103 protein-coding genes, 7 tRNA genes and 3 rRNA genes (2 of these 113 running past the window's edge) are annotated in these 112136 nt (G+C 60.6%); 69 read left to right on the forward strand and 44 right to left on the reverse strand.

All coding sequences use genetic code 11. The features are described from left to right. From CWR53_RS05675 to CWR53_RS05695, 5 genes are all read right to left on the reverse strand, one after another. Positions 1-392 carry the 5' portion of an ABC transporter ATP-binding protein gene (locus tag CWR53_RS05675; RefSeq protein ID WP_023535231.1) on the reverse strand. The gene continues 310 nt to the left of window position 1, outside the view, so only the first 392 of its 702 coding nucleotides appear in the window; it begins with the start codon at positions 390-392; its stop codon lies off the left edge, out of view. Continuing rightward, the gene (gene livG, locus CWR53_RS05680; RefSeq protein WP_023535212.1) at positions 393-1160 is read right to left on the reverse strand and encodes a high-affinity branched-chain amino acid ABC transporter ATP-binding protein LivG; all 768 of its coding nucleotides are present in this window, start codon (positions 1158-1160) and stop codon (positions 393-395) included. Beyond that, the gene (locus CWR53_RS05685) at positions 1157-2413 is read right to left on the reverse strand and encodes a high-affinity branched-chain amino acid ABC transporter permease LivM (RefSeq protein ID WP_058606033.1); all 1257 of its coding nucleotides are present in this window, start codon (positions 2411-2413) and stop codon (positions 1157-1159) included. Before CWR53_RS05685 ends, livG begins: the two co-directional genes overlap by 4 nt. Next, complete coding sequence (livH, locus tag CWR53_RS05690) at positions 2410-3333, reverse strand: high-affinity branched-chain amino acid ABC transporter permease LivH (protein WP_023535272.1); 924 nt, start codon at positions 3331-3333, stop codon at positions 2410-2412. The genes CWR53_RS05685 and livH overlap by 4 nt, the downstream gene beginning before the upstream one ends. A 185-nt stretch (positions 3334-3518) precedes the next feature. After that, positions 3519-4634 carry a branched-chain amino acid ABC transporter substrate-binding protein gene (locus tag CWR53_RS05695; RefSeq protein WP_058606031.1) on the reverse strand — a complete coding sequence of 372 codons (1116 nt, stop codon included), beginning with the start codon at positions 4632-4634 and terminating at the stop codon, positions 3519-3521. A gap of 354 nt (positions 4635-4988) precedes the next feature. On the opposite strand from CWR53_RS05695, the gene CWR53_RS05705 reads away from it, so the two are divergent. Further along, positions 4989-5288, forward strand: coding sequence for a DUF2288 domain-containing protein (locus tag CWR53_RS05705; RefSeq protein ID WP_058606030.1), 300 nt, complete (start codon positions 4989-4991; stop codon positions 5286-5288). Between the two features lie 195 nt (positions 5289-5483). Then, positions 5484-6377, forward strand: coding sequence for an NAD(P)-dependent oxidoreductase (locus CWR53_RS05710; protein ID WP_100851009.1), 894 nt, complete (start codon positions 5484-5486; stop codon positions 6375-6377). Between the two features lie 94 nt (positions 6378-6471). Here CWR53_RS05710 and rapA read toward each other — a convergent pair whose 3' ends face one another. Continuing rightward, positions 6472-9318 carry an RNA polymerase-associated protein RapA gene (gene rapA, locus CWR53_RS05715; protein WP_058606028.1) on the reverse strand — a complete coding sequence of 949 codons (2847 nt, stop codon included), beginning with the start codon at positions 9316-9318 and terminating at the stop codon, positions 6472-6474. A 159-nt stretch (positions 9319-9477) separates the two neighbouring features. Here rapA and CWR53_RS05720 point away from each other — a divergent pair, with 159 nt between their 5' ends. The 5 genes from CWR53_RS05720 (at position 9478) to CWR53_RS05730 (ending at position 11561) form a co-directional block, all read left to right on the forward strand. After that, complete coding sequence (locus CWR53_RS05720; RefSeq protein ID WP_058606027.1) at positions 9478-10170, forward strand: M949_RS01915 family surface polysaccharide biosynthesis protein; 693 nt, start codon at positions 9478-9480, stop codon at positions 10168-10170. 62 nt (positions 10171-10232) lie between these two features. Next, complete coding sequence (locus tag CWR53_RS05725; RefSeq protein WP_100851010.1) at positions 10233-10568, forward strand: aspartate-semialdehyde dehydrogenase; 336 nt, start codon at positions 10233-10235, stop codon at positions 10566-10568. 65 nt (positions 10569-10633) lie between these two features. Further along, the gene (locus CWR53_RS22920) at positions 10634-10792 is read left to right on the forward strand and encodes a hypothetical protein (RefSeq protein ID WP_088523537.1); all 159 of its coding nucleotides are present in this window, start codon (positions 10634-10636) and stop codon (positions 10790-10792) included. A 135-nt stretch (positions 10793-10927) separates the two neighbouring features. Next, the gene (gene ccoM / locus CWR53_RS23340) at positions 10928-11044 is read left to right on the forward strand and encodes a cytochrome c oxidase subunit CcoM (protein WP_023535213.1); all 117 of its coding nucleotides are present in this window, start codon (positions 10928-10930) and stop codon (positions 11042-11044) included. A 169-nt stretch (positions 11045-11213) separates the two neighbouring features. Continuing rightward, positions 11214-11561: a DUF2025 family protein gene (locus CWR53_RS05730; RefSeq protein WP_058606025.1), complete on the forward strand. Its 348-nt coding sequence runs from the start codon at positions 11214-11216 to the stop codon at positions 11559-11561. Here CWR53_RS05730 and CWR53_RS05735 read toward each other — a convergent pair. Further along, a complete protein-coding gene (locus tag CWR53_RS05735; protein WP_058606024.1) occupies positions 11542-12639 on the reverse strand; it encodes a diguanylate cyclase in 1098 nt (365 codons plus the stop codon). The genes CWR53_RS05730 and CWR53_RS05735 overlap by 20 nt on opposite strands. A gap of 238 nt (positions 12640-12877) precedes the next feature. Then, positions 12878-13774, reverse strand: coding sequence for a formate/nitrite transporter family protein (locus tag CWR53_RS05740; RefSeq protein ID WP_058606023.1), 897 nt, complete (start codon positions 13772-13774; stop codon positions 12878-12880). 454 nt (positions 13775-14228) lie between these two features. On the opposite strand from CWR53_RS05740, the gene CWR53_RS05745 reads away from it, so the two are divergent. The 11 genes from CWR53_RS05745 to CWR53_RS05795 all read left to right on the forward strand — a co-directional run bounded on the left by CWR53_RS05745 (position 14229) and on the right by CWR53_RS05795 (position 25659). Then, positions 14229-15765: ribosomal RNA gene (locus CWR53_RS05745) — 16S ribosomal RNA — on the forward strand. Between the two features lie 85 nt (positions 15766-15850). Next, a tRNA-Ile gene (locus tag CWR53_RS05750) sits at positions 15851-15927 on the forward strand. A 24-nt stretch (positions 15928-15951) separates the two neighbouring features. Continuing rightward, positions 15952-16027: transfer RNA gene (locus tag CWR53_RS05755), tRNA-Ala, on the forward strand. 250 nt (positions 16028-16277) lie between these two features. Then, positions 16278-19170, forward strand: a 23S ribosomal RNA gene (locus tag CWR53_RS05760). Positions 19171-19304: 134 nt separating this feature from the next. Then, a 5S ribosomal RNA gene (rrf, locus tag CWR53_RS05765) occupies positions 19305-19420 on the forward strand. The 16S, 23S and 5S rRNA genes sit together here with 2 tRNA genes alongside, the layout of an rRNA operon. Positions 19421-19638: 218 nt before the next feature. Next, a complete protein-coding gene (locus CWR53_RS05770) occupies positions 19639-20526 on the forward strand; it encodes a nitrilase family protein (protein ID WP_058604343.1) in 888 nt (295 codons plus the stop codon). Between the two features lie 107 nt (positions 20527-20633). Continuing rightward, the gene (locus CWR53_RS05775; protein WP_100851011.1) at positions 20634-21185 is read left to right on the forward strand and encodes a UPF0149 family protein; all 552 of its coding nucleotides are present in this window, start codon (positions 20634-20636) and stop codon (positions 21183-21185) included. Positions 21186-21439: 254 nt separating this feature from the next. Next, positions 21440-22069: a glutathione S-transferase family protein gene (locus tag CWR53_RS05780; protein ID WP_058638535.1), complete on the forward strand. Its 630-nt coding sequence runs from the start codon at positions 21440-21442 to the stop codon at positions 22067-22069. 26 nt (positions 22070-22095) lie between these two features. Continuing rightward, positions 22096-24120, forward strand: a complete 2025-nt coding sequence (locus CWR53_RS05785) for a pyridoxamine 5'-phosphate oxidase family protein (protein WP_100851012.1) — start codon at positions 22096-22098, stop codon at positions 24118-24120. Between the two features lie 71 nt (positions 24121-24191). Continuing rightward, positions 24192-25088, forward strand: a complete 897-nt coding sequence (locus CWR53_RS05790; RefSeq protein ID WP_058604339.1) for a LysR family transcriptional regulator — start codon at positions 24192-24194, stop codon at positions 25086-25088. A 112-nt stretch (positions 25089-25200) separates the two neighbouring features. Further along, on the forward strand, positions 25201-25659 hold the full coding sequence (locus tag CWR53_RS05795; RefSeq protein ID WP_100851013.1) for a hypothetical protein: 459 nt from the start codon (positions 25201-25203) through the stop codon (positions 25657-25659). Between the two features lie 195 nt (positions 25660-25854). On the opposite strand, the gene CWR53_RS05800 is transcribed toward CWR53_RS05795, so the two are convergent. The 3 genes from CWR53_RS05800 to CWR53_RS05810 form a co-directional block, all read right to left on the reverse strand. Continuing rightward, a complete protein-coding gene (locus tag CWR53_RS05800; RefSeq protein ID WP_100851014.1) occupies positions 25855-27141 on the reverse strand; it encodes an MFS transporter in 1287 nt (428 codons plus the stop codon). A 550-nt stretch (positions 27142-27691) separates the two neighbouring features. Further along, positions 27692-28945 carry a ribonucleotide-diphosphate reductase subunit beta gene (locus CWR53_RS05805; RefSeq protein WP_058604336.1) on the reverse strand — a complete coding sequence of 418 codons (1254 nt, stop codon included), beginning with the start codon at positions 28943-28945 and terminating at the stop codon, positions 27692-27694. A 215-nt stretch (positions 28946-29160) separates the two neighbouring features. Then, the gene (locus CWR53_RS05810; RefSeq protein ID WP_023536265.1) at positions 29161-32040 is read right to left on the reverse strand and encodes a ribonucleoside-diphosphate reductase subunit alpha; all 2880 of its coding nucleotides are present in this window, start codon (positions 32038-32040) and stop codon (positions 29161-29163) included. Between the two features lie 674 nt (positions 32041-32714). Between CWR53_RS05810 and CWR53_RS05815 the strand changes: the two genes are divergently transcribed. After that, the gene (locus CWR53_RS05815) at positions 32715-33413 is read left to right on the forward strand and encodes a response regulator transcription factor (RefSeq protein WP_100851015.1); all 699 of its coding nucleotides are present in this window, start codon (positions 32715-32717) and stop codon (positions 33411-33413) included. Beyond that, positions 33404-35014, forward strand: a complete 1611-nt coding sequence (locus CWR53_RS05820; protein ID WP_100851016.1) for an ATP-binding protein — start codon at positions 33404-33406, stop codon at positions 35012-35014. Before CWR53_RS05815 ends, CWR53_RS05820 begins: the two co-directional genes overlap by 10 nt. A 3-nt stretch (positions 35015-35017) precedes the next feature. On the opposite strand, the gene CWR53_RS05825 is transcribed toward CWR53_RS05820, so the two are convergent. Continuing rightward, entirely contained in the window at positions 35018-35719 is a 702-nt protein-coding gene (locus CWR53_RS05825; protein WP_100851017.1) for a 4'-phosphopantetheinyl transferase, read from the reverse strand. Positions 35720-35875: 156 nt separating this feature from the next. Next, the gene (locus CWR53_RS05830) at positions 35876-36670 is read right to left on the reverse strand and encodes a dienelactone hydrolase family protein (protein WP_100851018.1); all 795 of its coding nucleotides are present in this window, start codon (positions 36668-36670) and stop codon (positions 35876-35878) included. 129 nt (positions 36671-36799) lie between these two features. On the opposite strand from CWR53_RS05830, the gene CWR53_RS05835 reads away from it, so the two are divergent. From CWR53_RS05835 to CWR53_RS05850, 4 genes are all read left to right on the forward strand, one after another. After that, complete coding sequence (locus tag CWR53_RS05835; RefSeq protein ID WP_023536250.1) at positions 36800-37405, forward strand: outer membrane beta-barrel protein; 606 nt, start codon at positions 36800-36802, stop codon at positions 37403-37405. A gap of 150 nt (positions 37406-37555) precedes the next feature. Continuing rightward, the gene (locus tag CWR53_RS05840) at positions 37556-38233 is read left to right on the forward strand and encodes a response regulator (protein ID WP_023536231.1); all 678 of its coding nucleotides are present in this window, start codon (positions 37556-37558) and stop codon (positions 38231-38233) included. Continuing rightward, entirely contained in the window at positions 38230-39576 is a 1347-nt protein-coding gene (locus CWR53_RS05845; protein WP_100851019.1) for an ATP-binding protein, read from the forward strand. Before CWR53_RS05840 ends, CWR53_RS05845 begins: the two co-directional genes overlap by 4 nt. 284 nt (positions 39577-39860) lie before the next feature. Then, on the forward strand, positions 39861-41183 hold the full coding sequence (locus CWR53_RS05850) for a dicarboxylate/amino acid:cation symporter (RefSeq protein ID WP_058604330.1): 1323 nt from the start codon (positions 39861-39863) through the stop codon (positions 41181-41183). Between the two features lie 117 nt (positions 41184-41300). Here the strand turns inward: CWR53_RS05850 and tsaA are convergent, their stop codons facing one another. The 5 genes from tsaA to rimO form a co-directional block, all read right to left on the reverse strand. Beyond that, on the reverse strand, positions 41301-41993 hold the full coding sequence (gene tsaA / locus CWR53_RS05855; protein WP_058604346.1) for a tRNA (N6-threonylcarbamoyladenosine(37)-N6)-methyltransferase TrmO: 693 nt from the start codon (positions 41991-41993) through the stop codon (positions 41301-41303). Between the two features lie 6 nt (positions 41994-41999). Beyond that, positions 42000-42461, reverse strand: coding sequence for a DUF1456 family protein (locus CWR53_RS05860; RefSeq protein ID WP_100851020.1), 462 nt, complete (start codon positions 42459-42461; stop codon positions 42000-42002). A 49-nt stretch (positions 42462-42510) separates the two neighbouring features. Continuing rightward, the gene (locus tag CWR53_RS05865) at positions 42511-43221 is read right to left on the reverse strand and encodes an rRNA pseudouridine synthase (RefSeq protein WP_100851021.1); all 711 of its coding nucleotides are present in this window, start codon (positions 43219-43221) and stop codon (positions 42511-42513) included. Between the two features lie 75 nt (positions 43222-43296). Further along, entirely contained in the window at positions 43297-43752 is a 456-nt protein-coding gene (locus tag CWR53_RS05870; RefSeq protein ID WP_100851022.1) for a GNAT family N-acetyltransferase, read from the reverse strand. Positions 43753-43857: 105 nt separating this feature from the next. After that, positions 43858-45189, reverse strand: a complete 1332-nt coding sequence (gene rimO, locus CWR53_RS05875; RefSeq protein ID WP_100851023.1) for a 30S ribosomal protein S12 methylthiotransferase RimO — start codon at positions 45187-45189, stop codon at positions 43858-43860. A gap of 235 nt (positions 45190-45424) precedes the next feature. Between rimO and CWR53_RS05880 the strand changes: the two genes are divergently transcribed. Then, positions 45425-47335, forward strand: a complete 1911-nt coding sequence (locus CWR53_RS05880; RefSeq protein WP_100851024.1) for a potassium transporter Kup — start codon at positions 45425-45427, stop codon at positions 47333-47335. A gap of 360 nt (positions 47336-47695) precedes the next feature. On the opposite strand, the gene CWR53_RS05885 is transcribed toward CWR53_RS05880, so the two are convergent. From CWR53_RS05885 to CWR53_RS05905, 5 genes are all read right to left on the reverse strand, one after another. Further along, positions 47696-48988: a virulence factor family protein gene (locus CWR53_RS05885; RefSeq protein WP_100851025.1), complete on the reverse strand. Its 1293-nt coding sequence runs from the start codon at positions 48986-48988 to the stop codon at positions 47696-47698. Further along, entirely contained in the window at positions 48988-51630 is a 2643-nt protein-coding gene (gene mprF, locus CWR53_RS05890) for a bifunctional lysylphosphatidylglycerol flippase/synthetase MprF (RefSeq protein WP_058604323.1), read from the reverse strand. Before mprF ends, CWR53_RS05885 begins: the two co-directional genes overlap by 1 nt. 259 nt (positions 51631-51889) lie before the next feature. Continuing rightward, positions 51890-51966: transfer RNA gene (locus CWR53_RS05895), tRNA-Met, on the reverse strand. Positions 51967-52126: 160 nt separating this feature from the next. After that, positions 52127-52203, reverse strand: a tRNA-Met gene (locus CWR53_RS05900). Positions 52204-52338: 135 nt separating this feature from the next. Further along, positions 52339-52415, reverse strand: a tRNA-Met gene (locus CWR53_RS05905). A 215-nt stretch (positions 52416-52630) separates the two neighbouring features. Between CWR53_RS05905 and dinB the strand changes: the two genes are divergently transcribed. Beyond that, positions 52631-53689: a DNA polymerase IV gene (dinB, locus tag CWR53_RS05910; protein ID WP_375335485.1), complete on the forward strand. Its 1059-nt coding sequence runs from the start codon at positions 52631-52633 to the stop codon at positions 53687-53689. Between the two features lie 178 nt (positions 53690-53867). On the opposite strand, the gene CWR53_RS05915 is transcribed toward dinB, so the two are convergent. The 3 genes from CWR53_RS05915 to CWR53_RS05925 all read right to left on the reverse strand — a co-directional run bounded on the left by CWR53_RS05915 (position 53868) and on the right by CWR53_RS05925 (position 57985). Next, the gene (locus CWR53_RS05915; RefSeq protein ID WP_100851027.1) at positions 53868-54818 is read right to left on the reverse strand and encodes a hypothetical protein; all 951 of its coding nucleotides are present in this window, start codon (positions 54816-54818) and stop codon (positions 53868-53870) included. Positions 54819-54838: 20 nt separating this feature from the next. Beyond that, positions 54839-56554 (reverse strand): proline--tRNA ligase, encoded by a 1716-nt coding sequence (locus CWR53_RS05920; RefSeq protein ID WP_100851028.1) that lies wholly within the window; start codon positions 56552-56554, stop codon positions 54839-54841. Positions 56555-56713: 159 nt separating this feature from the next. Next, complete coding sequence (locus tag CWR53_RS05925; RefSeq protein WP_058604319.1) at positions 56714-57985, reverse strand: OprD family porin; 1272 nt, start codon at positions 57983-57985, stop codon at positions 56714-56716. A 586-nt stretch (positions 57986-58571) separates the two neighbouring features. Here CWR53_RS05925 and CWR53_RS05930 point away from each other — a divergent pair. Beyond that, entirely contained in the window at positions 58572-59003 is a 432-nt protein-coding gene (locus tag CWR53_RS05930; RefSeq protein ID WP_100851029.1) for an HIT domain-containing protein, read from the forward strand. Beyond that, on the forward strand, positions 58993-59199 hold the full coding sequence (locus tag CWR53_RS05935) for a SlyX family protein (RefSeq protein ID WP_023536323.1): 207 nt from the start codon (positions 58993-58995) through the stop codon (positions 59197-59199). Before CWR53_RS05930 ends, CWR53_RS05935 begins: the two co-directional genes overlap by 11 nt. A 78-nt stretch (positions 59200-59277) precedes the next feature. On the opposite strand, the gene CWR53_RS23345 is transcribed toward CWR53_RS05935, so the two are convergent. Beyond that, positions 59278-59871 carry a cold shock domain-containing protein gene (locus CWR53_RS23345; RefSeq protein ID WP_058604317.1) on the reverse strand — a complete coding sequence of 198 codons (594 nt, stop codon included), beginning with the start codon at positions 59869-59871 and terminating at the stop codon, positions 59278-59280. A gap of 274 nt (positions 59872-60145) precedes the next feature. Between CWR53_RS23345 and CWR53_RS05945 the strand changes: the two genes are divergently transcribed. The 20 genes from CWR53_RS05945 (at position 60146) to CWR53_RS06040 (ending at position 75055) form a co-directional block, all read left to right on the forward strand. Next, on the forward strand, positions 60146-60619 hold the full coding sequence (locus tag CWR53_RS05945; protein WP_023536324.1) for a Dps family protein: 474 nt from the start codon (positions 60146-60148) through the stop codon (positions 60617-60619). 138 nt (positions 60620-60757) lie between these two features. After that, the gene (locus CWR53_RS05950; protein WP_027914213.1) at positions 60758-61087 is read left to right on the forward strand and encodes a ribbon-helix-helix domain-containing protein; all 330 of its coding nucleotides are present in this window, start codon (positions 60758-60760) and stop codon (positions 61085-61087) included. 92 nt (positions 61088-61179) lie between these two features. Then, entirely contained in the window at positions 61180-61401 is a 222-nt protein-coding gene (locus tag CWR53_RS05955; RefSeq protein ID WP_023536249.1) for an FmdB family zinc ribbon protein, read from the forward strand. A gap of 93 nt (positions 61402-61494) precedes the next feature. After that, entirely contained in the window at positions 61495-63270 is a 1776-nt protein-coding gene (gene aspS / locus CWR53_RS05960; protein ID WP_100851030.1) for an aspartate--tRNA ligase, read from the forward strand. A 107-nt stretch (positions 63271-63377) separates the two neighbouring features. Then, the gene (locus tag CWR53_RS05965; protein ID WP_100851031.1) at positions 63378-64124 is read left to right on the forward strand and encodes a YebC/PmpR family DNA-binding transcriptional regulator; all 747 of its coding nucleotides are present in this window, start codon (positions 63378-63380) and stop codon (positions 64122-64124) included. 159 nt (positions 64125-64283) lie between these two features. Then, positions 64284-64808: a crossover junction endodeoxyribonuclease RuvC gene (ruvC, locus tag CWR53_RS05970; protein ID WP_023536229.1), complete on the forward strand. Its 525-nt coding sequence runs from the start codon at positions 64284-64286 to the stop codon at positions 64806-64808. Positions 64809-64916: 108 nt separating this feature from the next. Beyond that, complete coding sequence (gene ruvA / locus CWR53_RS05975; RefSeq protein WP_058604315.1) at positions 64917-65534, forward strand: Holliday junction branch migration protein RuvA; 618 nt, start codon at positions 64917-64919, stop codon at positions 65532-65534. Next, positions 65531-66577 carry a Holliday junction branch migration DNA helicase RuvB gene (ruvB, locus tag CWR53_RS05980; protein WP_023536242.1) on the forward strand — a complete coding sequence of 349 codons (1047 nt, stop codon included), beginning with the start codon at positions 65531-65533 and terminating at the stop codon, positions 66575-66577. Before ruvA ends, ruvB begins: the two co-directional genes overlap by 4 nt. 124 nt (positions 66578-66701) lie before the next feature. Next, positions 66702-67154, forward strand: coding sequence for a tol-pal system-associated acyl-CoA thioesterase (gene ybgC, locus CWR53_RS05985; protein ID WP_058604314.1), 453 nt, complete (start codon positions 66702-66704; stop codon positions 67152-67154). A 2-nt stretch (positions 67155-67156) separates the two neighbouring features. Further along, entirely contained in the window at positions 67157-67852 is a 696-nt protein-coding gene (tolQ, locus tag CWR53_RS05990; RefSeq protein ID WP_023536305.1) for a protein TolQ, read from the forward strand. Positions 67853-67866: 14 nt separating this feature from the next. Then, positions 67867-68319 carry a protein TolR gene (tolR, locus tag CWR53_RS05995; protein WP_003254760.1) on the forward strand — a complete coding sequence of 151 codons (453 nt, stop codon included), beginning with the start codon at positions 67867-67869 and terminating at the stop codon, positions 68317-68319. Further along, positions 68319-69440 carry a cell envelope integrity protein TolA gene (gene tolA, locus CWR53_RS06000; protein WP_100851032.1) on the forward strand — a complete coding sequence of 374 codons (1122 nt, stop codon included), beginning with the start codon at positions 68319-68321 and terminating at the stop codon, positions 69438-69440. The genes tolR and tolA overlap by 1 nt, the downstream gene beginning before the upstream one ends. A 26-nt stretch (positions 69441-69466) precedes the next feature. Next, positions 69467-70738: a Tol-Pal system beta propeller repeat protein TolB gene (gene tolB / locus CWR53_RS06005; protein WP_058604312.1), complete on the forward strand. Its 1272-nt coding sequence runs from the start codon at positions 69467-69469 to the stop codon at positions 70736-70738. Between the two features lie 54 nt (positions 70739-70792). Then, entirely contained in the window at positions 70793-71296 is a 504-nt protein-coding gene (gene pal / locus CWR53_RS06010) for a peptidoglycan-associated lipoprotein Pal (RefSeq protein WP_023536326.1), read from the forward strand. 6 nt (positions 71297-71302) lie between these two features. Next, entirely contained in the window at positions 71303-72109 is an 807-nt protein-coding gene (gene ybgF, locus CWR53_RS06015) for a tol-pal system protein YbgF (protein ID WP_058604311.1), read from the forward strand. A 174-nt stretch (positions 72110-72283) separates the two neighbouring features. Further along, on the forward strand, positions 72284-72931 hold the full coding sequence (gene queE, locus CWR53_RS06020; protein ID WP_023536244.1) for a 7-carboxy-7-deazaguanine synthase QueE: 648 nt from the start codon (positions 72284-72286) through the stop codon (positions 72929-72931). 15 nt (positions 72932-72946) lie between these two features. Then, positions 72947-73621, forward strand: a complete 675-nt coding sequence (gene queC, locus CWR53_RS06025; RefSeq protein ID WP_100851033.1) for a 7-cyano-7-deazaguanine synthase QueC — start codon at positions 72947-72949, stop codon at positions 73619-73621. 61 nt (positions 73622-73682) lie between these two features. Further along, positions 73683-73758, forward strand: a tRNA-Lys gene (locus tag CWR53_RS06030). Between the two features lie 333 nt (positions 73759-74091). Next, entirely contained in the window at positions 74092-74655 is a 564-nt protein-coding gene (locus CWR53_RS06035; RefSeq protein WP_100851034.1) for a hypothetical protein, read from the forward strand. A 22-nt stretch (positions 74656-74677) separates the two neighbouring features. Continuing rightward, the gene (locus CWR53_RS06040) at positions 74678-75055 is read left to right on the forward strand and encodes a hypothetical protein (protein WP_100851035.1); all 378 of its coding nucleotides are present in this window, start codon (positions 74678-74680) and stop codon (positions 75053-75055) included. Between the two features lie 66 nt (positions 75056-75121). Here CWR53_RS06040 and CWR53_RS06045 read toward each other — a convergent pair whose 3' ends face one another. Further along, the gene (locus CWR53_RS06045) at positions 75122-75895 is read right to left on the reverse strand and encodes an alpha/beta fold hydrolase (protein WP_258313211.1); all 774 of its coding nucleotides are present in this window, start codon (positions 75893-75895) and stop codon (positions 75122-75124) included. Positions 75896-76120: 225 nt separating this feature from the next. Here CWR53_RS06045 and CWR53_RS06050 point away from each other — a divergent pair, with 225 nt between their 5' ends. Continuing rightward, on the forward strand, positions 76121-76906 hold the full coding sequence (locus CWR53_RS06050; RefSeq protein ID WP_058604308.1) for an EAL domain-containing protein: 786 nt from the start codon (positions 76121-76123) through the stop codon (positions 76904-76906). A 10-nt stretch (positions 76907-76916) separates the two neighbouring features. Here CWR53_RS06050 and CWR53_RS06055 read toward each other — a convergent pair whose 3' ends face one another. Together CWR53_RS06055 and CWR53_RS06060 are read right to left on the reverse strand one after the other, a co-directional pair. Continuing rightward, the gene (locus tag CWR53_RS06055; protein ID WP_058604307.1) at positions 76917-77876 is read right to left on the reverse strand and encodes a cation diffusion facilitator family transporter; all 960 of its coding nucleotides are present in this window, start codon (positions 77874-77876) and stop codon (positions 76917-76919) included. A 12-nt stretch (positions 77877-77888) separates the two neighbouring features. Continuing rightward, entirely contained in the window at positions 77889-79244 is a 1356-nt protein-coding gene (locus CWR53_RS06060; RefSeq protein WP_058604306.1) for an APC family permease, read from the reverse strand. An 80-nt stretch (positions 79245-79324) separates the two neighbouring features. On the opposite strand from CWR53_RS06060, the gene CWR53_RS06065 reads away from it, so the two are divergent. From CWR53_RS06065 to nadA, 3 genes are all read left to right on the forward strand, one after another. Then, positions 79325-79609: a hypothetical protein gene (locus CWR53_RS06065; protein ID WP_058604305.1), complete on the forward strand. Its 285-nt coding sequence runs from the start codon at positions 79325-79327 to the stop codon at positions 79607-79609. A 66-nt stretch (positions 79610-79675) separates the two neighbouring features. After that, positions 79676-81187 (forward strand): YdgA family protein, encoded by a 1512-nt coding sequence (locus tag CWR53_RS06070; RefSeq protein ID WP_100851037.1) that lies wholly within the window; start codon positions 79676-79678, stop codon positions 81185-81187. Positions 81188-81412: 225 nt separating this feature from the next. Next, entirely contained in the window at positions 81413-82471 is a 1059-nt protein-coding gene (gene nadA, locus CWR53_RS06075; RefSeq protein ID WP_058604303.1) for a quinolinate synthase NadA, read from the forward strand. 248 nt (positions 82472-82719) lie between these two features. On the opposite strand, the gene CWR53_RS06080 is transcribed toward nadA, so the two are convergent. Next, a complete protein-coding gene (locus CWR53_RS06080) occupies positions 82720-84156 on the reverse strand; it encodes a M48 family metalloprotease (protein WP_100851038.1) in 1437 nt (478 codons plus the stop codon). Positions 84157-84277: 121 nt separating this feature from the next. Here CWR53_RS06080 and CWR53_RS06085 point away from each other — a divergent pair, with 121 nt between their 5' ends. Together CWR53_RS06085 and CWR53_RS06090 are read left to right on the forward strand one after the other, a co-directional pair. Continuing rightward, complete coding sequence (locus tag CWR53_RS06085) at positions 84278-84517, forward strand: sulfurtransferase TusA family protein (RefSeq protein WP_023536286.1); 240 nt, start codon at positions 84278-84280, stop codon at positions 84515-84517. An 18-nt stretch (positions 84518-84535) separates the two neighbouring features. Then, the gene (locus tag CWR53_RS06090; protein WP_058604301.1) at positions 84536-85606 is read left to right on the forward strand and encodes an AI-2E family transporter; all 1071 of its coding nucleotides are present in this window, start codon (positions 84536-84538) and stop codon (positions 85604-85606) included. Between the two features lie 42 nt (positions 85607-85648). On the opposite strand, the gene CWR53_RS06095 is transcribed toward CWR53_RS06090, so the two are convergent. Both CWR53_RS06095 and CWR53_RS06100 read right to left on the reverse strand, forming a co-directional pair. Beyond that, the gene (locus tag CWR53_RS06095; RefSeq protein ID WP_058638492.1) at positions 85649-86122 is read right to left on the reverse strand and encodes a peroxiredoxin; all 474 of its coding nucleotides are present in this window, start codon (positions 86120-86122) and stop codon (positions 85649-85651) included. A gap of 10 nt (positions 86123-86132) precedes the next feature. After that, the gene (locus CWR53_RS06100; protein WP_023536329.1) at positions 86133-86693 is read right to left on the reverse strand and encodes a glycine cleavage system protein R; all 561 of its coding nucleotides are present in this window, start codon (positions 86691-86693) and stop codon (positions 86133-86135) included. A gap of 259 nt (positions 86694-86952) precedes the next feature. On the opposite strand from CWR53_RS06100, the gene dapA reads away from it, so the two are divergent. From dapA to CWR53_RS06125, 5 genes are all read left to right on the forward strand, one after another. Next, positions 86953-87840: a 4-hydroxy-tetrahydrodipicolinate synthase gene (dapA, locus tag CWR53_RS06105; RefSeq protein WP_100851039.1), complete on the forward strand. Its 888-nt coding sequence runs from the start codon at positions 86953-86955 to the stop codon at positions 87838-87840. Positions 87841-87855: 15 nt separating this feature from the next. Then, the gene (bamC, locus tag CWR53_RS06110) at positions 87856-88977 is read left to right on the forward strand and encodes an outer membrane protein assembly factor BamC (RefSeq protein ID WP_100851040.1); all 1122 of its coding nucleotides are present in this window, start codon (positions 87856-87858) and stop codon (positions 88975-88977) included. After that, positions 88978-89736: an MBL fold metallo-hydrolase gene (locus CWR53_RS06115; RefSeq protein WP_058604297.1), complete on the forward strand. Its 759-nt coding sequence runs from the start codon at positions 88978-88980 to the stop codon at positions 89734-89736. It abuts the gene before it with no gap. A 29-nt stretch (positions 89737-89765) separates the two neighbouring features. Then, positions 89766-90476 carry a phosphoribosylaminoimidazolesuccinocarboxamide synthase gene (purC, locus tag CWR53_RS06120; protein ID WP_016498342.1) on the forward strand — a complete coding sequence of 237 codons (711 nt, stop codon included), beginning with the start codon at positions 89766-89768 and terminating at the stop codon, positions 90474-90476. A 92-nt stretch (positions 90477-90568) separates the two neighbouring features. Further along, positions 90569-90658 (forward strand) — tRNA-Ser (locus CWR53_RS06125). Here CWR53_RS06125 and CWR53_RS06130 read toward each other — a convergent pair. Then, entirely contained in the window at positions 90637-90882 is a 246-nt protein-coding gene (locus tag CWR53_RS06130) for a hypothetical protein (RefSeq protein WP_138031808.1), read from the reverse strand. The two genes, CWR53_RS06125 and CWR53_RS06130, sit on opposite strands and share 22 nt — an antisense overlap. 209 nt (positions 90883-91091) lie before the next feature. Between CWR53_RS06130 and CWR53_RS06135 the strand changes: the two genes are divergently transcribed. The 3 genes from CWR53_RS06135 to CWR53_RS06145 all read left to right on the forward strand — a co-directional run bounded on the left by CWR53_RS06135 (position 91092) and on the right by CWR53_RS06145 (position 94009). Then, on the forward strand, positions 91092-92165 hold the full coding sequence (locus CWR53_RS06135; protein WP_100851041.1) for a DUF262 domain-containing protein: 1074 nt from the start codon (positions 91092-91094) through the stop codon (positions 92163-92165). 3 nt (positions 92166-92168) lie between these two features. Further along, the gene (locus tag CWR53_RS06140; RefSeq protein ID WP_100851042.1) at positions 92169-92903 is read left to right on the forward strand and encodes an MAE_28990/MAE_18760 family HEPN-like nuclease; all 735 of its coding nucleotides are present in this window, start codon (positions 92169-92171) and stop codon (positions 92901-92903) included. Between the two features lie 101 nt (positions 92904-93004). After that, positions 93005-94009 carry a DNA cytosine methyltransferase gene (locus CWR53_RS06145; RefSeq protein ID WP_258313212.1) on the forward strand — a complete coding sequence of 335 codons (1005 nt, stop codon included), beginning with the start codon at positions 93005-93007 and terminating at the stop codon, positions 94007-94009. A gap of 572 nt (positions 94010-94581) precedes the next feature. On the opposite strand, the gene CWR53_RS06150 is transcribed toward CWR53_RS06145, so the two are convergent. After that, a complete protein-coding gene (locus CWR53_RS06150) occupies positions 94582-94860 on the reverse strand; it encodes a DUF3077 domain-containing protein (RefSeq protein WP_100851043.1) in 279 nt (92 codons plus the stop codon). A 959-nt stretch (positions 94861-95819) separates the two neighbouring features. On the opposite strand from CWR53_RS06150, the gene CWR53_RS06160 reads away from it, so the two are divergent. The 3 genes from CWR53_RS06160 to CWR53_RS06170 are packed head-to-tail and all read left to right on the forward strand — an operon-like array spanning position 95820 to position 99776. Beyond that, entirely contained in the window at positions 95820-96680 is an 861-nt protein-coding gene (locus CWR53_RS06160; RefSeq protein ID WP_058604344.1) for an SH3 domain-containing protein, read from the forward strand. Positions 96681-96688: 8 nt separating this feature from the next. Next, positions 96689-98551 carry a hypothetical protein gene (locus CWR53_RS06165; RefSeq protein ID WP_100851044.1) on the forward strand — a complete coding sequence of 621 codons (1863 nt, stop codon included), beginning with the start codon at positions 96689-96691 and terminating at the stop codon, positions 98549-98551. Positions 98552-98561: 10 nt separating this feature from the next. Then, positions 98562-99776, forward strand: coding sequence for a hypothetical protein (locus tag CWR53_RS06170; protein WP_100851045.1), 1215 nt, complete (start codon positions 98562-98564; stop codon positions 99774-99776). 255 nt (positions 99777-100031) lie between these two features. Here CWR53_RS06170 and CWR53_RS06175 read toward each other — a convergent pair whose 3' ends face one another. From CWR53_RS06175 to CWR53_RS06195, 5 genes are read right to left on the reverse strand one after another with little or no spacing between them, the layout of a single operon-like run. Beyond that, positions 100032-100466, reverse strand: coding sequence for a hypothetical protein (locus CWR53_RS06175; RefSeq protein WP_100851046.1), 435 nt, complete (start codon positions 100464-100466; stop codon positions 100032-100034). Between the two features lie 55 nt (positions 100467-100521). Then, entirely contained in the window at positions 100522-100842 is a 321-nt protein-coding gene (locus CWR53_RS06180; RefSeq protein WP_023536306.1) for an AzlD domain-containing protein, read from the reverse strand. Continuing rightward, positions 100821-101522, reverse strand: coding sequence for an AzlC family ABC transporter permease (locus CWR53_RS06185; RefSeq protein ID WP_027914243.1), 702 nt, complete (start codon positions 101520-101522; stop codon positions 100821-100823). Before CWR53_RS06185 ends, CWR53_RS06180 begins: the two co-directional genes overlap by 22 nt. Next, the gene (locus CWR53_RS06190) at positions 101519-102001 is read right to left on the reverse strand and encodes a GNAT family N-acetyltransferase (protein ID WP_100851047.1); all 483 of its coding nucleotides are present in this window, start codon (positions 101999-102001) and stop codon (positions 101519-101521) included. The genes CWR53_RS06185 and CWR53_RS06190 overlap by 4 nt, the downstream gene beginning before the upstream one ends. Further along, complete coding sequence (locus CWR53_RS06195; RefSeq protein ID WP_100851048.1) at positions 101985-102731, reverse strand: 2OG-Fe dioxygenase family protein; 747 nt, start codon at positions 102729-102731, stop codon at positions 101985-101987. Before CWR53_RS06195 ends, CWR53_RS06190 begins: the two co-directional genes overlap by 17 nt. A gap of 195 nt (positions 102732-102926) precedes the next feature. On the opposite strand from CWR53_RS06195, the gene CWR53_RS06200 reads away from it, so the two are divergent. Both CWR53_RS06200 and mqo read left to right on the forward strand, forming a co-directional pair. Further along, positions 102927-103787, forward strand: a complete 861-nt coding sequence (locus tag CWR53_RS06200) for a LysR family transcriptional regulator (RefSeq protein ID WP_058605469.1) — start codon at positions 102927-102929, stop codon at positions 103785-103787. Between the two features lie 239 nt (positions 103788-104026). Further along, on the forward strand, positions 104027-105667 hold the full coding sequence (gene mqo / locus CWR53_RS06205; protein WP_058605470.1) for a malate dehydrogenase (quinone): 1641 nt from the start codon (positions 104027-104029) through the stop codon (positions 105665-105667). Positions 105668-105833: 166 nt separating this feature from the next. Here the strand turns inward: mqo and CWR53_RS06210 are convergent, their stop codons facing one another. Next, positions 105834-106142 carry a helix-turn-helix transcriptional regulator gene (locus CWR53_RS06210; RefSeq protein WP_058605506.1) on the reverse strand — a complete coding sequence of 103 codons (309 nt, stop codon included), beginning with the start codon at positions 106140-106142 and terminating at the stop codon, positions 105834-105836. A gap of 253 nt (positions 106143-106395) precedes the next feature. Between CWR53_RS06210 and xenA the strand changes: the two genes are divergently transcribed. After that, positions 106396-107487 carry a xenobiotic reductase XenA gene (gene xenA / locus CWR53_RS06215; RefSeq protein ID WP_027914248.1) on the forward strand — a complete coding sequence of 364 codons (1092 nt, stop codon included), beginning with the start codon at positions 106396-106398 and terminating at the stop codon, positions 107485-107487. Between the two features lie 78 nt (positions 107488-107565). On the opposite strand, the gene CWR53_RS06220 is transcribed toward xenA, so the two are convergent. Both CWR53_RS06220 and CWR53_RS06225 read right to left on the reverse strand, forming a co-directional pair. Next, on the reverse strand, positions 107566-108309 hold the full coding sequence (locus tag CWR53_RS06220; RefSeq protein WP_100851049.1) for an RHS repeat-associated core domain-containing protein: 744 nt from the start codon (positions 108307-108309) through the stop codon (positions 107566-107568). A 191-nt stretch (positions 108310-108500) separates the two neighbouring features. Further along, positions 108501-109388 carry a LysR family transcriptional regulator gene (locus CWR53_RS06225; RefSeq protein WP_058605471.1) on the reverse strand — a complete coding sequence of 296 codons (888 nt, stop codon included), beginning with the start codon at positions 109386-109388 and terminating at the stop codon, positions 108501-108503. Between the two features lie 141 nt (positions 109389-109529). Between CWR53_RS06225 and moaB the strand changes: the two genes are divergently transcribed. Continuing rightward, positions 109530-110045 carry a molybdenum cofactor biosynthesis protein B gene (moaB, locus tag CWR53_RS06230; RefSeq protein WP_058605472.1) on the forward strand — a complete coding sequence of 172 codons (516 nt, stop codon included), beginning with the start codon at positions 109530-109532 and terminating at the stop codon, positions 110043-110045. 132 nt (positions 110046-110177) lie between these two features. On the opposite strand, the gene CWR53_RS06235 is transcribed toward moaB, so the two are convergent. Then, positions 110178-112136 carry the final stretch of a dermonecrotic toxin domain-containing protein gene (locus tag CWR53_RS06235; RefSeq protein ID WP_100851050.1) on the reverse strand. 2721 nt of this gene lie beyond the right edge of the window, so the window shows 1959 of its 4680 coding nt (coding positions 2722-4680); its start codon lies off the right edge, out of view — the gene reads right to left on this strand; its stop codon occupies positions 110178-110180.

Raw genomic sequence — 112136 nt, forward strand, 5'->3', positions numbered from 1 at the left:
CCGCGCTGGGCATAACGCTCCTTCAGGCGCGGAAACAGCTGGAGCACTTTGTCCAACTGCGCCTGATAGTCACCCTTGTCGGTGAAGAACCCGCCCATGGCCAGGTTCTCCTCGACGGTCAGCCGGGCGAACACCCGGCGGCCTTCGGGCACCACGGCAATGCTCTTGCGCATGATGTGCGAGGAGGGCTGCCCGACCAGTTCCTCGCCCAGGTACTTGATGCTGCCGCTGTGGGCTTGGGGTGAACCGCACAGGGTCATGAGCAAAGTGGATTTGCCCGCGCCGTTGGCGCCGATCAGGGTGACGATTTCGCCCTGGTTGATCTCCACGTTGACGCTGTGCAGCGCCTGGATCTTGCCGTAGAAAGTGGAAACGTTCTCGAACTTCAGCATTTACGCTTCCCCCAGGTAGGCTTTGATCACTTCAGGGTTGTCGCGGATTTCCTGGGGCGTACCGTGGGCCAGGGGCGTGCCCTGGTTGATGACCACGATGTGATCGGAAATGCTCATCACCAGCTTCATGTCATGCTCGATCAGCAGCACGGTCACGTTGTGTGATTCACGCAGATAGGCAATCAATGCCTTGAGGTCCTCGGTCTCTTTCGGGTTCAACCCGGCAGCCGGCTCGTCGAGCATGATGATCCGCGGGCGGGTCATCATGCAGCGGGCGATTTCCAGGCGCCGTTGCTGGCCGTAGGCGAGGGTGCCGGCGGTGCGGTTGGCGAATTCGGTCAAATTGACCTTGTCCAGCCAGTACTGCGCCCGCTCCATGGCTTCCTTTTCACTGCGGCGAAACCCCGGGGTCTTGAACAGCCCGGCGAAGAAGTTGGTGTTCAAGTGCCGGTGCTGGGCGATCAGCAGGTTTTCCAGCGCCGTCATTTCCTTGAACAGGCGCACGTTCTGGAAGGTGCGTACCACCCCTTTGCGCGCGATCTGGTGCCCGGCCAGGCCTTGGATGGGCTCGCCATCGAGCAGGATGGTGCCGCCGCTGGGCCGGTAGAAACCGGTCAGGCAGTTGAACACCGTGGTCTTGCCGGCGCCGTTCGGACCGATCAGCGCCACCACTTGTTTTTCCTTGACGGTCAGGCCTACGCCATTGACCGCCAACAAGCCGCCGAAGCGCATGCTAAGGCCGCTGACTTGCAGAATTTCGCGGCTCATCGACGCAGCTCCATGTGGGGACGTTGCATTGGCAGCAGACCTTGCGGACGCCAGATCATCATCAGCACCATCAGCGCACCGAACATCAGCATCCGGTATTCACTGAATTCGCGCATCAGCTCCGGCAGCAGGATCATGACGATGGCAGCGAGGATCACGCCAAGCTGCGAGCCCATGCCGCCGAGCACCACGATGGCCAGGATGATGGCCGACTCGATGAACGTGAACGATTCCGGCGTCACCAAGCCTTGGCGAGCAGCAAAGAAGCTGCCGGCAAAGCCTGCGAAGCAGGCACCCAGGGTGAAGGCCGAGAGCTTGATCACGGTGGGGTTCAGGCCCAGGGCACGGCAGGCGATCTCGTCTTCGCGCAACGCTTCCCAGGCACGGCCGATGGGCATGCGCAACAAGCGGTTGATCACGAACAGCGCAAGCAGTGCCAGCAACAGTGCAACCAGGTACAGGAAGATGACCTTGTTGATCGAGTTGTAGGGCAGGCCGAAATACTCGTGGAAGGTCTGCATGCCCTCGGCGGCGCGTCGCTCGAAGGTAAGGCCGAAGAATTCGGGTTTGGGAATGTTGCTGATGCCGTTGGGGCCACCGGTCCAGTCGGTGAGGTTACGCAGGAACAGGCGAATGATCTCGCCGAAGCCCAGCGTCACGATCGCCAGGTAGTCCCCCCGCAGGCGCAACACCGGAAAACCGAGCAGGAAGCCAAAGGTGGCGGCCATCAGTCCGGCAATCGGCAGGCAGACCCAGAAACTCCACCCCAGATAGTGCGACAGCATGGCGTAGCTGTAGGCACCCACGGCGTAGAAGCCCACATACCCCAGGTCCAGCAACCCGGCCAGGCCGACCACGATGTTCAGGCCAAGGCCGAGCAACACGTAGATCAGGATCAGGGTGGCGATGTCGACCGCGCCGCGCGAGCCGAAGAAGGGCCAGATCAGGGCCACCACGACCAGCCCAAGAATCACCCAGCGCTGGGTTTTGGGAAGGGTCAGGTAGTTGCTAAGCGCAGGTGGAATCAGCTTGCGGTCCGAGCGACGGCTCATCACCGAGCTCCACTGCCGGTCGAACAGCACGCGCAGGAACATCAGCACCGAGCACACGGCGATGATGCTGATAGTGAACGAGCCCTGGCTATGCACCACCAGGCTGATGCCGTCGATGCTCAGCTTCAGGCCCAGCACCGGGAAGGCCACGGCCCATACCAGCAAGGCGCTGAAAAACGCCGGTTTGAGATTCTTGTTCATACTTTTTCAACCTCCGGGCGGCCTAGGATGCCGGTCGGCCGGAACAACAGGACGAGAACCAACAAGCCGAATGCCACGACGTCCTTGTACTGGTCGCCGAAGATGTCGGCGCCGAACGCTTCGGCCACACCCAGCACCAGCCCACCGAGCATGGCGCCCGGAATGCTGCCGATACCGCCTAGCACCGCGGCGGTAAAGGCCTTCAGGCCAACCAGGAAGCCGGCGTTAGGGTTGATGACCCCGTATTGCATGCTCAGCAGCACGGCCGCGACGGCCGCCAGGGCAGCACCGATGACGAAGGTGAGGGCGATGATGTTGTTGGTGTTGATGCCCAGCAAGTTGGCCATCTTGATGTCCTCGGCGCAGGCGCGACATGCGCGGCCCAGTCGCGAACGGGAGATGAACAGGGTCAGCAGGGTCATGGCCACCAGTGTTACCACGAACACCAGCACTTGCATGTAGGACACCAGGACTTCTTCTGCGCCGCCTGGTCCGAACGAGAAACTGCCCGGAATCAGGTTGGGAATGGACTTGTCCTTGGAGTCTTGGGACAACAGCACGGTGTTCTGCAGGAAAATCGACATACCGATGGCAGAAATCAGCGGAATCAGCCGGTTACTGTTGCGCAGTGGACGGTAGGCAACCCGTTCGATGCTGTAGCCATAGGCACTGGTCACGAAAATGGTCGCGACGAAGGCAACGGTCATCAGGATCGGCAGCGAATGAATACCCATCATGGCCAGACCCGCCAAGGCGATGAACGCCACATACGAGCCGATCATGTAGACCTCGCCGTGGGCGAAGTTGATCATGCCGATGATGCCGTACACCATCGTGTAGCCGATGGCGATCAAGGCATAGGTGCTGCCGATGGTCAATCCATTAACCAGTTGTTGGAAGAAATGGTAGATCTCAGGCATTACAGCGCTCCTAAAAACCTGATTTGCATTTCGCTGGCCGGGGTACGGCCAGGAAACCGCGGGTGACGGTTTTAAGATTTTCAGGTGAGCCCATCCCCGGATCGCGGGGGCGGGCCCATGAACCTCGTAAAACAAAGCCCACTGCTCGCACAGTGGGCTTCTCGGTCAGCTATTAGTCACGCTTGTTACTGAGGGGAGACTTCAGTCTTCGGTTTGCCGAAGTGCCATTCGTAAACCACGAACTTGAAGTCTTTGAGGTCACCCTTGTCGTCATAGGTCAGGGTGCCGGTAGGGGTCTTGAACGAGCCACTGTGGATGGCCTCGGCCACCTTGTCGGTGTCCTCGGATTTCGCGGCTTTGATGCCTTGGGCGATCAGCTCGACGGCCGAGTAGGCAGGGAAGACGAACGGGCCGCTCGGGTCCTTGCCGTCAGCCTTGATCGCGTCGACGATCTTCTTGTTCTCAGGGTCGGCATCGAACGACTTGGGCAGGGTGACCAGCAGGCCTTCGGAGGCATTCTGGGCGATTTGCGAAATGGAGTCGTTACCCACGCCTTCCGGGCCCATGAACTTGGCTTTCAGGCCTTTTTCCTGCGCTTGACGCAGGATCAGGCCCAGCTCTGGGTGGTAGCCGCCGTAATACACGAAATCGACGTTGTTCTGCTTGAGCTTCTGGATGATGGACGAGAAGTCCTTGTCGCCGGCGTTGAGGCCTTCGAACACGGCAACCTTGGTGCCTTTTTGCTCCAGGGTCTGTTTGACGGCCGTGGCGATGCCTTCACCGTACTGCTGTTTGTCGTGCAGTACCGCGACCACCTTGGGCTTGACGTGGTCGGCGATGTAGTTGCCGGCGGCAGGGCCTTGGGCGCTGTCCAGGCCGATGGTGCGGAAGATCAGCTTGTAGCCGCGGGAGGTGATTTCCGGGGACGTTGCCGCCGGGGTGATCATGATCACGCCTTCGTCTTCGTAGATGTCGGACGCTGGCTGGGTGGAACTGGAGCACAGGTGGCCGATGACGAACTTGACGCCGTCGTTGACCACTTTGTTGGCGACGGCCACGGCCTGTTTAGGGTCGCAGGCGTCGTCGTATTCCTTGGCTTCGAGCATCTTGCCATCGACACCGCCTGCGGCGTTGATGTCCTTGATGGCTTGCTTGGCACCGATGAACTGCATGTCGCCATACTGGGTCACAGGGCCGGTCTTGGGCCCGGCAATCCCGATCTTGATGGTATCGGCGGCAAACGAATGGCTGGCTACCCCGGCCAGAACCATTGCGGCGAACAGCTTGGAAATCTTGATCATAGTGCTCCACTCATTCTGTTGTAATTCTTATAGTCCTGGCGGCCAGGGCTACAGACCAGGCGGGTTGCGGCGTGGTCATGCCAACGCGCAAGCCCACCTTCCCCGGAACATGTCCCGGAACTGTACCGGTACAGTGTAGAGCGCTGTCTGCGCGCTTGAAAAGCGGGCAAAAAGCGCCTGGTTTCACGGTTGTCGCTTGCTTGACACTAAAGTACAAAAAGGCGCCATCAGATGGCCTATCTTGGTAGTCGCACTTCGAAAAGACGCGGCCTGCCAGCCAATTGCATATTTGAAACCAGGTTTTTCTGCAAAAATGCCGGCCCTTTCAAAGCCAGATTTCCAGCGGATATTCCCATGACTGATCGAACAAGCACCCTCTATGCCAAATTGCTCGGAGAGACCGCCACCATCGAGTGGAAAGCCCTGGAAAGGTTCTGGGCAAAAGGTGACCTGATTTGGGTCGATCCCGCCCTGGATCTGATCACCGTGGCCACGGCAATGGCCGAAAACCGCAGTGATCTCTTCGATAAGTGGCGCACTGATGGCACTGTCGGCCCGGTGACGGCAGAACAGGCCAGTGAACTGCAAACCCGCGATCCAGAGATCTGGGCGGTGGTCGTGTCGCCGTTCATCGTCATTCAAGTCAGGCAGTGAATAGCAGCCTTGTGCTTTTTTGGTGCGCGAAAACGCGCAGGCGCCTCTTTTGGGTGCTCGTGATTGCTCAATTGAGGTAGAGGTAAGTAACAATTCGGCGTGGCGGTAACAGTTTACGGCATGCGTAAAGGTGGTCATCGCCACAGTCACGCAGCGCGGCGTTGCCCCAGCCCCTTTTTCAGCCAGGAGTACCTGATGAGCAACGCATTACCTTCACTTGGTTTCGCTGGTGTCGGTCTGATGGGCCTGCCGATGTGCAAGCGCCTGCTGGCGGCCGGCTATCGGCTGTGGGTATGGAACCGCAGCCCGGAAAAATGCCAGGCGCTGGTTGCCGCAGGCGCACGACTGGCCGCAAGCCCCGCCGAGCTTGCACGGCAGGTGGACATGGTATTGCTATGCCTGGCCGATACCGCCGTGGTGCGCGAGGTGGTATTTGGCGATCGGGGCGTTGCTGCAGGCGGGCGGCAGGGCCAGCTACTGGTGGATTTTTCCAGCCTGGAGCCTGGCGCTACCCGGGAAATGGCAGCCCAACTGGGCGCCTTGTGTGGGATGGCCTGGCTGGATGCCCCGGTGTCCGGCGGCACGGCGGGCGCGCAGGCAGGTACCCTGGCCATCATGGTGGGCGGGGATGAGGCTGACCTGGCGCGTGCTCGCCCAGTGCTGGAGGTGCTTGGTCAGCGGGTGACGCACATGGGAGGCGTTGGCGCTGGTCAGGTGACCAAGGCCTGCAATCAGATGATCGTGGCGTGCAATGCCCTGGTCATTGCCGAGGTCATCGCGCTGGCCGAGCGTTCCGGGGTGGACGCCGGGTTGATCGCCCAGGCCCTGGCAGGCGGATTTGCCGATTCCAAGCCTTTGCAGATATTGGCCCCGCAGATGGCAGAAAGCCGTTTCGCTCCCATCAAGTGGCATGTGCGAACGCTGCTCAAGGACCTGGATGGTGCCGTGAAGTTTTCACGCGAACAGGGCGCGGCGACGCCGCTGACGGGTCTGGCTGCCCAATTGATGCGCTTGCACGGCAGTCAGGGTTACCTGGACCAGGACCCTTCGACATTGGTCGAGCAGTATCGAGTCAAACGCCAGGACTAGGTGCTGACCAAACGCGCGGTAGGGACGGTCTGACCTGCAGCGGCCTCATCCCAGGACGGGTTAGGCCGCTGCAGGTCAGGCGGGCCCGCTGCGGTCAGCCTGCGACCAGCACGCGGATCGCTTCAAGGCGCAGCGCTGCTTTGGCCAACATGGCCAGGCCCTCTTCGCGCTGCTTGCGCAACGCGTCGATTTCACTGTCCCTCACGCTTGGGTTGACCGCTTGCAGTGCCACCAGGCGTGCGAGCTCTTCGTCGGCCTCGGCGGCCAGGCGTCGTTGGGCTTCGGCCACCCGTTGCTCGTGTAGCGGGACGATCTTTTCTTCGCCGCTGCCGATACGCTTTGCAAGCACGTCGCGCTGTGCCTGGACGAACTTGTTGGCACTGGCACGGGGTACGCTTTCGAGCTGATCGTTCAGGGTCTCGAATGCGACCCGCGAAGCCAGGTCATTGCCGTTGGCATCAAGCAGGCAGCGCAGGGCGGCTGGCGGCAGGTACCGGCCCAGTTGCAAGCTGCGCGGCGCGACCACCTCGCTGACGAACAGCAACTCGAGCAGCACGGTCCCAGGCTTGAGCGCCTTGTTCTTGATCAGCGCCACAGCGGTATTGCCCATCGAGCCGGACAGCACCAGGTCCATGCCGCCTTGCACCATCGGGTGCTCCCAGGTCAGGAACTGCATGTCTTCACGCGACAGCGCCTGGCCGCGGTCATAGGTGATGGTCACACCTTCGTCATCGCCCAAGGGGAAGCTGGCATCGAGCATCTTCTCGCTGGGCTTTAGGATCAGCGCGTTTTCCGAATGGTCTTCACTGTCGATACCGAACGCATCGAACAGGGTTTCCATGTAGATCGGCAGGGCGAACTGATCGTCCTGCTCGAGGATGGCCTCCACCAGCGCTTCACCCTCTCCGGCGCCGCCGGAATTGAGTTCGAGCAAGCGGTCACGGCCGGTATGCAGCTCGGCTTCGAGCCGCTCACGTTCGCTACGCGCTTCGTTGACCAGGCTGTCCCAGGCCTTGCTGTCATCGCTGTCGAGCAGTGCCAGCAGGCGGGGGCCGAACTGATGCTGCAGGGCGTTACCGGTGGGGCAGGTGTTGAGGAAGGCGTTGAGCCCTTCGTGGTACCACTGGAACAGGTGCGCTTGCGGCGTGCCTTGCAGGTACGGTACGTGCAACTCGATGGTGTGCTTCTGGCCGATACGGTCCAGACGGCCGATACGTTGTTCGAGCAGGTCGGGGTGGGCAGGCAAGTCGAACATCACCAGGTGATGAGCGAACTGGAAGTTGCGCCCCTCGCTGCCGATTTCCGAGCAGATCAGCACCTGGGCGCCGAATTCTTCATCGGCGAAGTAGGCCGCCGCGCGGTCGCGCTCCAGGATGCTCATGCCCTCGTGGAAGACCGAAGCCGGAATCCCGGAACGCACGCGCAGGGCGTCTTCCAGGTCCATGGCGGTCTCGGCATGGGCGCAAATGACCAGCACCTTGGTGCGCTTGAGCATTTTCAAGGTGTCGATCAGCCAGTCGACCCGCGGGTCGAAGCGCCACCAGCGCTCTTCCTGCGCCTGGTCCGCCTGGGACTGGAACGCCACCTCAGGGTAAAGCTCGGCGTGTTCGCCCTCGGGCAAGCTGGCGTACTGCTCTGGGTTGGGCAGTGGGTGAGGGTGCAACTGCCGCTCAGGGAACCCCTGGATGGCGGCGCGGGTGTTGCGGAACAGCACGCGTCCGGTGCCATGGCGATCGAGCAGTTCGCGGATCAGTCGGGCGCTGGCCTGGCTGTCTCCGTCGTTGACCGCCGCGAGCAGTGCGTCGCCCTCGGCCCCGAGGAAACCCTGGATGGTGGCGTGGGCCTTTGGCGACAAGCGTCCCTCGTCCAGCAGCTCTTGCACCGCCTCGGCCACCGGGCGGTAATGCTCGCTTTCGGCGCGGAAGGCCGCCAGGTCATGGAAACGGTTGGGGTCGAGCAGGCGCAGACGCGCGAAATGGCTGTCCTGGCCCAATTGTTCAGGGGTTGCAGTGAGCAGCAGCACGCCGGGAATGACCTGAGCCAGCTGTTCGACCAGTGCATATTCGGCGCTGGCGTGTTCCTCGTGCCAGACCAGGTGGTGCGCCTCATCGACCACCATCAGGTCCCAGCCCGCCGCGAACAGCGCATCCTGGGCTTTCTCGTCGTCGACCAGCCACTCCAGCGCGACCAGCGCGAGCTGGGCGTCCTCGAAGGGGTTGCTGGCATCACTTTCAATGAACCGTTCGGCATCGAACAGGGCGACCTGCAGGTTGAAGCGCCGGCGCATCTCCACCAGCCATTGATGCTGGAGGTTCTCGGGTACCAGGATCAGCACCCGGCTGGCGCGGCCGGTCAGCAGTTGGCGATGAATCACCAGGCCTGCCTCGATGGTCTTGCCCAGGCCCACTTCGTCGGCGAGCAGTACGCGAGGTGCGCTGCGGTCGGCCACTTCGCGGGCGATGTGCAACTGGTGGGCGATGGGCTGGGCACGGCAGCCGCCCAGGCCCCACAGCGTGGACTGCATCTGCTTGCTGGTATGCTGCAGGGTGTTATAGCGCAGGCTGAACCAGGACAGCGGGTCGATCTGGCCGGCGAACAGGCGGTCGCTGGCCAGGCGGAACTGGATGAAGTTCGACAGCTGGGTCTCCGGCATCGTCCGGGGCTGATTCTGCCCGTCGAGCCCGTGATAGACCATTAGGCCGTCGATGTCCTCGACTTCCCGCACGGTCAACTTCCAACCTTCGAAGTGAGTGATCTGGTCACCTGGCGAGAAGCGCACGCGTGTCAGCGGCGCATTGCGCAGGGAATATTGGCGGGTATCGCCAGTGGCCGGGTAGAGGACGGTCAGGAGGCGGCCATCCTGCGCCAGGATGGTACCCAGGCCGAGCTCTGCCTCGCTGTCGCTGATCCAGCGTTGCCCCGGTTGATACTGCTGCGCCATACTGCCTGCACTCCCGCGATGAAAAAGCCGATTATGTTAACGGATCGGCCGGGCAGACCAAAGTGCCGAGTGCACCTGAGGGTGCCGAACGGTCTCGGCCGGTGCATCAGTCTAGCCGTTTCGTCGCTTCCTGCCGTGCCGACGAGGGTTCTGCATCCCATGCCTGCCAAGCCTCTTTGCGTTGTCTTGAGCCTCACGGTCGGCGGTTTGCTCCTGGCAGGATGCAAGCCGAAGACCTTCGAAATGTTGCCGCCTATCCCCATGGAGCAACTGGAGGTGCTGGGCGTACAGGCACCGCTCAAGAGTGTGCACTACCGGGACAGGGACGGCGAAGGGCTGTTGGTCTTGAGCCGTGTCGATGGCCAGGCCAGCGACCCTGAAAGTGAGCAGGAAGTGGATAAGGTCGTGCTCAAGGCCACCTTGTACGGCCGAAGCAAAGCGCAGGAAGCCTTCCAGGCGCGCTGGCAGATCGATCAGCAAACCACGTGTCCGGGTTTGGACCTGGATGTGGATTTCTACACCGATGTCAGCGGCGTGGCCGACCTCGACCAGAACGGTGCGGCCGAGGTGACGGTGGCCAGCCATGCGTTCTGCGGAGGAGGTGTCGAGCCCCATGACATCGCCATCGAGATGCGGGACGGGCAAAGGGTCTACAGCATCACGGGCCAGTCGCTGATCACCCCGGCAGGCGAAGACCCGATCGGCGGCGAGCGCCAGGACAGTGCCTCGCTCAAGGCCGCCCCGGCCTGGGTTCGGGCCCATATGGATGCAGTGTGGCAGCAGGTCTACCAGCGTCCCTGGAGCGAAACCGCCTTGCAGGACCAGGATGAGGCGGCGGACGAACCGGGCTAAATGTTGTCCATGACTTCAAGGCAGCAGCAGGGCTGCCGATACAGGGGTACAGGAGAACCGCCATGCTGCCACCGATCATTCCGCTCAGCGCTGCCCCGGTCACCTCGCAGCAGGACCCGGTCAAACCGACCCCGGATATAAAGCCGGTAGTGCCGGCGCAGCCTGCGTCCGGTGAAAGTGCAATCGACCTCAAGCGCCAGCGTGACCCGCAGCATCAGCAGTTGCTGCTGCGCGAGGAGCAGCGCCGACAGCAGCAACGCGAGGGTAAAGGCAAAGGTCACGATGAGCGATTCGACGCGTTGCCGGGCAATGAGGTCAACGCCGACAATACCGTGCCAGTGGTGCCCTTGATGGGCGAGCCCGTGCGCCAGGGGCTGCTGGTGGACATCGAAGTATGAAACGGGACTGGCAAGCGTCTGGTTCTGGCCCCATCATGCAGTATCCGTAGCGTGTAGAGCCCAGTATGAGCCAAGACAATCTCATTGACTTCGATGCCGAACGTGCACGCCGCGTGCATGACATCAAGGAAAAGCGCCTGAACGAGATGCGCGATGCCTTCGAGCAGGCACTGCCCTTGAATGCTGCCAAGAAGAAGTCCAAGCGCAAGCCCAAGAAGCGCTGATGCTTGACGCAGGTCAACCCTGCACCCGCCCCGCGCGCCCGTCCCCGGGCGTCATTGACCCTGGTCAATTTTCTCCCGTCTGGCATTGGTTACTGTTCTCCCATCGGACAACGGCAAACAAATGGAGAGGTCGGCATGTTCTTCGACAACGTGGTTATCGCAGGGGTGGTAACGGTGGGGTTGATGGTGGCTTTCTTCGCCGGTCTAGGCATTTTCATCTGGAAGGACTCGAGCAAGCGCAAGCGCCCTTGACCTTCTCGATTCACGAGCACGCAAGGCATTTAGGGCGACTTCGGTCGCCCATTTTTTTGCCTGGCATTTGTTCCGGCGACGTGGGCCGTTACGCGCGGGCGTGGCTGGCAGCGGCAAGCATTTGCGTTTGATGACTGCGCAGCGCGTTCCATTCATCGTGAGGTGGGGCATGACTATTACATCCCAGGATATCTGCAATGCAGCCGAGCAGCTCAAGGGCTTCGTCGGCTTTCACGGTAAACGTGGCCTCTATATCGTGCGTTTCTCCGAGGATGCCTTCGGCATGGATATCGCCGACGACAGCATCATGCCGTGCAACGAGTTCGTATGGCGACCTGAGCAGGGGCATCGCATGGCCTTGTGTCGCGAGCGGCTGGGCCTGTTGCTGGAGCAACGCATGGATGAGCGGCTGAATGTGAGTGAGCCGCTGAGGGCTTACCTACGTCGGCACGACCTGCCGGAGATTGTGGCCGAGCGGCGCTTGCACCCGGCAGGCGTCATCGCGCCAGCGATATGAAGGCGGGGGGCTCGGCAGAAGGCGTCACGCTGGTATCGGCACGATGAGTGGCCATGACGCGATCCCGGCCGTTGCGCTTGGCTACATACAAAGCGGTGTCCGCCTGGCGTAACCAGCCGTCCGGCGTCTCCAACGAGGGGTCGAACGGGCACAGGCCAATGCTCAAGCTGATGCGCAGGTGCGGTGTCTGCGGGTCGCGGTAGGCCGCCACGCGCTCGCGCAGGCGCTCCATGGCCTGGCAGGCCTGGGCTTCGGTGGTGCTCGGCAGTATCACGCAAAACTCGTCACCCCCGTAGCGACCGGCCTTGTCGCCCTCGCGCAGGGCGCCGAGCAACTCGATGCTCACCTGGCGCAGCACCTGATCGCCCACTACATGGCCGAAGGTGTCGTTGATGGTCTTGAAATGATCGATGTCGATCAGGGCAACTACCGCTTCACCGCGCTGTTTCCTGCACCCGTGAAAACGCCTCGCCAGAAGGTCTTTCCAGGCGCCGTGGTTGAGCAGCCCGGTCAGGCTATCGGTCAGGCTGAGGGTGTTGAGTCGGCGTTTGTGCTCGGCCAGCTTGATTGCCAGTCGATAGCAAACCCACCCTAGCGCCGCCGGGTACAACGTCAGCATCGGCAGGCAGGCGTAGACCTGAAAGGCGGTGGCGTCGGGTTGAAATCCCGCCCCCAGCAAGACGCAAGCCGTAAGCATGCCTGCCACTTGCGCCATGCCTGCGCGAATAGCCAAGGCCTTGCCGCCGGCTGCGACGTTGTTCATGGTGATCATCGATAGAACGGTAACCGTCGGCAGCGGATTGAACTGCATGGCACCGGCCCAGAACCCACCCATTAGCGAATCAAGAAAAAAGTTGCGTTGCTCGGCCTGGTAGGGGGCTTTGGACCGGGCCGCCCACAGATAGGCCAAATGTGGCCACAGCAAGCCGTTGAACAGCATGAATGCCCAAACCCAGGCGGGGGGAGACAGTGGTTCCACTGCGGCCATTACCGCGAAAAGCCCCACACCCTTGCCCAGTACCCGTGGCAGATAAATCCGTTTGGCAAACGAAAGGCCCTTGCCGGTGCGTGTATCCATGGGTGTGATCTCTATCGGGGCGCTTATTGCTTAACGTGCGCGAGTATTCTGGGCCATGGGCGGTGCACGAGACATGGCCTTGCAAGCCAAATCACGGGTGATGCGAGCAGTGGAGGCAAGTATGCCTGACTGGGATCTGAAAGAAGATGGCAAAGCTGGGCGGCGTTGTTGGCACGCCTTGGCCCAGCTTCCTTATAGAAGAAGAGGGGATGTTACCCGTACGCCGTGAGGCTACGTTTCACTTTTGCTGACCGTCTTGAGGCGTTTGCGAGCGCTTTTCATCTTTGAGTAACTGTGACGGCGACTTGCCGCTGTCGCTGCGCACCTGGGCATGGCTGATCAGACCAAAGATGAAACTGCCGCCGATGATGTTGCCGGCCAGCGTAGGCAAGGCAAAGTGCAGCAGGAAGTTACTCCAGGTCTCTTCACCTGCCCAGACCAGATACGAGACTTCTACCGACCCCACCACGATATGAGTGAAGTCGCCCAATGCCATGAGGTAGGTGATGACCAGGATGATCCAGATCTTGGCGTGCTCCATGGAGGGGATCATCCAGACCATGGTGGCGATCATCCAGCCGGACACGATGCCTTTGGCAAACATCTGGCTGACGTCGTTTTCCATCACCTTGCGCCCCACTTCCAGGAACGCGATGTCCGTCTTGGTATCGAAGATGGGCAGTTCGAGCATTACCCAGGCCACCAGCAAGGTACCGGCCAGGTTGCCGGCCAGGACCACGCCCCAGAGACGCAGGAGGCGACCGAAGTTGCCTAGCGTTGGCGTCGTCATCACCGGCAGGACGGCGGTCAGAGTGTTCTCGGTGAACAACTGCTGCCGTGCGATGATGACGGCTAGGAAGCCGGCGCTGTAGCCGATACTGGCGATGACTTGCGCGCTCTCGCCGTCCGGCAGACGCGAGTACAGAAGACCCATGGCCATCAGTGACAGCCCCATGGACAAACCTGCGGCAAGGGCTGACCACCAGAGCGCAGCCAATGTTCGTTCCAGTTCCTGATCGCCCTGCAACCGGATGGTCTCGTGCAGCACTGCCGCACGTGGCGGTTGGTTGGAGCTGACCTCCTGTTGTTCGTCTGCAGACAGGCCCGGGGTTTTCTCGCTTTGCGCCTCGCTCATTACCGCTACGCTCCGTGGTGGGTTTATCTACAGATTCACCGCGGCCTCATTAAGTTGCGCGGAGTGGGGCGGTACACGCGCAAAAGTTTTTAAATCAAAGGGTTGACTCCAGATTCAAAGCGCGTATTATTCGCCACCTCGCAGCGAGTAACGCAGCGGGGAAGTCGGTCAGCGGTTGAAGTTTCAAGTCTTCGAGTAAGGCGCTTCAAAAAACTTCAAAATAAACGCTTGACAGGCAATGAGTAAAGCGTAGAATGCGCGCCTCGGTTGAGACGAAACACGCTCAGCCAAACGCTCTTTAACAAATCGAATCAAGCAATTCGTGTGGGTGCTTGTGAGTATGGACTGATAGTCAAAAAGATTATCAGCATCACAAGTGGCCATGCGAGAAATCACATAGTCATTTGAGATTGCTGAGCCAAGTTTAGGGTTTCTTAAAAACCCAAGCAGTATTGAACTGAAGAGTTTGATCATGGCTCAGATTGAACGCTGGCGGCAGGCCTAACACATGCAAGTCGAGCGGATGATGGGAGCTTGCTCCTTGATTCAGCGGCGGACGGGTGAGTAATGCCTAGGAATCTGCCTGGTAGTGGGGGACAACGTTTCGAAAGGAACGCTAATACCGCATACGTCCTACGGGAGAAAGCAGGGGACCTTCGGGCCTTGCGCTATCAGATGAGCCTAGGTCGGATTAGCTTGTTGGTGAGGTAATGGCTCACCAAGGCGACGATCCGTAACTGGTCTGAGAGGATGATCAGTCACACTGGAACTGAGACACGGTCCAGACTCCTACGGGAGGCAGCAGTGGGGAATATTGGACAATGGGCGAAAGCCTGATCCAGCCATGCCGCGTGTGTGAAGAAGGTCTTCGGATTGTAAAGCACTTTAAGTTGGGAGGAAGGGTTGTAGATTAATACTCTGCAATTTTGACGTTACCGACAGAATAAGCACCGGCTAACTCTGTGCCAGCAGCCGCGGTAATACAGAGGGTGCAAGCGTTAATCGGAATTACTGGGCGTAAAGCGCGCGTAGGTGGTTTGTTAAGTTGGATGTGAAAGCCCCGGGCTCAACCTGGGAACTGCATCCAAAACTGGCAAGCTAGAGTACGGTAGAGGGTGGTGGAATTTCCTGTGTAGCGGTGAAATGCGTAGATATAGGAAGGAACACCAGTGGCGAAGGCGACCACCTGGACTGATACTGACACTGAGGTGCGAAAGCGTGGGGAGCAAACAGGATTAGATACCCTGGTAGTCCACGCCGTAAACGATGTCAACTAGCCGTTGGAATCCTTGAGATTTTAGTGGCGCAGCTAACGCATTAAGTTGACCGCCTGGGGAGTACGGCCGCAAGGTTAAAACTCAAATGAATTGACGGGGGCCCGCACAAGCGGTGGAGCATGTGGTTTAATTCGAAGCAACGCGAAGAACCTTACCAGGCCTTGACATGCAGAGAACTTTCCAGAGATGGATGGGTGCCTTCGGGAACTCTGACACAGGTGCTGCATGGCTGTCGTCAGCTCGTGTCGTGAGATGTTGGGTTAAGTCCCGTAACGAGCGCAACCCTTGTCCTTAGTTACCAGCACGTTATGGTGGGCACTCTAAGGAGACTGCCGGTGACAAACCGGAGGAAGGTGGGGATGACGTCAAGTCATCATGGCCCTTACGGCCTGGGCTACACACGTGCTACAATGGTCGGTACAGAGGGTTGCCAAGCCGCGAGGTGGAGCTAATCTCACAAAACCGATCGTAGTCCGGATCGCAGTCTGCAACTCGACTGCGTGAAGTCGGAATCGCTAGTAATCGCGAATCAGAATGTCGCGGTGAATACGTTCCCGGGCCTTGTACACACCGCCCGTCACACCATGGGAGTGGGTTGCACCAGAAGTAGCTAGTCTAACCTTCGGGAGGACGGTTACCACGGTGTGATTCATGACTGGGGTGAAGTCGTAACAAGGTAGCCGTAGGGGAACCTGCGGCTGGATCACCTCCTTAATCGACGACATCAGCCTGCTGATGAGCTCCCACACGAATTGCTTGATTCATTGTAAAAGACGATGTTGTAAAGCGACCCTGTTATAGGTCTGTAGCTCAGTTGGTTAGAGCGCACCCCTGATAAGGGTGAGGTCGGCAGTTCAAATCTGCCCAGACCTACCATTACTTGGTTCAGCCGTAGAATACGGGGCCATAGCTCAGCTGGGAGAGCGCCTGCCTTGCACGCAGGAGGTCAGCGGTTCGATCCCGCTTGGCTCCACCAATCCTTCAGGCTTTAGGTTTGCAGCACTGTTCAGAACACAGAAATGAACATTCCGGTGTGAATGTTGATTTCTGACTTTTGTCAGATCGTTCTTTAAAAATTCGGATATGTGATAGAAATAGACTGAAGACCAGTTTCACTGCTGGAATTCAGGCTAAGGTAAAATTTGTGAGTTCTGCTCGTAAGAGCAACGTGCGAATTTTCGGCGAATGTCGTCTTCACAGTATAACCAGATTGCTTGGGGTTATATGGTCAAGTGAAGAAGCGCATACGGTGGATGCCTTGGCAGTCAGAGGCGATGAAAGACGTGGTAGCCTGCGAAAAGCTTTGGGGAGTCGGCAAACAGACTGTGATCCAGAGATCTCTGAATGGGGGAACCCAGCCAGCACAAGCTGGTTATCTTGTACTGAATACATAGGTGCAAGAGGCGAACCAGGGGAACTGAAACATCTAAGTACCCTGAGGAAAAGAAATCAACCGAGATTCCCTTAGTAGTGGCGAGCGAACGGGGACCAGCCCTTAAGTTGATTTGAGATTAGTGGAACGCTCTGGAAAGTGCGGCCATAGTGGGTGATAGCCCCGTACACGAAAATCTCTTGTCAATGAAATCGAGTAGGACGGAGCACGAGAAACTTTGTCTGAATATGGGGGGACCATCCTCCAAGGCTAAATACTACTGACTGACCGATAGTGAACCAGTACCGTGAGGGAAAGGCGAAAAGAACCCCGGAGAGGGGAGTGAAATAGAACCTGAAACCGTATGCGTACAAGCAGTGGGAGCCTACTTTGTTAGGTGACTGCGTACCTTTTGTATAATGGGTCAGCGACTTATATTCAGTGGCGAGCTTAACCGAATAGGGGAGGCGTAGCGAAAGCGAGTCTTAATAGGGCGTTTAGTCGCTGGGTATAGACCCGAAACCGGGCGATCTATCCATGGGCAGGTTGAAGGTTAGGTAACACTGACTGGAGGACCGAACCGACTACCGTTGAAAAGTTAGCGGATGACCTGTGGATCGGAGTGAAAGGCTAATCAAGCTCGGAGATAGCTGGTTCTCCTCGAAAGCTATTTAGGTAGCGCCTCATGTATCACTGTAGGGGGTAGAGCACTGTTTCGGCTAGGGGGTCATCCCGACTTACCAAACCGATGCAAACTCCGAATACCTACAAGTGCCGAGCATGGGAGACACACGGCGGGTGCTAACGTCCGTCGTGAAAAGGGAAACAACCCAGACCGTCAGCTAAGGTCCCAAAGTCATGGTTAAGTGGGAAACGATGTGGGAAGGCTTAGACAGCTAGGAGGTTGGCTTAGAAGCAGCCACCCTTTAAAGAAAGCGTAATAGCTCACTAGTCGAGTCGGCCTGCGCGGAAGATGTAACGGGGCTCAAACCATGCACCGAAGCTACGGGTATCACCTTATGGTGATGCGGTAGAGGAGCGTTCTGTAAGCCTGTGAAGGTGAGTTGAGAAGCTTGCTGGAGGTATCAGAAGTGCGAATGCTGACATGAGTAACGACAATGCGAGTGAAAAACTCGCACGCCGAAAGACCAAGGTTTCCTGCGCAACGTTAATCGACGCAGGGTTAGTCGGTCCCTAAGGCGAGGCTGAAAAGCGTAGTCGATGGAAAACAGGTTAATATTCCTGTACTTCCAGTTATTGCGATGGAGGGACGGAGAAGGTTAGGCCAGCCTGGCGTTGGTTGTCCAGGTTTAAGGTGGTAGGCTGAAATCTTAGGCAAATCCGGGATTTCAAGGCCGAGAGCTGATGACGAGTTGCCTTTAGGCGACGAAGTGGTTGATACCATGCTTCCAAGAAAAGCTCCTAAGCTTCAGATAACTGGGAACCGTACCCCAAACCGACACAGGTGGTTAGGTAGAGAATACCAAGGCGCTTGAGAGAACTCGGGTGAAGGAACTAGGCAAAATGGCACCGTAACTTCGGGAGAAGGTGCGCCGGCGAAGGTGAAGGGCTTGCCCCGTAAGCTTTTGCTGGTCGAAGATACCAGGCCGCTGCGACTGTTTATTAAAAACACAGCACTCTGCAAACACGAAAGTGGACGTATAGGGTGTGACGCCTGCCCGGTGCCGGAAGGTTAATTGATGGGGTTAGCGCAAGCGAAGCTCTTGATCGAAGCCCCGGTAAACGGCGGCCGTAACTATAACGGTCCTAAGGTAGCGAAATTCCTTGTCGGGTAAGTTCCGACCTGCACGAATGGCGTAACGATGGCGGCGCTGTCTCCACCCGAGACTCAGTGAAATTGAAATCGCTGTGAAGATGCAGTGTATCCGCGGCTAGACGGAAAGACCCCGTGAACCTTTACTATAGCTTTGCACTGGACTTTGAATTTGCTTGTGTAGGATAGGTGGGAGGCTTTGAAGTGGGGACGCCAGTTCTCATGGAGCCATCCTTGAAATACCACCCTGGCAACTTTGAGGTTCTAACTCAGGTCCGTTATCCGGATCGAGGACAGTGTATGGTGGGTAGTTTGACTGGGGCGGTCTCCTCCCAAAGAGTAACGGAGGAGTACGAAGGTGCGCTCAGACCGGTCGGAAATCGGTCGTAGAGTATAAAGGCAAAAGCGCGCTTGACTGCGAGACACACACGTCGAGCAGGTACGAAAGTAGGTCTTAGTGATCCGGTGGTTCTGCATGGAAGGGCCATCGCTCAACGGATAAAAGGTACTCCGGGGATAACAGGCTGATACCGCCCAAGAGTTCATATCGACGGCGGTGTTTGGCACCTCGATGTCGGCTCATCACATCCTGGGGCTGAAGCCGGTCCCAAGGGTATGGCTGTTCGCCATTTAAAGTGGTACGCGAGCTGGGTTTAGAACGTCGTGAGACAGTTCGGTCCCTATCTGCCGTGGACGTTTGAGATTTGAGAGGGGCTGCTCCTAGTACGAGAGGACCGGAGTGGACGAACCTCTGGTGTTCCGGTTGTCACGCCAGTGGCATTGCCGGGTAGCTATGTTCGGAAGAGATAACCGCTGAAAGCATCTAAGCGGGAAACTTGCCTCAAGATGAGATCTCACTGGGATCTTGAATCCCCTAAAGGGCCGTCGAAGACTACGACGTTGATAGGTTGGGTGTGTAAGCGCTGTGAGGCGTTGAGCTAACCAATACTAATTGCCCGTGAGGCTTGACCATATAACACCCAAGCAATTTGCTTCTGCAGATTGCGGTGGTGAAGATGGCATGAGCCGAAAGTTCGCAACGCATCGCAAACATCACATATCCGAATTCGCTGGGCTGTCCAACAGGACATTCTGGCTACAGAATTTCTTGACGACCATAGAGCATTGGAACCACCTGATCCCATCCCGAACTCAGTAGTGAAACGATGCATCGCCGATGGTAGTGTGGGGTTTCCCCATGTGAGAGTAGGTCATCGTCAAGATTCATTTCGCAAAACCCCTATCTGCGCATGCAGGTAGGGGTTTTGTCTTTGGGGCTATCCAAAGCTATTGCAACTGAATAGTGATTTGATCTGTAAGGCCATGCCTACCATCTGAATCGTAGAATCCTACCGACTTATCAGAAACGCCCGACTGTATCCGGTCAACGAAAGCCGGCTCTACTGGCTTCCTTCTAAACGATCAAAAGAGGGAAGGCATCATGGCCGCATTCAGCCCGGCACGCATTGCCGTCATCCAGTTCGCGCCTCAGGTGGGGCTTGAACATTGCGCTGGTAACCTCGCCAAGAGCGTGGCATTGGCACGCAGCGCCGCTCGTGCTGGAGCCAACCTCATCGTGCTGCCCGAACTCACCAATACGGGCTACACCTTTGTGTCGCGGGCAGAAGCCTTTGCTCACGCCGAAACACTTGAGCACGGCCCTAGCGTGCAGGCCTGGGCAGACCTTGCCGAGCAATACCAGGTCTACTTGGCTGCCGGATTCGTCGAACAGGATGGATTGAAACTGTATGACAGTGCGGTGCTGTTCGGCCCGAGCGGTTTGCTCGGGCATTACCGCAAGGCTCACTTAGGGGCCCAGGAAAACTTGTGGTGTGCTCCAGGTAACCTGGGCTTTCCAGTGTTTGACACATCGATAGGCCGCATAGGTCTGTTGATTGGCGGTGATATCTGGTTCCCGGAAGTGCCACGACTGCTGGCAGCGCAAGGGGCCGATCTGATCTGCAGCCTCAATAACTGGGTCTGGACACCACCACCGCTATTCGATCAGGCAGACCGGTGCATGGCCAACTACCTGACCATGACGGCCGCCCACATCAACAATATCTTCATCGCCGCTGCCAATCGTATCGGTGACGAGCGAGGTAGGCGGTTTTTGGGATGTTCACTGATTGCCGGAACCAACGGCTGGCCTATTGGCGAAGTGGCCAGTGCACAAGAGCAGACCATCGTCTATGCCGATATAGACCTGAGCAGTGCTCGCTCGGCCCCCTGCAATACCTTGAATGACGCACCCCGTGATCGGCGTACAGATCTTTATGATGTGACGCTCGGTTATCGCCTGCATGCGGCCATGCCGCTAAGGAAGTGAGCACGCTATTCAGTCATACCCACATGATGCGTATGAAGCGCGCAGGCGCTCTGCAGGAGGTGTTTATGTTAGGGTGCACGCATACCCGACAGCCAGGACCCTACTGCATGTTTTTACCGCTTACCGAAAAAGAGCTCCATCGCCTTGAAGACATGTTGATCGTCTACGGCAATGACTACTCGGTCATCAATCTGGCAGAGCTCAACGGCTTCTTCACCGCCCTGGCCAGCTCACCCACTACCGTCCAGCCTATGGAATGGCTGCCAGCGGTAGCCGGCGGTCACGTTCCCAAGTTCAAGAAGCCTGCTGACGAAGAGGCCTATACGGCATTGATGTTGCGCTACGCCGGTCAGGTTGCCGAAGATTTAGAAGATGATGTCGATGGCTTCCAGCCGCTTTTCGAGCAAGGCGAGGGCGATCAGGGTACCGAAGTCGTCATGGAGGAGTGGTGCTTTGGCTACATGCGCGGCACCCAAGTCGCGGGTTGGGCTGACCTGCCTTCAGAACAGGATGCGCTGCTCAAGGCCATCTCGCTGCATGGGCTGGAAGATAACGTCGAGCTATTGGATCAGATGTCCGAACAGGATATCCAGCAGTGCGTGCCCCAAGTCATCGATGCCGTTCGCCAGCTCTATCGCTTCCATTCAAAGCAGCGGTAAGGCCATCAAGGCCCGCGAGTTTGATGAACTGAGCGAATTGGGGTCCGAGCAGCCATACGGTGCCACAGTTCCCCACGTTGTAGAGGCTAAGCACAGGCTCTACCTCCAATCACCTTCTGTCGCGAGCGCCACGCAGGCCCATTGTTTCGATCAGCGAAATTGAGGCTTGCTCCAGGCGCTGATTCTGCTCCTACGCCGATACATGCAGTATGGCTCCACCAGCGCTATGCCGGCGCTGACCAGGAGCCATGCCAATGTCCAACCCAATAAAGCTCTACAACTTCCCCAAGTCCGGTCACGCGCACCGCATCGAGCTCATGCTTTCTCTGCTTGCGTTGCCCACCGAACTGGTTTTCGTGGACCTGGCAGCAGGTGCGCACAAGCAACCCGAGTTCCTGGCCCTGAACCCTTTCGGTCAGGTGCCGGTGATCGATGACAACGGTACGGTGATCGCTGATTCCAACGCCATCCTGGTGTACCTGGCCAAGAAATACGACAACGGTGCATGGCTGCCCGAAGATCCAGTGGCAGCGGCTGCTGTGCAACGCTGGTTATCGGTAGCGGCCGGCCCGCTGGCCTTCGGTCCGGCCGCCGCGCGCCTGGTAACTGTATTCGGCGCGGCATTCAATACCGACGAGGTCATTGCTCGCGCCCATGCGCTGCTCAAGGTGATCGATACCGAGTTGGCCAAAAGACCGTTCCTGGCAGGCCATACGCCAACCATCGCCGATATCGCCAACTACTCGTACATCGCCCACGCACCTGAAGGCAATGTGTCGCTGGAGCCCTACGCCAATGTGCGCGACTGGCTGATGCGAATCGAAGCGTTGCCCGGCTTCGTGGCCATGCCACGTACTCAGATCGGGCTGCAGAACAACGCCTGACACCTTGTCGCCCGGAGGACGTCGCCATGCAGCACACACTCGACCATCGCCCATCGCCTTGGCACCCAGGCGAGAAAACCCTGCAGGAAAAGGTGGGTGTTGCAGCGCGCATGGAGGTGGTGGGGCATAAGGTCATTCGCGACTACATGCCCGATCAGCACCGCACCTTCTACCACCAGCTGCCGTTCATTGTTGCCGCCAGCGTGGACGCGCAGGGCCGTCCATGGGCGACCTTACTGGAGGGGCCGGAAGGTTTCATCCGCTCGCCCCATCCACGTGAGCTGATAATCGATACCCAACCGCCAGCCGACGACCCGGCGACGCCAGGGCTGGCCGCCGGGCAGGCAGTCGGTCTGCTGGGTATCGAACTGCACACCCGTCGGCGAAATCGCCTCAACGGCCATATCCAACAGGCCACCCAGGGGCAGTTGCAGGTGACCGTGGCTCAGTCATTCGGCAACTGCCCGCAATACATCCAACGGCGCGACTACACCCGGGTTGCGCAACTGCCCCAAGGGCGCGTCGATTCCACAGCGCTGGATGCCGATGCCGTCAGCCTGATCCAGGCAGCCGATACCTTCTTCGTCGCCAGTTATGTCGAGCACGCCGACGGCCAGCGAGCGGTGGACGTCTCCCACCGTGGCGGACGACCCGGCTTCGTCAGGGTTGAAGGGAGCCTGCTGACCATCCCCGATTACGCCGGGAACCTGCACTTCAATACCCTGGGCAACCTGCTGGCAAACCCCCGGGCTGGGCTATTGTTCATCGACTTCAGCAGCGGCAACCTGCTGCAACTGTATGGGCGTGCCGAGCTGGTGCTGGACAGCCCCGACACTACCCTGTTCGAGGGTGCCGAGCGTCTATGGACGCTGGAAGTCGAGCAGGTGGTATGGCGTCCGGGCGCAGTGGGCCTGCGTTGGGCATTCAAGGACTACGCGCCAACCACGTTGGCGACCGGCACCTGGCCCCGCCTGCTGCAACCTTCGCAACAGGCGCAATGGCAACCCTGGCGTGTGCTGCGGGTAGAGCAGGAAAGCCGCGATATCCGCTCGTTCTACCTTGAGCCACCTGGCGCTACCGCAGTGACGTTCGCGTCAGGGCAACATGTGCCCGTGCAAATCCCGCTGGACCCGCATACGCCTCTGATCCGCACCTACAGCCTGTCCAGCGCACCCTCCGACGACCATGTGCGTATCAGCGTCAAAGCCCAGGGGCCCGCTTCGCGGTACCTGCATGAGCGCGTCGTGGCAGGCGATGTACTGCAGGTGCGCCCGCCTGTAGGCAGTTTCACGCTCGATTTGAACAGCACCCGGCCGCTGGTACTGATTGGCGCTGGCGTGGGTATCACGCCTTTGCTGGCCATGTTGCGCGAGCAGTTGAAGCAGGGGCAGACTCGGGTCATTCATCTTTTCCAAGGTGCCCGTAGCTTGGCTGATCTGGCATTCCACAAGGAACTGACCCACTTGCAACATCACGCCGCAGGGCTGCTGCATGTGTACCGCGCCCTGAGCCAACCCGAAGACCACGCCCGGCCAGGCCGCGATTATCAGTTTGCCGGCCGGCTGGGTATCGAGCACGTCAAAGCCACACTGACACTCGATGACTACGACTTCTACCTGTGTGGCCCAGGCAACTTCACCCAGGACTTCTACCAGGGGCTGCGTGGCCTGCATGTGCCGGACGCGCGGATTCATGCCGAAGCGTTCGGCCCGTCAAGCCTTCGCCGCCACCTCGACGCCAGCCAGCCGACGCTGCAACAGCCGCCTGCTGCCAGCGAGCCAGTGGCTGTGCATTTTGCAGCATCAGCTAAGCAGGCACAGTGGTCACCCTCCAGCGGCACACTGCTGGAGCTGGCCGAAGCACATGGCCTGTCGCCGGAATTCAGTTGCCGGGGTGGAACCTGCGGCACCTGCAAAACGCGGTTGCTCAGTGGCCAAGTGCATTACCCTAACCTCCCGGCCGAAATGCCGGAGAGCGGGACCGCGCTGATCTGTTGTGCGGTGCCAGCGAACATGGATGAGCCGGGGCAGGCGCTGATGCTTGATATCTGATCGGCCAGAACAGGCAGCACCAGCGCCTCGAATCAACCATAATGCCCGCATTCCCGCCCCCAGGAGCCCGCATGGACCAGATCCACCTGATGAAGGTGTTCGTCGCCGTTGGCGAACTGGAAAGCTTCGCCGCCGCTGCCCGGCGCCTGGATATCTCCCCGGCGGCCGTCACCCGTGCTGTTGTCGCCCTGGAAGAACAACTCGGGGTCAAGCTGGCGCTGCGTACCACGCGCAGTGTGCGCCTGACCGAAGCCGGCGGCCGCTACCTGGAGGACACCCGGCACATTCTCGCCAGCATCCATGAGGCCAACGAAGCCGCTGCCGGCATCAACGCCACCCCCAAGGGTGACCTGGCCATCACCGCCCCGAGCCTGTTCGGCAAGAAATTCGTCATGCCGTGCATCGTGCAGTACTTGCAACGGTTTCCGGAGGTCGACGTTTCTGCCTTCTTCCTGGACCGTATCGTGAACATGGTCGAGGAGGGCATGGACGTGGCCGTGCGCATCGGCCCGTTGCCGGATTCGGGCCTCAAGGCATTGCGCGTAGGCAAGGTACGCCGCATGTTGTGCGCCTCGCCTGATTACCTTGCCCGCCACGGCACACCCGAGCACCCTTCCGACCTGGCAAGCCATGCAGTGATTGGCACCACCGACCTGTCACCGCGCGCGGGTTGGCGTTTCGGGGTGACCGACGAATCGACCTTGGTGCGGGTCAAGCCACGGTTGACCGTCACCAGCAACGACGGAGCAATTGCCGCCGCCAGTGGCGGGCTAGGGATCGCCCGCCTGCTGTCCTACCAAGTGGCCGACGAACTGGCCAGCGGGCAACTGCAAGTGATCCTGGCTGAATACGAAGAAGCCCCGTGGCCGATTCACGTGCTGCATCGGGAAAGCAAATACGGTTCAACCAAGGTCCGGACATTCATTGACCTGCTAGCGCAGAGCCTGAGGGCCCAGCAGTTGGATTGACCTGCTATCCAGCCCATGGGCGAGTTGGGTGTATCTGGTAAAGTACTGGACTATTCGCTGGCTACCCGCCAGCCTGCAACGCCTACAACAGATTACGCAAGGAAGTCGCTGGATGAAAAAGCGCCTCACACGCACCTGGCTCGCCGCGCTGTTGTTGCCGTGGCTTACCGCGTGCAGCGGTCAAAAAGTCGAGCGCGTGCTGGTTTATCAGAACACGGTCTACGACTGGCGCATCGAACACGTGGTCGCCCACAACTGGCCGGCGGGTACGCATCAGTACTACGAGGTGTTTCTCAAGGGCCGTTTGCTGATACTGCCGGCCAACACCTTCAACGACGTGCGCGACATCCGCGAGTTCGTTGCCGCAGGCGGTTTCGATTCCAACAACTGGCGCAACGATACGATCATCGTGGCGTTCGAGAACGTGCAGGAGCGCAAGGGCGGCAACGAGCACTTTGTCCGCTCGCTGATGATCACCCCGACGCACCAGGAAGGGGAGGTGATCCTGGCCGACATGGCCACCCGCCAGCAGGTGGCCGTGCAGCGGGTGGAGCCGGGTGGTGATCACTAACGCGGATAACGACTTGCGCTGCAACTACAAGGTGAACAGCGGACTGAGGGGAAGTGACACCGGCCACTCTGGTGCCGTTGCCATTGGCACTTCCATCTGCTTTCCACCTGTATGGCCCGAGCGCTCGACCCACTCTGGGCGGATAACGGCACTGCCAGGGACACTGGTCCCTGGCACTTCAAGACTCATGACGGTTCAGACCGGAACCCGGTCCTTCCTTGCCATTCGACGATACAACACCACCGTCGAGCACAGCGCACACAGTGCAGCAAATGCGACCCAGTAAGCAGGCGCTGCTTTGTCACCGGTTTCATGGATCAACCAGGTCGACATGACCGGTGTGAAACCGCCGAACAGAGCCGTAGCCAAGCTGTAGGCTAGGGAAAAGCCCGCTACCTTCACTTCGACTGGCATGATTTCCGTGAGCGCCGGGATCATCGCACCGTTGTACATCGCATAGAGGAAGGAGAACCACAGCAGTACCTCAAGCATGTGCGCGAAGCTTGCCGCATGGGCCAGGTAAGACAGTGCCGGGTAAGCGGTGAACAAGGTGAGTACGGTCATGGCGATCAGGATTGGTTTACGACCGAAACGGTCGCTGAGCGTGCCGCCGATGGGTAGCCAGATAAAGTTGGACACGCCTACCAGAAGCGTCACCAGCAACGCGTCGTTTGCGCTCAGGTTGAGTACAGTCTTACCAAAGGTAGGCGCGTACACGGTGATCAGGTAGAAAGCGCTGGTGGTCATGGCGACCATCAACATGCCCGCGATGACTACCGATGAGTTGCGGCCGAGGGTGGCGATCACTTGCTTCATGGTCGGGCGATGCTGACGCTTCTCGAACGCTTCGGTTTCTTGCAGGTTACGGCGCAAGAAGAAGATGAACGGGATGATCAGGCAGGCAGCGGCGAACGGAATTCGCCAGCCCCACTCGCTGATCTCGGCTGGCGCCAGGCTCTGATTCAGTCCGTAACCCAACGCAGCGGCGACCACGATGGCGACCTGTTGGCTGCCGGATTGCCAGCTGGTATAGAACCCTTTGCGACCCGGTGTAGCCATTTCGGCTAGATAGACCGATACCCCACCCAGTTCAGCACCGGCGGAGAAGCCTTGCAGCAAGCGGCCAAGTAGTACGAGTGCGGGTGCCCAATAGCCGATCGTGGCAAAGCCAGGGACCAGGACGATGAGCAGCGTGCCACTCGCCATGATTGACAGCGTGACGATAAGGCCTTTGCGGCGGCCCACATCGTCGATGTAAGCGCCCAGAATCACCGCCCCCAGTGGCCGCATGAGGAAACCGGCGCCGAACACCGCGAAGGTCATCATCAGCGAGGCGAATTCGCTGGAGGCTGGGAAGAAAGCTGAAGCGATTTGGGTGGCGTAGAAACCGAACAGGAAGAAGTCAAATTGTTCGAGGAAGTTACCAGATGTGACACGTAGAACCGCCGCGGCCTTGGACCGGGCGGGAGGGGAAGCAGGCATAGACGGTTCTCCAGCATGAATCTGTTCATTATTGAGCGATCAATCGCCTCGATTATGCTGGACACATCCTGAAATGCTTAATGAAACATGCTGGTCACTTCGGCGCAGGGCGCACAGGTGCCTCACGCGAACAAGAGGTAACAAGCTCTTGTACCCATTCGCGAAGCTCATTATTTGACGAAAGAACCGAGTTTCAGCCGCAGATCTGGCTGATCTCTGGTCTTTTTCAAGGCTCCGGCTGCTTCTCCACGCCGGTACAACCCGCGTCGGCACAGATGGCGTTTCGTTGCCATGCAACAGGTGAGTGACCTCCGCTACATCGGCCGTAGATTTTCGGCCTGCTGTAGCACTTGTCGGAGATGCAGTGAAGGGTTCAGCGATGACTGGATTTCAGTACAAAGGCTGAATAAGAAAAATTTAAGAAGGATTGAGTGCACAATGAGCTCATCCGGGCATTGTGCACTCAATCAACATCGTTTGTAGCAGGAGGGTTCAGTTTAGTGTTGGTGAAAAAAATTCAGTCGGAGGTGAAAACCTACACGCTTGAAGATCAATCCCAGCTCAACGCCCCACCGGTCTGATACTCGATCACCCGCGTCTCAAAGAAGTTCTTCTCCTTCTTCAAGTCCATGATCTCGCTCATCCACGGGAACGGGTTGGTCGTGCCTGGGTACTCTTCCTTCAGGCCGATCTGCGTCAGGCGACGGTTGGCGATGAACTTGAGGTAGTCCTCCATCATCGCCGCGTTCATGCCCAATACCCCGCGTGGCATGGTGTCACGGGCGTATTCGATCTCCAGCTGGGTCCCTTGCAGGATCATCTGGGTGGCTTCTTCCTTCATCGCCGCATCCCACAGGTGCGGGTTTTCGATCTTGATCTGGTTGATCACGTCGATACCGAAGTTCAAGTGCATCGACTCGTCACGCAGGATGTACTGGAACTGCTCGGCCACGCCAGTCATCTTGTTGCGGCGGCCCATGGACAGGATCTGGGTGAAGCCGCAGTAGAAGAAGATGCCTTCCAGCACGCAGTAGTAGGCGATCAGGTTGCGCAGCAGTTCCTTGTCGGTCTCGACGGTGCCGGTGTTGAATTCCGGATCGGAGATGGCGCGGGTGTACTTAAGGCCCCAGGCCGCTTTTTTCGCGACCGACGGGATCTCGTGGTACATGTTGAAGATCTCGCCTTCATCCATGCCCAGCGACTCGATGCAGTACTGGTAGGCGTGGGTGTGGATCGCCTCCTCGAAGGCCTGGCGCAGGATGTACTGGCGGCACTCGGGGTTGGTGATCAGGCGGTATACGGCCAGGGCCAGGTTGTTGGCAACCAGCGAGTCGGCCGTGGAGAAGAAGCCCAGGTTGCGCATGACGATGCGGCGCTCGTCCTCGGTCAGGCCGTCCTGGCTCTTCCACAGGGCGATGTCGGCGGTCATGTTGACCTCCTGCGGCATCCAGTGGTTGGCGCAGCCGTCGAGGTACTTCTGCCAGGCCCAGTCGTACTTGAACGGAACCAGCTGGTTGAGGTCGGCGCGGCAGTTGATCATGCGCTTCTCATCCACCGCCACACGGGCGGAGGAGCCTTCCAGCTCAGCCAGGCCTTCGGCAACGTCCAGGGCGTCCAGGGCCGCCTTGGCGCGCTTGACGGCCTCGGAGTCCGACGCCGTGGCGGCGCGAGCTTCCAGGGCCGCGGCACCGCCGGCGCTGTCGAGCTTGTCGAGGGTGGCGGCGGCGTGTGCCTGCGCAGGGGTATTGCCTTTGGCGGCGATTTCGCCGTCATCTTCTTTATCGAATTCGTCCCAGCTCAGCATGGTGAGAGTCTCCTGCTCGAGGGCCATCTGTGGAGTATGGCCGGTAGATCTTGGTTGCGGTGCGGTGCACGCAAATCAGCGGTGCCCGTGGCGGGCTGGCCCCAGCGGCGTGGCTGCGGCTTTTGTATCGGGTAGCGGGGCAGCAGCGCTACACCCGCAGGCTTGCATACGGCTCTACAAAAAAGAGGCTTCCCGCAGGAAGCCTCGGCCTGGCCTTACTGGCAGGCTTCGCAGTCTGGCTCGTCGATCGCGCAGGCCTTGGGCACTGGCGCAGGACCGGCTGCCTGGACCGGGGCGCTGTCGCCACCGCTGGACACGGCGTTGAGCTTGCCGGTGTTGATGGTCGACTTCTCGGTGCTGGTGGCGGCCAGGGCACGGAGGTAGTAGGTGGTTTTCAGACCACGGTACCAGGCCATGCGGTAGGTCACGTCCAGCTTCTTGCCCGAGGCGCCGGCGATGTACAGGTTCAGCGATTGAGCCTGGTCGATCCACTTCTGACGACGGGAAGCGGCGTCGACGATCCACTTGGTTTCCACTTCGAAGGCCGTGGCGTACAGGTCCTTGAGCTCTTGTGGAATACGCTCGATCTGCTGTACCGAACCGTCGTAGTACTTCAGGTCGTTGATCATGACCGAGTCCCACAGGCCACGGGCCTTGAGGTCACGAACCAGGTACGGGTTGATCACGGTGAACTCGCCCGACAGGTTCGATTTCACGTACAGGTTCTGGTAGGTCGGCTCGATCGACTGCGACACGCCGGTGATGTTGGCGATGGTCGCGGTTGGCGCGATGGCCATGATGTTCGAGTTACGAATACCTTTCTGTACACGGGCACGGACCGGCGCCCAGTCCAGGGTTTCGTTCAGGTCGACGTCGATGTACTTCTGGCCACGGGCCTCGATCAGGATCTGTTGCGAGTCCAGCGGCAGGATGCCTTTGGACCACAGCGAGCCCTGGAACGTCTCGTAGGCACCGCGCTCATCGGCCAGGTCGCAGGAGGCCTGGATGGCGAAGTAGCTGACCGCTTCCATCGACTTGTCGGCGAATTCGACGGCAGCGTCGGAGCCATAGGCGATGTGCTGCAGGTACAGCGCATCCTGGAAGCCCATGATGCCCAGGCCCACCGGACGGTGCTTGAGGTTCGAGTTACGCGCTTGCGGCACCGAGTAGTAGTTGATGTCGATCACGTTGTCGAGCATGCGCACGGCCGTGTTGACGGTGCGTTGCAGCTTGGCGGTGTCGAGCTTGCCATCGACAATGTGGTTCGGCAGGTTGATCGAGCCCAGGTTGCAGACCGCGATCTCATCCTTGTTGGTATTCAAGGTGATCTCGGTGCACAGGTTCGAGCTGTGCACCACGCCCACGTGCTGCTGAGGCGAGCGCAGGTTGCACGGGTCCTTGAAGGTCAGCCACGGGTGGCCGGTCTCGAACAGCATCGAGAGCATTTTGCGCCACAGGTCCTTGGCCTGGATGGTCTTGAACACCTTGATCTTGTTGTACTCGGTCAGGGCTTCGTAGTACTCGTAGCGCTCTTCGAAGGCCTTGCCGGTCAGGTCGTGCAGGTCTGGCACTTCCGAGGGCGAGAACAGGGTCCACTTGCCGTCGTCGAAGACACGCTTCATGAACAGGTCAGGGATCCAGTTGGCGGTGTTCATGTCGTGGGTACGACGGCGATCATCACCGGTGTTCTTGCGCAGCTCGATGAATTCTTCGATGTCCAGGTGCCAGGTTTCCAGGTAGGCACACACAGCCCCCTTGCGCTTGCCGCCCTGGTTGACCGCAACAGCGGTGTCGTTCACGACTTTGAGGAACGGCACGACACCCTGGGACTTGCCATTGGTGCCCTTGATGTAGGAGCCCAGTGCACGCACCGGCGTCCAGTCGTTGCCCAGGCCACCTGCGAATTTGGACAGCATGGCGTTGTCGTGGATCGCGTGGTAGATGCCCGACAGATCGTCCGGGACGGTGGTCAGGTAGCAGCTCGACAGCTGCGGGCGCAGGGTGCCGGCGTTGAACAGGGTCGGGGTCGAGGCCATGTAGTCGAAGGACGACAACAGGTTGTAGAACTCGATCGCGCGCGCTTCCTTGTCCTTTTCTTCCAGTGCCAGGCCCATGGCCACGCGCATGAAGAACACCTGTGGCAGCTCGAAGCGCACGCCATCCTTGTGGATGAAGTAGCGGTCGTACAGGGTTTGCAGGCCCAGGTAGGTGAACTGCTGGTCACGCTCGTGATCGATGGCCTTGCCCAGGCGCTCCAGGTCATAGGCTGCCAGTGCCGGGTTGAGCAGCTCGAACTCCACACCCTTGGCGACGTAGGCCGGCAGGGCTTTGGCATACAAATCGGCCATTTCGTGGTGCGTGGCGCTGTCGGCGACGTTCAGGAAGGCCAGGCCCTCGGCGCGCAGGGTGTCCATCAGCAGGCGAGCGGTGACGAACGAGTAGTTCGGCTCACGCTCGACCAGGGTGCGCGCAGTCATCACCAGGGCGGTGTTGACGTCCTTGATGGCCACGCCGTCGTACAGGTTCTTCAGGGTTTCGCGCTGGATCAGGTCGCCATCGACTTCGGCCAGGCCTTCGCAGGCTTCGCTGATGATGGTGTTCAGGCGCGCCATGTCCAGCGGCGCCAGGCTGCCGTCGGCCAGGGTGATGCGAATGCTTGGGTGCGGCTCGACCACGGCGTCGGTGCTGACGCGGGTGGCGCGCTCCTTGGCGCGCTGCTCACGGTAGATGACGTAGTCACGGGCAACTTTCTGCTCGCCGGCGCGCATCAGGGCCAGTTCGACCTGGTCCTGGATTTCTTCGATGTGGATGGTGCCACCCGATGGCATGCGACGCTTGAACGTGGCCGAGACCTGCTCGGTCAGGCGCGCGACGGTGTCGTGAATGCGCGACGAAGCGGCGGCGGTACCGCCTTCAACTGCGAGGAACGCCTTGGTGATGGCCACGGTGATCTTGTCGTCGGTGTAGGGGACGACAGTACCGTTACGCTTGATCACGCGCAGTTGGCCAGGGGCAGTGGCGGCCAGATCCTGATTGGATTCGGCAACCTGCGGGGCCTTGGCCTGCGGGTTCTCGCGAGTCGTGTCGGTTTGCATGGGTGGGTGTCTCCACAGTTTCTATATTGATCAGGCGCCCAATTGGGCGCCCACCGTTCCGTCCACTTGCTCGATTGCCTGGCGGGGATGCGCAACGCAAGCGCATCCGTCCGCGCGGGCGTACCGACTTCGGGACAGACTCAGGAATAAGGGCATTGGCTTGCCGCTCCCTGGCCGAAGTCAAAAGTTCCGGGTTGCCGGAATCTGTTGCTGATGAGTGCCAGGCTCGCCTGGTGCACCCATGCCCGAACAAGGCCCTGGCAGGGCTTGCCTCGGTCGCCTCCGCAGGAGCGGTTTGGCTGCTGAAACCACCGTAAGTTCAGCCGAAAAATCCGATGATTTTGCGGGTTGACTTTTGTAAGTGATTTTGCGCGAACCCCTATATCTAGTGGTTCGTCGCGATCGCGATACAAGATAATGCGGTATGGGGGTGTTTGCAAGGCGAGCGGCTGTGGATATCTTGTGGGTACTTTGTGAGTGAAACGTAAGTATTCGCTGTAGGCCTTGTGCCCACTGGTTTGAAGTATTTTTCTGCGTCTGCTTGCCGCTGGGCAGTTTTTTTCAGGGGCTGCCAACGCACCCGGTTCTTCGTCCACAGAACCACCCGGTGGGTTGGCTCGGCAGGGCGCTGGTCGTACTATCCAGGGAAAAACAACACCAACAGGCCCTACGCCATGGATCCAACGCCACCGCGCATTCTCATCGTCGAAGACGACCAGCGTCTGGCCGAGCTGACCGCCGAATACCTGGGCGCCCAGGGGTACGCGGTCAGTGTCGAGGGCGATGGCGCTCGCGCGGCGCGACGCATCATCGATACCCAGCCGGACCTGGTCATGCTGGATGTGATGTTGCCAGGGGAAGATGGCATGAGCATCTGTCGCCGCGTGCGCAGCCAATACCCTGGGCCCATCCTGATGCTCACGGCACGCACCGACGAGTTGGATCAGGTGCAAGGGCTGGACATCGGCGCAGACGACTACGTGTGCAAGCCCGTACGCCCCCGGCTGTTGCTGGCGCGCATCCAGGCCCTGCTGCGTCGCAGCGAGGCGCCTGCGGGCAAGCGCCAGGATCTGACCTTCGGCGCGCTGCGCATCGACAGCCGGGTGCGTGAGGCGTGGCTCGGCGAGCGGCAGATCGAGCTTACGGGCGCCGAATTCGACCTGCTGTGGCTGCTGGCCAGCAATGCTGGCAAGGTACTGACCCGCGAACAGATATCCACGGCGCTGCGCGGTGTCGGCTATGACGGCCAGGACCGCTCCATCGACATACGCATTTCCCGCATCCGCCCTCGCATCGGCGACGACCCCATCCAGCCCCGGTTGATCAAGACCCTGCGTAGCAAAGGCTATCTGTTTGTGGGCCAATGCTCGTGAACTCCATTTTCCTGCGCATTTACGGCGGCATGCTGGCGGTGCTGGTGCTGGTGGCGCTGCTGGGGGTGCTCAGCCTGCACCTGGTCAACGAAGTACGTGCCGCCCAGCATCGCGAGGGCCTGGCCCAAGGCACGTTCAGCCTCATGGCAGACAACCTGGCCTTGCAGAGCGACACCGAGCGCAAGCGTTCCCTGCTGCTGTGGGGGCGGCTGCTGGGGGTGCCGCTGCAATTGCAGCCCATGTCGGCCTTCGCCCTCGATGGCACACAACGCGCGCGTTTGTACCGCAGCCTCGTGGTGGTCGAGAAGACCGGCCCGCATGCGGCTCGGGTGTTGCGCAGGGTAGGGCAGCAGGACCTGCTGCTGGTCGCCCAGGTCAGGCAGATCAGCGAGCAACTGGCCCGCGCGACCCTCTACTTGCTGGCCGACGAGTTGGTGCGTTACCCGGTGACCGAACAGCAGCAGCGCCTGGAGCAGATCAAGCGCGACAAGGGCTTCGGGTTCGGGGTTGCCCTGCAGCGCATCGAGCGGGCCAGCCTGGATGACGATCAGCGGCGCCGGGTGGAGGAGGGTGACACGGTGATGGCGCTGGGCATGGATGGCGATTCCATACGCGTGTTCGCCGGGCTCTCCGGCTCGCCGTGGGTGCTGGAGATCGGGCCCTTGCACCAGCTCAACCCTTACCCACCCCAGTTGCTGGTATTGATCACCCTGGTTGGGCTGAGCCTGATTGGCCTGGTGGTTTACCTGCTGGTGCGCCAACTGGAGCGGCGCGTGTCCGGCCTGGCGCTGGCCGCGGCGGGCATCGCCCAGGGCAGCCTGGACACACGCGTACCCGCAGGCGATGCCGACTCGGTCGGGCGCCTGGCCGCAGCATTCAATGGCATGGCCGAGCACTTGCAGCGCTCGCTGTCCATGCAGCGCGAGCTGGTGCGTGCCGTGTCGCACGAGCTGCGCACCCCCGTGGCCCGCTTGCGCTTCGGCCTGGAAATGGTCGAAAGCGCTGCCACCGAGCAGGCCCGCGCCAAGCACCTTGCCGGGATGGACGGCGACATTCAGGACCTGGACAAGCTGGTCGACGAAATGCTCACCTACGCGCGCCTCGAGCAGGGCGCCCCGGCGCTGACATTCCAGCGTATCGACCTGGATGCCTTGATCGATCAGGTCATTACCGAATTGGCTCCACTGCGCCGTGAGATACGCTTGCTGCGAGGCGATTGCCAGGGCGTCGAAGGCGAGACTGCCTGGGTCGAGGCAGAGCCCCGCTACCTGCACCGCGCCGTGCAGAACCTGGTGAGCAATGCCCTGCGCCATGCCGAGCACGAGGTGCGCGTGCGTTACCAGCTAGGCCCCCAGGTGTGCCGTATCGATGTGGAAGATGACGGGCCAGGCATCCCGGAAGGGGTCTGGGACCGCATCTTCACGCCGTTCATGCGCCTGGACGATAGCCGGACCCGGGCCTCCGGTGGCCATGGCCTGGGGTTGTCGATCGTGCGCCGTATCATCTATTGGCACGCAGGCCGTGCCACGGTAGGCCATGGCACAGCCCTGGGAGGCGCCTGCTTCAGCCTCGCCTGGCCGCGGCAACAGGCGCCGTTGTAGGCCTCAGGCGCTGACCAGGCTCAGCAAGTGGCCGTCCTGCAGGCAGAATTGCCCCTGCAATTGGGCGCCCTTGCGCCATTGGGCGGACAGGTCGGTGAGCAGGCGCAGCCTGGCCAGCCCATCAGCGGACCATTCGAGCAGCTCGGCATGTTCGAAGTAAAAGCGCTGGCCAGTCAGGGGGTAGAGCGTCTTGAACAGGCTTTCCTTCAGCGAGAAGGTCAGGGTCACGGCCAGGCCCAACTGCCGGTGGTCCAGACGTTCCAGCTCCATCGGCGTCAGGATCTCGCCCATCAGGCGCTCGGCGCGCTCGTCATCGAGCAGCGCTTCCTGATCCAGCCCCAGCCCGCGACAGCTGCTTTGGGCGGCAACCACCGCCGCCGCCCAGCCTTTACCGTGGGTAATCGAGCCCCGGATACCGGCAGGCCAGATGGGGGAGCGGTCTTCGTGGGCGGTGGGCACGTAGTCCCGGCCATCCAACTGCTGCAATGCAGCGCGCGCGCATACCCGTCCGGCGACATATTCAGCCTGGCGCTTGGCGACTGAACGTAGCAGGCCCGCACTGGGTACGATGCCAGCACGCGCGAAATCGTCCGGGGTCATGCGTGTGGGGTCGAAGGCGCAACTGACCAGCACCGCGCCAGGCAAGGGGCGGGGCAAGGGCCAGTGTTGCCGAAGCGATGTACAACAGGCAGGAAGGGTAGTCATGCGCGGTATTGTGCCAGCTGAGCAGGGGTTGCGGGAGGTGCAGGGCGATGCTGCCCGGCACATGGGCGAAGTTTTCAACGCAAGCATGAAAACGCGCCCAGTGTTGCCTACCTGTCACGGTGACCGCTGGCATCCCATCATGGCTGCCCCGTGTGATCACTCATTGAACACTTGCTTGAAGAACGCCTGCATGTCTGCCCAGGAGCGGTCGTCGGCTGCCTTCTCATAACCGATGTCCGGGCCGCCGTGATCCCCATGGCTCAGTCGGTCGGCATCAGGGTTGGTGAACCCGTGCTTGGCCCCGTCGAGGCTGACGAAGCGGTAATTCACCTTCGCTGCGTCCATCTCCGCCTTGAAGGCCTGCACTTGTTCGGCCGTCACCATGCTATCTGCCGCGCCGTGCTCCACCAGAATCGCCGCCCTCACCACCCCAGGCTTTGCTGGTGTAGCGGTAGCCAGGGCGCCATGGAAACTCACCACGCCGTCAAGCTTCTCGCCGCGCCTGGCGGCATCGAGTACCACCTTGCCGCCAAAGCAGTACCCCACAGCGCCCAGGTCATGCTTGTTGGTGTTGGGCTGCAGCTTGAGCAACGCCAGCCCGGCGTCGAAACGCCTGGCAGCAGCCTTGGGGTCCTTGAGTGCTGCCGCCATGAACGCCTGGGCGTCCTGAGGATGCTCGGTGTGCTTGCCGTCACCGTACATGTCGATGGCCAGGGCGTTGTAGCCCAGCGCTGCCAAGTCCCGGGCGCGCCGTTTGGCGTAGTCATTGAGCCCCCACCACTCATGCACCACCACGATGCCAGGCCGCTTGCCGGTGACGGCGTCGTCATAGGCGTAGTAGCCCACCAGCCGGTTGCCGTCGGCATCCTGGTAGGGAATCTCGCGGGTCTGTACCGCCGCCTGGGCGAAGGCGGCGGTACACATCAAGGTCAAGGCCAGCAAGGCGCGCATGGTGACTACTCCTGGATTGCGATCGGTTCGTTCAGTCAATGTTCAGCAGGGGTTCAGTCGAGGTTCAGTGTGCCCTGCTTACTCTAGCTTCCACACCTCAACAGCGCACTCGACTGGAGTAACCTCACCATGAAAACATTCAACACCCTGCTTGCCGCCGTAGCCGTCTGCGCCGCTGGCATGACCAGCGCCCAGGCGGCCGACGAAAATTTCGCCAGCCTCACCTACGGCCAGACCAGCGACAAGGTTCGCAAGTCAGGCCTGCTGCAGCGCAACACCGACCACCTCAACACCGACGGCGTGATCGCCAAGGACGGTACCTGGGGCGTGCGCCTGGGCCGTATCAATGACCAAGGTCGCTACTACATGACCTACGACAACGTCTCCGGTGACCACAGCGGCTTGAAACTTCGCCAGGAAAACCTGCTGGGCAGCTATGACCTGTTCCTGCCCGTAGGCGATACCACCAAGCTGTTTGGCGGCGGTACCCTGGGCATGACCAAGCTGTCCCAGGAATCGCCAGGCCTGAGCCGCGACACCGACTACGGTTACGCCTACGGCCTGCAGGCAGGCGTCATCCAGGACATCACCGACAAGGCCTCGGTCGAACTGGGCTACCGTTACCTGCGCACCAACGCCGCCACCGAAGTCAGCCCTCACGGCGCGCCGAAGGCCGGTACATTGCGCCTGAGCAGCAGCGCGCAGACCTATCTGGCGGCTTCCTACAAGTTCTGACCTGCCCGCCGCGTTATCCTGTAGCGACCCGGGTCTGGCAAGCCAGTTCCAACCAGTGCCATGCTGGGCCATCGGGCCGGTAGGCGCACGCGGTGGGGCTGGCTTGTCCGCATTGGGCACCCTACAGGCACATCCATCAAGGAGCTGCACATGAAACTGCTGGTGGTCGAGGACGAAGCCTTGCTTCGCCATCACCTCTATACCCGCCTGGGGGAAAGTGGCCACGTGGTCGAGGCGGTCGCCAATGCCGAGGAGGCGCTGTACCAGGCCGAGCAGTACCACTTCGACCTGGCAGTGGTCGACCTGGGGCTGCCGGGCATCAGTGGTCTGGAGCTGATCACGCGCCTGCGCAACCAGGCCAAGACCTTCCCCATCCTCATCCTCACTGCCCGCGGCAACTGGCAGGACAAGGTCGAAGGGCTGGCCGCTGGCGCCGACGACTACCTGGTCAAGCCATTCCAGTTCGAAGAACTGGAGGCGCGCCTCAATGCGCTGCTGCGCCGCTCCAGCGGCTTTACCCAGTCAACCATCGCCGCCGGCCCGTTGGTCCTGGACCTCAATCGCAAGCAGGCCACGCTCGACGAGCAGCCACTGGGCCTGACCGCCTATGAATACCGCATCCTCGAGTACCTGATGCGTCATCACCAGCAGGTGGTGGCCAAGGATCGCCTGATGGAGCAGCTCTACCCTGGCGATGAAGAGCGTGATCCGAACGTCATCGAAGTGCTCATCGGGCGCTTGCGGCGCAAGCTTGAAGGCGAATGCGGCTTCAAGCCCATCGATACCGTGCGCGGGCTTGGCTACCTGTTCACCGAGCGCTGCCGATGATTCGATCCCTGCGCGTGCGCCTGATGCTGGCCGCTGCGGTGTTGGCGGTGCTGTTCATGCTGGCGCTGCTGCCAGCCTTGCAGAAAGCCTTCAGCCTTGCCTTGCAGGAATCGATCGAACAACGCCTGGCCTCGGACGTGACCACGCTGATCTCGGCGGCGCGTATCGAAAACGGGCAGCTGCAGATGCCGGCGCTGTTGCCGGACGAGCGCTTCAACCTGCCCTATACCGGCCTGCTGGGGTACATCTTCGACCGCAGTGGCCACCTGGTCTGGCAGTCCCGGGCCACGGCAGCGCAGAACATCAACTACCAGCCTCGCTACGATGGCCGCGGAAACGAGTTCGCCCGCATCCACCAGGCCAACGGCGAGGAATTCTTCGTCTATGACGTCGAGATAAAGCTGCTGGGCGGCAAGAGTGCTGCCTTCAGCATCGTGGCCCTGCAGCCAGTGCGCGACTACCAGCGCACCCTCGACGGCCTGCGTGAAAAACTCTACCTGGGCTTCGGCGCTGCCTTGCTGGCACTGCTGGCGCTGCTCTGGGCAGGGTTGACCTGGGGGTTGCGCTCGCTGCGCCGGCTCAGCCGCGAGCTCGACGATCTGGAATCCGGCGCGCGGGACGGGCTCAGTACCCAGCACCCGCGCGAACTGCTGCGCCTGACCGGTTCGCTGAACCGCCTGCTGCAAAGCGAGCGCGAGCAGCGCCAGCGCTACCGGGACTCGCTGGACGACTTGGCGCACAGCCTGAAGACGCCCTTGGCCGTGTTGCAGGGGGTGGGCGAAAGCCTGCAGCAGCACAACGGCGAACGCGAGCAGGCCAGGGTCCTGCAGAGCCAGATCGAACGCATGAGCCAGCAGATCGACTATCAACTGCAACGCGCCAGCCTGCGCAAGAGCGGCCTGGTGCGCCATAGCGTGGTGCTACGCCCCTTGCTCGACAGCCTGTGCAGCACGCTGGCCAAGGTCTACCGCGATAAACACGTGGATGTGACCTTGCAGGTGCCGGACCAGGCGCGCGTGCCCATGGAGCAGGGCGCATTGCTCGAGCTGCTGGGTAACCTTCTGGAAAACGCCTACCGCCTGAGCCTGGGCCAGATAAGGGTAAGCCTGTTCAGAGAAGCCGGACGGCTGACCCTGTGTATCGAAGATGACGGCCCTGGCGTGCCCGCCGACCAGCGCCAGCGCATTCTGGAGCGCGGCGAGCGGCTGGACAGCCAGCACCCGGGGCAAGGCATTGGCCTGGCTGTGGTGAAGGACATCATCGACAGCTACGATGCCGAACTGAGCCTCGATGACTCGACGCTTGGTGGCGCCGCCTTCCGTATCACCTTCAATCTGGAATGAGCCCAGGCGGTTTTCCGCCATCTGGGCCGCTCCAGTTCCGCCAGCGGGCGGAAACCCGCCACCCTTGCTCAGGTTTCGCCCCGTCGTTGGGCATGGAAAGCCAGCAATAGCCCAGCCTGCACCCGGTTTGGGCATTTTGGCATCACCCTTGCTATCTCTATTGGCAGAGGCCTCAACAGGCAGCTCTACCACAACGACAAATCCCTCCAAGTGCAGGAGGGTTAGCGATTCAGGTGCTGCACCCCTGGAACAGGGTGGCGCGGCACACTTGAGGAAAAACAGCCATGACGACACGTCAGCCGCTTTACAAATCCCTGTATGTCCAGGTGTTGGTTGCCATCACCATCGGTATTCTGCTCGGCCATTACTACCCGGAAACGGGTGTTGCCCTCAAACCCTTGGGTGATGGCTTCGTCAAACTGATCAAGATGGTCATCGCCCCGATCATCTTCTGCACCGTGGTCAGCGGTATCGCCGGCATGCAGAGCATGAAATCCGTCGGCAAGACGGGCGGCTATGCGTTGCTGTATTTCGAAATCGTCTCCACCATCGCGCTGATCATCGGCCTGGTGGTGGTCAACGTGGTCAAGCCCGGCGCGGGCATGCACATCGACGTCAGCACCCTCAATGCCAGCAGCGTGGCCGCCTATGCTGCCGCCGGCGCGCAGCAGACCACCGTAGGCTTCCTGCTCAACGTCATCCCCAATACCGTGGTCGGTGCCTTCGCCAACGGCGACATCCTGCAAGTACTGATGTTCTCGGTGCTGTTCGGCTTCGCCCTGCATCGCCTGGGCAGCTACGGCAAGCCGTTCCTGGACATGATCGATCGCTTCGCCCATGTCATGTTCAACATCATCAACATGATCATGAAGCTGGCCCCGATCGGTGCCTTCGGCGCCATGGCCTTCACCATCGGCCAGTACGGCGTGGGCTCGCTGGTGCAGCTCGGCTACCTGATGGCGTGCTTCTACATCACCTGCCTGCTGTTCGTGCTGGTGGTGCTCGGTGGCATCTGCCGCGCCCACGGTTTCAGCGTACTCAAGCTGATCCGCTACATCCGTGAAGAACTGCTGATCGTGCTGGGCACGTCCTCGTCCGAGTCCGCGCTGCCGCGCATGCTGGCCAAGATGGAGCGCCTGGGTGCCAAGAAGTCCGTGGTAGGCCTGGTCATCCCGACCGGTTATTCGTTCAACCTGGACGGCACCTCGATCTACCTGACCATGGCTGCGGTGTTCATTGCCCAGGCCACCGACACCCCGATGGACATCACCCACCAGATCACCCTGCTGCTGGTGCTGCTGGTCGCCTCCAAAGGCGCCGCGGGTGTTACCGGTTCGGGCTTCATCGTGCTGGCGGCCACGCTGTCGGCCGTGGGCCACTTGCCGGTTGCCGGCCTGGCCCTGATCCTGGGTATCGACCGCTTCATGTCCGAAGCACGTGCCTTGACCAACCTGGTGGGCAACGCTGTTGCCACCGTGGTCGTGGCCAAGTGGGTCAAGGAGATGGACAACGACACGCTGGCCTCGGAGCTGGCTTCAGGTGGCGGTCCGCTGATCGACACCCGTCCGACCGATGACCTGGGCGTTGCCGAAGGTCCTGCGCGCTGATCGCAGCGTAACGGCACGAAAAAAGGCGACCCGATGGGTCGCCTTTTTCATGGATGGCTGTTCGTGCCTGCGGCCGATGGCGGCAGCACAACCCCCAGGTGCGGCCCTATTGCACCTTCACGCCAGCACCACCTCAAGCACGCAGATCACATCCGTCTGCGGGTAGTGCCACCTGACCTGCACATCCCAGAACTTCACCCCATACACCCGTTCGGCCACAGGCACCTGATAGGCCGGCCGTGGGTCTTGCGCCAGGCATTGCTCGATCAGGGCTACCAGGGGCTCGCCCAGCCGCAACGCATGCTCGCGGGCCTGGGGCAGGGCGCTGTCGGCCCACTGCACGGTAATGGCGACTGGCGCACCGTTGGCCATGTGGTTATGGGCACCCTCGACACTGTCGGCATAGGGTACGTAAGGCTTGATGTCCAGCACCGGCGTGCCGTCGAGCAGGTCGATGCCTGACAGCAGCAAGCGGCCAGGTTCAACACCCTCCAGCCGCACCACCGACTGGCCGATGCCGTTGGGCCGGTGGGTGGCGCGGGTGGCGAACACGCCCATGCTCTTGTTGCCCCCCAGGCGCGGTGGACGCACCTTGAGCCTGGGTTTTTCTTCCAGGGCCTGGTGGAACAGAAACAGCAGCCAGACGTGGCTGACCTGTTCCAGCCCCTCGACCGCCTCGGGTTGGTCGAAGGGGGGCAGCAGTTCCAGCACACCGCGTGCGGCCGGTGCCAGCTGCGGCTGGCGTGGAATGGCGAACTTCTCCATGAAGCAGGAGCGCACGATCCCCACCGGCGCCACCGTATGCTGCATGACCATTCAGCCGTGCACGCGCTGGGTCAGGCCCTTGAGGAAATTGCGCAGCAACTGGTCGCCGCACGGGCGGTAGTTGTCATGGCCGGCCTTGCGAAACAGTGCGCTGAGCTCAGGTTTGCTGACGGGGAAATCGACCGATTTCAAGATCGCGTGCAGGTCGTCTTCCTTCAGTTCGAAGGCCACGCGCAGCTTCTTCAGGATCTGGTTGTTGGTAACCGGCAGCTCGACAGGTTGTGCCGGACGGCTTTCGTCCTTGCCGCGACGGTAGATGACCAGGCCGTCGAGAAAGTGCGCCATGACCCGGTCCGGGCAGCGCACAAAGTCTTGCTCTTCTTCTTTCTTCACATAGGTCGCCAGGACGACAGGGTTCACGTCCAGGCCGGTCAAACCGATGATCTCGGCCATCTTGGCGTCATTGACTTTCAACATGTAGCGCAGGCTGCGCAGGACGTCATTGTGGTTCATTGCTGCAAAATCCTGTTCTTGTGCCGCACGTCATCGCACGGCATCTCACTTAGAAACGTTCGGTGCCCGTCAGGTAGCGCCATTGGCCCAGCGCCAGCTTGCCCATCGAAACGCCACCCAGGCGTATGCGGCGCATGCCCAGCAACTCCAGGCGCAGATAGGCGCACAGTTCGGAAATCTGGCCGGGTTGTGGGTTCTTCAGCACCAGGCGCAAATGGGTTTCGTTCTGCCAACTGGCCTTGGCCTTGGGCAACTCGCGGTCATTGCGGGTCACGCCGCGGGCCAGACGCTCGAGCATCTGCGCACTGGCTTCACCGCGCACCTGGACGACGAATTCCTGTTCGAGCTTGCGCAGGTCGGCGTTGATCTTGCGGGTAACCCGCCAGTCCTGGGTAAACACCTGCAAGCCGCTGGCACCCGGTTCCAGCGGTGCTACACAAGCCTGGCGGGTGAAATGCCCGTGCAAGGGGCGCACGCCTTCGCGATGGGCCTCGCTGAGGCTGGTCATGTTCATGCCAAGCCGGGCGGTTTCATTGTCCATGCCCGCGGCTTGGTGCAGCAGCAGCGTAACCGGCTCCAGGCTCTCGGCGCGTGCGCCGGGCAGCAGCTCCACATGCTGCTGCTCGACCTTGAACTGCGGCTGCTCGACCACCACGCCATCGACCGTCACCCAGCCTCCTTCGATATACAACTCAGCCTCGCGGCGGGAACAGCCAAGCTGCTCGACAAGGCGTTTGGACAGACGGACGGGTTCGGACATGACGACGATTCGCAAAGGCAATGAAAGGCTGCATTGTACCCTTCCCGCCGGGCGAGGGGCGGGAATCTGTGTCAATCAGGCCGTGCCGCGTCGGCGCATGTGCAGCAATGGATACGGCTGGCCCAGGCCGTCCTTGGGCGAACGGCCCACGATTTCGAAGCCCTGGTGCAGATAAAAGCCCAGCGCCTGGGTGTTCTGCTCGTTGACGTCGAGGGTCAGGCCATCCAACGCTTGCACAGCATGCTGCAGCAGCTGTTTGCCGATACCCCGGCCATGCCATTGCGGGTCCACGAACAACATGTCGATGCGCCCGCCCGCCACGCCGACAAAACCCTGGATGCTGCGATCAGGCCCACGGGCACAGACCAGCATCACCGCGTCCAGGTAGCGCCGCAGCACCTTGTCGCGCAGTAGCACGATGTAGAATTCGGGCAGGAAAGCGTGCGTTGCACGTACCGCGTCTTCCCACACGCTGACCAGCTTGGGGTAGTCGCTGAGATGGGGCGTTTCCAGGGTCGAGAAGGTGCGCATCGGGTCCTTGCTCCAGTGGCCCGTCAAACCAAGGATAGATGCTGGGGGAGGACGCGACCCGGGGCGGGCCGCGCCACTGCGACAGGAGGCCAGCGTGGCGCCCTGTCAGATGGGCTCTGCCCACATGTCGTATTCGTCGGCGTCTACCACGCGGCAACGCACCTTGTCGCCAGGCTTGAAGCCATGGTTGCCATCGATGAAGACACTGCCGTCGATTTCTGGCGCATCGAAGAAGCTGCGGCCCACCGAGCCTTGCTCTTCGACCTCATCGATGAGCACGTCGAGTTCCTTGCCGATGCGCATCTGCAGGCGGGCGGCGCTGATGGCCTGCTGGTGGGCCATGAAGCGGTCCCAGCGATCCTGTTTGATGTCGTCCGGGACGTCGGCCAGGCCCAGGTCATTGGCCGGTGCACCTTCGACGGGCGAATACTGGAAGCAGCCCACGCGGTCGAGCTGGGCTTCGGTCAGCCAGTCCAGCAGGTACTGGAAGTCTTCCTCGGTTTCCCCAGGGAAGCCGACGATGAAGGTCGAACGAATGACCAGCTCCGGGCACTGCTCGCGCCACTGCTTGATGCGGGCCAGGGTCCGGTCTTCGAAGGCCGGGCGCTTCATCGACTTGAGCACCTTGGGGCTGGCGTGCTGGAACGGGATGTCCAGGTACGGCAGGATCTTGCCGGCAGCCATCAACGGGATCACGTCGTCGACATTGGGGTACGGATACACATAGTGCAGGCGCACCCACGCACCCAGGCTGCTCAGGGCCTCGCACAACTCGAGCATGCGGGTCTTGACCGGCCGGCCGTTCCAGAAGTCGGTCTTGTACTTGACGTCTACGCCGTAGGCGCTGGTGTCCTGGGAAATCACCAGAATTTCCTTGACCCCGGCCTTGACCAAGCGCTCGGCCTCGCTCAGCACCTCGCCCACCGGGCGGCTGACCAGTTTGCCACGCATCGACGGGATGATGCAGAAGCTGCAGCTGTGGTTGCAGCCTTCGGAAATCTTCAGGTAGGCATAGTGGCGCGGCGTGAGCTTGACCCCTTGCGGCGGCACCAGGTCGATCAGCGGGTTGTGGTCCTGACGCGGCGGCACCACTTCGTGCACGGCGTTGACCACCTGCTCGTACTGCTGCGGACCGGTCACCGAAAGCACGCTTGGGTGCACATCGCGAATGCTGCCTTCCTCGACACCCATGCAGCCGGTGACGATCACCTTGCCGTTTTCCTTGATGGCTTCACCGATCACTTCGAGCGATTCGGCCTTGGCGCTGTCGATGAAACCGCAGGTGTTGACCACCACCACGTCGGCATCCTCGTACGTTGGCACGACTTCATAGCCTTCCATGCGCAACTGGGTCAGGATGCGCTCGGAATCGACCAGGGCTTTGGGGCAACCCAGGCTGACGAAACCGACCTTGGGGGTGGCGGGCGTGGTGGACATGACTAACCTCGGCATTGAATACAGGTCGCCCAGCGGTGATCGGGGGCGATCTTGACGGGCGCTTTTGGCGCCTCTGATCAAAAAGTGCGCAATTCTAGCGAGCGATGGGTCGATTGACCAGCACAAATACGACGAACGCTGCGCTATGCTTCGCGCCGTTACGCCAGGCCCGGATGGGCGACCTGGCATGCACGCTGACAACAGTGGCCGTGAGGGCCTTTTGCGGGAGTGGTCGATGGTTCAGGCAAGCAGTCACGCCGAGGGCGGGCACGCAGCAAAGCAGGGGGCGACCCGGTCGCTGGGCCTGCTGGTGGCGGCGGTCGGGGTGGTTTATGGCGATATCGGCACTAGCCCGCTGTATACCTTGAAGGAAGTGTTCACGGGCGGTTACGGGGTGCAGGTCAATCACGACGGTGTGCTGGGGATCCTGTCGTTGATCCTCTGGTCGCTGCTGTGGGTGGTGTCGTTCAAGTACGTGGTGTTCATCCTGCGTGCCGACAACCAGGGGGAGGGCGGCACCATGGCCCTGACCGCGCTGGCGCGGCGCGCCACGGCGGCGCATCCGCGCCTGCGGACCCTCATGGTGATCTGCGGCTTGATCGGTGCCTCGCTGTTCTATGGCGACAGCATGATCACCCCGGCCGTTTCGGTGCTCTCGGCCGTCGAGGGCCTGGGCCTGGCCTTCGATGGCATCGATCATTGGGTGGTGCCGGTGTCGCTGGTGGTGCTGGTGGCGCTGTTTCTGGTGCAGCGCCATGGCACCGAGAAAATCGGCAAGCTGTTCGGCCCGGTCATGGTCATCTGGTTCGTGGTGCTGGCCGTGCTGGGGGTTCATGGCATCGCACAGACGCCTGAAGTGCTCCGCGCCTTCAACCCCGGTTGGGCAGTCAATTTCTTCATCGTCCACCCCGGCATGGGCGTGGCCATCCTTGGCGCGGTGGTGCTGGCGCTGACCGGTGCCGAAGCCCTATACGCCGACATGGGGCATTTTGGCCGCAAGCCGATCGCACGGGCCTGGTTCGCCCTGGTGCTGCCGGCACTGGTGCTCAACTACTTCGGCCAGGGCGCCATGCTGCTGCAAAACCCCGAGGCCGCGCGCAACCCGTTCTACCTGTTGGCCCCCAGCTGGGCCTTGCTGCCGCTGGTCGGCCTTGCCACGCTGGCCACCGTCATTGCGTCGCAGGCGGTGATCTCCGGCGCCTTCTCGCTCACCCGACAGGCTATTCAACTGGGCTATATCCCGCGCATGCACATTCAGCACACCTCCAGTGACGAGCAAGGGCAAATCTACGTGGCGGCGGTCAACTGGACGTTGATGGTGGGCGTGGTGCTGCTGGTGATCGGCTTCGAGTCCTCGGGCGCCCTGGCGGCAGCCTATGGCGTGGCCGTCACCGGGACCATGTTGATGACGACCATTCTCGTGGCGGCGGTGATGTTGTTGCTGTGGAAGTGGCCACCGGTCCTGGCCGTGCCGCTCCTGCTCGGCTTCTTGTTCGTCGATGGGCTGTTCTTTGCCGCCAACGTTCCGAAGATCGTCCAGGGCGGGGCCTTCCCTGTGCTGGCGGGCGGTGTGCTGTTCCTGCTGATGAGCACCTGGAAACGTGGCAAGCAAATTCTCGTCGAGCGTATAGACGAAGGGGCGCTGCCACTGCCGCTGTTCATCAGCAGTATCCGCATCCAGCCGCCGCATCGGGTGGAGGGCACGGCAGTGTTTCTCACCGCGCGCTCGGATGCCGTGCCCCATGCATTGCTGCACAACATGCTGCACAACCAGGTGCTGCATAGCCAGGTCGTGTTGCTGACGGTGCTCAGCGAAGATCGACCCCGCGTGCCTGAGCAGGAGCGATTCGAGGTCGAGGCCTATGGCGATGGCTTCTTCAGGGTGGTGCTGCATTTCGGCTTCATGGATGAGCCGGACGTGCCGGCGGCGCTGAAACTCTGCCACCTGGACGAGCTGGACTTCACGCCCATGCGCACCACCTACTTCCTCAGCCGCGAAACCGTGATCGCGTCCAGGCTTGAAGGCATGTCGCGCTGGCGAGGCAACCTGTTCGCGTTTTTACTGAAGAATGCCAACGGCAATTTGAGGTTCTTCAACCTGCCACTCAACCGGGTGATCGAGTTGGGGACTCAGGTTGAGATCTGAAACAGGGTGGGGGAGCGGCTGAGGGGATTCCCCTAGGGCCTGGTGATGTTTGCGGCGAGACGAAGATACTGGGGCTGCTGCGCAGTTCATCGCGGCCGGTCCGGCGCCCCGGCGAGGCCGCCCCTACACTGACCGCATAACGCCTGAGTCAGGAGCTTCGCAGGGCTTTGTAGGAGCGGCCCTCGTGCCGCGATGGGCCGCAGCGCGGCCCCGGCAATATGCGCTGCGAAGCTGAAATCTTGGGGCTGCTGCGCAGCTTATCGCGGCATGAGGTCATGCAGAGCGCTGGGTAACCCCCGATCCGCGCTATCAGTGCCGAGCGCTCGACCTGGCCCTTGCAAACTGTACGTCCAATAGCCCTCAGTTCTGCTCAGCCACACTCGACTTGCCCTGACGCGTCTCGATCTCATCGATCAGCCGCTTGGCCAAGGCCGGGTAGTTTTCATCGAAGTGGTGCCCGCCCGGCAGTTTCAGGCGTTCGCCCACGGCGGTCTTGTCGGTGCAGCCGCTTTCGTCGCTTTCCTCCACCCCGTACACACACACCACTTTCGCAGCCGGCAGCTTGGCCATCTCAGGCCCGGTGGGCGCCTCTTGACCTTCCTTGCCCAGCCAGCCTTCGACTTCGATCTCGAAGCTGCCGCTGCGGGCAAAGGCCAGCAACATGACAGCGTCCACCCGTTGCTGGTCTTCCGCCGGCAGGCGGTTGTAGATGGCAGGCAGTACGTCTGCACCGAACGAGTACCCCGTCAGCACGAAACGCTTGGTCCCCCACTTCTGCCGGTAGTGATGCATCAGTTCGGACAGGTCGGCAGCGCTTTGCTCCGGTGTCTTGTGCTGCCAGTAGTAGCGCAGGGTATCGATGCCCACCACCGGATAGCCCAGCTTGGCCATCTCGCCGGCCACGTCGCGGTCCAGGTCGCGCCAGCCACCATCGCCGGACAAGAACAACGTAACGGTATCGGTGGTTTGACCGGCAGGTACCTCGACCACGGGGATCGCCAATGCGTTGCCATCCTGGCCCACCAAGGCCTGGGTCAGCTGTGCCTTGAGCACCTGCGGCAGGTGGATGTCATAGTCGCTGATGCTGGTTTCGGCATTGCTCTGGTCGCGCACGAAGGCCGCACTGGCATCGTCAGGGTTATCGTTCCACGCCACGCTCCAGTGGCCGTGGGGCGCGGTCTTGGGCAAGGGGGTCTGGCACCCTGGCTGCTCGACCGTAAAGCCCACGGAAATGGCCCGGGCCTTGTCGTCGTTCTGGCTGGCCAGCCAGCGCCAGGCTTGGGTGGCACCCGGGCCAATGCCGGCGACCAGGGTCGGTTTGCTCGGCAACTGCGCCAAGGCCGTGTCCATGGCTTGCTGCTGCTTGGTGCAATCACCGGCAGGCAGCACCACTTGCACCAATTGCGCCTCGGCCGCCTGGGCAAGGTCCAGCAGTTGCTTGTGGGTCAGGGCCTGGTCCTGCGGCACGCCGATCGCCACCCAGGCAGTGGGATGCACGCCTGGGGTGACGCGGGTGATGCTGGCATCATTGATTTGAAGCTGCTCAAGCTGTGCATCAGGCGCCGGGCGCGTCCAGAACCAGAACGCCGTGGCGCCGGCCAGGGCGGCCAGCAGCAGGGTCAGCAACAGGTAAAGCCAAAAGCGTCGGGTCATCAGCGTTTCACCAATCCAGTCAAGCCGCCGGCAATCAGGGCGGCAGTGTCGGCCAGAGCCACCAGCGGGTCGAGCCCGGCAGGCACGGCCATGTAGCGAGGTTCCCAGTCGGGCTGGAACTTGTCCTTGAACCGGCGCAGCCCTTGGAAGTTGTAGAGTTGCTCGCCACGGCGGAATACCATCGAGCCCAGGCGCTGGGTCAGGGGCGCACCGCGCCGTGGTTGTAGCCCCGAAAGCGGCACCATGCCCAGGCTGAAGCGGCCGTAGTCATGGCTTTTGTAATGCAGGATCAAGCCGATCATCATGAACTCCATGGTCAGCTTGGGCGCCTGCGGGTGTGCGCGCATCAGGTCGAGGCTGGCCAACTCGTTGCTATGGGTCTCGAGCAGGTTGGCAAAGGCCACAGGTTGGCCCTGGAAACGAATCAGGGCGATACGGAAATGTTGCAGATAATCCGGGCTGAAACGGCCCAGCGAAAAACCCTTTTCGCGAACGTTCTTGCCACTGAGCCATGCATCGGAAATTTCCTTGAGCTCAGCCAGCGGCGCATGGCCTGGCTCATGGATTTCCAGGCTCAGCCCGTCACGGCCGCCTCGATTCCACGTGTAGCGCAGGTCTTTCATCTCCTTGCCTTTGGCGTCGAGGTCGAAGCGGCGCAGGTCGACACGGGCTTCTTCACCCAGCTTCAAGGCGGTCAGGCCGATATCCATGTAGAACGGCAGGTTCTCCGCACGCACCTGGTAAAACACCGGTCGGGCGTGGTGCAGGTCGCACAGGTCGCGGAACTGCCAGATCATTTCGGCACGCTCCTGGGCCGGCCCGATCGGATCGTAGAGCGCTACCAAGCTGCGACCACGGCGGGCATACATCAGGAACGCGTTGTCCCTGGGATGGAACAGCAGCGCCTTGTCGCCGGTCAGGGCCAGGCCGCCATCGGGCTGGTCGGATGCCTGCAGAATGCGATGGGCACGTTGCAATTCGGCTTCATCGGGCAGGTGGATCACCGGCGGTGCGGTGCGCAGCAGCCAGGTCAGCGCCAGCGCTGCGAGCAGCAAGGCACTGCCCATCGCCGCACGCAGCCCACGGGGGGCATCGGCGTCCAGGGTGAACTGCCACCACAGCTGATGGCTGTAGGGCACATCCTGGTAGGCGAACAACAGTAGCCACACCGAGGCGCCCACTGCGCAGGCGCTGGCCACCAGGTACACCGGCGAGAACGGCAGCTCCATCAAACGGCTGGGCCGGTAGAACGAGCGGCGGAACAAGGCCAGGAGCGCGGCCGTGAAGGTCAGCAGGCAGGCTTCCTCCCAATCGAACCCCTTGAGCAGCGAGAGCAATGCACCCACCAGCAACAGCACCGTGGTCAGCAGCCACGCGGCCGACAAGCGCCGACGCAGGCCTTGGGCCAGCAGCAGGCACAGTACGCCGATCAGGCTGGCGCCGAAGTGGGAGGCATCGATCAGCCGATGAGGGATCAGAAAGCCCATGTGCTCAAGGCGGGTATCGATCTCGGGCGTGGCGCCGGAAAACAGCAGTACCACCCCAGACAGAAATACCATGATGGCCAGGATCGGCGCTGCCAGCCCGGAGGCAGCCTTCATGGCCTGCCGCGCGAACAGCAAGCGCCGGGCTTCGTTGGCCAACAGCAGGACGCAGGCCAGCAGAAGCGGCAGCACCACATAGATGATGCGGTACAACAGCAACGCGGCCGCCAATGGCGCAGCGCCCAATTGATCGGCGAAGGCGGCCAGCAGGATGGCCTCGAACACACCAACGCCACCCGGTACATGGCTGAGAACGCCCGCGGCCAGCGCCAGGAGGTAGACCAGTACGAAGGCACCGAACGGGGGTGCTTCGGGCAGCAGCAGGTAGAGCACGGTAGCGGCGGCGGCGACGTCCAGTGCCGTGATCAGTAGCTGCAGGCCAGTAAGCCGGGCGCCGGGCAGTCGCAGCGTACGCCGACCCAGTTGCACCAGCAGGTTGTCAGGCACTGGCTGCTCGGCCAGCCGCTTGCGGTACAGGCCTACCGCCAACAGTGCGCAGGCGGCCAGGACGGCAACCGCGATGCCGGCCAGCAAGCCTTGCGGCAACCGCAGGGCAGCCGAGGCGGCGGGCAGATTGCTAAGGGTGGCCAATGCTGCGAGCGGCGGCAGTGCACAACCCAGTGAAAGGCTCGCGAAGACGGTCATGCGCGCTACCTCGCCCGCCCCCACGCCTTGGCGTGCATACAGCCGGTAGCGCACCGAGCCGCCCGACAGCATGGACAGGCCGATGGCATTGCCGATGGCGAAGGCGCTGAAACCGCCCAGTATCAACGTTCGCGCAGGTAGCTTGACCCCAGCGTAGCGGCTGGCCGACCACTCGTAGCCCAGCAGAATCACGAATCCGATCACGGTCGCCAGCAGCGCGCCAAGCAGTGACTGCACCGGCACTTCGAGCATGGCATCGTGCAAGGCATAGATGTCCAGCTCGCTCAGCAGGTGGCGGCAGGCGATCAAAGCCATGGTGAACAGCACCAGCGTCACCGCCAGCCCGATCGGCTGACGATAGCGGCTTATCCGTTCAAGCAAGGGCAGGCGCTGCACGGCTCCGGGCAACGCTGTGGCCAGCGGCACCGTAGGTTCAGGGTTCTGAGCGGTCATGAATTACCCCGGGCGTCAGGCACGAGGTGAAGAAGAGGCGCGGCCAAGTGAAAGTCCCTTTGGAAAACGTATCCAATATTACTCCGGCCATGGGCGCATAACAGCCCGGCAGGGGTTAAAGATAGTTCATCCACGCAAGGGCAGCGCCCGCCGCTAATCGGGGGTGCGCCAAGGCATGCAGGCATCGCTTGCAAGTAAGGGAGGTAGAAACGAAAAACCCCGCGCGTATCGCTACGTGCGGGGTTTGTTCTGACGAATATGGTTGCGGGAGCCGGATTTGAACCGACGACCTTCGGGTTATGAGCCCGACGAGCTACCAGACTGCTCCATCCCGCGTCAGAGGTGCGCATTGTACAGCGAAGTGCATTGATGTCAAGTGTTCAATGAAGCGCGCGGCCAACACTCGAACAGGGCAGGGCGCATCCGTGCTAATCCTGCCGCCGTATGACAGGCAAAGAAAAAGGCCACTGCGTTAACAGTGGCCTTTTCTTGAAGTTGGTTGCGGGAGCCGGATTTGAACCGACGACCTTCGGGTTATGAGCCCGACGAGCTACCAGACTGCTCCATCCCGCGTCTGTGGGGCGGATTCTACAGCTTTAGCAGGGGGTGTCAAGTGCTACTCATTGATTTACCGAGGTTTTTTTCGAATTGCTTTACGCGCGCGCAAAGAAAAAGGCCACTGCGTTAACAGTGGCCTTTTCACGAATCTGGTTGCGGGAGCCGGATTTGAACCGACGACCTTCGGGTTATGAGCCCGACGAGCTACCAGGCTGCTCCATCCCGCGCCTGTGAGATCGAATTCTACGGATTTCTTGCCCAGTGTCAAGCAAATAGTATGAAAAGCCCTTTTTGTTCAACCCTTTAGCCTTGCAAGGCGCGGGCTGGGGTCGCTCCCCTGAGCCGAAGACCGGCGTTGCCCAACCCACGGCCATGCTGTTTGAACACGAAACCATGCGCTATTATCTGTATGAATTTACAGTGCCTACGGTCATCCATGCCCTTGCGCAAGATCATTCACGTCGACTGCGACTGCTTTTATGCTGCCATCGAAATGCGCGACGACCCTCGTCTTGCAGGTCGCCCCATGGCAGTGGGCGGGTCGGCCGAAAGGCGTGGGGTCATCGCCACGTGCAATTATGAAGCGCGTGCCTACGGGGTGCGTTCTGCAATGTCGTCCCGTCACGCCCTCAAGTTGTGCCCGGACTTATTGATCGTCAAGCCGCGCTTCGAGGCTTACCGTGAGGCTTCTCGAGAGATCCATGCCATCTTTCGTGACTACACCGACCTGATCGAGCCGCTGTCCTTGGACGAGGCCTACCTGGATGTCAGCGAAAGCCAATGGTATGCCGGCAGCGCTACACGCATCGCCGAGGACATCCGTCGGCGCGTGGCCCGTACCCTGCATATCACCGTCTCGGCCGGAGTGGCGCCCAACAAGTTTCTGGCCAAGATCGCCAGCGACTGGCGAAAGCCCAATGGCCTGTTCGTGATCAGGCCTGATGAAATAGAAGCGTTCGTGGCGACGCTGCCGGTCACCCGTCTGCACGGTGTGGGCAAGGTCACAGCAGACAAGCTGACCCGCCTGGGGATCGACACCTGCTCGCAGTTGCGCGAATGGTCTCGCCTGGCGCTGGTGCGAGAGTTCGGCACCTTTGGCGAGCGGTTGTGGGGACTGGCGCGTGGTATCGATGATCGCGTGGTTCAAAACGACAGCCGGCGGCAGTCGGTCAGCGTCGAGAATACCTACGACACCGACCTGCCGGATTTGCCCAGTTGCCTGGCACGGTTGCCGGAATTGCTGCAGAGCCTGAACGAGCGCATCGAGCGGATGGACAGCACCTACCGGCCGGAAAAGCCTTTCGTCAAGGTCAAGTTCCATGACTTTACCCAGACCACCCTTGAGCAAGCAGGCGCCGGCAGGGACTTGGACAGTTACCGGCAGCTGGTGACGCAGGCGTTCGCGCGCGGTGGTAAACCTGTGCGATTGCTAGGTGTAGGGGTGAGATTGCGGGACTTGCGCGGTGCGCATGAACAGCTGGAGCTTTTCCCGCCGCTATAGCGTGCAGTTGAAGAAAGGTGTTGAGAGGCGCGAAAGTGCCGCTGTTGTGGCGTACTTCAGGTTTATCGCCGACATGTCGGCTTCTAGCATGGGACCAGGCAGTGTGTAAGGTCTTTTAAAAGCAGTTGCCGGCGTTGAGCCCAACACGGGTTCAACGCAGGTCAACCACAGGCGGCCATCAATGCCCGGGATCGGCAACCAGCCGGCCAGTGGCCTTGGTCAGGGACTGCAAGAACTCCTGTTGCAACTCGGGATCGTTGCGCGTCAGCTCGATCAGGCTCTGCTCCAACTCACTGGCTTCCTCTTCAAGGCCCAGCTCGGACAGCCGCTTGACCCGGTGCACCCACTGGCTCACCTCATCATCTTCGAGGTCGTCGAAAATCAGCTCGTGAGCTTCGCGCAACTTGTTGCGCAGCGTGGCGCTGATCAACAAACTGGCGTCACCGCGCACGGCATTGTCCTCATCGACCACTTGCAGGTGCAAGGTGCCGACATGGTTGAGGTTCTGCTCCGAGAAGGGGCTGTCGAGCAGGTTCAGGCGCAGGATGCCCGCGCGGTCGGTGGTCAGCTCATAGGTGTTCTTGCCGGCCTTTACCTCCACCAGGCGCTCGCTCCACGGCATGCTCGTGGCCTCTTCGCGCTTGGCTTTCTGCACTTCGCTGATACCTGCCAGGTTCTGCTGGGCGCGGCCGTTGGAAGGCACGTTCATGAACGGATTAAGGCCGTCCACGCCATAACTGAGCCAATCGTGGGTAATGCTCTGGGGCAGGTTGCCCAAGGCGAAGACGTTGACCACGTTGGCACCCACGCCTGCTACAACCGCCACGGCGCCCAGCGGAATCTCGTAGGTTTCCCGCCAGGGTTGGTAAGGCGTGTAGCGGTCGTAGTGGCGCGTCACCTCGAACTCGGTGACCTCGAAACGCTTCTGCTCATGTACGCGTACACGTCGTTGCGGCAGCTCCATCACCTTCGGCTCGCCAACGTCGATCTGCAGGGTGTGTTCGAGCAGTTTGCGCTCGACGCGCTCCTCGTGGTCGCTGCGCTGGGGCATCTGGTTGGCGCAGCCGCTGACGAGCAGGGCGCCGCACAGTGCGGCGCCCTTGAGCTTATAGGTACTTCGCTTGGACATGATCACTCGTGCATTGATTATCAGCGGCGAACGCGGGCCTGCAGGAAGGTCAGCACTTCTTCGAGTGGCAACACCTGGGCATCCTGCTCGGTACGGTGTTTGTATTCCAGGTTGCCATCGGCCAGGCTGCGATCACTGACGACGATGCGATGTGGAATGCCGATCAGCTCCATGTCGGCAAACTTGATGCCGGGGCTGGTCTTCTTGTCGCGATCGTCGAGCAGTACTTCGTAACCTGCCGCCGTCAGCTCGGCATACAGCTTGTCGGTCGCTTCGCGAACCACGTCGGTTTCATAGCGCAGGGGTACCAGGGCAATCTGGAAGGGCGCCAGGGCGTCGTTCCAGATGATGCCTTTCTCATCGTGGTTCTGCTCGATAGCAGCCGCTACCACGCGGGACACGCCGATGCCATAGCAGCCCATGGACAGCATGACCGGCTTGCCGTTTTCGCCCAGAACCTGGCACTTGAGGGCTTCGCTGTACTTGGTACCCAGCTGGAAGATGTGACCCACCTCGATGCCACGCTTGATGACCAGAGTACCCTGGCCATCCGGGCTCGGGTCGCCTTCGACCACGTTGCGCAGGTCGGCCACCTGGGGCACTGGCAAGTCACGCTCCCAGTTGACCCCGAAATAGTGCTTGTCGTCGATATTGGCACCGATACCGAAGTCGCTCATCAGGGCGACCGAACGGTCGATCACGCACTCGAGCGGCAGGTTCAGCGGGCCCAGCGAGCCTGCCCCAGCACCGATGGCCTCGCGCAGTTCGGCATCGGTGGCCATGACCAGGGGGTCAGCCACCTGTTCCAGCTTGGCGGCCTTGATTTCGTTGAGCTCGTGATCGCCGCGCACGATCAGGGCGACCAGCTTGCCTTCCTCGGCGCCGCGTACGATCAAGGTCTTGACGGTCTTTTCGATCGGCAGACCGAAGTTTTCGACCAGCTGGGCGATGGTCTTGGCATCGGGCGTATCGACCAGGCGCAGCTCTTCGGTTGGGGCAGGGCGCACGGTCTCGCGCGGCACGGCCTCGGCCTTTTCGATGTTGGCAGCATAGTCGGAGCTATCGCTGAAGATCACATCGTCCTCACCGGACTGCGCCAGGACGTGGAATTCATGGGAGTAGCTGCCACCAATGGAACCGGTGTCGGCCTGCACCGGACGGAAATCCAGCCCCAGACGGGTGAACACATTGGTGTACGCTTGGTGCATGCGGTCATAGGTTTCCTGAAGGGAAGCCTGGTCGGCATGGAAGGAGTAGGCGTCTTTCATGATGAACTCGCGACCACGCATCAGGCCGAAGCGCGGGCGGATTTCATCGCGGAATTTGGTTTGGATCTGGTACATGTTCAACGGCAGCTGCTTGTAGCTCGACAGCTCGTTGCGCGCCAGGTCGGTGATGACCTCTTCGTGGGTTGGGCCCACGCAGAAATCGCGCTGATGCCGGTCCTTGACCCGCAGCAGCTCGGGGCCGTACTGCTCCCAGCGGCCGGACTCCTGCCACAGTTCGGCAGGCTGGATGCTGGGCATGAGCACTTCAAGGGCGCCGGCGGCGTTCATTTCCTCGCGCACCACGTTCTCGACCTTGCGCATTACCCGCAGGCCCATCGGCAGCCAGGTGTATAGGCCCGAAGCCAGTTTGCGGATCATGCCGGCACGCAGCATGAGCTGATGGCTGATGACCACTGCGTCGGCAGGGGTTTCTTTTTGGGTGGCGAGCAAATATTGACTGGTGCGCATGGTTAGCCGTGTCGATTGCCTAAGACGTTGAAATAGCCCCGCATTGTACGGGGGTGAAGCCAAGGCGTACAGGATGCCCCAGGGCGTCCTGCTTGTCAGCCAAGAAAAAGCCCGGCACGGTCGCCGGGCTTTTCAGGTGCGGAGCGTTGCAAGCCAGGCTTACAGGATGCTCAGCGGGTACTCCACGATCAGGCGCAGCTCGTCCAGCGATGGGGAGCCGTAGTAGACGCCATCGGAAGAACGGTAGGTGGCTTGACGAACGCGGAAGCTCAGGTCCTTGGCAGGGCCCTCTTGCATCACGTACTTGATGTCGATGTCGCGTTCCCATTCCTTGCCGTTGCTGGTGGTGCCGGTGTCGGCGCCGCTGCCACGCACGTAGCGGGTCATGAAGCTCAGGCCTGGAATGCCGTACTCGGCGAAGTTCAGGTCGTAGCGAGCCTGCCAGGACTTCTCGCCTTCGGCGTTGAAGTCGGAACGGGCCACGGAGTTGGCCAGGAACACGGTGCCGCCACCGTCGACGCCGTAGCCGTAGTCGCCGTCGCCGGTCACTTTCTGGTAGGCCAGGGTGAAGGTGTGGGCGCCGATGTTGTACGCACCGGACAGGCTGAACGCACGGTTGTCGAGCTTGGTCACACCGTCTTTTTCGGCGCGCTGCAGGCCTTGGCCGTCGCTCTTGGTGTCATAGAAGTTGAAGTCGAACACCAGGCCTTGCTTGTCCGACAGCGGCAGCGCCCAGTTGACGTTGGCGTAGTATTTGCGCCAGTAGTCTTCGACCTTGGAGTAGTACAGGCTGGTGGACAGGCTGTCGGTGAAGGCATAGGTGCCGCCGAATACGTCGGCTTCTTTCAGGCGCAGGCTGTCACGGTTGGTCTGTTCCTGACCGGTCAGGCTGGTGAAGCGACCCGCGTGCAGGGTCAGGCCCTTGATGTCGTTGCTGGTCAGCAACGCGCCCTGGGCGATTTCCGGCAGCAGGCGGCTGTCGTCGGTGGCGAACACTGGCAGGGCAGTGAACTGGTCGCCGACTTTCAGTACGGTGTCGGAGATACGGAATTTAACCGCGCCGCCACCCTTGGAATAGTCATCCTGTGCACGGCCGTCCGAGCCGTTCGGGAACAGGCCGGTGCCAGCACGGCCCTTGCCGCTGTCCAGTTTCAGGCCGAGCATGCCAATGGCGTCGATACCCACGCCCACGGTGCCCTGGGTGAAGCCCGACTCATAAGTACCCACGAAGCCGAGGCCGGTTTCTTCACGGCGGCTCTGGCCGCCTTCGTTGTTGCGGAAATCACGGCTGAAATACAGCATGCGAGTTTTGACGCTCAGCTTGCTGTCTTCAATGAAACCTTTGGACTCATCCTGCGAAGAGGCCAGTGCCATCTGCGAGGACCCCGCCGAAACGGCCAGGGCGATCATGCTCCACTTCATCACGCGCATCGTGACTTGCTCCTTTGGTTTTTTTAGGAAGAGTACCGCTGCATCCAGGTGTTCTAGTTATAGGGTGCAGCTCTTTCTTGTTATGTCGGCGAAAATGTATAGCACGCTGAAGGTCGTTGGCGATATGGCGTAAAGCACTCTTGATGGAACTTTTTGGCCGTGTCGCTGTCGGGCAATTCAGCGTCGCATCCGAGGGTGGTGACGCCCGGTGTGCAGGTGTTTCAGAGAGCATGCCGACTTGGGGTGAAGGCAATGCAACAAGCGTGCTCAACTTGGGCTGGCATTGATGAATTTTTCACAAAATTTTCAGGAATTCGTTTCAACCGCCGTAAACACGGGGGTTGGTCGGACTGCACCTCAAGACCGCCCGGCCGGGCTATTCAGTTGGCTAGCTTGCTATCAAAGTCAATGTGTTACCGCAACATGTTAATGCGGTGTCAATTGTGGTGGGCTAGGGAGTCAGTTGACGTGGCGAAGCACCTTATTGGTGCGAAAAGTAGCGCTGTGTTACCGCAATTGCGCAAGGTATCCTTGCTGCCGTCTTTACCGCCACCGTGCGGGTCGCTTTGCCTGAAGGAGGTACGCCGTGTTCGTTCTTGATCCACGCTTGCACCAGGACACTTGGGTGCTGGGCAATTTCGCCCTGTGCCAGTTGCTGCTGAGCCGAGATGCCAACTACCCCTGGTTCATCCTGGTGCCGCGCCGTGCCGAGGTCAGCGAATTGTTCGACCTGAGCCTGGATGACCAGCACCTGCTCTGGCAGGAAACCACGCAGCTTGCCGAGGCGCTTAAGCGCAGCTACTGGGCTGACAAGATGAACGTGGCGACGCTGGGCAATGTGGTCAGCCAAATGCACATGCACGTGATCGTTCGCCAGCACGATGATGTGGCCTGGCCTGCACCGGTCTGGGGCAAATGCCCGGCCGTGGCCTATACCGACGCACAAGTACAGGCGATACGCGCCCGCGTACGAAATCTGCACCTCGAAGGTTTCCAGGAGGCCGCCGATGTCGCTTGAGCCGAGAATGATCGAGCTGGAAACGCGCCAGGCATTCCAGGACGACACCCTCCAGGCGCTCAACGATGTGGTGGTCGAGCAAGGGCGCGTGATCGAGCGGCTGCAGTTGCAGATGGCCGAGTTGATCAAACGTTACGAAGAGATGGCAGGTCAGTATGGCAGCGAGGGTGAAGAGGCGCCGCCGCCTCACTATTGATCATCTGGTCGTCAGGCCTGTCGCACCCGTGGGCGAAGCGACAGGCCTGGTTTCAACGTGTTGAAGCCTGCTCGCCTGTCAGCGGCGCGTGACGGGGACCACATCCTCGGCCTGCAGGCCCTTGTCGCGGTGCATGACCGAGAACTCTACGCGTTGACCCTCTACCAGGATGCGATGGCCCTCGCCGCGGATGGCGCGAAAGTGCACGAAGATGTCATCGCCTGAGTCCCTGGAAATGAACCCGAACCCCTTGGACGTATTGAACCACTTGACCGTGCCCATATCTCGGTTGCCGGCCTCCGTCAGTGGCTGTTGGCTGCTGCGTACCTTGCGCGTGCCCTGGGCAAAGCCTGCGCCCAGGTGCAGGACCACGGCCAGAGCGGCGCACACCAGCGCCGCGAGGTTGCCAAGCTCCGGTCGAGCCAGCACGGTAAGGGTCTGCAGCACCACGGCCACCACCAGCAGGGCGCAGGCCAGGTATTGCAGCTGCTGCCTGGCACCTCGGTAGTACAGCGGCAGGACAGGCGCCAGGATCAGGTTGAGCAAGCCGAACAGGGCCAGGTAGACCGCGTCGGGTTGTTGCAGGAAAGGCGTTGCCTCGGTTTTAAGACTGGGTATGAACGCTAGCAGCAAGGCTGCCGCGCCTGTCACCAGGTGGACGATCTTGAACATGGGATTGGCTCACATTGATTGAAGCTGATCACGGGAAGAGCTGATGGCCCGGTGCGCATGAAGTGTTGGCGCGAACACGTGGCCTTCAGCCTATGCATTCGGCAATTGCAGTCCGCACGAATGGCACGCTGCCTATTTAACCGTAAACCTGCAGGCTACTCAAACTGCACCCGGCGCCCTGTGCCTGCGGCCACCTGACAGAGGCGCGGCGCTCAGAGTGTTGCTAAAGTGGTCGGCACCCGCTTGGGTTTCACGTTTTCCGAAGGGGAGCATCATGGCAATCGATATCGGCATCAGTGAAGAAGATCGCAAGTCCATCGTCGATGGGCTTTCCCGCCTGCTTTCAGATACCTACGTGCTGTATCTGAAAACCCACAACTTCCATTGGAACGTCACCGGGCCCTCGTTCCGTACCCTGCACCTGATGTTCGAGGAGCAGTACAACGAGCTGGCGCTGGCGGTGGACGCCATTGCCGAGCGCATCCGCGCCCTGGGGTTCCCGGCGCCTGGGTCCTACGCGTTCTACGCCAAGCACTCTTCGATCAAGGAAGAGGAGGGGGTTCCCCCAGCCGACGAGATGATCCGGCAACTGGTGCAAGGGCAGGAAGCGGTAGTGCGCACCGCCCGCAGTATCTTCCCAGCGGTTGACAAGGTCAGCGATGAACCCACGGCCGATCTGCTGACCCAGCGCATGCAGGTCCACGAAAAGACTGCATGGATGCTGCGCGTGTTGCTCGACGAGAAATAGCCGGACCGTGCCGACAGGCCTGCCCAGGGTGACTGGGCCGGCCTGCCGGTTTCTGTGCGGGAAGGGTTTGCCGCTGCTCTGCACTGGCGCGTTCGGCGCTTGATACACCCCTTGGTTCAATCATCAGGAGGTGTGCAGATGGCTCAGTCTGGCAAGCGGACGGCAGGTCAGGGGCGCTGGCCCGGCAAGCAATGCGTCGACCCATTCACGGCAGATTTCGACATGTTGCAGACCCAGCCTGTTTCCCGCTCGGTGCGGCTCAATGGTTTTTCCACCTGTCTGCGCCTTGAAGCCGTGTATTGGGGTATCCTCGAGCGCATTGCCGCTGCCAACCAGTGCTCGGTCAGTGCGGTGTTGTCCTACGTCGACCGTGAGGTGCACCTGCGCCAGGGGGGCGTGCGCAACTTCAGCGGGCTGATACGGGTGATCTGCGTGGCCTGGTTGCAGCAGCCACCGACGTCGCACTGATTGCCCGGCGGGCTGCGCAGCGCTGGTTAACCATATATAATCCCGCCTTTTGCTGCCCAGGCAGCCAGCGTTATGGTTGACGAGAGACATCCATGCCCCTTTACGACTATCAATGTGCGTCCTGCGAGCACCGTATGGAAGTGCTGCAGAAAATCAGCGCCGCGCCGCTCACCGATTGCCCGGCCTGCCAGGCGCCGGCGATGAAGAAACTGCTGTCGGTACCCGGCTTTCGCCTGAGCGGTAACGGCTGGTACGAAACCGACTTCAAGACCGGTGCGAAAAAGAATCTGGCAGGCGGCGACAAGGCCGACTGAGTTGAATGCTATGACCGGGTCTTGCAGTATTAGCCCTCCGGGCGGCCAAGGCCTCCATCGAATACACGAATCACGAGAAGCGAAACCACCATCATGATGCGCAGCCATTATTGCGGCCAACTGAACGAGAGCCTGGACGGCCAGGAAGTCACCCTTTGCGGCTGGGTCCATCGTCGCCGGGACCACGGCGGGGTGATCTTCCTCGACATCCGTGACCGCGAGGGCATGGCCCAGGTCGTTTTCGATCCGGATCGCGCCGACACCTTCGCCGCAGCAGACCGTGTGCGCAGCGAGTATGTCGTGCAGATCACCGGCAAGGTCCGCCGTCGCCCGGAAGGTGCGGTGAACAGCAACATGGCCTCCGGTGCCATCGAAATCCTCGGCTACCAGCTCAATGTGCTGAACGAAGCCGAAACCCCGCCGTTCCCGCTGAACGAATACTCCGACGTTGGTGAAGAAACGCGTCTGCGCTACCGCTTCATCGACCTGCGTCGCCCTGAGATGGCCGACAAGCTGCGCCTGCGTTCGCGCATCACCAGCAGCATTCGACGCTTTCTCGACGAAAACGGCTTCCTCGACGTGGAAACGCCGATCCTGACCCGCGCCACCCCTGAAGGCGCGCGCGACTACCTGGTGCCAAGCCGTACCCACGCCGGTAGCTTCTTCGCCCTGCCGCAGTCGCCACAGCTGTTCAAGCAGTTGCTGATGGTCGCCGGTTTCGATCGTTACTACCAGATTGCCAAGTGCTTCCGTGACGAAGACCTGCGTGCCGATCGCCAGCCGGAATTCACCCAGATCGACATCGAGACCAGCTTCCTGGACGAGTCCGAGATCATGGGCCTGACCGAGAGCATGATCCGCAAGCTGTTCAAGGAAGTGCTGGACCTGGAGTTCGGCGAATTCCCGCACATGACCTTCGAGGAAGCCATGCGTCGCTATGGCTCCGACAAGCCAGACCTGCGCATCCCGCTGGAGCTGGTTGACGTCGCCGACCAGCTCAAGGACGTGGATTTCAAGGTATTCGCCGGCCCCGCCAACGATCCTAAATGCCGCGTCACCGCGCTGCGCCTGCCAGGCGGCGCCAGCATGCCGCGCAGCAAGATCGACGAATACACCAAGTTCGTCGGCATCTACGGTGCCCGTGGCCTTGCCTACATCAAGGTCAACGAGCGTGCCAAGGGCGTTGAAGGTCTGCAGTCGCCGATCGTCAAGAACATCCCCGAGGCCAATCTCAACACCATCCTCGACCGCGTGGGCGCCGTTGACGGCGACATCGTGTTCTTCGGTGCCGACAAGTTCAAGGTGGTCAGCGAAGCGCTGGGCGCCCTGCGTATTCGTCTGGGTCACGACTTTGAACTGTTCATCTGCGAGTGGGCGCCGATGTGGGTCGTCGATTTCCCCATGTTCGAAGAAAACGAAGACGGCAGCTTCACCGCGCTGCACCACCCGTTCACCGCGCCCAAGTGCACGCCCGAGGAACTGGAAGCCAACCCGGCCACGGCCCTGTCCCGTGCCTATGACATGGTGCTCAACGGCACCGAACTCGGTGGCGGCTCGATCCGTATCCACCGCAAGGAAATGCAGCAGGCCGTGTTCCGCCTGCTGGGTATCGAGGCGGCGGAACAGGAAGAGAAGTTCGGCTTCCTGCTCGATGCCCTGAAGTTCGGTGCACCGCCTCACGGTGGCCTGGCCTTCGGCCTGGATCGCCTGGTCATGCTGATGACCGGCGCCCAGTCGATTCGTGAAGTGATTGCCTTCCCGAAAACCCAGAGCGCCGCGTGTGTCATGACCCAGGCGCCGGGCATGGTCGATGCCAAGGCATTGCGTGAGCTGCACATCCGTCTGCGCGAGCAGACCAAGGTCGAGTAATCGGCCCGGGCGCAGCCGGCGGTTGCGCCCACGCGCTTTGGCGCAGTCTTTCCACGTTCCGCCCTTCGGGGCGGAACCTGTTTCTGTTACACGGATCGGGAGTCGTTATGGCGGGTCATTCCAAGTGGGCGAACATCAAGCACCGCAAAGAGCGCCAGGATGCCAAGAGGGGCAAGGTATTCACCAAGTGGATCCGCGAGCTGACAGTCGCTGCCAAGCAAGGCGGCCCGGACCCTGCCTCCAACCCGCGCCTGCGCCTGGCGCTGGACAAGGCCCTGGGCGCCAACATGAGCCGCGATATCATCGATCGCGCAGTGGCCCGTGGCGCCGGCACGAACGAAAGCGACAACGTCGAAGAGCTCACCTATGAAGGTTACGGGCCGGGCGGTGTAGCGATCATGGTCGAGGCCATGACCGATAACCGCAACCGCACAGCTGCAGCCGTGCGCCATGCCTTTACCAAGTGTGGGGGCAACCTGGGCACCGATGGCTCGGTCGCCTACCTGTTCGAGCGCAAAGGGCAGATCAGTTTTGCGCCGGGCCTGGAGGAGGATGCCTTGATGGAGGCGGCGATGGAGGCCGATGCCGACGACGTGGTGGCCCACGAGGACGGCTCGTTTGACGTGTTCACCTCGTTCAACAGCTTCTACGCCGTGCGCAATGCCTTGGAAGAGGCCGGTTTCAAGGCGACCGACGCCGAAATCGTGATGCAGCCGACCACCAGCGCCGAACTCGATCAGGAGGGCGCCGAGAAGGTACTCAAGCTGATCGACATGCTCGAAGACCTGGACGACGTACAGAACGTCTACTCCAATGCGCAGATTTCCGACGAGATCATGGAAAACCTCGGCTGAAGGCTTTCCGGCGCGCCATACTGACGCTTCCGGGCGTCGTACAGGCCCTTTCGCAGGGCACCCGTGGCACAGGTGGCGACACATGCGACCTGGCCAGGGGGTTGATCTGCGAAAGGGCCTGTACTGTTTGCACACTGCTTCACTTCAACGACAGGCGCTATGACTCTGATTCTAGGTATCGACCCCGGCTCGCGCATCACAGGTTATGGCGTCGTCCGCCAGACCGCACGTGGTTGCGAGTACGTGGCCTCAGGCTGCATCCGCACAGGCAGTGGTGAGCTGCACGAGCGCTTGCAGATCGTGTTTCGGGGGGTCAGCGAAGTCATCGGCCAGCACGGCCCGGTGACCATGGGCATCGAGCGCGTGTTCATGGCCCGCAACGCCGATTCCGCCCTCAAACTGGGACAAGCCCGAGGCGCGGCCATCGTCGCCGCGGCTGAAGCAGGCTTGGAAATCGCCGAGTACAGCGCCACTCAGGTCAAGCAGGCGGTGGCCGGTACCGGCGGGGCGAACAAGGACCAGGTGATGATGATGGTCATGCACCTGCTCAAGCTGACCCAGAAGCCCCAGATCGATGCTTCCGACGCGCTGGCCATCGCCTTGTGCCATGCCCACACCCGTTCGAGTCTGGTGCCCCATGGGCTGTCGACGGCGCGTCGGCGCGGTGGGCGCTTGCGTCTGTAAGCGCTTCATGCGCTGATACACATTTTGTGCAGGTGGAGCGTCCGCCTGCCGTATTTGCTGATAGGGTTGAGCGGCCATCGAGCAGCTCCCCGTGAAAAGGATCGAAACGTGATCGGACGTTTGCGCGGCACCCTGGCGGAAAAGCAGCCGCCGCACCTCATCATCGACGTCAATGGCGTGGGCTACGAACTGGAAGTCCCCATGACGACGCTTTATCGCCTGCCCAAGGTCGGCGAACCGGTGACAGTGCACACACACCTTGTGGTGCGCGAAGACGCCCACCTGCTCTATGGCTTTGCCGAAAAGCGCGAGCGCGAATTGTTCCGCGAACTCATTCGGCTCAACGGTGTAGGCCCCAAGCTGGCCCTGGCACTGATGTCCGGGCTTGAGATCGATGAGCTGGTGCGCTGCGTCCAGGCCCAGGACGCCTCGGTGTTGGTACGCGTACCCGGCGTAGGCAAAAAAACAGCAGAGCGCCTGCTGGTCGAGCTCAAGGACCGCTTCAAGGCCTGGGAAACGTCACCGGCCATGTTCACGCTGGTGTCCGATGGCCCACTGCCGGCCGCCAGCGAGTCCAGCGCCGAGGCGGATGCGGTCAGCGCCCTGGTGTCCCTGGGCTACAAGCCTCAGGAAGCGAGCAAGGCCATCGGCGCGATCAAGGACAAGTCGGGGCTTTCCAGTGAAGAGCTGATTCGTCGCAGCCTCAAGGGGATGATTACCAAGTGATCGAAGCCGACCGCCTGATCGCTGCCAGTGGCCGCGACCGCGAAGAAGTCCAGGATCGCGCCATCCGGCCATTGCGGCTGGAGGAGTACATCGGCCAGCCCGTGGTGCGCGAGCAGATGGCGTTGTTCATCCAGGCGGCGCGTGGGCGCAGCGAGTCGCTCGACCACACCCTGATCTTCGGCCCGCCAGGCCTGGGCAAGACCACCCTGGCCAACATCATCGCCCACGAAATGGGTGTGTCGGTCAAAAGCACCTCGGGGCCGATTCTCGAGCGCCCTGGCGACTTGGCCGCCATGCTGACCAACCTTGAGCCTCATGACGTGCTCTTCATCGATGAGATCCACCGGCTCTCGCCGGTCGTCGAAGAAGTGCTCTACCCAGCCATGGAAGACTTCCAGCTCGACATCATGATCGGCGAAGGCCCGGCGGCCCGCTCGATCAAGCTCGACCTGCCACCTTTCACACTGGTCGGGGCCACGACGCGCGCCGGCATGCTCACCAACCCGCTGCGCGATCGTTTCGGTATCGTGCAGCGGCTGGAGTTCTACAGCGACAAGGACCTGGCCACCATCGTCAGCCGTTCGGCCAACATCCTGGGCCTGGTCATCGAGGACCTCGGTGCCTACGAGATCGCACGCCGTGCCCGTGGCACGCCGCGCATTGCCAACCGCTTGCTGCGGCGGGTACGCGACTACGCCGAGGTGCGCGGCAAAGGCCAGATCACCAAGGCCGTGGCCGACATGGCGCTCAACCTGCTGGACGTCGATGAGCGCGGCTTCGACCATTCCGACAGGCGCCTGCTGCTGACCATGATCGAGAAGTTCGACGGTGGCCCGGTCGGCGTCGACAACCTTGCCGCCGCCATCAGCGAAGAACGTCACACCATCGAGGACGTGCTCGAGCCCTATCTCATCCAGCAGGGCTACATCATGCGCACCCCCCGTGGCCGTGTGGTGACTCGGCACGCCTACCTGCACTTCGGCCTGAATGTTCCCGGGCGGTTGGGGGAGGGCGCGGATTTTTCCGAGCCGGGTGATGAATGACAGATCGAAACACGCTTTTCGTGGTCCTACCGCTGGCATGCAGCGGGGGCGTTGACACCTGGACATGAATGTTGAAAAACAGTTGCCAGAGCGGATTGGCAAGCCGAGGAGTAAGCACTAGAGTATGCGCGCGCAAAAAGGCCTGGAACCGTTCACACACCGTTGTCGCGTCTATTACGAAGATACCGATGCCGGTGGCGTGGTGTATTACGTCAACTACCTGAAATTCATGGAACGCGCGCGCACCGAACGCTTGCGGCACCTGGGCTTTTCCCAGTCGCAACTGGCTGACGACAATCTGCTGTTCGTGGTCCATTCCAGCGAAGCGCGCTACCACGCGCCGGCGCGGCTGGACGATGAATTGCGGGTGACCGCGCACGTACTTGAACTCAATCGCGCCAGCTTGCACTTCGTGCAGCAAGTGTGGCGGGAAAGGGACGACACGCTGCTCTGCGAAGGGCGGTTCCTGATAGCCGCTGTGCGCGCCGACACTTTCAAACCCCGAGCCATACCTCCCCAGCTGCGCGACGCCTTTGCGGCAGACGGCTCGGGTAATCAATCGAATGCAGGAGAATAAGCGTGGAAGCTAACGTCGTCGACCATACCTCCATGTGGAGTCTGGTCAGTAACGCCAGCGTCGTGGTGCAGCTGGTGATGCTGACCCTGGTGGCCGCCTCGGTCACCTCGTGGATCATGATTTTCCAGCGCAGCACCATGCTGCGCGCCGGTCGTCGTGCGCTCGATGCTTTCGAGGAGCGCTTCTGGTCGGGTATCGACCTGTCCAAGCTGTACCGCCAGGCCGGTAGCAACCCGGACCCGGACTCGGGTGTGGAGCAGGTATTCCGTGCAGGCTTCAAGGAGTTTTCCCGCCTGCGACAGCAACCTGGCGTTGATCCGGATGCCGTGATGGAAGGGGTTGGCCGTGCCATGCGCGTTGCCATTTCCCGCGAAGAAGAAAAGCTCGAGCAAAGTTTGCCGTTCCTGGCGACCGTGGGTTCGACCAGCCCCTATATCGGCCTGTTCGGTACCGTGTGGGGCATCATGAACTCCTTCCGCGGCCTGGCCAGCGCCCAGCAAGCCACGCTCGCCACCGTTGCGCCGGGCATCGCCGAGGCGTTGATCGCCACGGCCATCGGCCTGTTCGCAGCCATCCCGGCGGTGATTGCGTACAACCGCTTCGCGGCCCGCAGCGAGACGCTGATCGGCCGTTACTACACCTTCGCCGACGAATTCCAGGCGATCCTGCACCGCAAAGTGCACACCAGCGAAGAGTAATCAGGTAGAAGCCCATGGCCCGAGTTCGCCACAAACGCAAGCCCGTCGCCGAGATGAACGTGGTGCCCTACATCGACGTGATGCTGGTACTGCTGGTCATCTTCATGGTGACGGCGCCCATGCTCAACCAGGGCGTGAAGGTCGACCTGCCCAAGGTTTCCAGCGAAGCCTTGCCGCAGGACAACAACGTCCAGATCCTTACCATTTCCATCAAGGCCGACAAGACCTACTACTGGAACCTTGGCAGCGAAGTCGATACCGACAAGCAGATGGACAAGGCCATGACCCTGCCGGCCATGACCGACGCCGTCACCAAGATCATCGCGGCCGGCCGCGACCAGGGCAAGCAGACCCAGGTATTCATCCGCGGCGACAAGGCGGTGGACTACGGCGCGGTCATGGGTGCCATGGGCGGGCTGCAGAAAGCCGGTGTCGGTAACGTCGGCCTGATTACCGAGGCACCCTGATGCAACAGCGAGAGCCCTCTGCCTCGGAAAGCTACTTCTGGCCCAGTGTCTGGGCCATCGGCCTGCATGTGCTGGTGTTCGGCATGCTGTTCGTAAGCTTTGCCATGACGCCCGAACTGCCGCCGGCCAAGCCGATCGTTCAGGCTACGCTGTATCAGCTCAAGTCCAAGAGCCAGGCCACCACTCAGACCAATCAGAAGATTGCCGGGGAAGCCAAGAAAACCGCTTCGCGCCAGACCGAGGTCGAGCAGCTTGAGCAGAAGAAGGTCGAGCAGGAAGCGGTGAAAGCTGCGGAACAAAAGAAAGCCGACGCTGCTCAAAAGGCCCAGGAGGCACGCGAGGCCGCCGAGGCCAAGAAAGCCGAGGACGCCGCCAAGGCCGCTGAAGCTGCCAAAGCCGCCGAGGCCAAGAAAGCGGCTGAAGCCAAGAAGGCCGATGAGGCGAAGAAAGCGGCCGAGAAACAGCAGGCTGACATCGCCAAGAAGAAGGCCGAGGAAGAAGCGAAGAAAAAAGCCGAAGAAGAGGCCAAGAAACAGGCCGCTGAAGAGGCGAAGAAGCAAGCTGCCGAGGAGGCCAAGAAGAAGGCCGCCGAGGATGCGAAGAAAAAAGCGGCCGAAGACGCCAAGAAGAAGGCGGCAGCGGCCGAAGAAGCGAAGAAGAAGGCAGCCGAAGACGCCAAGAAGAAGGCCGCGGCCGATGCCCAGAAGAAAAAGGCACAGGAAGCGGCTCGCAAGGCGGCTGAAGACAAGAAGGCACAGGCCCTGGCCGAGCTCTTGTCCGACACCACCGAGCGGCAGCAGGCGCTGGCCGACGAGCAGGGTGACCAGGTGGCCGGCGACTTCGACGACTTGATCCGCATGCGCGCGGCAGAAGGCTGGGCTCGCCCGCCATCGGCGCGTAAAGGCATGACGGTGGTACTGCAGATCAGCATGTTGCCCGATGGCACCATCACCAGCGTCAGTGTGGCCCGGTCAAGCGGTGACGGCCCCTACGACAGCTCGGCGGTGGCAGCGGTGAAGAACATCGGTCGCCTGACTGAAATGCAGGGCATGAAGCCGAGCGATTTCAACCAATATCGCTCGTTCAAGATGACATTTACACCTGAGGATCTAGCGTTGTGATTAAACGTCTGAGAGGACTGCTGGTCATGCTGTGCTGCGTGGCAGGCATGGCCGTAGCAGAGGAAAAGAACATCCTGGTCACCAGTGGCAGTGACCGGGCAACGCCAATTGCGGTGGTGCCGTTCGCTGTTCAAGGTGGCAGTGTGCTGCCTGAAGACATGGCAGATATCATCGGCAACGACCTGCGCAACTCCGGCTACTATTCGCCTATCCCGCGCCAGAACATGATCAGCCAGCCTTCCCAGGCCAGCGAAGTCATCTTCCGCGACTGGAAGGCGCTGGGTGCCCAATACGTGATGGTCGGCAGCATCGTGCCCTCCGGTGGGCGCTTGCAGGTGCAATATGCCTTGTTCAACGTCGCCACCGAGCAGCAGGTCCTGACCGGCAGCGTCGCTGGCAGCACCGACCAGTTGCGCGACATGTCGCACTACATCGCCGACCAGTCGTTCGAGAAGCTCACGGGTATCAAGGGTGCCTTCTCCACGCGCATGCTGTACGTGACGGCCGAGCGCTTCTCCACCAACAACACGCGCTACACCCTGCAGCGTTCGGACTATGACGGTGCCCGCGCCGTGACCCTGCTGCAGTCCCGCGAGCCCATCCTGTCGCCGCGCTTTGCGCCCGATGGCAAACGCATCGCCTATGTATCGTTCGAGCAGAAGCGCCCGCGTATCTTCGTCCAGCACATCGATACCGGTCGCCGTGAACAGGTCACCAACTTCGAAGGCCTCAATGGCGCACCTGCCTGGTCGCCCGATGGTTCGCGCCTGGCCTTCGTGCTGTCCAAGGATGGCAACCCGGACATCTACGTGATGAACGTGGCTTCGCGTCAGATCAGCCGCGTGACCGCCGGCCCTGGCATCAATACCGAGCCCTTCTGGGGTAAAGACGGCAACACCCTGTACTTCACGTCCGACCGTGGCGGCAAGCCGCAGATCTACAAACAGTCGGTCAGTGGCGGCAGCGCCGAGCGCGTAACCTTCGTGGGTAACTACAACGCCAACCCTAAACTCTCGGCGGATGAAAAGACCCTGGTGATGATTCACCGCCAACAGGGTTTCACCAACTTCAAAGTTGCCGCCCAGGACTTGCAACGCGGAAGTGTAAAGATTCTCTCGGAAACAAGTCTTGATGAGTCTCCTACTGTTGCGCCCAACGGCACCATGCTAATCTACGCCACCCGCCAGCAGGGCCGGGGAGTCTTGATGCTCGTGTCGCTTAATGGCCGCGTGAGGCTCCCACTTCCTACCGCTCAAGGCGAAGTCAGAGAACCGTCCTGGTCCCCTTACCTGAACTGATTGCGGCGTAATACGTTTTGCTTAACACACTGGGGTTTCATTAGGAGTTTCACGATGGAAATGCTGAAGTTTGGTAAATTCGCTGCGCTGGCTCTGGCCATGGCTGTGGCTGTAGGTTGCTCCTCCAAGGGCGGTGACAACGCAGGTGAAGGCGCTGGCGCCGTTGACCCGAACGCTGGCTACGGTGCCAACACCGGCGCAGTCGACGGTTCCCTGAGCGAAGAAGCCGCTCTGCGCGCAATCACCACCTTCTACTTCGAATACGACAGCTCGGACCTGAAGCCAGAAGCCATGCGCGCTCTGGACGTTCACGCCAAGGACCTGAAAGCCAACGGCAACCGCGTTGTCCTGGAAGGCAACACCGACGAGCGCGGCACCCGCGAGTACAACATGGCTCTGGGTGAGCGTCGTGCCAAGGCCGTTCAGCGCTACCTGGTTCTGCAGGGCGTTTCCCCTGCTCAGCTGGAAGTGGTTTCCTACGGCGAAGAGCGTCCAGTTGCTACCGGCAACGACGAGCAGTCCTGGGCTCAAAACCGTCGCGTAGAACTGCGTAAGTAAGTTCCTATGCGCAAGTGCCGCCGTGCAGTAACCGTCCTCGCACTCAGCCTGCCCCTTTCGGCGTGGGCTGCAGTCCCTGTAGTAGATGACAACACAGGCAGCTATCCGCCTGCGGGTTATGGCACGAGCGGCGCCTATGCCGGGTCAGGGGCTTCGGCCCCTGCCTCTGCACAGGGCCAGCTGTTCATGCAGCTGCAACAGATGCAGGATCAGCTTTCCCGCCAGCAAGGCATCATCGAAGAGTTGCAAAACGATGTGTCTCGCATGAAGCAGGAAAACCTGGAGCGATACCAGGACCTGGACCGTCGCATCAACAGTGGCGCCGCGCCCGCCGCGACCCCTGACAATTCTTCCGCCGGTGGTGCCTCTGGCGCCGCCGCGGGGGCTGCAGCCGGTGCTGCTGCCCAACAACCGGCCGCCAGTAGCGAGCCCGGTGATCCGGCCAAGGAGAAGCTCTACTACGATGCTGCCTTCGACCTGATCAAGCAAAAAGACTTCGACAAGGCCAGCCAGGCGTTCAACGCCTTCCTGCGCAAGTACCCCAGCAGCCAATATGCCGGTAACGCACAGTATTGGCTGGGCGAAGTGAACCTGGCCAAGGGTGATCTGCAGGGCGCAAGCCAGGCGTTCGCCCAGGTAAGCCAGAAGTACCCCAAGCACAGCAAGGTGCCAGACTCCTTGTACAAACTGGCCGACGTCGAGCGTCGTCTCGGCCATACGGACAAGGTAAAGGGCATTCTTCAACAGGTGGTGACCCAATACCCGGGCACTTCGGCTGCGCAACTGGCGCAGCGAGACCTGCAAAAGCTGTGACGTAATGGGGCGCTTGCCTGCCGTTCGAAAGAAACCCGCGCCTGGCGCGGGTTTTTTCGTTAGAATCACCGCCCTTTTTTCGTAAACACGCTGTCACGGATAACGCTATGTCGAGTCCGTGCCAGTGCCTGACGGAGGCGGGCAGCCTGTTTTGCTGTCACGCCCGTGGCGATCATGCAAGATACATTACGCATCACCGAAGTCTTTTACTCGTTGCAGGGTGAAACACGAACGGCTGGGCTGCCCACGGTCTTCGTGCGGCTCACCGGTTGCCCCCTGCGTTGCCAGTACTGCGACAGCGCCTATGCCTTCAGTGGCGGTACCCTTCGCAGCCTCGATTCGATCCTTGAACAGGTGGCCGGCTTCAAGCCGCGCTATGTCTGCGTAACGGGCGGCGAGCCCCTTGCCCAGCCTAACGCCTTGCCCCTGTTGCAGCGCTTGTGCGATGCCGGTTACGAAGTCTCGCTGGAAACCAGCGGCGCGCTCGATATCGCCGGCACCGACACCCGTGTCAGCCGCGTCGTCGACCTGAAAACTCCAGGTTCGGAAGAATCGCACCGCAACCGCTATGAGAACATCGAGCACCTGACGCGCAACGACCAGGTCAAGTTCGTCATCTGCTCCCGCGAAGACTACGACTGGGCGGTGTCCAAGTTGATTCAGTACAACCTGGCCGAGCGCGCCGGCGAAGTATTGTTCTCGCCCAGCCACCACCAAGTGAGTGCCACTGACCTGGCCGACTGGATCGTTGCCGACAACTTGCCCGTGCGTTTCCAGCTTCAGCTGCACAAGCTGTTGTGGAACGACGAACCTGGCCGCTGAGCAAGAGAGTGAGACATGATTGATAAACGCGCAGTAATTCTTCTGTCCGGTGGTCTGGATTCGGCCACGGTCGTGGCCATGGCCAAGGCCCAGGGCTATGCCTGCTATACCATGAGCTTCGATTACGGCCAGCGCCACCGCGCAGAGCTCAACGCCGCTGCACGGGTCGCTAAGGACCTGGGCGTGGTAGAGCACAAGGTGATCGGGCTGAACCTGGACGGCATCGGTGGCTCGGCCCTGACCGACAGCAGCATTGATGTGCCGGAAACGCCGGGGGAGGGTATCCCGGTGACCTACGTACCAGCGCGCAACACGGTGTTTCTGTCGCTGGCGCTGGGCTGGGCCGAAGTGCTGCAAGCCCGTGACATTTTCATCGGTGTCAATGCCGTGGATTATTCCGGCTACCCGGACTGCCGCCCCGAATTCGTCGAAGCCTTCGAACGCATGGCCAACTTGGCCACCAAGGCAGGGGTCGAAGGACAGGGTTTCCGCATTCAGGCGCCCTTGCAGAACATGAGCAAAGCCCAGATCGTCCAGGCCGGCGTGGCGCACGGGGTCGACTATAGCTTAACTGTGTCGTGCTACCAGGCTGATGACGACGGGCGTGCCTGTGGCAAGTGCGACAGCTGCCGCTTGCGCGCTGACGGCTTCAAGGCAGCATCCGTGGCGGACCCAACGCGCTATTTTTAAGAAATTTTACTGCGGGGTGTTGATTTCTCTATAGAAATCAGTATTATACGCGCCATCCAACGGGTCGTTAGCTCAGTTGGTAGAGCAGTTGGCTTTTAACCAATTGGTCGTAGGTTCGAATCCTACACGACCCACCATCTTCGCAGCGGTTGCGAATACTCAAGCTAGACCACCGGGTCAGCGTCAAGTAAAGCAATCGTATGAATCGAACAGTCAGTTCGCTTCTGTGTGAAATCTGTACGAGAAGCCCGCCCTTATCGGCGGGCTTTTTCGTTTCTGGTCAAAGTGCTGGGGCCGTAGTCTGTCTGCAGTGACACTGCCTCATTCATGGGCAGTGTTTCACGTGCAAGGTGGCCTCTGATGAAGTCTCAGCAGGCGACCCCTAGTCCAAGAGTACTAGATAGCCCTTTGCCCACTACTGCGGATGGGAAAATTTTCCGTCTAAGTAATGGGCAGAGAGATGGCCAGTCATGCGCTCCCCAGTGAAACAACTGCTGTCGCTTGCACTCCTGTTGGGTGCTTTACCCATCCATGCGGACACTGCCCAAAAGGGCGACTACTGGGTAGTGCATCATCAAGCCAGCCTGGGCAAGAGCAAGGTGTACCTTGCAGATGGCGACCCCAGTAACATCTACGAGCGCCCCGGTGGCGCCAAATCCGTGGGCGTCTATCTGTTTGACCAGCAGCCCGGCAAGCCCGATTTCACGGTCTACGACGTCGAAGTCGATTGCAGGAACAAGCGGGCAAGGGTCACGGGGGCGCTCGACTTCAGCAGTGTGGCCAATACCTTGCGCAAGGCCAAGTTCTCCAATCAATGGCAGGGTGATCAACAACCGTGGTTGGCGCAAAGTCGTGATTTCATCTGCAAGCCAGCTGAGCGCCAAGCCCTCAAGATGGAGCACCTGGGCGTGATGTCAGCTTCGCAGCTGAGCCGCTCTGGCCCCCAGCTATTCGAGATACTGAACCGCGAAGCGCTCAGGGCCGAGATCATCAGGCAGATCGACCACGCCTTCACACAGATGCCTGCCAAGTAACTGGCCACCAAGGAGAGAAGCCATGATCCGCCTGCTCGTGTTTTGCCTAGGGGCTGTCCTGCTTGGTGGTTGCTCGTCACTTGAGGCAACCAGTGCATGGAAAGGCCGCCCAGTCGGTGAGCTGATCGACTATTTCGGTGTGCCCAGGGTCATCATGGTGGCACCTGATCAGGACATGGTGGTGCTCAGGTACGTGCGCGACAGCACGTATATCTCCCGGGAGGCTGCGGGCACCTACACCGGCCCTGAAAATGGCCAATTGGTACACCGCGAGTATTGGCAGGATGTCGAGCATTCAGGCAGTTGCGAAATCAACGTCTTTGTCGACAGGGCGCACGTGGTGCAGAAAGTCAGGGCCAATGGTCGCTGTGCGGTCATCGACATGGCGCCCAAGGCGTAGCCCGGTAGTGGGAAGCAGGTACCGGGCAAAGGGGCGTTAAGCGATGACCGCTTTCGCCTCCCGTCATCACTGACTCAAAAAAGCTTCCACCACAGGCAGCAGCCATTGCGGGTGCGTTTCATGAGGTGAGTGATCCACCAGCGCCAGGTTCAATAGCTGCGCCCCAGGCACTTGCTCTACCAGCTCCAGGGCATTGGCGCGTGAAACCAGGCGATCACGATCGCCACGCACCACCAGCAATGGCGCGGTAATGCCACCCACGCTGGCTGCGGGATAACCGTGCTCGCTGTCATCGAGCCACATCCCCCGCACGGCCTCCAGCAACCTTGCAAAGTCCGGTTGCGGGTTGATCGCCTCATAGCGAGCCACATCTTCGGCAAACAGGCCGCTCCACTTCGCGGCGGTAATACCCTCGTAGAGGACCCGCGCAGGGTCGTTCTCTCCCAGCGCCCAGTGAGCCCCGATGGTGACGAGCCTATCGACCGTCACAGCCTGCGAGGCAGCCATGCGCAACGCGACGATTCCGCCATCGCTGTGCCCGATCAGGCTGACGCGTTCAAGCGCCAGGTGCTCGATCACCCGCTCCACGTCGTGCTGCATGCGTTCATAGGTAAGTGGTGCGCTGCCCAGGGTAGACATGCCCTGGCCGCGGCTATCGATGCCGATCACGCGCCAGCGGTGGGCCAAATGCGGGGTAATGGCATTGAAGGTTTCGATATGTCCTAGGCCGCCATGCAGCAGGACCAGCGCTGGTGCGTCTGGTGCGCCCAGTTGTTCGTAATAAAGGCGTGCATCACCGACGGTGAGGTAATCGCCGCCCCGGTGGTTGAAGACAGTCATGTCGAAGTTGTCCATGTCGTCAGCTGTTGTATCGGGCGTCAGTGTACCGAGTTACCCGCCCAAGCCCAATTAATCCGAGCTGCCAGGCCTTTTTGTCTGTTCTTTACCTTGCCCACCGCACCTCTGGGCAACCATGCTGTCAAAGTGCCAACAACGCTGTCCTGACGTTCTAACGATCGTGTTATTCCAGCGCTACTTTCTCTTCATCAAGCTGCCGGAGACATCATGGCCGATTTGATCTTTGCGCAGCCTTTCGAAGCTGTGGGTTGCAAGCAATGCCGTGAGATGGCGGACCTCGGCTTCGGCATCACCATGGCCTTCCAACCTATCGTTCACCAGCCTTCGGGTAAACCATACGCCTACGAGGCGCTGGTCAGAGGTGTAGCGGGGGAGGGGGCTGCGCAGGTGCTGGCCAAGGTCACACCCGATAACCTGTATCGCTTCGACCAGGCCTGCCGGGTCAAGGCCATCGAAAAAGCCTCCGAGCTTGGGCTCAATCGGGTGCAGGATTGCAAGCTCAGCATCAACTTCCTGCCCAACGCCGTGTACCGTCCCGCCACCTGTATTCGTGCAACGCTCGAGGCCTCCAGGCAGTTCGATTTTCCGGCCGACAGGCTGATCTTCGAAGTGACCGAAGGCGAACGGGTCGAGGACACCGAACACCTGAAGTCCATCTTTCGCGAGTATGACAGGCAGGGTTTTACCACGGCCATTGACGACTTCGGGTCAGGCTACTCGGGCTTGAACCTGCTTGCCGAGTTTCAACCGGACCTGCTGAAGCTGGACATGGCGCTGACACGCAACCTTGGGGCCGACCCGGTGCGCCAGGCGATCGTGGCAGGCATCGTGCTGGTGGCGCAGCGGCTGGACATTCTGCTGGTCGCCGAAGGCGTGGAAACAGAAGCCGAGTGCCAGGCGTTGGCAGCCCTGGGTATCGAGCTGATGCAAGGCTACTATTTCGCCCGCCCTGAAATCGAAGCGCTGCCGCTGATCGAACGCCTGCGTGGCTGAGTGCTGGTGGCTATTCGGCCCACTCGGGGTCGCCGGTAAACACCACCGTCAGCCAGCGGTTGGGCCCTTCACCGCCGATGGCCTCGCCGATCTCGTTGCGCCAGGCATCCCACTGTTCAATGGTCTTGGCCGCCATCTGCGGCGGTACGATGAAGTACAGCTCAATCTCCCGTGAGCGTCCCACCTTGGCCACATAGGCGCGGTAGGACTGCAGGCCATGGCGTTCGACGAAAGCCTGCGCAACCACATCCACATGCTGCTTGAGATCGCCCGGCGTGACGAGAAAGATATCCGCCAACGCCTGGCGAACGACCGACATCGGCAGCGGCACGATCACCAGACAGACCAGTGCCAGCACCGCCGGGTCGATGTAGGGCGATACCCATTCAAGCGATGTACCCTGCACGGCATAGCCAAAGCAGAAGGCGATCAGCAGCGCCGCAGTGATGCTGGCGGACATCACCCAGCCCTTGACGTCCATGGCGACGAAATCCGAGCGCAGCTTGCGGTTGGCCTTGCCCTCGATCACCGCGATGGTCACGCAGGCGGTAACGGTAAGCGCCGCATAGACCATGGCGATACCGAACTCCAAGTGACGGCCACCCTCCAGCAGGCTGCTCACGGCGTTGATCAGGGCATAGATGGCGACCCCGCTGAGCAGGATGCCATTGAGTGCCAGCACCATCGGCTCCAGGTGCCAGAAGCCCATGGTGAAGCGCTCACGCAGTTTGCGCGACATCTGCAGGCTGCTGGCATGGGAGGTGATCAGCCTGACCACCATTAGCGACAGCCCGCTCATGCTCGCATCGACCAGCGAGTAGACGCCGTCGAACACGATGGAAAACGAGCCCGACGCCAAGCCAAAGGCAATGCCGATACTGGCGATGAACAGCGTGACCGCGATCGAGGTGCGCAGCAGGCCTTGCTCAGTGGTGATGTCGAAGAAACCGGTTGTGGTTGAGCTGTGCATGGTCGGTACGCGTTATCCCTCGGCGATACAGTTGGGCGGCGCCGCACGGAACGCCTTGGTCAACCAGGCCAGGTACACCAGGCCCAGCGTGGCCCAGATCCCGCCGAACAACAGCGAGTGCACGTTCAGGTCCAGCCACAGCGAAACGATGATACAGAAGCCGGTGGTGGGCAGTACCAGGTACTTCAGTTGGTTGGCCAACCCTCGGCGATTGCCCTCTCGCAGGTAGCAGTGATTGATCACCGACAAGTTGACGAAGCTGAACGCTACCAATGCACCGAAGTTGATGATGGAGGTGGCGGTGACCAGGTCGAAGAAGATGGCCGACAGCGAAATCACCCCTACTACGGCAATGTTCAGTACGGGTGTCTTGTAGCGCGAATGCAACCGCGCAAAAACGCTCGCGGGTATGACCTTGTCACGGCCCATGACATACAGCAGGCGCGACACGCTGGTTTGCGACGCCAGCCCCGAGGCGATGGTGTTGATTACCGTGCAGGCGATGAAGACCGACTGGAACAGCTTGCCGCCCACGTACAGGGCGATTTCCGGCAGCGCCGCTTCCTGATCGTGAAAGCGTGCCATGGTGGGGAAATAGGCCTGGATGAAGTAGGAAACGGTGATGAATACAACGCCGCCGATCAATGCCGTGAGGAAAATGGCCCGCGGTATGGTTTTGGCCGGGTCGCGCGTTTCTTCGGACAGGCACGTGACCGCATCGAAACCCAGGAATGAGAAGCACAGAATGGTTGCGCCTGCCGCCAGGGCGCTCAGGTGGGTCTGCTGGTCGGCGAAGGGCAACAGGCTCCATGCCGTGCCCAGCCCTTCGCCCTGGTCCAGGCCGCGTATGCACAGGTAGATGAACACCGCGATGATCGCCACCTGCACGCCGACGAACAGCAGGTTGAAATGCGCAACCAGATTGACGCTGCGCATGTTGATCAGGCTGATCAGGGACACGAAGGCCACGACCCAGACCCACGGCGCCACCTCGGGGAACATGGCAGACAGGTACAGCTTGGCCAGCAAGGCGTTGACCATGGGCAGCAACAGGTAGTCCAGTAAGGAGGACCAGCCCACCAGAAAACCCACGTGTGGATTGATGGCACGCTGGGTGTAGGTGTAGGCCGAACCCGACTGAGGAAAGCGCTTGACCAGGGTGCCATAGCTGACGGCCGTGAACAGGATGCCGGCAAGGGCCAGGATGTAGGCGCTCGGCACGTGCCCTGCGGTGATGCCCGACACGATGCCGAAGGTATCGAACACGGTCATCGGCGTCAGGTACGCCAGGCCAATAATGATCACATGCCACAGACGCAAAGTCTTGCGCAGTTGGCCAGCTCCGGGTGCGTAGGGTTCAGGCTGCATGCTGGCGTGGCTCCAAGGCGAGGGCTTGAAAGACAGGCACAGCGAAGGGCGCAAGCAGCAGCGGCGAGCGGGTGGGCTCCATGTTGTTCACCTTTATGTTGGAGCAGCAGAGGCGTGACTGGATCACGCAAGTGATCAAAATAAAAAACGATAGGGTCTCGGGTGTCAAGTTAAACATGACAAGGTGTTTCGAGGGCCCGCTTTTTATCGAGGAATTCACGCATTCGAGCGTCTCTGTAGTCTTTATTTTCACTGCCAAGGCCATAAGCGTGTTCGTAAAAATTGACATCTTTGAAGTGGGCCTCTGCAACGGGTTGCACGATTTCCTGCCTGGAACTGCCGCCAACCTGCCTGGCCTTCGGTGATATGCTGCATTTTCCTGGCTGCGCAGGCCATGTGCGAGCCTTTATGGACATCAATCGGTTTTATTCATGAAGAAGACTTCAGTAGCAATCCTGTCCGGCGTAGCGGTGGCCGTTGCCGCAGTGGTCATTGGCGGCGCCTGGTACACCGGCAAGCGACTGCCGGGTGAGCTGGACCATGCCTTGGCCCTGAGCAACGCGCAGCTGCAAAAGTCGCTGGTGAACACAGGTGGCAGCGTACGCATCGAGTTGGTATCGCTGGACCAGCGCTGGTTCAGCAGTACGGCGCACTACCGTGTTGTCGCTCGCGATGTGCGTGCCAGCAGCCAGCAGGTCATGAATTTTGACGTGGGCGTGACCGATCAGATCGAGCACGGCCCGTTCCCATGGTCTCGCGTCAAGACCCTCAGGTTGTTGCCAGTGTTGGCGCTGAGCAACACCACGCTGGACAAGGACGATGTCACGGCGCCCTGGTACGCAGCAGCCGGGGACCGTGTGCCGTTCAGCGCCCAGACCAGCATGGGGTACGGCGGCAGTGTCGACAGCCAGGTTCGCCTGGCGCCGGTCAAGCTCGACGATGCCAACGGCACCAGCCTGGCGTTCTCGGGTATGGAGCTTGGGGTCAGCGGGGATCGCGACGGCAAGGATTCGCGCTTCCATGGCGAAGCCGATCACTTTCTGATGAAGCTGGTGAGCGAAGACCAACCGCCCGTCATCTTCGAGCTCAATGGGCTGAAGTTGGGTGGCAAGCTGGCGGCGACTGCGCATGACAACCTGTTCACGGGCAACGCTGACCTGTATCTGGCCGAGACAAAGGTTACCCTCGGGCCCAGGCAGCAGGCGCTGGTCATCAAGGGGGGAGAGCTCAGTACCCTGCAAAGCCTCGAAGGTCCCGACACCTTTGGCGGGCGTGTCGAATACAAACTTGGGGACATCACCTGGGATGGGCGAGCGGTCGGCAAGGCCCAGATGATCGTCGGCTTCAAGTCCATTCATGCGCCCGCGCTGCAGGCGTTGAGTAACTGGTATGCGGTGCATTTGCCTGAGTTCGAGGCAGCGGCGGCTGCCGGGCAATCGGCGCCACAGATCAACATGACCGAAGCTGAAAAGGCCAAGTTCCAGGGAGACCTGCGCACGCTGCTGGCCGCAAAACCCAAGGTGGCGCTCGAAGATTTGAGCCTCAAGACCGCCAATGGCGAGAGCCACTTCAACCTGGCCATGGACTTCGACGCGCCGTCTTCCTTCGACTTGCCACAAGATCAGGCGTTGAAGCAGATGGTGACGCAGGTTACCAGCAAGCTGTCCTTGTCCAAGCCGATGCTAGGGGATCTGGCTACCTTGCAAGCCCTGCTCGACGGTCAGACCGATGCCCAGGCCATCGCCATGCAGTCTGGCCAGGCGGGGGAGATGGTCGGCTTGATGGCCGTGCAAAGCGGCCTGGCCACGGTGGATGGCGATAAGGTGATCAGCTCGTTGCACTACGCCGATGGCATGGTCGATTTCAATGGCCAGAAAATGACGCTCGAAGCCTTTGCCGCGTTCGTCAATACACGGCTGGCAATGCTCTCGCCGCAACGCTGAGTGCCCGGCTTTACCTGCCCTTGAGCCGCTGGTACGAGGGCGGGTAATGGCTGGATAAAAACCGCTTTAGAAATCTTGGGTTTCTCTGTAGCCTTCGGCCTCCATAATAATCCGTGCCCGCAGAGGGCCGTGGCGGCTTGCGCCGTCCGGCGCCCTTAGCCGATCTGCCAGGGCCGGGTGATACACTCGATTTGATGCGCGCACGCGCTTGCAGGTCCAGCGATCATGACCCAGATTTCCGAACGCCTGTTGGTACAGGCTCACCTCGACGCCAAGCAGCCCAACCCGCTGACGGACGAGCAGCAGGCCGAATACCGTGCGGCCATCGCTGCCGAGCTCAAGGCGCAGAATGCCGTGCTGGTTGCCCATTACTACTGCGACCCAGTCATCCAGGCCCTGGCGGAGGAAACCGGCGGCTGTGTGTCCGACTCGCTGGAAATGGCCCGCTTTGGCAAGCAGCACCCGGCCGAGACGGTGATCGTGGCCGGCGTGCGCTTCATGGGTGAAACCGCCAAGATTCTCACCCCTCACAAGCGCGTATTGATGCCCACGCTCGAAGCGACCTGTTCGCTTGACCTGGGTTGCCCCATCGAAGAATTCTCTGCCTTCTGCGATCAGCACCCCGAGCGTACCGTGGTGGTTTACGCCAACACCTCCGCTGCCGTGAAGGCACGGGCCGATTGGGTGGTCACCTCCAGCTGCGCGCTGGAGATCGTCGAAAGCCTCATGGACAACGGCGAGACCATCATCTGGGGCCCCGATCAGCACCTGGGTCGCTACATCCAGAAGCAGACCGGTGCCGACATGCTGCTGTGGGACGGTGCCTGCATCGTTCATGAGGAGTTCAAGTCGCGTCAGCTCGCCGACATGAAGGCCCTGTACCCGGACGCCGCGGTGCTGGTCCATCCCGAGTCGCCGGAGTCGGTGATCGACCTGGCCGATGCCGTGGGTTCCACCAGCCAGTTGATCAAGGCTGCCCAGACGCTGCCGAACAAGACCTTTATCGTCGCCACCGACCGCGGCATCTTCTACAAGATGCAGCAGCTGTGCCCCGACAAGGTCTTCATCGAGGCGCCCACTGCCGGCAACGGCGCGGCCTGCCGCAGCTGTGCCCACTGCCCGTGGATGGCCATGAACACCCTGGAGCGCGTGCTGCATTGCCTGCGCAGTGGCGGGGACGAGATCTTCGTCGACCCAGCCCTGGTGCCCAAGGCCATCAAACCGCTGAACCGGATGCTGGATTTCACCCAGGCGGCCAGGTTGAAGCTTTCCGGGAACGCGTGAGGTAAGCGCTGGCTGAAATGCAGGTCCTGGTGCCATGCCCGAGGCAGATGACGCTCCTACATTGCGCCGAATCGGTGAGCTAGAGAATCTCCGTGTAGGAGCGGCCTCGCGCCGCGATGGGCTGCGCAGCAGCCCCAAGATGTCAGCCCCGCATCACAGACCGGCGCGGCCGGTCCGGCGCCCCGGCGAGACCGCTCAGGCATGTTGTTCAACATTGGAAACGGTCCCGCCCCAGACCCTGAAACGCCTCAGCGCCCCATCATCTCCCGCACCATGCGCTGCTGCTCCAGAACCTCTCGCTGGCGTTGGTCGATCTGCGACGCCAGCGGGAAATTCCCCCCGGCGCGGCGCTTGGCATAGTCGAGCTGCTGAATGGCCTGATCAAAGTCCCCCACCAAGGTGAAGTATTCCGCCCGCGCCCGGTGCAGGCCGATGGTATTGCCCGACAGCCCGCGCACCTCGGCCATGTCGTACCAGACGTCCGGATCATCCGGGCGGCTCTTGATCAGATCGTTCAACACCTTCTCCGCCTCGGCAGGCTTGTTCTGCTTGACCAGCAGGTCGGCGCGCACTTGCTTGAGCGGGTAGTTACCCGGGTACAGCCCCTGCATGCGCTCGGCCCGCTGCTGTGCATCGGCCAGGCGATTGTTGGTGATATCCAGGTCGATCTGCGCCAGGTTGTAGGTAATGTCGTTGGGCGCCTTGGCTAGCAGCGGCTTGAGCATCTCCCGTGCTTCGTTGAGCTGACCGCCCTTGATCTGCGCCAGCGCCAACCCGTAACGCGCCGCATCGAATTTGGGGTCTTCGTCGAGCTGGGCGCGAAAACGCTTGGCCGCAAGCCCCGGCGTACCTTCATACGTCAGCGCTACCCGGGCGCGGATCAGCTGATAGCGCAGGCTGTCTTCCACACCGCCTTTTGGCGCCTGCTCGGCCCGGTTGCGGGTGTCGGCGATCCGCGACTCGGTTACCGGGTGCGTCAACAGAAATTCCGGCGGCTTGGCGTCATAACGGTACTGACGCGCCAGGCGTTCGAACATGGTCGGCATGTTGCGCGGATCGTAGCCGGCCTTTTCCAGGTTCTGGATGCCGATGCGGTCGGCTTCCTGTTCGTTTTGCCGGGAGAACCTGCGCTGTTCCTGAATCGCCGCCGCCTGGGTGCCGGCAATCATGCCGATGCCGGCATCACCGGCGCCACCGGCCGCCAGCACGATACCGGTGAGCAACGCTGCCATCATCGGCAACTGCATGCGCTGCTGGGCCTCGATGCCCCGGGCAAAGTGCCGTTGGGACAAGTGCGCCAGTTCGTGCGCCAGCACCGACGCGTACTCGCCTTCGGTCTGCGCATTGAGGAACAACCCGCCGTTGACACCCACGATGCCGCCTGGCGCTGCAAACGCGTTGAGTTCGCGGCTGTCGATCAGGATGAACTCCAGGCGACGATCCTGCAGCTGGCTGGTTTCGGCCAGGCGGTACACGCTGGTCTCCACGTAGTCCTTGAGCTGCGGGTCGTTGAGTTGGTTGACCTGGCCGCGCAGCAGGCTCAGCCAGGCGCGGCCAAGCTGATGTTCCTGCTGTGGCGAAACGATCGCCGAACTGGCGTCACCCAGCGACGGCAAGTCGTCAGCATGGCCAGGCAGGGCCATCAGGCAGGCCAGCGTCAGCAGGGTAGGGCGCAGTAGATTCATGCACGAAGCTCGCGTCGGTCAAAGATTGCTACTGTAGCGGGCTCACACGTTGGCGACCAGTGGCGCTATCCTAGGCGGCCGATCAGGCCGTAGGCCGGCATTGCCCTGGAGAGCCCCGTTGATGAGCACCCCCCTGACCTGTGACGCCGAACTCGATGCCAGCGGGCTGAACTGCCCGTTACCGCTGCTCAAGGCCAAGATGGCGCTCAATGGCCTGGCCAGTGGTGCCGTGCTCAAGGTCATCGCGACCGACGCAGGCTCCCAACGCGACCTTCGCACCTTCGCCAAATTGGCCGGTCATAGCCTGTTGCACGAAACGGCCGAGGCCGGTACCTACACCTACTGGCTGCGCAAGGCCTGAATCCTACAAGGATCGTTCATGTTCAAAGTGCTACGCGACTGGGTCCAGCGCTACTTCTCCGATGAAGAAGCGGTGGTGCTGGCGGTCTTGCTGTTTCTGGCGTTTACGGCGGTGCTCACGCTGGGCGGGATGCTGGCGCCAGTGTTGGCCGGCATGGTGCTGGCGTTTCTCATGCAGGGGTTGGTCAACGCCCTGGAGCGCCTGCATGTGCCTTCGAGACTGGCGGTCATGCTGGTATTTGCCTTGTTCATGGGCGCGCTGGCGGTGTTCATGCTGGTGCTGGTGCCGCTGCTGTGGCACCAGCTGATCACCCTGTTCAACGAGCTACCGGGCATGCTTGGCAAATGGCAGTCATTGCTGCTCCTGCTGCCAGAGCGCTACCCGCACCTGGTGTCGGACGAGCAGGTGCTGCATGCCATCGAGTCGGTCCGTGGCGAAATCGGCAAGTTCGGGCAATGGGCCCTGACCTTCTCCCTGTCGAGCCTGCCGCTGCTGGTCAACGCCATGATCTACCTGGTGCTGGTGCCGATCCTGGTGTTCTTCTTCCTCAAGGACCGCGAGCTGATCGGCCGCTGGGTCAGTGGCTACCTGCCGCGTCAGCGCACCTTGCTCAACCGTGTGGGCAGCGAGATGAACCGGCAGATCGCCAACTACATCCGGGGCAAGGGCATCGAAATTCTGATCTGTGGCATCGCCACCTACATCGCGTTCATCGCCCTGGGCCTGAACTACGCCGCGTTGCTGGCACTGTTGGTCGGGCTATCGGTGGTCGTGCCCTATGTGGGGGCGGTGGTGGTTACCGTGCCGGTGACATTGATCGCGTTGTTTCAATGGGGATGGGGAGACCAGTTCATCTACCTGATGACGGTCTACGCGATCATCCAGGCGCTCGATGGCAACGTGCTGGTGCCGCTGCTGTTCTCCGAGGCCGTCAGCCTGCATCCGGTTGCGATCATCTGCGCGGTCTTGCTGTTCGGTGGGCTGTGGGGGTTCTGGGGCATCTTCTTCGCCATTCCGTTGGCGACCCTGATCAAGGCCGTGCTGGACGCCTGGCCGCGTCAGGAGCCCAGTGTATCGCCCTTGCTCTGATAGCCATGGGGCTGCGCCGATGACCGACGCAGCCTGATCCGATCAGGCCTCGTTAAGGGCCTGGGCCGCTGCCAGTACGGCATCCACATGGCCAGGCACTTTCACCCCCCGCCACGCTTGGCGCAACACGCCCTCCTTATCGATCAGGAAGGTGCTGCGATCCACGCCCAGGTATTCCTTGCCGTACAGTTTTTTCAGCTTGATCACATCGAACAGCTGGCACAGGGCCTCGTCCTTGTCGCTGATCAACTCGAACGGGAAGCCCTGCTTGGCCTTGAAGTTCTCGTGGGACTTCATGCCGTCGCGCGAGACGCCAAGCACCACGGTATTGGCGGCTTCGAAGGCGCCATGCTGATCGCGAAAGCCTTGGCCTTGGGTGGTGCAGCCCGGCGTGCTGTCCTTCGGATAAAAGTACACCACCACCTGGCGGCCCTTGAGCGCGGACAGGCTGACCGTCTGCCCACTGGTGGCCTGGGCGGTGAAGTCGGGGACAGGTTGATCGAGTGCAACGGCCATGGGAACCTCCTCAGACAGGGTTTTGTGGGCGCCAGGGCTCGATCAGGGCATCGAGGTTCAGCGCGTCGGCAAAATCCAGGAACTGGTCGCGCAGCCAACTGATCTGGGTGCCGGCCGGCAGGATCACCGTGAACTGGGCGTTGAGCATGCTGCTGCCAGTCTGCGGTGCCAGGTAGGTGTCGCAGGTCATGGCTTCGAGCTCGACACGGTGGTCAAGGAAGAACTGGCACAGCTCGTTGATGATGTCAGGCCGGTAGGCGGCGCTGACATAGGCCACGTAGGGCAGGGCCTGCGGGCGTACTTCCTGGTCGGCGCTGCGCACCACGTCAAGGGTCAGGCCGTGCTTCTTGCCAAGGCCGGGGAGCATGGCCTCAAGGCGCGCCAGGGCATCCCAGCTGCCGCCGACCTGCAAAACCAGTGCGCTGGTCTCGCCATGGCGGCTCAGGCGCGAGGTGACCACCGCGCAGCGGTTTTCGAAGGCAGCGCGGCTCAGTACATTGGCCAGCTCCATGGGGTTGGGCCCCAAGGCGCTGATGACGAGGAATTGTTCGCGGACAGTGGGGGTGGACATGCAGCATTCCTAAAGCGATGAGCGGTCGGTGCAGGACGGGCGAAAGCCTCCTGTAGGCAGCGCTCGGCACTCGCAGGCGAGGACCGGGGTACTGGCCGGGAGCAGGGTCTACGGCCCGGCGGGCCGTGCTGCACCGATCAAAGCATCAAGGGTAGCGAAATAAGGCGCCGAGGGGAATGCTCCGCCCGCCTGCTTCGCTTGTGCAAGGCCGATGCCCCCAGTACCATTACCGCTCTCTTTTTCCGGCAGGAGCAGATACATGATTGCGGGCAGTATGGTGGCACTGGTCACTCCCATGGATGCACAAGGGCGTGTTGACTGGGGCAGCCTCGACAAACTTGTAGACTTCCACCTGGAAAACGGCACCCACGCCATCGTCGCCGTCGGCACCACCGGTGAGTCCGCCACGCTGGATGTCGAAGAGCACATCCTGGTCATCAAGCATGTGGTCGAGCGCGTCAAGCGCAGCAAGAGCCCGATCCCGGTCATCGCCGGCACCGGTGCCAACTCCACTGCCGAAGCCGTGCACCTGACCCAGAACGCCAAGAATGCCGGCGCCGATGCCTGCCTGCTGGTCGTGCCGTACTACAACAAGCCGACCCAGGAAGGCCTGTACCAGCACTTCAAGCACGTTGCCGAGTCGGTCGATATCCCGCAGATCCTGTACAACGTGCCAGGCCGCACTTCCTGCGACATGCAGGCCGAAACCGTCATCCGCCTCTCGACGGTGCCCAACATCATCGGCATCAAGGAAGCCACCGGTGACATGGCCCGCGCCAAGGCCATCATCGAGGGCGTTGCCAGCGACTTCATCGTGCTGTCCGGTGACGATCCAACCGCCGTCGAGCTGATCCTGATGGGCGGCAAGGGCAACATCTCCGTCACGGCCAACGTCGCCCCGCGGCAAATGGCCGACCTGTGCGAGGCCGCCCTTGAGGGCAATGCCGAGAAGGCCCGCGCAATCAACGACACGCTCATGCCCCTGCACAAAGACCTGTTCTGCGAGTCCAACCCGATCCCCGTCAAATGGGCGCTGGTCGAGATGGGCCTGATGAAAAAAGGCATTCGCCTGCCACTGACCTGGCTTAGCGAAGGCTGCCACGACAAAGTCCGTACTGCCCTGCGCCAGTCCGGCGTACTGGTTTAAGAGGAAGTACCCTGCATGAAGCGACTGGCTGGCCTTTCTGCCCTTGCCCTGATCATCTCCAGCACCAGTGGGTGCGGCTGGCTGTGGGGCGAGGATGGTTATTTCCGCGACCGCGGCAGCGATTACCTGCAGGCGCACTCGACCGCGCCCATGCAGTTGCCTTCGGACGTCAGCGGCGTCAAGCGCCTCGACCCCCTGCTGCCCATCCCGCGCAATGTTGCCGACGACAACGTCAGCGGCGAGTACGAAGTGCCGCGTCCGCAGCCACTGACTGGCGGTGCGGGCCAGGCCAACGACTACAGCCTGCAGCGCAGTGGCAGCAGCCGTTGGGTACTGGCCCAGCACGCCCCGGCTGAAGTCTGGCCGGTGGCGCGTCAGTTCTTCGAGGACAACGGCTTCCGTATTGCTGAGGAGCGCCCGCAGACGGGTGAATTCAGCACCACCTGGCAGCGTTTCGACGAACTCTCGGCCTCCCTGGGTCAGCGCCTGGCCAGCACGGCCAGCAGCAACGACAGCGAAGTGCGCGTGCGTGTGCGCATGGAACCCGGCGTGCAGCGCAACACCTCCGAGGTGTACGTGGTCACCGTCGAGCGTCCGGCTGGCAGCAGCGCCGAACCTGACTTCCCGTCCAGCGCCACCAACACCGGCGCCGACGCACTGCTGGTCGACGAGCTGCTCGCCAGCATGAACCGCAGCGCCGAGAAGGGCGGTTCGGTGTCGCTGCTGGCCGAACGTGATTTCGATGTGCCGAACCGCGTCAGCCTGAGCGAAGACGGCAGCGGCAACCCGGTCCTGAACGTGGGCGCCGACCTGGATCGCGCCTGGTCCAGTGTGGGCCGTGCCCTGGAGCAGGGTGGCCAGTGGCGGGTCGAGGACATCAACCGCAGCCTGGGCCTGTACTACATCAACTTGTCCGAAAAACCCGAAGACAAAGAGAACAAGCCTGGCTTCTTCGGCCGTGTGTTCGGCAGCGAGCCCACCAAGGAAGAGCGCGAAGCCCGTGCCGAGCGCTATCAGGTACGCCTGAGCAAAGTGGGTGAGAACGTGCAGGTCACGGTCGAGAAGAACATCAACACCGTGGCTCCGGCCGATGTCGCTCGCCGTGTGCTGAGCGCCATTCAGGACCACCTGGGTTAAGTGCGCTTCGCCGTACTTGGAAGCGGTAGCCAGGGAAACGGCACGCTGATCGCCAGTGGTGATACCTACATCCTGGTCGATTGCGGCTTTTCCCTGCGCGAGACCGAGCGGCGCCTGGCGCTGCTCGGTGTGTCGGCAGCTCAGCTGAGCGCCGTGCTGGTCACCCACGAGCACGCCGACCACGTGCATGGGGTCGGCCTGCTGTCGCGGCGCTACAATGTACCGGTCTACCTGAGCCAGGGCACTTTGCGCGGGCTGCGAAAGCCGGTGGAAGTGGCCGGTTTCCTGGCTTGCGGCCAGCGCCTGAGCGTCGGCAGCCTGGAGGTTACGGCATCGCGCGTAGAGCACGATGCCCACGAACCGTTGCAATACGTGGTCAGCGACGGCACACGCCGTTTCGGCATGCTGACGGACCTGGGCTCGTACGACGCGCGGCTGCTGGACGGCTATCGCGACCTGGATGCGCTGTTGATCGAAGCGAATCATTGCCGCGACATGCTGGCGCGTGGTCACTACCCCTACTTTCTCAAGCAGCGGGTCGGCGGCATGCGCGGGCATTTGAACAACCACCAGGCCGCGAGCCTGGTACATGAGCTGGGCTGGAATACCCTGCAGTATCTGGTGCTGGCCCACCTCAGCAGCAAGAACAACCTGCCACACCTGGCCCGCCAGTGCTTCGTCGACACCCTTGGGTGCGACCCTGACTGGCTTGAGGTGGCAAATCAGGAACACGGGCTCGACTGGCGCGCCATCGCCTAGCCCACCCCTCACGCAAGCGGAGCCCAATCATGGAAAAACGCGACGAACTCTACCGCGGCAAGGCCAAATCGGTTTACAAGACCGATGACGCCGACCGCTTGATCCTGCTGTTTCGCAACGACACGTCGGCTTTCGACGGCAAGCGCATCGAGCAGCTGGACCGCAAGGGCACGGTGAACAACAAGTTCAACGCCTTCATCATGCAGAAGCTCGAAGAAGCCGGCGTGCCGACCCAGTTCGACAAACTGCTGGGCGACAACGAGTGCCTGGTCAAGAAGCTGGACATGATCCCGGTCGAATGCGTCGTGCGTAACTACGCAGCCGGCAGCCTGGTCAAGCGCTTGGGCGTGGAGGAGGGCATCAAGCTGGAGCCGTCCACCTTCGAGCTGTTCCTGAAAAACGACGAGAAGGGCGACCCCTTCATCAACGAATCCCACGTTGTCGCCTTCGGCTGGGGCACCGCCGAGCAACTGGTCGAAATGAAGAAGCTGTCGCTCAAGGTCAACGAGGTGCTGACCAAGCTGTTCGACGACGCCGGCCTGCTGCTGGTCGACTTCAAGCTGGAGTTCGGTGTCTTCCACGGCCAGATCGTGCTGGGCGACGAGTTCAGCCCCGACGGCTGCCGCCTGTGGGACAAGGAAACCCGCAAGAAGATGGACAAGGACCGCTTCCGTCAGGGCCTGGGCGATGTGATCGAAGCCTACGAAGAAGTTGCCAAGCGTCTGGGCGTGCCGCTGTAAGGCGCCCGCACACGCAAGCGCCTGATACCACGCGGTTTTTTTGAAAATAAAGGTTTGCGTTTTCAGAATTCGCTGGTATGATGCGCGGCATTGGAGAGATGCCGGAGTGGTCGAACGGGACGGATTCGAAATCCGTTGTACTGGCAACAGTACCTAGGGTTCAAATCCCTATCTCTCCGCCATTATTTTTCATGAAATCAATCGCTTGAGATTTCCAGCGTTTCTTTTCATAGGATTTGTAGAGGGGCGAATTTTTCAACCCCGATCTGATCCCGCTAACCCGCATCATGCATTGCATGGCGCGGGTTTTTTGCTTTTTTGGTGGATAGGAGTCAAACCGCCAATGCGGGTCGATTCGAGTATATGCGCGCGCTACTGATCTTAGAGCTAGTTCGCGTGCGAGCATTCATCGGGCTCGTGCTAGCTGCCATTGCTCCCAAGGGTTGCCTGGCCGTTGAGCAATCCCTCAAGTGGTTTCCATGGGCTGCAGGCGTTGCTATCCGTAATTCGAGGATGATCTTATGATATCGTTCAGGTCAAGCTGTCTACCATCACCTCAACGTACATCGCTCGTTTAAAGCGTTCAGGGCGCTAACCAATAGAGAACCCAAAAGCATGAGACCTCCCAAACAGCATCCTGAGAAAACCAAAGATGAAATTGCGAGCGCTGAAGCTCAGATTGTTGAACTATCCAAGCGAATCGAATTTTATCTGACGGAATACTCCGTGGAGCTATTGGCATCCAAGGTAAAAAATCGAGAATTTGTGGTCCCTTCCTACCAGCGTAGTTTTACGTGGGAGGCGGATCGTAAATCGCGATTTATAGAGTCCTTGCTTTTGGGGCTTCCGATTCCTTTTCTTTTCTTCTGGGAAATGCCGGACGGCAGACTTGAGATCGTTGATGGCTCGCAAAGGCTCAGAACCCTTGAAGAGTTCGTTCATGGAGACCTGCGATTGGGGGAGCTTGAGAGTCTAACGAAGCTCTCAAATTTTACATTTTCAGAATTACCTGAGTCGCGTCAGCGTAAGGTTAATAACAGGTCGATTCGTGGGATCGTGCTGAACGAACATGCGGATGAGCAGGCCCGCTTTGATTTGTTTGAGCGGATCAATACGGGTAGTAAAATCGCCAATCAAGCTGAGGTCCGAAGAGGAGCACTAGCGGGTGATTTTATGACCTTGATCATCGAACTTGCAAATGACCCTCAGTTCGCCAGACTTGCCCCGGTGTCCGATAAAGATGCGAAAGAAAGAGGCCGCGAGGATTTAGTTACACGGTTTTTCGCTTACGGAGATGGGTTGCAGGGGTATCGAGATCGGCCTTCAGAATTTCTCTTCGATTACGTTAAGAGTATGAATGAGCGCGTCGCTGCTGACCCAGCTCTGATACCCGCGTATCGAAATGAGTTCCGGCGCGTGATGGCATTCGTTGATCGTGTGTTTCCTTTTGGTTTCAGAAAAACTCGCACCGCGAAGGCTACACCAAGAGCTCGGTTTGAAGCGATTTCAATAGGAGCTATGTTGGCATTGCGTGAAGTTCCTGCCTTAGAAGGCAAGCAGAATATACAGGTTCAGGACTGGCTCGATAGCCCTGAATTCAAGGCTGTAACCGGTTCTGATGGTGCGAATGCCGTAGCCCGACTGAGGGAGCGAATCAACTTTGTACATCAATTGCTGCTGGAAAACTGAGTCATGGAAGAACTGAGTGAAGCGTTTGCTGAGCGACTTGGGGAGGTCGAAGAGTACTTGGATTTTCTCAAGCTTCTGGAGGTTAGCATGCAGGCGGGCCCACCAAAGCTCTCAGGTACTGAGCACGCGATAAACGTCCAGCAGCAGAAAATGCTTTACGCAGGAGTCTATTTACAGCTTTACAATCTCGTCGAGTCTACGATGACTAGGTGCATAGACTTTATCGCGCGGAGTGCCTTCAAGGATGGCACCTGGCGTCCAAATGATCTTAGTCAGACTCTCTTTAGAGAGTGGATTCGGTTGACGGCCAGAACGCACGTAGAGCTGACGCCGGAGCATCGTTTAAACCACGCGTTAGCGCTATGCGATGTGCTGGTGACAGCGGCACCGCTTACTGAGTTTTCCATCGAAAAGGGGGGCGGCGGCAATTGGGACGATACCGAGATCGAGGCTATGGCGACTCGATTAGGTTTCCAGTTGAACGTGAGTCAGCCAATTTATAGTGATGTGAAGCGTAAGTTTAGGGACGACCTCGGTCCGTTGGGGCTAGTAAAAAAGCTTCGAAATAAATTAGCGCATGGCTCGATTTCATTTACGGAGAGCGCAGATACCGAAACGGTTGCGCGTCTCATCGATTTAAAAGATAAGACTGCAAACTACCTTAGAGAAGTGATTCTATGCTTTGGGGGGTACGTTGAGCGTTATGAGTTCCTTAAGCCTGAGCGACGTCCAGCTTGAATCAGTCAGTTGACATTAAACCCTTCCGAGCCCCTGACATAACCGGGATTGACCTATTTTGTGGGGTTGGTGGTTTGACGTGTGGGTTAATCAGAGGTGGGGTGAAAGTCTCCGCTGGAGTTGATATTGACCCAAATAGCCGCTATCCGTTCGAAAAGAATAATTCAGCAATTTTTTTAGAGCGTGATGTCAGTGCACTACAGGGGACTGAACTAGAAGAATTTTATGCAGATGCGCCTGTAACTCTGTTGGCAGGTTGTGCTCCATGTCAGCCATTCTCAAAATACAGCCGTAGTGGTCGGAATCGTCAGCATGAGGAGCAGTGGCCTTTGGCTCTAGCTTTCGGGAGGCTGGTAGACGAGTTAAAACCCGATTTGGTGGCGATGGAGAATGTTCCACAATTAGCCGATCACAAAGTTTTTCAAGACTTTGTGAAAAGTTTGATTGGCTATCATACATGGTGGGAAGTTGTGGACTGTACGTTATATGGCATTCCTCAAACCCGAAAACGTCTTGTGTTGCTCGCGTCTCGTATGGGAGCGGAAGGTCTGAAGCTAGAACCGACACATGTCACCCCCGTCACAGTTAGGGATATGATCGGAGAGCTCCCTGCAATATCAGCAGGTAGTCGAGATCCAGACGATGTTCTTCACTACTCATCATCGCTGAGTGACCTCAATCTCCAAAGAATAGCCGCATCAGTACCAGGTGGAACGTGGAGGGACTGGCCAGAGTCATTGCAGGCTGCGTGCCATAGAAAAACCTCTGGGGCAACTTACCCTAGCGTATATGGTCGTATGGAATGGGATAAGCCAGGCCCCACAATTACTACACAGTGCTTCGGCTACGGAAACGGTAGATTTGGACATCCGGTACAGAATCGAGCCATCTCATTGCGGGAGGCGGCGATGCTTCAGACCTTTCCCGCAGACTATGAATTTTCACAACCTGGTACTCCTGTCAGGTTTAATAAACTTGGTAGGCTCATTGGGAACGCTGTTCCTGTAAGGCTGGGAGAGGTCATTGCCAAAACCCTAATGAATCATGCCTCGCTCTATGCTGGATATGGCGAAAGATTAAATATAAAACAGTCTGGGCAGATTTAGATGGCTAGAGCTTCGGTTTGCCGCTTTCAACTTTGGTTCGGAAGCCTAGATAGGTTATATTTATTTTTCAATATTGATCCCGCTTCCTCCGGTAGAGATTTATTGCTCCGCCGGTTTTAGGGTTTGCATGTGTCCAATGCGGGTTTGGATGTGCAATACCAAGTCCTGCATCAGTACTGGTTGGGCTTTTTGGTTTTAACATGTTGATAAAATTCCTAATGGCTCCCGCGCAATGCTCAAGCTTTGTCAATCTGCTCTAATGCTACAATTTCCTCTGGGTTTTCATGAAAGCGTTTTTCATGGTGGAGGGGTGATTTTTCGCTGAGTTCTTTGTTTCAGCCTGGTGGCCCTGTTATGGGTTTCTGAGTCGTGGCTAGATATTTCTGAGTTTGATGATATTTGATGTTGGTTAATTTTCAATTGTGGCGGGGCCGGCATTTGCACGGCCCTCGGTCTTTCAAAAGTCGCTACTGAATATCAGTGGCAGGTCATCACCTGCTTCCCGGCTTATGATCCAGTGGGCTACGAAGTAACGGCGATCGATAAGGCCCTCAACACGCTAACAGTAATCCCTACGACGCCTCATCCATCATTCCCAACTCCGCATCATCCAATAGTGCCTTAGCCATCGCGCCCAGATAATGCGAAGCCCACAGCAATTGCTGGTCGCCTTCCATCAGCCCTTTGATCACCATGTGGCATACATACCCCATCAATTCGGACGCCTGCTCCCTGGCATCTTGGCAGGGTATGCCAGGCTCGATGCGAAACAGCGAGTGTGTGTTGTCATGGCCCTGATGAAAACAGGTCTTGCCGACGGTGGTGGGTTCTTTTTTGTCCTCTGTTGGCATCGGTCTACTCCCCATTCGCCTAGGTAAGCAAAGAAAGCCTGCTTTGCGAGATCCGCGCGCAGGCTCAATTTTCTAACTTCATAAGCAGGATGCGGTCGGAATCTGCGCCCTGGGTGTGAGGGGCTCCAGCGCCACAACAACCTGCCTTGCATCAGCGCCATTCCGAGAGCGATAGCCTATGGCACCCTCAACCGGGCGTGCTAATCGTGGTAAACGGATACGACGCAGGTGGGCGACAAGGCATGGCGAGAGACAGATGCATCATCTTCTGACCGGAATCTAGGAAGTAGGGTGGATCGGGCACAATCTTGCGCATGTGAGCTCCTCGGGCGAGTGGAGCTGCCTGGCAACGCTGTCAAACGAGTGGAGGCAGCTATGCATGGGTTGACAGACCGGTCACCCGAGACCCCGGCGCACACAAAGGTGCCCCATGCACAGCCGCCATAAAGCGCTGTAACGGAAACTTGGGTGGTCGGCCTGTCAAAGCCGGTCGTTGATCTGCAACGACCCGCCGAGACTAGAACGTGACCTGCCCCGTCGCAACCGTTTGAGCAGCGGGGCAGTATGTTTCGGAAACGGCCTACAAGTAAGGGGATTAATCTGAGTTCGGAGACTCAAAAGTACCCATCAAGGCGATCCCCTGCCGCTCAGCCCTCCGCAACATTTTGTCTTGATCTGCCATTCACCACCTGCGCTACAATGCCGGCCTCTGTTCGCCACTCACGCCCGAACAACACGCCGTAATGACTACGCGCGCCGGGCGATGAACGCTTCCTGACATGGATTCGTTGGATGCTTTGCGCTTCGCCATACCTACCCATCACTGTTCGCTCATCCGTGGCGTCGCCTTCTGCGGCTGCCACTGGCGCCCCTTTGCAAACCCACCACACCACGCCCACGCTGCTGCCCGAAGGCTGCGGTTCACGGCTGTGCGTCCACTGGAAAATGGAGTGATCCACGTGCATAAGAAATTCATCGCTTCCCTCTTGGCTGTCGCCATCGCCTCGACCACCGCCTGCGCCCAGCTTGGCATCAGCAAGGAACAGGCAGGCACCGTGATCGGCGGCTTGGCGGGCGTTGCCATCGGTTCGACCATGGGCAGCGGCAACGGCAAGCTGGCAGCCGCCTTGATCGCAGGCGGCATCGGTGCCTACGTAGGTAACCGCATCGGCAACATGCTCGATGAAAAAGACCAGCAAGCCCTGGCCTTGCGCACCCAGGAAGTGCTGAGCCAGCAACAGGCCACGGCCAGTGCACAGCCGGTGACCTGGAAGTCCGACCACTCCGGCGCCACCGCGCAGATCGTGACGGGCAAGACCTACACCAAGACCAAGCAGGTCGAGGTCAAGCGTGCGCCGAAGATCCAGGCCGTTCCGTCGATGAAGCTGATCAACGAACCCTACGTGACCACCAGCGATAACCTCAATGTGCGTGCGGCGCCCAACGCCAAGGGCGAAAAAGTCGGCAGCCTGAAGAACCACACCGAATTCACGGCCGTCGGTTCAACGGGCGACTGGGTGCTGGTAGGGCGCAAAGGCGTGACGGTCGGTTACGTGCACAAGGACTATGTCGAGCCCAAGGCCCAGGCCGTGGCCAAGCGGGTTACTCCGGCAGTGAACCTGGATGAGCTGGATGTGGCGGCCAGTAGCGAAACCCAAGGCTTCGACCTGGATACGCTGCAAAACCTGCCTACCCAGACCGTCGCTGCCGAAGCGGCTTGCCGCCCCGTGACGGTCAGCCTGAAGTCCAAGGAAGGCAAGACCGAACAGGAACAGAACACCTTCTGCAAACAGGCCAATGGCACCTGGGAACTGATTTGAGAACCTCCATGAAAAAGCACGCCCTTGCGCTCGCCGTGATCGGTGCTTGCGGTCTGGTACCGCAGGCTTTCGCCCACGAGCTGGCGTTTTCGAAGAAGGACAATATCAAGGTCGAAGTGCCCGGTGAGGCCGCGACCTGGTGCAAGCCTGAAGTCGAGCTGACCATCACCCGGCCTGCCTGGGACAACCCGGACATGCTTTCGGGCTTGCTGAACAAGTTGCCGTTCGTGTTCGCCAAGGACTGCTCCACGGCCAAGGTCAGTTGGAAGGCGGTCGATGACAAGGGCACGCTGTATGCCACCGGCGCTGGCACTGCCGGCAACCTGGGCCTGATGAACCTGGCTGCTGCACCTGCCGCAGCCACGGCGCCAGCCCCCCAGCAGGCTCAAACGCCAGCGCCATCATCTGCGCCAGCACCAGCAGAGGCATCCGCACCTGCCGCTACGCCTGCGCCTGCCGAGGCCCCAGCACCGGCCGTGGCGGCTGCCCCAGCGCCGACCAACAAGCCAGAACCGGCCGCTGTCCCCACCCCAACCCCAGCGCCCGCACCTGAACCGGCGGCAGCACCTGCCGTCGCGCCCAAGGTAGCCGGCGCAGCCGTCGCGGCTGCGCCCACCTCGGACTATGGCCGTTCAGTGGTGCTGAAGAACAGCAAGCTGATGCAGATCACCGATGCGGCGGGCTGCAAGTGGGTGCTCAATAGCACCATCATCAGTGAGGGCGATACCCTCACGTTCGGCACCACGCCGGCCATGCCCTGTCCGGCTTCCGGCTTTGGTGCGGGCAATTTCGAAAAGATCAGCTGGAAAGCCGAAGGCACCTACCGCGGCAACGACTGGAATCGTATCTACGTCCACCCCAGTGCCTTGATGTTCAGCAAGCGTTACGAGGCGGCGGTCAAGGACAAGTCGGTCAGCTACCTCACGGCCGAAGCGGACCAGGTGGCGTTGCTGGTGGGCGAAATTCCCGACCGGAACATGAAGGTATACCTGGCGTTCTCCCGGCCTACCTACGGCGCTGTGGGGCCTTTCCTCGCCGACCCGTACTACGTCGCCGTAACCCCGGACGACGCCTTCGCCCTGGACCCGGTGAAGTACAAGGAGACTGCGCTGCAGGTTTTCGACCTGATCAAGACCGCATCGCCGAGCACCACCGACGTGGCAGACCTGCTCATCGTCAAGGACCTGTCAGCCATTTCCAACAGAATCTGGGGCAACGATGACCAGAAGATCGTGCGCAACCGCATCGGCATGAGCCGCCAGGGCTTGTACTTCGATGTGCGCAGCGGCGCCAACTGGGCGCAGCAGCGTGAGAAGCAGCGCGTGCGGGAAGCCCGCAATCGTCAGCAGCAGTTGGCCTGGGAACACACCCGTGTGCTTGAGCGTTACCAGCAATTGCAGGAGCGCATGGGGGAATTCAAGGGGCGTGAAACCGAGGCACTGGCGCAGATGGCCGGCATCAAGGTGCGTTACCCTTCGCCGCTGCAGCAGCAGGACCCTACGTCGTCGCAGAACGTGACGCCGATGATGGTGCATGTCACCGGCAAGAAGGGCGAGTTCTACACCCTCGACTACCCAGGCGAAGGGCGCCTGGTTGCCGAGCAGCAGTACCCCGAAGGCTGGTACGTGGCCCAGGTGGCCAACGCTACCCCTTACTACCCGCTCGAAGACGGTCGCGCCATCCCTACCTACCGTGCCTACAGCGTGGGCGAGCCGAAGGCCTGCGAGCAGGAGCGCTGCGCCGACCGCGTGTCCTATGGCGCCGTGCTGGCCAAGGAATTCCCCAATGCAGGCATCGACTCCAACTGGACGCCGGAAGTCTCCCAACAGTTTGTGAACGACTGGAACAACGCGTCGGCACAGGTCCAGTGAGGCATAACCCATGATCAAGCAGATGAACGCAAAGCAGAAGTTGATTGGCGGTGTGGCGGTCGTGGCGGTAGCGCTCGGCGTCACCTATGCCGTGGTTTCGAGCAGTGGCAAGAAGCAAGCCATGGCCTACTACGAAGACTTCAAGGAACGCTACTTCCTCGAAGACGTGCTATCCGAAGGCGACATTTCGTACTCGGCACTTTCCGGTAACCTGACAGTGGCCGACCCGGAGCTCCGTGTGGCCGCCGTGCAGACCAACGGCGCGCAACAGTTCATGCGCAGCATGGCCGGCTTAGTGGCCTCGATGCGGGGCATGGACATGCAGGAGGGCCTGGGCAACTGGGCCGAGTACCAGATGAACGCACTCGAATCACGCTACGTGACCGGCGTTTTTCTAAAGGCTGATGCGTTGAAACTGTCGCACAGCGGTGACAGCAAGGACGGCGAAATCCATGTCCAGTTGCTGGGCATGCAGATGGCCGATCCGTATATCGCGGCCCAGGGCCAGGACATCGTCCGTGTCTCCGATGTGAGCGACGAAATCCAGCCGGGCGCCGAGCTGACGGCCAACGGGCGCGCGTCCCAGGCGAAGCTGCCTTGGGGTGTGAACCTGGCGGCGCGCCAGCCGGTCACGGGCGCTTTCCTGGTCAACAGCACGGGTCAATTCGGGACCAAGATCGATCTTGACCTCACGCTGCAGCGCTCAAGCGATGGCGAGGGCGTGATGACGTTCGTGGTCACTCACCGCAACGACGGTTCGAAGGTGGGCGAAATCGTGCGCAAGGCCACCTTGCAATCCATGCCCGAACTCGATGATGTGCAGGAACAGTTCAAAGCAGCCCTGGGCGGCCAGATCGTCGCCGCCTTCAGCCCGCCTTCTGGTCTGGCCATGTTCAGCGGCGCAGTGTCGGACTTGGCGCGCAAGGCCAAGGTGGAGCGCTATGAGGTCAGCTACAGCGGGTTCAAGCCCATGCGTACGGCATTCGAAGCCTTCCAGCACACCACGCCCAACGCCAAGTTCGCCGACTTCTGCCAAGAGGTAGGGCTTTCAACCTGGAGCAGCGACTTTGGCACCAAGGCCAAGCAGCACAGCGATTCGGAATGCGCCATTGCGCAGAAGCTGGCGGCCGGGGACGACTTCGAGGAAACCTACACCTTCAAGGAAGGCAAGAGCCTGTACGCCGCGTTGTTCGTGAGCAAGGCGTATGAGCTGGAGACGAACTAGGACGTTGTCGGGGCGGGCCTTGTGCAAACCGCCAGCATGCCGGGGCCGGTCCGGCGCCCCGGCAAGGCCGCTCCACACGGACTGCATGGCGCCTGAGTTAACGGGTTCGCAGGGCACTGTAGAAGCGGCCTCGCCGAGGCGCCGGACCGGCCGCGATGGGCTGCGCAGCAGCCCCAGGATTGGAGCCTCGCCGCTAACATTGCCGAGACCGCGTTGCGGTCTATCGCGGCCGTTACCCCCCTGGGCGTCACCCACTTACCAAACCCGCTCATCCCCCACATCCTCAAGCACCTGCCCCAAATCCAGCTCAACAGACAATGCAATCAGACTCGCATTTCCATCCTCGCCCTCCGGCCATACCGTCACTTGGGTGTCCGCTGCCAGCAGAAGCTGGTCGCCGCTTTTCATCATCTGCTGCGTGCCATCGGCCTTGATGACCCTCAAGCCACCGGCGGTTGCGAACAAAAGCAGGTCGTTGATGGTGCTCAGCCGGGCCGCAGCGCGCAGGTGTCGGTACTCCACGATCCAGCCGTCGGCCAGAAACGTCTTGCTCAGCTGGTAGTTCAGCGAGCATTCCAGCGACAGCTCACCCAGTGCCGCGATCACCTGCTCCTGTGGCAAGCCCTTGGGCATGAGGCGGGCAAACTCGCTCAGGTTTTCCAGTGTCACGTGTTTACGAGCAGGGCTCATGCCGGTGTCCTTGTAGATTCGATGCGCTCAGGCACAGGTGCAATTGAGGTCGACGTCACGCCACAAGCGTGATGGCGACGTGCGCGGCGATGCCTGCCGCCACGCTGAAAATCAAACTCCGGGTGAAGTAGGCCACGATCACCACCGGCACTGCGGCCAGCATGTCGGCGTTCACTGCCATCAGCGAGCCGTCCTTGGCCATCAGCAACGCAGGCACGGTGATACTGGCGATGATCGCCACAGGCAGGTACTCGATGACATCGTTGAACACCTTGGGCGTGCCCTGCATTCGGAACAGCAGGGGCGTGGCCCGGGTGAAGTAGGTGATGGCCATCATCAAGGCCACCGCGCCGATCAGGTATTTTTCTTCAGGCATAGGCCTACTCCACAGCCCACGGCCGTAGCCACGAACACATTCAAAGGGGAGGGGTACAGCGCGTTGAGTAGGCAGGTCGCGGCAATCACCACCAGGGCGACGATCAGCTTGGGCCGGCTGTTGCACAGCGACACGAGCACGAAGATCATCATGGCGGTCAGCGCGTAGTCCAGCTTGAACGCGGAGAAGCGGCTCAGCGCATCGGAGGCCACGGCGCCGAGCAGGGCGCCGGCAATCCAGCTGGCATGGCACCAGGTGTTGAACTGCAGCAGATAGCCAGGCGGGGTGTACTTGCCGGCTTGTAGCCGTTGGCTGTGCAAGGCGAACGATTCGTCGGTCAGGCCAAAGGCATACATCAGCTTTTGCGACCGGGAGATGCCCAGCCCATCGCTCTGCTTGGCCATGTACATGGCCATGAGCATGTGCCGCGAATTGATCAGCAGCGTCGACAACGCGATGGTCAGCAACGGCGCACCCGAGGTGATCAACGCCAGCGCCGCAAACTGCGCGGCGCCTGCGTAGACGAACACGCACATCGCCACCGGGAGCCACAAGGGCAGCCCGGCATTGATGCACATCACGCCAAACACGAAGCTCACCACGAAGTAGCCGGTAATTACCGGCAAGGCATCGACGAAGCTTTCCCTGCGCGAGACCGGGTGCAAGGCGAGGTCGGTCATAGATCGACCTCGCAGGTGATCTCGCCGCGCGTCTGGCTGAAGCCCTGCCGGCTCCAGAAGCGCACCGCCGACGCATTGTCCTGGTCGATGAACAGAAACACCCGGCGGATGCCATGCTGACGGAAGTCGTTGAGGATCGAGGTGGTCAACGTCGTGCCGATGCGGCTGTGGCGATAGTCCGGCGACACGGCCAGGTGGTTGATGGTACCGCGCGTACCCATCGCCCCTCCGGCCACGGCACCGATGATCGCCCCGCTGTGGTTTTCCGCCAGGTAGCAGAACGTGTTGTCATGGCTCAACAGGCCCTTGAGCAGGTCCTCGTTTTGCCAGTCGCAGAACGCAATCTCGTCGAACCGCTTGAGGAAATTGACCAGGCGCGTGGCATGAAACGGCGTGGCCTTCTTGATGGTCAGGCCGTTCATGCGGTCGGGCACGGCAACGCTGCGCGTTGCCTGCTCAAGGCTATTTGACAATGTCATGTTCGGTCCCCGGCCGGGAGAAGGAGATGGCGATGATCTGCCGATAGCCCATTTCCGATTCGCTGGGGTTGGTGGCCGGGGTCACGTAGTGCTGCAGCTCGCGGTCGAGGAAATACGTGGTGTCGAGAATTTCCTGGTAGGTGCCGGAGTCGATCACGTTCGACTGTTTGTCGTAGACCTTGCTGGTGGCGCCTTCGATGTTGTGGCGGCCCCAGAAGTGCACGCCGCTGAAAGGGTAGCCGTCGCAATGAATGCCTTCTGGCGTGATTTCGATTTGCTCGCCGGGTTTGACCTCGATGCGGATCTGGTGCACCTGGCACTGCCAAGGCACGGTGTGCAGCTCTTCGGGCAGCACGGCCTTGTATACGTCGAAGTCCAGCTTGATCAGGGCGCGCAGCACCGGGGAGTTGAAGACATCGCTGGACACATCGTCAAAGTGGCGCCGCATGCCGCCCACATACTGGTTATGGGCCTCGGACTGTTCATAGGCGCGGTGTTCGAGCTGCTGCAGCTCGCCGGTCGCCGGGTTGAAGTCGAAATCGCTATAGCGGCGGTAGCGGGTACCCTTGTCGGCCTGGCCGTAGTACTTGTCCACGCCCATGGTTTCCCAGGTCTTGGAAAATGCCACGAAATGGCCAAACCCGCCATTGAGTGCAAAGTCATTGCCCAGCACGTTGACTGTCTTGTTCAGGCGCAGTGCGTCATCAATATTCCGTTTGAGTGTAAGCATTGGCATCTCTTCCCGTTGAAATCTGGGCGCCAATCTAGCAGGCGAAATGATGGCAGAAACTTCACTTTTTTTTGAGGTGCCTCAACCGTCGCTTGTTGCCAGCCGACGTACTGAGCAGACAGCGGCGGGGGTTGTGCGTTATCCTTCCAGGCCTTGTTGCATGCGGGCTTGAGCACGTCTTGGGAGGGGTGTCGAATGGATATCAAGGTGCTGCGAAACATCGCCAATGTTGCGAGGACGGGGTCGATCACCGATGCCGCCGAGCAGGTCCACGTCACGGTGCAGGCGCTGGCGGCGCAGTTGAAAAAACTGGAGGACCATTGTGGCTTCAAGCTCTTTGACCGCACCAACAAAGGCGTGTCGTTGACGCAGGAAGGGGTCGGGATCCTGCCCCATGTGCTGGAGATCGTGCGCTGCTCCGAGCGCATGCAACTGAAAATCAAACAGCTGCGCGAGCGCCAGAGCCAGCCCTTGCGGGTCGCCCTGAACAGCACCCTGTCGATGGAAATCAACCAGCAGATCATGGCCGGTGTGGCCAGCAATCTGACCGGGTGCAGCCCCATCTTCAGCTGTTCCGAATCCCCCGACAACCTCACCAAGCTGGCCAAGGGCGAAGCCGACATGGTGGTGATCCTGGGCGACAGCATGCCCGAGGGGTTCTACTCGGTCTCGCTCAAGGGCCTGCGCATCGAAGTGGTGGCCTGCTCGGTCAGTGCCGACACCGTCCCTTCGGTGGTCATCAAGCCGTTGCCCGAATGCCCGTACGCTTCCATCTTCTCGCGCTTTGCCAATCACCAGGGCGGCGGGCTCGAGGCAGCTACCGTGTTCCATTCCGGCAGTGAGATCGTCAGCGTGTCGATGATCAAGAGCTTCGGCGGCATGGGCGTGCTGTCGCGGGCCGTGGCCGAGACAAACGACCTGCACATCTGGGAAGGGTATTCCGAATACCTCGATGTGTACCTGGTGATGAAAGAGCCATGGATCGTAGAGGAGGAGTTTCCTCAGTTCTACCCCAAGACAGCGCCCATGCACGCCTTCGAGTCGATCAATGCCTGAAGCGCCGTCAGCCTGAGACAACCTGTCGTCTTGCGCTTGGCCGCGCAATTTGTTTGTGCTGGCATTTCGGTTACAATCGGAAAAACGATTCAGTGATGTAGGTCAATGCGACAAAAGCCTGATTCGTTTTCCGGTTCTCTAGCTGCTGAACAATGATCAATAACAAGCCTGCGCTGAAGAACACGCGTTACCTGGGTCAGCCACAGGCCCACCTCCGTTCTCCTGACTGGAATTGATCAATGTTCAAGAAAGCTGGCAAGACCTTGCTGGGTCTGGCTGTCGCTGCAACTGTCATGCACGCACACGCCGCTGAAACCAAGAAAGTCGACGTACTGTTGGTCGGCGGCGGCATCATGAGCTCCACCCTGGCCGTCTGGCTGCACGAGCTGGAGCCGAGCTGGTCGATGGAGATGGTCGAGCGCCTGGACGGCGTGGCCGAAGAAAGCTCCAACGGCTGGAACAACGCCGGTACCGGTCACTCCGCGCTGGCCGAGCTGAACTACACCCCCGAAGACAAAGACGGCAACATCAACATCTCCAAGGCCATCGAAATCAACGAAGCCTTCCAGATTTCCCGTCAGTTCTGGTCCTGGCAGGTACGCCAGGGCGTGTTGAAGAACCCGCGCTCGTTCATCAACACCACGCCGCACATGAGCTTTGTGTGGGGCGACGACAACATCAAGTTCCTGAAGAAGCGCTATGAAGCGCTGCAGGCAAGCCCGCTGTTCCGTCCGATGCAGTACTCCGAAGATCACGCGCAGATCGCCAAGTGGGTCCCGCTGATGATGGAAGGTCGTGACCCGGCCCAGAAGCTCGCTGTCACCTGGACGCCAATTGGCACCGATGTGAACTTCGGCGAAATCACCCGCCAGTTCGTCGGTCACCTGCAGACCCAGCAAGGCTTCGACCTGAAGCTGTCCAGCGAAGTGCAGGACATCAGCCGCAACAAGGACGGCTCCTGGCACGTCGAGTACAAGAACCTGAAGGACGGTAGCAAGTCGGCTACCGATGCCAAGTTCCTGTTCATCGGTGCTGGCGGTGGCGCGTTGAAGCTGCTGCAGAAGTCCGGCATTCCGGAAGCCAAGGAATATGCAGGCTTCCCTGTGGGCGGCTCGTTCCTGGTGACCGAGAACCCAACCATTGCCATGCAGCACATGGCCAAGGCCTACGGCATCGCTTCCACCGGTGCACCGCCCATGTCGGTACCCCACCTGGACACCCGCGTGCTCGACGGCAAGCGTGTGATTCTGTTTGGCCCGTTCGCGACCTTCTCGACCAAGTTCCTGAAGAACGGCTCGTACCTGGACCTGCTCAGCAGCACCACCACCCACAACCTGTGGCCAATGACCCGCGTGGGCATCGACCAGTACCCACTGGTGGAATACCTCGCAGGCCAGCTGATGCTGTCTGACGACGACCGTTTCGACGCCCTGCGCACCTACTTCCCGAATGCCAAGAAGGAAGACTGGAAACTGTGGCAGGCCGGTCAGCGCGTGCAGATCATCAAGCGTGACGAAGAGAAGGGCGGCGTGCTGAAGCTGGGCACCGAAGTGGTGGCCTCTCAGGATCGCACCATTGCCGGTCTGCTGGGCGCCTCGCCAGGTGCATCGACTGCTGCGCCGATCATGCTGAACGTGCTGGAAACCGTGTTCAAGGAAAAGGTCGCTACCCCAGAGTGGCAGGCCAAGATCAAGGAAATCGTCCCAAGCTACGGCACCAAGCTGAACGACTCGGCCGCTGCTACGCAGAAAGAGTGGAACTACACCGCTGAAGTGCTGCAGCTGGCCAAGCCGCCGGTCATCGACGAAAGCGTCGGCACCAGCGTAGTCGCGCCAAGCCAGCCGGTTGAAAGCAAGCCCGAGAACGACATGGCCCTGTAACTCACGGCCCTGGCGTAATCGAAAGCCACGGGGGTGACCTCGTGGCTTTTTTTTTGCGAGGTTAGGCAGGCAGGGCTTTGGCAAGATCGCGCCCGCGCAGGCACTCGGCAGCTTTGATGGTGGGTGAGGCGATCGCTTAGGGAAACCTGGGCAGCGCGTAGGTCACTCAGGCCTGCCGCAAAATGCAGTCCAGCAACCCTGGAAAACGCTCGCCGAGCATTTCGCTGCGCAGTGAGTTCATGTGCGTGGTGCCCACGTTGCGGGTGTGTACCAGCCCGGCGTCCCTCAACACACGAAAATGGTGGGACATGCTCGACTTGGGCCGCCCTCCGTCCAGCTCGCCGCAGCTGGCCTCGGTCACCCCGGCAAGATGGCGGACGATGCCCAGGCGCACCGGGTCGCTCAAGGCGTACAGCACGCGTTCGAGAATAAGGTCATCAGGATTGGGATGTTTGTAGGCTCGCATGGTCTGCATGATACCGTAATGCTGCTCACTTAAGATCGCTGGGGCCGTTTCACGGCCCATCGCGGCACGAGGCCGCTCCTACAATGCCCCGTGAGCCACCCCAATTCAGGCGTCACCCGGTCAGTGTAGAAGCGGCCTCGTGCCGCGATGGGCTGCGAAGCGGCCCTAATTGAACAGCATTATGCACGATACAGGGGCTTTTCATTATTGCCATAGTTCGATTATGATCGAACTACAGTATTCAATGATCCTGGAGTGTTCCATGGCAGCCTTGTTCGAACCCTATACCCTCAAAGACGTTACCCTGCGCAACCGCATCGCCATCCCGCCGATGTGCCAATACCGCGCTGAAGACGGCATGATCAACGACTGGCACCACGTGCACCTGGCTGGCATGGCCCGGGGCGGCGCCGGTCTGTTGGTGGTCGAAGCCACGGCGGTATCGCCCGAAGGCCGCATTACCCCAGGCTGCGCCGGTATCTGGAGCGATGCCCACGCCCAGGCGTTCGTGCCCGTGGTGCAGGCGATCAAGGCGGCGGGCTCCGTGCCAGGCATCCAGATCGCCCACGCCGGTCGCAAGGCCAGCGCCAACCGCCCATGGGAAGGCGATGATCACATCGCGGTCGATGATCCACGCGGCTGGGAAACCATCGCCCCGTCGGCCATCGCCTTCGGTGCCAACCTGCCCAAGGTGCCGCGCGCCATGACCCTGGACGACATCGCTCGGGTCAAGCAGGACTTCGTCGATGCAGCGCGCCGCGCGCGCGACGCCGGCTTTGAGTGGATCGAGCTGCACTTTGCCCATGGTTACCTGGGCCAGAGCTTCTTCTCCGAGCACTCCAACCAGCGCACCGATGCCTACGGTGGCAGTTTCGAGAACCGCAGCCGGTTCTTGCTCGAAACCCTGGCAGCGGTACGCGAAGTGTGGCCTGAGCACCTGCCGTTGACCGCTCGCTTCGGGGTGCTGGAATACGATGGTCGTGACGAGCAAACCCTGGAAGAGTCGATCGAGCTGGCGCGCCGCTTCAAGGCGGGCGGCCTGGACCTGCTCAGCGTAAGCGTGGGCTTTACCATTCCTGACACCAACATTCCATGGGGCCCAGCCTTCATGGGCCCGATTGCCGAGCGCGTGCGCCGCGAAGCGGGTATCCCCGTCACCTCGGCATGGGGCTTTGGCAAACCGGAATTGGCAGAAGCGGCCGTACGTGCCGAGCAGCTGGACCTGGTCTCGGTCGGGCGTGCGCATCTGGCTGACCCGCACTGGGCTTATTTCGCGGCCAAGGAGCTGGGGGTGGAGAAAGCTGCATGGACCTTGCCAGCGCCCTATGCACACTGGCTTGAACGGTATCGTTGAACGAGGAGGGCTGCACCTGCAGCCCCCCCCCTCTTTATTTCGATCTACCAGTGCGAGTAGATCAGACACGGCACCGCCTCAAACCTCAGTTCTGATCGTATTATTGGCAAGATGGAGTTCAGACGGCATACCAGGCGCAAGCAGTGGCTGTAGATGAGCAGGGTGGGGTTCTAGATTCTCAAGCAATTCCAACGCCTGCGCCAATTCAATGGCTTTCCTGTGGTGAAACGCACTCAGCGCTTCGGCTTCAACTGCGCGCATCTTTGCGCTTTTAGCATCCTTTTTTAGCTGTGAAGCCTGGGCTCGCCACTCCAGCTCGAGGCGCGGCGTCGGCGCTCGGGTGCTTTGCGACAGATGATGGACCGCAGCTTCGCGAAGACGAGTTGCTTCAGCTCGATGCAATGCTGCCTCCGCCAGCTTGTGCTTCCGAGCGACCGTATGGCCGGCAAGCTGCCCGAGGCGGTGATCCGAAATGCGCTGAACTGTTCGTGGAGGTCGGTGAACTGTTCGTGGAGGTCTTAGACGACCATTGAGAACGGTCAGGACCGTAGGGGCTCGTCCCGATGGATCGTGCATATTGACAGGGTCGCCTTTGCAATAGGCGTAACCATTAAGTCCCCCTTGATCAAACGGGGTCAGTGTATCCACTGACAAAAATCGCATTAGCCTAGGACTAAAGCTTCTTACTCCATTTCCGAGCGGGTAAATGCATGCCCCGTGGTCATAATATTGACCTACGAAACCTACGTTCGAACCAACATTGCCGAAGCCCCAAGGCAGGTATGCTACACGTCGTAAACTAATTTCAAAGTGCGTGTGCATGTGCACCTAGCCCATTTCAAGAATAACTGGCTCGAGCCATTGTACGTAAATGGCATTCAGGCACAGCTTATACGGCGAGGTCGACCCTCTAATACTGTCAGTTTTGGTAGGCCTTCTACGTTCGCGCACCTACGGTGGGCGTTGTAAACGCCGTTATCTAGATCATCCCGCTAAGATCTGCGCTGATGAGCCTAGGTATTTTGCAATACCACCTGCGCCTCGGCGAAGCACTGCTCGGCAATTGCCGAGCGGGGCTCGCTGCGGCGCAATAACAGGCCCACCTGGCTGTGGATGGCAGCATCGGTGACCGGCACGATGCGCAGGTGCTCGCTAAGGCCTTCCAGGCCGCAGCCCAGCGGCATGATGGCGCAGCATAGGCCAGTGGTGATGGCCTGGATCAGCTGGAAGCTGGAGTCGCTTTCCAGTACAGCGTTCGGTTCCAGGCCGCGGCTACGGAAGCTCAAGTCCAGCGACTGCCGGTAATGCATGCCCTTGCTCAACAGGCCCAGCGGCGTATCGCCCAGTTGGTCCCAGCGCAGGCTTTGGGCCTCGAACTGAAAATGCCGGGTATCGTGCAGCAGGCCCATGGTAGTGGTACCCAGCTCGATGACGTCGAAAAACTGCGTGTTGACCTGGTCCAGGTAGCAGATGCCCAAGTCCAGTTGGTTACGGCTCAGGCCGTCGATCACCTGTTCGGAGCTTAGGGAACTGAGCTCGAAGTGCAGGCCCGGGTACTTGGCCCGCAACGGCAGTAGCAGTTGCATCGGGTTGAAACTGGCCAGCGGCACCGTGCCCAGGCGCAGGCTCCCGACCACCTGGCCGCGGCAATGGGCAGCTTCGGCGTGCAAACCGTCATGGGCGGCCAGCAGGGTCCGTGCCCAGGCCAGAATGCGTTCGCCCGCCTCGGTGAACCCTTCGAACCGCTGACCGCGCTTGACCAGCACCAGGTCCAGTTCGTCTTCCAGGTTGCGCAAGCGCATGGACAGTGTGGGCTGGGTGATGTGGCACAACGCAGCCGCCTGGCCGAAATGGCGAGTCTGGTCCAGGGCGATGAGAAACTTCAGTTGCTTGATATCCATGCCTGCGCCTGCTAAAGGGTTGCGCCGACAGTAACGTACCGTGGCAATAGATGCCATCGATCGAGCCGTTTGCGCTATCGATTGGACGCTGGCAGCGCCTGTTACTAGCGTGGCCGTAACCCCACTGCAAGGAGCTGTGCTGTGCGTGTTCAACCCGATGCGGTTTTCGTGCCGCTCAACATCGCTGTCTTGACCGTCAGCGATACCCGCACTGTCGAGAACGATACATCAGGTGCACTGCTGGCGAGCCGCTCGGTGGACATGGGGCACCGCCTGATTGCACGGGTTCTGCTCAAGGATGACGTCTACAAGATACGCGCCCAGGTGGCGACCTGGATTGCCGACGAGCAGGTGCAGGTGGTGTTGATCACCGGTGGCACAGGCTTTAGTGGCAGGGACAGCACCCCGGAGGCGGTCCAATGCCTGCTCGAACGGCGCGTGGACGGGTTCGGCGAGTTGTTCCGTGCGCTGTCCATTCTGGATGTCGGCGCCTCGACCGTGCACAGCCGCGCCTTGGCAGGGCTGAGCAATCGTACGCTGGTCTGTTGTCTGTCAGGCTCTACCAGGGCCTGTCGTACTGCCTGGGAAGGCATCCTTGCCGAACAGCTCGACGCCCGGCATCGGCCTTGCAATTTCGTCAAGCATTTGCGGGTTTAGCAGAGCGTCGTGCCTATCAAGGCTCTCCGGCTCAGCAGCATCCACCGGCCGCTGAGCGGCTTTGCCGGGGCGCCGAACCGGCTGCGCGCTAGCCCCGATTGCTCGCAGCCGTCAAGGCACGTCGGCGACTGGTCAGTTGAAAGGAATCACCCCACGTGCCTGAGCGTAGGTCAGGTTGCCACGGTGAATACGTAACTCCTCGCCCATGGCAGCGCTTCTGACCTGTTCCCTGTAACCCAGCTTGCGCTGCCGCCACAGTTTCAGATGACCTTTGCCGAACGCCGTCGGCGCGGCACCCGCATCATTGAAGTGAAAGTGCGCGGCCCACAGCGGCTTGCCGCGCTCGCTGCCCGGCGCTTCGAGCACATCGATGCGGTATTCATCAAGATAATCTTCGGCCAGTGGCTGCCGCGGCCCCTGGTAGGTCACACGTAACAGCCCTTGCTTGTGCAAGTAGTGCAAGCCTTCTGCGCTGGGAAAGCGTGTGGTGCTGTGCAGTTTGACCAGCATCTCGCGTTTACCCTCGCGCAAGCTCACCAGGGCATCGTCCAGGCGTTGCAGCAGTTCAGATTCAGCTTCGCTGTCGGCGAGCTGATCCCGCAGTGTCTGCACTTCCCCGATCTGGGCATCGAGCATTGACGTCAATGAATGGCTATCGACATCTTCTTCAACCAGCTTGCGCGCGTTGGCAAGTACGTTCTGATTCTGAGCAAGCATGCCTTCAGCCAGCGCCTGTTCCTGACGCTCGCTCTCCGGTGTAGGCGCTCTGGGTGGCGATGAGGTGCCAGCAGCTGGCAGTCTTTCGACCCACGTGCCACTTTCCCGGGTAAAGGTATGCAGTACAGTCTTGCTGAAGGTCCCGCGAACTTGCAGCACAGGCTGCCCCTCTACGATCGACTCCGAACCGATCACCGTCTGGCCGTTCGCTGTTGTAGCCACTTGTAACGCCTGGCGGGGATAGACCGGCCGGGTGGTGGAGTGCTGCTGGCCGACGGCCTGCTCCCGCAATGCGGTAACCAGCGCGTCGCCCGCCATGATCTTGAGCTCGACCATTTGCTGCCGATACGCCTCCAGGCGCCCGATATCCACAAGTTCGCTGCCCAGCTGGGCAATGCGCTGACTGTTGAGGATGGCCGCCGAATATTCATCCCAGGCACTTTGCAGAATGTCGATACGCTGAGCAGTCTGCAGATCTGCGAACATGGACAGGTGGTGAGAATTAGCGGCCACCCGCAGGCGCTCCCCAGCGAGTGAAGCCCTGAACACCGCATAGTGCGAATAGTCTTGCAAGGCTTCAAAACGCAGCGCCAGCTCAACCAAACCCATGGCCTGGAAGAACCGTATGTTTACTGTGGTAGTGGTGCGCGCTTCGATGATCTGGGCAACGGTCCTGTCCGTTTTTTGAATGCTCGGTGCCGTCATGTCCAGATCGGTAACGGCAAGCAGCCGATCAAGCGCCGCTGTATATTCAATGATCAAAGGCTGGTCGATAACGATGCTTTCAAGTACTTCACGGTACTGCTCATACGCAGCTTGCCGCTCTTGCGGCAAGGCGTCATTGAGCGCCGTGGTCAGTCGATCGTACTCGGCGAACCTGCCGGTATACAGCTGCTCTTCGATGATGAACTGCGCATAACCAATCAAATTGCGCCTTACATCTGCCAACGCTCGCCGCTGTTCTGGTGCATAGCGGGTGCTTGCCATATAGCTACGGTCATCAAGCAGCGCAACCATGTTGCGCTCGGCCTCAAGGTAGTTCTGGAAAATGCCTACAGCGGATTCGATACGCTGGTGACGCAAGTCCTTTATCTGGTCCAGCAACTCCGTATGCCGTTTGGCAAACAGGCTGGTTGCCCGCTCGAACTGAGCACGCTGTTCAGGATCTTGCGGCGGCGGTTGCTTGAGCCGCTCCTCCACTTTCAGCCATTGCGCACGAGCAGCCTCGATACGTTGGCGCAGGCTTTCATATTCAGCGGTGCCTCTGTCAGCGTTGTCGAGACTTTGCTCGACCGCCTGCTGCGCCGCCTGGATCCGGGTTACCAAGCGTTCGCGCAATCGCTGCCGGGTGCTTGAGCCGGGTCGGTCCCCGCC

Origin of the sequence: Pseudomonas sp. SGAir0191 (assembly GCF_002812565.2) — a bacterium.
Classification (GTDB): Bacteria; Pseudomonadota; Gammaproteobacteria; order Pseudomonadales; family Pseudomonadaceae; genus Aquipseudomonas; species Aquipseudomonas parafulva_B.

What these genes read in the sequence shown, in the direction of transcription:
- livG (WP_023535212.1), bottom strand. Translation starts at nt 1,160, where the DNA reads ATGAGCCGCGAAATTCTGCAAGTCAGCGGCCTTAGCATGCGCTTCGGC.
- CWR53_RS05685 (WP_058606033.1), bottom strand. Translation starts at nt 2,413, where the DNA reads ATGAACAAGAATCTCAAACCGGCGTTTTTCAGCGCCTTGCTGGTATGG.
- livH (WP_023535272.1), bottom strand. Translation starts at nt 3,333, where the DNA reads ATGCCTGAGATCTACCATTTCTTCCAACAACTGGTTAATGGATTGACC.
- CWR53_RS05695 (WP_058606031.1), bottom strand. Translation starts at nt 4,634, where the DNA reads ATGATCAAGATTTCCAAGCTGTTCGCCGCAATGGTTCTGGCCGGGGTA.
- CWR53_RS05705 (WP_058606030.1), top strand. Translation starts at nt 4,989, where the DNA reads ATGACTGATCGAACAAGCACCCTCTATGCCAAATTGCTCGGAGAGACC.
- CWR53_RS05710 (WP_100851009.1), top strand. Translation starts at nt 5,484, where the DNA reads ATGAGCAACGCATTACCTTCACTTGGTTTCGCTGGTGTCGGTCTGATG.
- rapA (WP_058606028.1), bottom strand. Translation starts at nt 9,318, where the DNA reads ATGGCGCAGCAGTATCAACCGGGGCAACGCTGGATCAGCGACAGCGAG.
- CWR53_RS05720 (WP_058606027.1), top strand. Translation starts at nt 9,478, where the DNA reads ATGCCTGCCAAGCCTCTTTGCGTTGTCTTGAGCCTCACGGTCGGCGGT.
- CWR53_RS05725 (WP_100851010.1), top strand. Translation starts at nt 10,233, where the DNA reads ATGCTGCCACCGATCATTCCGCTCAGCGCTGCCCCGGTCACCTCGCAG.
- CWR53_RS22920 (WP_088523537.1), top strand. Translation starts at nt 10,634, where the DNA reads ATGAGCCAAGACAATCTCATTGACTTCGATGCCGAACGTGCACGCCGC.
- ccoM (WP_023535213.1), top strand. Translation starts at nt 10,928, where the DNA reads ATGTTCTTCGACAACGTGGTTATCGCAGGGGTGGTAACGGTGGGGTTG.
- CWR53_RS05730 (WP_058606025.1), top strand. Translation starts at nt 11,214, where the DNA reads ATGACTATTACATCCCAGGATATCTGCAATGCAGCCGAGCAGCTCAAG.
- CWR53_RS05735 (WP_058606024.1), bottom strand. Translation starts at nt 12,639, where the DNA reads ATGGATACACGCACCGGCAAGGGCCTTTCGTTTGCCAAACGGATTTAT.
- CWR53_RS05740 (WP_058606023.1), bottom strand. Translation starts at nt 13,774, where the DNA reads ATGAGCGAGGCGCAAAGCGAGAAAACCCCGGGCCTGTCTGCAGACGAA.
- CWR53_RS05770 (WP_058604343.1), top strand. Translation starts at nt 19,639, where the DNA reads ATGGCCGCATTCAGCCCGGCACGCATTGCCGTCATCCAGTTCGCGCCT.
- CWR53_RS05775 (WP_100851011.1), top strand. Translation starts at nt 20,634, where the DNA reads ATGTTTTTACCGCTTACCGAAAAAGAGCTCCATCGCCTTGAAGACATG.
- CWR53_RS05780 (WP_058638535.1), top strand. Translation starts at nt 21,440, where the DNA reads ATGTCCAACCCAATAAAGCTCTACAACTTCCCCAAGTCCGGTCACGCG.
- CWR53_RS05785 (WP_100851012.1), top strand. Translation starts at nt 22,096, where the DNA reads ATGCAGCACACACTCGACCATCGCCCATCGCCTTGGCACCCAGGCGAG.
- CWR53_RS05790 (WP_058604339.1), top strand. Translation starts at nt 24,192, where the DNA reads ATGGACCAGATCCACCTGATGAAGGTGTTCGTCGCCGTTGGCGAACTG.
- CWR53_RS05795 (WP_100851013.1), top strand. Translation starts at nt 25,201, where the DNA reads ATGAAAAAGCGCCTCACACGCACCTGGCTCGCCGCGCTGTTGTTGCCG.
- CWR53_RS05800 (WP_100851014.1), bottom strand. Translation starts at nt 27,141, where the DNA reads ATGCCTGCTTCCCCTCCCGCCCGGTCCAAGGCCGCGGCGGTTCTACGT.
- CWR53_RS05805 (WP_058604336.1), bottom strand. Translation starts at nt 28,945, where the DNA reads ATGCTGAGCTGGGACGAATTCGATAAAGAAGATGACGGCGAAATCGCC.
- CWR53_RS05810 (WP_023536265.1), bottom strand. Translation starts at nt 32,040, where the DNA reads ATGCAAACCGACACGACTCGCGAGAACCCGCAGGCCAAGGCCCCGCAG.
- CWR53_RS05815 (WP_100851015.1), top strand. Translation starts at nt 32,715, where the DNA reads ATGGATCCAACGCCACCGCGCATTCTCATCGTCGAAGACGACCAGCGT.
- CWR53_RS05820 (WP_100851016.1), top strand. Translation starts at nt 33,404, where the DNA reads ATGCTCGTGAACTCCATTTTCCTGCGCATTTACGGCGGCATGCTGGCG.
- CWR53_RS05825 (WP_100851017.1), bottom strand. Translation starts at nt 35,719, where the DNA reads ATGACTACCCTTCCTGCCTGTTGTACATCGCTTCGGCAACACTGGCCC.
- CWR53_RS05830 (WP_100851018.1), bottom strand. Translation starts at nt 36,670, where the DNA reads ATGCGCGCCTTGCTGGCCTTGACCTTGATGTGTACCGCCGCCTTCGCC.
- CWR53_RS05835 (WP_023536250.1), top strand. Translation starts at nt 36,800, where the DNA reads ATGAAAACATTCAACACCCTGCTTGCCGCCGTAGCCGTCTGCGCCGCT.
- CWR53_RS05840 (WP_023536231.1), top strand. Translation starts at nt 37,556, where the DNA reads ATGAAACTGCTGGTGGTCGAGGACGAAGCCTTGCTTCGCCATCACCTC.
- CWR53_RS05845 (WP_100851019.1), top strand. Translation starts at nt 38,230, where the DNA reads ATGATTCGATCCCTGCGCGTGCGCCTGATGCTGGCCGCTGCGGTGTTG.
- CWR53_RS05850 (WP_058604330.1), top strand. Translation starts at nt 39,861, where the DNA reads ATGACGACACGTCAGCCGCTTTACAAATCCCTGTATGTCCAGGTGTTG.
- tsaA (WP_058604346.1), bottom strand. Translation starts at nt 41,993, where the DNA reads ATGCAGCATACGGTGGCGCCGGTGGGGATCGTGCGCTCCTGCTTCATG.
- CWR53_RS05860 (WP_100851020.1), bottom strand. Translation starts at nt 42,461, where the DNA reads ATGAACCACAATGACGTCCTGCGCAGCCTGCGCTACATGTTGAAAGTC.
- CWR53_RS05865 (WP_100851021.1), bottom strand. Translation starts at nt 43,221, where the DNA reads ATGTCCGAACCCGTCCGTCTGTCCAAACGCCTTGTCGAGCAGCTTGGC.
- CWR53_RS05870 (WP_100851022.1), bottom strand. Translation starts at nt 43,752, where the DNA reads ATGCGCACCTTCTCGACCCTGGAAACGCCCCATCTCAGCGACTACCCC.
- rimO (WP_100851023.1), bottom strand. Translation starts at nt 45,189, where the DNA reads ATGTCCACCACGCCCGCCACCCCCAAGGTCGGTTTCGTCAGCCTGGGT.
- CWR53_RS05880 (WP_100851024.1), top strand. Translation starts at nt 45,425, where the DNA reads ATGGTTCAGGCAAGCAGTCACGCCGAGGGCGGGCACGCAGCAAAGCAG.
- CWR53_RS05885 (WP_100851025.1), bottom strand. Translation starts at nt 48,988, where the DNA reads ATGACCCGACGCTTTTGGCTTTACCTGTTGCTGACCCTGCTGCTGGCC.
- mprF (WP_058604323.1), bottom strand. Translation starts at nt 51,630, where the DNA reads ATGACCGCTCAGAACCCTGAACCTACGGTGCCGCTGGCCACAGCGTTG.
- CWR53_RS05915 (WP_100851027.1), bottom strand. Translation starts at nt 54,818, where the DNA reads ATGTCCAAGCGAAGTACCTATAAGCTCAAGGGCGCCGCACTGTGCGGC.
- CWR53_RS05920 (WP_100851028.1), bottom strand. Translation starts at nt 56,554, where the DNA reads ATGCGCACCAGTCAATATTTGCTCGCCACCCAAAAAGAAACCCCTGCC.
- CWR53_RS05925 (WP_058604319.1), bottom strand. Translation starts at nt 57,985, where the DNA reads ATGCGCGTGATGAAGTGGAGCATGATCGCCCTGGCCGTTTCGGCGGGG.
- CWR53_RS05935 (WP_023536323.1), top strand. Translation starts at nt 58,993, where the DNA reads ATGTCGCTTGAGCCGAGAATGATCGAGCTGGAAACGCGCCAGGCATTC.
- CWR53_RS23345 (WP_058604317.1), bottom strand. Translation starts at nt 59,871, where the DNA reads ATGTTCAAGATCGTCCACCTGGTGACAGGCGCGGCAGCCTTGCTGCTA.
- CWR53_RS05945 (WP_023536324.1), top strand. Translation starts at nt 60,146, where the DNA reads ATGGCAATCGATATCGGCATCAGTGAAGAAGATCGCAAGTCCATCGTC.
- CWR53_RS05950 (WP_027914213.1), top strand. Translation starts at nt 60,758, where the DNA reads ATGGCTCAGTCTGGCAAGCGGACGGCAGGTCAGGGGCGCTGGCCCGGC.
- CWR53_RS05955 (WP_023536249.1), top strand. Translation starts at nt 61,180, where the DNA reads ATGCCCCTTTACGACTATCAATGTGCGTCCTGCGAGCACCGTATGGAA.
- aspS (WP_100851030.1), top strand. Translation starts at nt 61,495, where the DNA reads ATGATGCGCAGCCATTATTGCGGCCAACTGAACGAGAGCCTGGACGGC.
- CWR53_RS05965 (WP_100851031.1), top strand. Translation starts at nt 63,378, where the DNA reads ATGGCGGGTCATTCCAAGTGGGCGAACATCAAGCACCGCAAAGAGCGC.
- ruvC (WP_023536229.1), top strand. Translation starts at nt 64,284, where the DNA reads ATGACTCTGATTCTAGGTATCGACCCCGGCTCGCGCATCACAGGTTAT.
- ybgC (WP_058604314.1), top strand. Translation starts at nt 66,702, where the DNA reads ATGCGCGCGCAAAAAGGCCTGGAACCGTTCACACACCGTTGTCGCGTC.
- tolR (WP_003254760.1), top strand. Translation starts at nt 67,867, where the DNA reads ATGGCCCGAGTTCGCCACAAACGCAAGCCCGTCGCCGAGATGAACGTG.
- tolA (WP_100851032.1), top strand. Translation starts at nt 68,319, where the DNA reads ATGCAACAGCGAGAGCCCTCTGCCTCGGAAAGCTACTTCTGGCCCAGT.
- tolB (WP_058604312.1), top strand. Translation starts at nt 69,467, where the DNA reads ATGCTGTGCTGCGTGGCAGGCATGGCCGTAGCAGAGGAAAAGAACATC.
- pal (WP_023536326.1), top strand. Translation starts at nt 70,793, where the DNA reads ATGGAAATGCTGAAGTTTGGTAAATTCGCTGCGCTGGCTCTGGCCATG.
- ybgF (WP_058604311.1), top strand. Translation starts at nt 71,303, where the DNA reads ATGCGCAAGTGCCGCCGTGCAGTAACCGTCCTCGCACTCAGCCTGCCC.
- queE (WP_023536244.1), top strand. Translation starts at nt 72,284, where the DNA reads ATGCAAGATACATTACGCATCACCGAAGTCTTTTACTCGTTGCAGGGT.
- queC (WP_100851033.1), top strand. Translation starts at nt 72,947, where the DNA reads ATGATTGATAAACGCGCAGTAATTCTTCTGTCCGGTGGTCTGGATTCG.
- CWR53_RS06035 (WP_100851034.1), top strand. Translation starts at nt 74,092, where the DNA reads ATGCGCTCCCCAGTGAAACAACTGCTGTCGCTTGCACTCCTGTTGGGT.
- CWR53_RS06040 (WP_100851035.1), top strand. Translation starts at nt 74,678, where the DNA reads ATGATCCGCCTGCTCGTGTTTTGCCTAGGGGCTGTCCTGCTTGGTGGT.
- CWR53_RS06045 (WP_258313211.1), bottom strand. Translation starts at nt 75,895, where the DNA reads ATGACTGTCTTCAACCACCGGGGCGGCGATTACCTCACCGTCGGTGAT.
- CWR53_RS06050 (WP_058604308.1), top strand. Translation starts at nt 76,121, where the DNA reads ATGGCCGATTTGATCTTTGCGCAGCCTTTCGAAGCTGTGGGTTGCAAG.
- CWR53_RS06055 (WP_058604307.1), bottom strand. Translation starts at nt 77,876, where the DNA reads ATGCACAGCTCAACCACAACCGGTTTCTTCGACATCACCACTGAGCAA.
- CWR53_RS06060 (WP_058604306.1), bottom strand. Translation starts at nt 79,244, where the DNA reads ATGCAGCCTGAACCCTACGCACCCGGAGCTGGCCAACTGCGCAAGACT.
- CWR53_RS06065 (WP_058604305.1), top strand. Translation starts at nt 79,325, where the DNA reads ATGTTGTTCACCTTTATGTTGGAGCAGCAGAGGCGTGACTGGATCACG.
- CWR53_RS06070 (WP_100851037.1), top strand. Translation starts at nt 79,676, where the DNA reads ATGAAGAAGACTTCAGTAGCAATCCTGTCCGGCGTAGCGGTGGCCGTT.
- nadA (WP_058604303.1), top strand. Translation starts at nt 81,413, where the DNA reads ATGACCCAGATTTCCGAACGCCTGTTGGTACAGGCTCACCTCGACGCC.
- CWR53_RS06080 (WP_100851038.1), bottom strand. Translation starts at nt 84,156, where the DNA reads ATGAATCTACTGCGCCCTACCCTGCTGACGCTGGCCTGCCTGATGGCC.
- CWR53_RS06085 (WP_023536286.1), top strand. Translation starts at nt 84,278, where the DNA reads ATGAGCACCCCCCTGACCTGTGACGCCGAACTCGATGCCAGCGGGCTG.
- CWR53_RS06090 (WP_058604301.1), top strand. Translation starts at nt 84,536, where the DNA reads ATGTTCAAAGTGCTACGCGACTGGGTCCAGCGCTACTTCTCCGATGAA.
- CWR53_RS06095 (WP_058638492.1), bottom strand. Translation starts at nt 86,122, where the DNA reads ATGGCCGTTGCACTCGATCAACCTGTCCCCGACTTCACCGCCCAGGCC.
- CWR53_RS06100 (WP_023536329.1), bottom strand. Translation starts at nt 86,693, where the DNA reads ATGTCCACCCCCACTGTCCGCGAACAATTCCTCGTCATCAGCGCCTTG.
- dapA (WP_100851039.1), top strand. Translation starts at nt 86,953, where the DNA reads ATGATTGCGGGCAGTATGGTGGCACTGGTCACTCCCATGGATGCACAA.
- bamC (WP_100851040.1), top strand. Translation starts at nt 87,856, where the DNA reads ATGAAGCGACTGGCTGGCCTTTCTGCCCTTGCCCTGATCATCTCCAGC.
- purC (WP_016498342.1), top strand. Translation starts at nt 89,766, where the DNA reads ATGGAAAAACGCGACGAACTCTACCGCGGCAAGGCCAAATCGGTTTAC.
- CWR53_RS06130 (WP_138031808.1), bottom strand. Translation starts at nt 90,882, where the DNA reads ATGCTCGCACGCGAACTAGCTCTAAGATCAGTAGCGCGCGCATATACT.
- CWR53_RS06135 (WP_100851041.1), top strand. Translation starts at nt 91,092, where the DNA reads ATGAGACCTCCCAAACAGCATCCTGAGAAAACCAAAGATGAAATTGCG.
- CWR53_RS06140 (WP_100851042.1), top strand. Translation starts at nt 92,169, where the DNA reads ATGGAAGAACTGAGTGAAGCGTTTGCTGAGCGACTTGGGGAGGTCGAA.
- CWR53_RS06150 (WP_100851043.1), bottom strand. Translation starts at nt 94,860, where the DNA reads ATGCCAACAGAGGACAAAAAAGAACCCACCACCGTCGGCAAGACCTGT.
- CWR53_RS06165 (WP_100851044.1), top strand. Translation starts at nt 96,689, where the DNA reads ATGAAAAAGCACGCCCTTGCGCTCGCCGTGATCGGTGCTTGCGGTCTG.
- CWR53_RS06170 (WP_100851045.1), top strand. Translation starts at nt 98,562, where the DNA reads ATGATCAAGCAGATGAACGCAAAGCAGAAGTTGATTGGCGGTGTGGCG.
- CWR53_RS06175 (WP_100851046.1), bottom strand. Translation starts at nt 100,466, where the DNA reads ATGAGCCCTGCTCGTAAACACGTGACACTGGAAAACCTGAGCGAGTTT.
- CWR53_RS06180 (WP_023536306.1), bottom strand. Translation starts at nt 100,842, where the DNA reads ATGCCTGAAGAAAAATACCTGATCGGCGCGGTGGCCTTGATGATGGCC.
- CWR53_RS06185 (WP_027914243.1), bottom strand. Translation starts at nt 101,522, where the DNA reads ATGACCGACCTCGCCTTGCACCCGGTCTCGCGCAGGGAAAGCTTCGTC.
- CWR53_RS06190 (WP_100851047.1), bottom strand. Translation starts at nt 102,001, where the DNA reads ATGACATTGTCAAATAGCCTTGAGCAGGCAACGCGCAGCGTTGCCGTG.
- CWR53_RS06195 (WP_100851048.1), bottom strand. Translation starts at nt 102,731, where the DNA reads ATGCTTACACTCAAACGGAATATTGATGACGCACTGCGCCTGAACAAG.
- CWR53_RS06200 (WP_058605469.1), top strand. Translation starts at nt 102,927, where the DNA reads ATGGATATCAAGGTGCTGCGAAACATCGCCAATGTTGCGAGGACGGGG.
- mqo (WP_058605470.1), top strand. Translation starts at nt 104,027, where the DNA reads ATGTTCAAGAAAGCTGGCAAGACCTTGCTGGGTCTGGCTGTCGCTGCA.
- CWR53_RS06210 (WP_058605506.1), bottom strand. Translation starts at nt 106,142, where the DNA reads ATGCAGACCATGCGAGCCTACAAACATCCCAATCCTGATGACCTTATT.
- xenA (WP_027914248.1), top strand. Translation starts at nt 106,396, where the DNA reads ATGGCAGCCTTGTTCGAACCCTATACCCTCAAAGACGTTACCCTGCGC.
- CWR53_RS06220 (WP_100851049.1), bottom strand. Translation starts at nt 108,309, where the DNA reads ATGCACACGCACTTTGAAATTAGTTTACGACGTGTAGCATACCTGCCT.
- CWR53_RS06225 (WP_058605471.1), bottom strand. Translation starts at nt 109,388, where the DNA reads ATGGATATCAAGCAACTGAAGTTTCTCATCGCCCTGGACCAGACTCGC.